Consider the following 115,343-nt stretch of genomic DNA (forward strand, 5'->3'; position numbering starts at 1 on the left):
GTTCGCGAACGTGCTGGTCAAGAGCACTTGGTGGCTAAATACCTGGATGGAGTTACTGTGCGTAAAGTCATCTATGTCCCTGGCAAACTGCTTAACCTGGTTGTGGGTTAAGACAAGGAGGAGTTGTGCGACATCCTATTCTGACGCTGTTGCTGGGGTTGGCGGTGCTGGTCACCGCTGGCTGTGGCTTTAATCTGCGTGGCACCACTCAGGTGCCGCCTGAACTGCAAAAATTACTACTGGAAAGTGCTGACCCTTATGGCCCGCTAACCCGTGCAGTGCGTCAACAATTGCGTTTAAGCAACGTCACCATTGTTGATGACCCAATGCGCAAAGACCTACCGGCCTTGCGGATTATTGGCTCATCCGAAAATCAGGATACCGTGTCAATATTCCGCAACGGTGTAACGGCTGAGTATCAGTTAGTGTTGCATGTGCAGGCGCAGGTATTAATACCGGGCCATGATATCTACCCACTGCGGGTCAATATCTTCCGCACCTTCTTCGATAACCCGTTGACTGCACTTGCAAAAGATGCAGAAGCTGAGGTTCTTCGCCAAGAGATGCGTGTTCAGGCAGCCCAGCAGTTAGTGCGGCAGCTCCTAACCGTGCATGCTGCGGAGATCAAAAATGGGCAGGAAAATGGCGATAAATCGGTTAGCGGCAACAACGCAACCAGCGCCACTAAAATGGCCCCGGTCAAAGAGATCAATATTGGCAAACCCGCAGCCAGTAACTCCGCCCAATGATCCGAGTCTACCCTGAACAACTTGTCGCGCAGCTCCATGAGGGGCTGCGCACAAGCTATCTGCTATGTGGCAATGAGCCGCTACTGTTGCAGGAGAGTCAGGACCATATTCGTCGGGTGGCAGCACAACATGATTTCACCGAACATTTCAGCTTTACGCTAGATGCCCATACTGAATGGGAGAGTATCTTTAGCCTCTGTCAGGCACTGAGCCTATTTGCCAGCCGCCAGACACTGCTATTGAGTTTTCCTGATAGTGGGTTGACGGCACCGATGAATGAGCAATTGGTCAAATTAGCCGGGCTATTGCACCCTGATATTTTGCTGATTTTGCGGGCAAATAAGCTCACCAAAGCACAAGAAAATAGTGCCTGGTTTAAGGCACTCAGCACCAACGGCGTTTTGGTTAGTTGCCAAACCCCCGAACAGGCACAGCTGCCACGCTGGGTCAGCACGCGAGCCAAGAGCCTGAATCTCGACATTGATGATGCCGCCATTCAACTGCTGTGTTACTGCTACGAAGGCAATCTGCTGGCGCTATCGCAAGCACTGGAACGCCTCTCATTACTCTACCCCGATGGCAAATTGACACTGCCAAAAGTAGAACAAGCGGTCAATGATGCCGCGCATTTTACGCCGTATCACTGGCTGGATGCCTTATTGGCCGGTAAAAGCAAACGCGCCTGGCATATCCTGCAACAGTTACAGCAAGAAGATAGCGAACCCATTATTTTGCTGCGCACTCTACAGCGTGAATTATTGCAGTTGTTAACACTGAAACGGCGTATGGATCAGGTGCCGCTACGCGCCTTGTTTGATCAATTCAAAGTGTGGCAGAACCGCCGCCCAATGATGACTCAGGCACTGCAACGTCTCTCCATGCAGCAACTGCAACAAGCCGTTCATTTGCTGACACAAATGGAAATTCGCCTGAAACAGGATTATGGTCAATCAATCTGGCCTGAGTTAGAAACGCTATCTATGCTGATGTGTGGCAAAATTTTACCTGAGAGCTTTTTTAATGCCCAATAACTCCCCGACTCGCACCCTACATGCCCTGTTCGGCGGTACTTTTGATCCAATTCATTATGGCCATTTGAAGCCAGTTGAAGCTTTGGCGCAACAAGTGGGCCTGCAACACATTATTTTACTGCCTAATCATGTGCCGCCTCATCGCCCTCAACCTGAGGCCAATGCACAGCAACGGCTGAAAATGGTTGAGTTGGCGATTGCCGATAATCCGCTGTTTAGCGTTGATTCACGAGAGTTATTACGTGACACGCCATCATTCACCATCGATACACTTGAATCTCTGCGTAAAGAACGTGGTGCTGAAGTGCCGTTAGCGTTTATCATTGGGCAGGATTCATTATTGTCACTGCATAAGTGGCATCGCTGGGAATCACTGTTAGATGTGTGCCATCTGTTGGTCTGTGCCCGCCCTGGTTATGCCCAAACACTGGAAACACCAGCGTTGCAGCAGTGGCTCGACGAACACCGGGTCTTTGATCCACTCGCGTTGAGCCTGCGGCCACAGGGGGCAATCTATTTGGCAGATACACCACTGTTGGACATTTCTGCAACTGATATTCGCCACCGACGTCATCATGGTGAAAGTTGCGATGACCTGCTACCACGTGCTGTGCAGCGATATATTGAATTACAAGGTTTGTATCGCGGCTGAGGGTTTATATCGCGACGCATTGACCCATGTTATACTCCGCCGCTAAATTTCAGGTATTCACTGAAAAACCGATACATTATAACTGTTCATACCGGTAACTGTTCGCGGAATCTCCCGCAAAACAGTACCTAAGAACATTATATATCCAAAGAACTTGGCGTTGCAGGTAGGCAGCAAGCGCACGCATCCCGATGAGCTTACATTAGTAAGTGATTCGGGTGAGTTAGTGTAGCTAACAACCCTGCAACTTCAAGGACGAAGGGTATAGACAGAAAACACCCGAGGGGGAACCTTTGCAAGGTAAAGCGCTCCAAGAATTTGTTATCGACAAGCTCGATGATTTGAAAGGCCAGGACATTATTGCTCTGGATGTTCAAGGTAAGTCCAGTATCACTGATTGCATGATCATCTGCACCGGTACCTCGACCCGCCATGTTATGGCTCTGGCAGATAATCTGGTACAAGAGTCCCGTGTTGCAGGCATGATCCCACTGGGCGTTGAAGGTCAGGGTGTCTCTGACTGGGTTGTGGTTGATCTGGGCGAAGTGATTGTCCATGTGATGCAAGAAGAGAGCCGCCGTCTGTATGAACTGGAAAAACTCTGGAGCTAAGCGGTGAAACTGCAACTGGTAGCCGTCGGCACTAAAATGCCTGACTGGGTGCAGACAGGTTTTACCGATTACCTGCGCCGCTTTCCCAAAGATATGCCCTTAGAGTTGGTAGAGATACCGGCAGGTAAGCGGGGCAAAAATGCCGATATCAAACGCATTTTGGAAAAAGAGGGCGAGCTAATGCTGGCGGCGGTTGGCAAAAACAACCGCATTGTCACGCTGGATATCCCAGGCACTCCCTGGGAGACCCCGCAATTAGCTCAGCAATTAGAGCGCTGGAAGCAGGATGGCCGTGATGTCAGTCTGTTGATTGGCGGGCCTGAGGGGTTAGCCCCGGCCTGTAAAGCTGCCGCCGAGCAGAGCTGGTCGCTCTCAGTGCTAACGCTACCCCATCCTTTAGTGCGTGTATTAGTGGCCGAGAGCCTCTATCGCGCCTGGAGTATTACGACCAATCACCCCTATCACCGGGAATAAGCGGGCGATGAACCTGAGTAAAATGATGGCATTGAGTAAAGTGCGAGTTTTAGGACAAATGCTGGTTTTGGGCAATATGAAGTAGCTGCGGGATGAAAAAAGAACCTAACTCTTTTCGCGACTATTCGGCTGAGTCAGCCCTGTTTGTCCGCCGCGCCTTAGTGGCTTTTCTCGGTATCCTGCTGCTAAGTGGGGTATTGGTCGCAAACATGTACAATTTGCAGATAGTGCGTTTCGAAGACTATCGCACCCGCTCCAATGAAAACCGCATCAAGCTAGTACCTATCGCCCCCAGCCGTGGCATGATATTTGACCGTAACGGCACCCCACTGGCAATGAACCGGACCATTTATCAATTAGAATTGATGCCGGAAAAAATCGAAGACCTCCCCGCCACGCTCAATGCACTACGCCCGATAGTGGATCTGACGGATGAGGATATCGCTAACTTTGAAAAAGAGCGTAAGCGCTCACGTCGCTTTACCTCCATTGCGGTTAAAACACCGCTGACTGAGGTTCAGGTTGCCCGTTTCGCCGTTAACCAATTCCGCTTCCCCGGTATTGAAGTCAAAGGCTATCAGCGCCGCTTCTACCCATACGGCTCTGCCCTGACTCACGTTATCGGTTATGTTTCCAAGATCAACGATAAAGATGTCGAACGGTTGGATAAAGAGGGCATTCTTGCTAACTATGCCGCCACCCACGATATCGGCAAGCTCGGTATTGAGCGCTATTATGAATCCGTATTGCACGGTAAAACCGGCTATGAAGAAGTTGAAGTCAATAACCGTGGCCGGGTGATTCGCCAGTTGCATGAGCAGCCGCCGCAGGCCGGCAAAGATATCTATCTGACCCTCGACTTACACCTGCAAACCTATATTGAACAATTGCTTAGCGGTAGCCGTGCGGCAGTCGTGGTTACTGACCCCCGCACAGGCGGCATATTGGCTTTGGTGTCGAATCCAAGTTATGACCCGAATCTATTTGTCGATGGCATCACCAACAAAGATTATCAGGGGCTACTGAATGATCCCAATCGCCCACTAATTAACCGCGCGACCCAAGGTGTCTACCCGCCGGCGTCGACGGTAAAACCTTATATCGCTGTGTCTGCACTGAGTGCGAATGTCATCACCAAAAATACCAGCCTGTTCGATCCCGGCTGGTGGCAACTACCCGGTTCGGAAAAACGTTTCCGCGACTGGAAAAAGTGGGGCCACGGCCGATTGAATGTCACCAAGGCACTGGAGGAGTCGGCGGATACCTTCTTCTATCAGGTGGCTTATGACATGGGGATTGACCGTTTGTCCGCCTGGATGACCAAGTTCGGTTACGGTGAATATACTGGTATTGATCTATCCGAAGAGCGGGCGGGTCTGATGCCAACTCGTGAATGGAAACAAAAACGCCATAAAAAACCTTGGTATCAAGGGGATACTATCCCAGTAGGTATCGGTCAGGGTTATTGGACAGCCACACCCATTCAGATGGCAAAAGCATTAATGACACTGATTAATGATGGGGCGGTTAAAACCCCACATCTGCTGCAAAGCACCCGAGTTGATGGTGTATTAGTGCCCTATAAACAAGAAGATACCACGCAAATTGGCGATATTCACTCCGGCTATTGGGAGATCGCCAAAGATGGCATGTATGGTGTTGCTAACCGCCCCAACGGGACGGGTCGTAAATTCTTTGAAGGCACGCCCTATAAGGCTGCGGCAAAATCAGGGACAGCACAGGTTTACAGTTATGAAACCTATAATGCGCACAAAGTCGCGGAGCACTTACGTGACCACAAATTGATGGTTGCCTTTGCCCCTTACGACAACCCTACGGTCTCTGTCGCCATGATTCTGGAAAATGGCGGTGCAGGGCCGGCGGTAGGCACCATTACTCGCCAAATCCTCGACCACATTTTGTTAGGTGATAACAATACTGAATTACCGGATGCGGCCCCTCTTCCTCCGGGTGTAGAAGCAGATTAGCTGAAGTGGATTAAGGTAACTCATGACTGATAATCAACAAAAAGGCTCTTTGTGGTACAAAATGCACATTGACCTGCCGTTTCTGCTTTGCGTCCTGGCGCTGCTGGCTTATAGCGCCTTCGTGATGTGGAGCGCAAGCGGGCAGGACATGGGCATGATGGAGCGCAAGGTGGGCCAAATTGCCATGGGTCTGGTTGTCATGCTAGTGATGGCGCAGATACCGCCACGCGTCTATGAAAGCTGGGCGCCCTATCTCTATTTCGTTTGCGTGATTTTACTGGTCTTGGTTGATGCTTTTGGTCAGATCAGTAAAGGGGCTCAGCGCTGGTTGGATTTGGGCTTTATCCGCTTCCAACCCTCTGAAATTGCTAAAATTGCAGTGCCGTTGATGGTTGCTCGGTTTATGAACCGTGATGTCTGCCCTCCTTCACTGAAAAATACCGGTATCGCGTTAATTTTAATCTTTATGCCGACCTTACTGGTGGCCGCTCAACCTGACCTTGGCACATCAATCCTGATTGCGGCTTCGGGTCTATTTGTCTTGTTCCTTTCGGGGATGAGCTGGCGCTTAATCGCCATTGCTGCCGTCCTGGTCGCTGGGTTTATTCCTATTTTGTGGTTCTTCCTGATGCATGGTTATCAGCGAGATCGCGTGATGATGCTACTGGACCCGGAAAGTGATCCGCTCGGTGCGGGTTATCATATTATTCAATCTAAAATTGCGATTGGTTCAGGCGGATTATCGGGCAAAGGCTGGTTACACGGCACTCAGTCGCAATTGGAATTCCTACCGGAACGCCATACCGACTTTATCTTTGCCGTATTGGCAGAGGAGTTGGGATTAATTGGCTTCTTGGTGCTTTTAGCACTTTATCTGTGTCTGATCATGCGCGGTCTGGTGATTGCCGCCCATGCACAAACCACCTTTGGCCGTGTTATGGTCGGGGGATTAATGCTGATACTCTTTGTTTATGTGTTTGTTAACATAGGTATGGTCAGTGGAATTTTACCTGTGGTTGGCGTACCTTTGCCTTTGGTCAGCTACGGAGGCTCGGCGCTGATAGTTCTGATGGCCGGGTTTGGTATCGTGATGTCGATACATACTCATCGAAAAATGTTATCTAAGAATTTATAGAGGTGAGCAATGCGTAAGGAATGGCTTTGGATCGGCATCGCAGGTGTGCTGTTATCAGCATGTACCAGTCAGCCCCCGGCACCCCAGCAACAGGTGCAACAGACGTACAACGGCCCGGTAGTCGAGATCGGCGGTGCTGAGCCGCGCTACGAGCCTTTCAATCCTAATTTCAATCAGGATTATAAGGTTAATGGTCACTCCTACAGCATCATCAAAGATCCGCAAAACTTCTCTCAGACCGGCCTTGCTGCCTGGTATGGTGAAGAAGCTAACGGCAACACCACGGCGACGGGTGAAACCTTTGATCCCAATGCCTTAACCGCCGCCCACCCGACACTGCCGATCCCAAGTTATGTGCGGGTAACCAACATCAGCAATGGTCGCCAGATTGTGGTGCGCGTGAATGACCGTGGCCCATACACCCCAGGGCGGGTGATTGACTTATCCAAAGCGGCTGCCGATCGCCTGAATATCTCCAATAACACCAAAGTGAAGATTGATTTTATCAATGTTGCACCCGATGGTTCGCTCTCAGGCCCCGGGATGGTTGGCACCACTATCGCCAAGCAAAGTTATGCATTGCCAAGCCGCCCGGATTTAGGCTCCAGCGGAATGGGGACTCCAATACAGCAGGATGCGCCCGCAGTCAGTGCACCGGTGCGCCCTATCGATAATAGTAGTTTGTCTGGCGCTGACGCCACGCAGCCAGTCGCGCCACAAAGTAGCGGCTTCCTACGTGCATCGACCCCAGTCCCCGTTGGCGTGCTGGAAGGATCAGAACCCGCCGCGACTGCACCATCAGCGATGAGCGAGGCATCCGTCAGCCCACCGGTTGTTGCCAACCCAGGCCCCGTGACGTCATCAGTAGCCGCAGCATCAACTGCCACGGCAACATCAGGCGGTTATGTGGTTCAGGTCGGTGCATTGAGCGATGCTCAGCGGGCGCAAACCTGGCAGCAAAGCTTAAGCCAACGTTTCGGCGTGCCGGGCAAAGTAGCAACCAATGGCAGTGTGCATCGTGTCCAACTGGGGCCATTTAGCAGCCGTCAACAGGCGGTTGAACTGCAACAGCGCCTGTCGAGCGAAGCACAGCAGCAATCATTTGTGGTTGCTGCACCTTAAATCTACATACCTTGTAGCAATTTAAGGCTTATCTCATTAAAAAAACCGTAACCGACTGTACAAACAGGATGTTACGGTTGAAAGTATAAACGCCACATTGATGTACCCCAAACTGATTAGCATTGCTGCAAGGCAGCAAAAGAGCGAATCCCAATGAGCTGACTCAAGTCAGTGATTCGGATAAGTGAGAGCGGCTAACACAGCTGCAACGCCAATTGAACAGGGTATGTTATAGTGTGGCACGTTCTTAACTTACTCCCACGGATGTTGTTGTCCTGATCATGAAATATGTAACTACTTCTCGCATTATCAAGAGCCTGGCGCTCGGCACTGTTATTGTTATGAGCGCAGCTTCTGCTGCAAACGCTGATGACGTCAATCTGAAAACCATGATCCCCGGCGTGCCACAGATCGACGCGGAAGCCTATATTCTGATTGATTACAACTCCGGCAAAGTATTGGCAGAAATGAATGCTGATGCCCGTCGCAACCCGGCCAGTTTGACCAAAATGATGACCAGCTATGTTATTGGTCAGGCAATCAAAGCCGGTAAAATCGGGCCGGAAGATATGGTTACCGTGGGTAAAGATGCCTGGGCGACGGGTAATCCGGAGTTCCAAGGCTCCTCGTTGATGTTCCTGAAACCCGGCGACCGCGTCCCGGTTTCTAAACTGACCCGGGGTATCAACCTGCAATCGGGTAACGATGCCTGTGTTGCTATGGCCGATTATGTCGCCGGTAGCCAGGACTCATTCGTTAACCTGATGAATAACTACGTTAACGCGCTGGGTTTGAAAAATACCCAGTTCAAAACCGTGCACGGCTTAGATGCCGAGGGTCAATATAGCTCTGCGCGCGATATGGCGCTGATTGGGCAAGCACTGATTCGTGATGTGCCGGATGAGTATGCTATCTACAAAGAGAAAGAGTTCACCTTCAACAATATCCGCCAGATGAACCGTAACGGTCTACTGTGGGATACCAGTTTGAATGTTGATGGCATCAAAACCGGTCATACCGCCTCTGCTGGCTATAATTTGGTGGCCTCAGCCACTGATGGGCAGATGCGGTTGATCTCAGCAGTACTGGGTGGTCGCACCTATAAAGGCCGCGAAACCGAGAGTAAAAAACTGCTAACCTGGGGCTTCCGTTTCTTCGAAACTGTGGCACCGCTGAAAGTGGGTAAAGAGTTTGCTTCAGAACCCGTCTGGTTCGGTGACAGTGATCGCGTGCAGTTGGGTGTTGATAAAGACGTTTACCTGACCATCCCACGTGGCCGCATGAAAGATCTGAAAGCCAGCTATGTGCTGAATACACCTGAAATTCATGCTCCATTGGCGAAAAATCAGGTTGTTGGGATGATTAACTTCCAGTTGGATGGCAAAACCATCGACCAGCGCCCACTGGTAGTAATGAACGAAGTGAAAGAGGGCGGGATCTTTAGCCGCATGGTGGATTACATCAAACTGATGTTCCACCGCTGGTTCGGCTAATCGGTTGGCGCTTGAAAGCCAGAAAATCGCCCCCACATTATAAATAATATAAAACTCCCGCTCCGGCGGGAGTTATAATTTTATAGTCGAATGCTCTTTATCATTCGGCGACACAACCCAGGAGCGCACATGAAAACTAAACTGCACGAACTGCTTGAGTTCCCTTGTTCTTTTACCTACAAGGTAATGGGCATTGCTGAACCTCAGTTGGTTAACCAGGTGGTTGAAGTGGTACAGCGCCATGCTCCGGGTGACTACTCCCCGCAGGTAAAACCGAGCAGCAAAGGCAACTATCACTCCGTCTCCATCACCATCACCGCCACCCATATTGAGCAGGTGGAGACACTGTACGAAGAGTTAGGTAAGCTTGAACTGGTGCGGATGGTGCTGTAACCGGTACATTTGGTGACAGGGAAAATATCCAATCTACTCAGATAATGGCCCGGACGGGTGAATCCCACTCCGGGTCCTATTTTTTTAAATGCCAAAATAGTAGCCCCACACAACTGGGCTGGTATACTGACGCCACCATTTCTGTAACCAGATGATGACTCGCTTGCAACAACACAAGATCATTTTACGTCAATTGGGGTTGCAACCCTACCCCCCCGTATCCCAAGCTATGCATGACTTCACTGAGTTTCGCACTGATGCTACGCCGGATGAAATCTGGCTGGTGGAGCATCAACCCGTCTTTACTCAGGGCCAGGCAGGAAAAGCTGAACATGTTCTGATGCCCGGCGATATTCCGGTTATCCAAAGTGACAGGGGCGGTCAAGTCACCTACCACGGCCCCGGGCAGCAGGTGATGTATATCATGATTGACCTCAAACGCGCCAAAATGGGCGTGCGGCAGTTAGTGACGGCTATTGAGAATACGGTGATACAGACACTGACCTCTTTTGGCATTGATTCACAAGCCCGCCCGGATGCACCCGGCGTCTATGTTGGTCAGCAAAAGATATGCTCACTGGGGCTACGTATCCGCAGAGGCTGCTCGTTTCACGGTCTGGCACTGAATATTGCCATGGATCTGCAACCCTTCCAGCGCATTAACCCCTGTGGCTATGCGGGCATGCAGATGACTCAAGTTAGTGCATTGCAAGCGGGTACAACCGTGGCTGATATCCAGCCGGTATTAGTGCGCCAATTCACCCATCAGCTAGGTTACCCCGACGCCGAACTGCAACCCTGGTCATTAAGTGATTATCTCTCCCCTGATGCACTGTAAGTTACCCAGTTGCCCGACGACGTCGAGTAAGAAGAATAAATGGGGGCGGAATGGGGTGGCCAGTTTTAGTTGACCGCGACAGATGATATAATTTTTATACAATTTTCAAATATTTTTTAACGATCGCCGCATCACGTTGAATTCAATAAAAAATCTCAAATTGAGAGATTCAGAACTGGAACCTGCACGATTATGAGTAAACCGATTCAGATGGAACGCGGCGTAAAATACCGTGACGCAGATAAAATGGCGTTAATCCCGATTAAAACCGTGGTTACCGAACGTCAGGAGCTGCTGCGTAAACCCGAATGGATGAAAATCAAACTCCCTGCCGACTCCAGCCGTATTCAGGGCATTAAGGCCGCAATGCGCAAAAACGGTCTGCACTCGGTTTGCGAAGAAGCCTCCTGCCCTAACTTGTCTGAGTGCTTCAACCACGGTACCGCGACCTTTATGATCCTCGGCGCTATCTGTACTCGCCGTTGCCCATTCTGCGACGTGGCACATGGCCGCCCAGTTGCCCCGGATGCCAATGAGCCGGAAAAACTGGGTCAGACCATTCAAGATATGGGCTTGCGCTATGTCGTTATCACCTCGGTTGACCGTGATGACCTGCGTGATGGCGGTGCTCAGCATTTTGCTGATTGTATCTCCGCTATTCGTGCCAAGAATCCCACCATTAAGATTGAAACGCTGGTGCCTGATTTCCGTGGCCGTATGGATCGCGCATTAGAGATTTTGACGGCGACACCACCCGATGTGTTTAACCACAATCTGGAAAACGTGCCACGGGTCTATCGCCAAGTGCGCCCCGGTGCTAACTACGAGTGGTCGCTCAAATTATTGGAACGCTTTAAAGAAGCGCATCCTGATATTCCAACCAAGTCTGGTTTGATGGTCGGTTTGGGTGAAACCAATGCCGAAATCGTTGAAGTGATGCGGGATTTACGCCGTCACGGGGTAACCATGTTGACACTAGGCCAATATTTACAACCTAGCCGTCACCACTTGCCGGTACAACGTTATGTCAGCCCGGCTGAGTTTGACGAAATGAAGGCGGAAGCCATGGCGATGGGCTTTACCCATGCGGCTTGTGGCCCGTTTGTTCGCTCTTCTTACCACGCTGACCTGCAAGCAAAAGGGTTAGAGGTCAAATAAGCTGGGGCCTGAACATCCATTCAGGCCCTGCATCACTGAAATAACTTATTACACCTTATGCCGCAGACACAAAAAACGGATTTCCATTGGAGATCCGTTTTTTGTTATCAGGAATAATATTATTGCCGATAACAATCTAATTAAGATGAGTGTTCTTTCGTATTAGCCACAATATTGGCTAAACCCAATGCAACAATCACTCTTTATGTTCGATCGGCGGTGTCGCTTTAGTTTCTGTTGCCGCTTTGGACTCAGCAGTCGCACTTGCTGCTGGCGCATCATCATTACCCATGGCTTTTTTGAAGCCCTTCAAAGCTGCGCCCAAATCCGCACCCAGTGTGCGTAATTTGCTAGTGCCAAACAACAACACAATCAATATACCAACGACCAACAATTTGGTAATGCTGATACCTTCCATATATGCCTTCTTGATGAGAGTTCAGTTCATTAAATCATGAGCTATTTACGAATAAATTTCCGATTAAAACAACAGTAATATGTAACAGATTTCGTTAGTGAACTATGATTTACTCAAGAGTCTATTCTCACTCATTTTGACTCATTCCGGATGAGACATTGCCGTTAACATCCCCCCAAAGCAAAAAACGAGGGAACCGCCAATTGCCTTATTCAAGTAGAATAAATACCCGGCGATCGGGATTAAGTTTTGCTAAAAGGACCTATTTACCTCGAGCATTTGGCTTAGGCATTGGCATGTTATGTGTTAGCTCGGTACTCTACACTCAGAATGCGCCACTCTGGTTATGGATAGTGCTCGCACTCAACGGATTAGTCTGGCCACACATCGCATTCCTGCTGGCCTCGCGCTCTGAAGAGCCGTTTGAGCAAGAAATACTCAACATGAAAATAGACTCAGCCCTAGGTGGAGTCTGGGTGGCAATCATGTCGTTCAATGCCCTGCCATCGGTGGTTATTTTATCAATGATGAGTATGAATAATATTGCTTCAGGCGGCAAAAACGTCTTTTGCAAAGGGCTGGCATTACAAATTGCCTGTAGCTTATTGACCGCGTGGATATTTAATTTACCCTTTAAACCAGAAACCTCACCGCTTCAGGTTTATGCTTGCCTGCCAATGATAGTCGTCTACCCCTCCCTACTTGGATTAGTGACCTATCGAACCGCAAAACGTCTGGCCGAAAATAGGGAAGAGTTATTACGCATCAGCGTCAGAGATGGATTGACTGGATTATATAACCGCAGACACTGGGAGCATCAGTTACATAATCAATTTGACAGTTGTCGACGTTATCAGCATGGTGCCACACTGATTTTGCTTGATATTGATAATTTCAAATCTATTAATGACACCTTTGGTCATGCCGTCGGTGACGATGCCATTACGGTTCTTGCCGAAGAGCTATTACTGGGGCTACGGGCCATCGACATTGTCGGCCGCTATGGTGGCGATGAGTTTGGCGCGATTTTGCCAAATACCACGGCGGAGCAAACACGGGAAGTGTTAACTCGAATTCAGGAAAAGTTAGCCAATTTAGTTTTTGAGCAAGCACCCTCCCTGCAACTCAGAGTCAGCGCTGGCATTGCTGATTACAGGCATGACATGATTAACTATCAACAATGGTTAAAAGCCGCCGATTCCGCACTCTACCTGGCAAAAGATAATGGCCGCAATCGCATTGAGTTAGCGAGCTAATAAGTTGCAGGCGATAAAAAGCCCCTGCACCACAGGTGTTCATCAAGAAAGGTGTTTATGTTTAATACGTTACTGGCAGTATTTATTGGTGGTGGTGTGGGCAGCGTAGCCCGTTGGTTGGTCAGCATGAAGCTCAACAATCTATCACCTAATATCCCGCTAGGGACACTGGTTGTAAACCTGATTGGGGCCTTTATTATTGGTCTGGCATTGGCGCTTTTTACCCGCCTTACTGATATTGATCCTATATGGAAGTTACTGATTACTACCGGTTTTTGTGGCGGGCTAACAACATTTTCCACCTTCTCTGTCGAAGTGGTCTATTTGATTCAGGATGGCAAACTAGCTTGGGCCGCAGGTAGTATCTTACTAAATCTGGCAGGTTCACTTGCCATGACCATGCTGGCCTTTCTGCTGGTCAATCACTTCGCAGGGCAGTAATACCAAGAGCGACACCGTCTTAATGTTTTCTTAATCTACAAACCCGATAATCATTGGGTAGAGAACAGTTAACCGATGGTGGTGGCTGAAGTGTTGGATCTTGCTATGTTTGGATTACCTAAGACGCGGGTTGAGTGGTTAACAGTGATTTTTTGCCTGTCTATCACCGTGATTTTCCTAAAAATATATCTCTTTTAGCTAACACCACTTCCATCGCTATATCAGTGCCACACATAAAAAACCCGCCTATTGAGGCGGGTTTTAAGAGATATGGGCTACTTAGATAGCGATAACATTAGCAGCAGATGGCCCTTTGGCACCGTTCGTGATTTCAAATTCTACACGCTGGCCTTCAGCAAGAGTTTTGAAACCGTTGCTAGCGATGGCTGAGAAATGAACGAAAACGTCCTTGCTGCCATCTTCTGGGGTAATGAAGCCGAAACCTTTGGACTCATTGAACCACTTAACGCTACCTTTAATCTTAGACATCAAACTTACCTTTACGTGGATGTTGGACACAAAATGTGTGTCAGATACAGTACAGCAATAGAACCGATTCTTGTCCACAGCAGAGATCACAAAAAAGAGATAAAAAGAGAAAACCCCACCTTTTCAGTCGCATTTTCAGCACAGAAATCCGCATTTTTTCTATTTTCAGCTCACCTTCACTGGGCCTAAAAACCCGCCAGACTGTATCTGAAAGCTATTCCCCTGTATTATACTTACCCATTGGATACGCTAATATGAGATGCATGATGAACGGTAGAATAACAACTTTTTTTGAAGATAAAGGTTTTGGTTTTATCACCGATGAGAACGGAGATAACCGTTATTTTCACGTTATTAAAGTTGCTAATCCCGAGATGATCAAAAAAGGGGCTGAGGTCACTTTTGAGCCAACAACCAATACCAAAGGGTTGTCCGCATTTGCAGTGAAAGTGGCTATTGAGAGTAAATATATATTCATTGCCAACGAGAGAATCAAACTCACCAGCATTAAGTCATTCAACACTTTCACTAAAGAAGTTCCTGCACAGGCTGAAGTCGACAAGGCCAATACCGTCCTCTCAGTGAATTTACTGATGAATAAAATCCGGCCGCAAGAAGAAGATATTGCAGAAAAAACAGTACCACTGAAAATGCTGTCGATAACCACATTCCAAAATGTAACTTATACATTTTCAGAACATGAAGTCGACATTGATAGTACGGTTGCTAAGTTGAAGTGTATTTGATACTGACTATTTTCTACTGAGATTGTTTGGTATCCGCACCGATAACTGGCCCCAAATAGCTTTGGGGCCATCCGAGTACCCCCGGAGTTTTAATGCTGGCATCCCTGCCGGCTATAATAACAACATCCCTTAGATATTCTCTGGTGTTGACGGGAAAAGTAACAAAAAAATTCAGTCCATTTTTCATATTAACTATTTGAACATAAACATTTTAATTAACTCAACGTCTGTACGTGCACCCAATTTTTTCATCGCTGAGCGTTTTTGCCCACTTACTGTTTTCTCACTCTTTTTCAGAATTCTGGCGATATCACCACCGGAGAAACCTTCATTAAATAGCTTCAGCACGATATTTTCATTAGGTGTCAAATACTGACGTTCTGATGACGCCAGGCTTAATACATTAGTATTTTTGCGCTCGGTTAAGTTTTCTTTAAGCCCACGAAGCTTGCGTTTGAATACCGTTGAAATTTTATTGGTTACGGCTTCGAGTGAATCTTCCCTGAAGATCATCGTTACGTTACTGAATCGTGGAATTCCCTGTAGAAAACTATTTAATCTCGCATCGCAAATCAAAAAGACATCCGCTTCTGATGGCGATCTGTCCAAGCTTTTTAGCGCATCGAAAAAGCTGAATTCATCGACACCAATAAAAATTATATCCGCTGAATAGAATGACTTCCGATAGAATTTAATCTCTTTCTTAAAGCCTAACGATGTGAATATTTTTTTTACGATAGTTACCATACCCAGTGTTTGATATTTATCGTTATCAACTATCATACAGCTTATCATATTGGCCACACCCGCTAGTGCCTAAGCACCCCATAAATCATTAACTCAGACCTGGTTATAATGAAATAAATATCATTAAAAATTATAAAGATAACCCAGGACACACCTCTGTTTCCTCAGTAAACCATAGAGAGATTCGCAGATATATAGGATGTCAACACCGGAAGATGTAGGAAATGTCTTTTTCTATAGAAAATATTTCTTAGCTGTTTACTTATGATAAATTTTACTGAGCGTGACAGCTTTCAGATTGTATGCAAAAATATAGAAAAATTAGTAGTCTGAATAGGAAAAGCCTGATGAAAACCATATCCCCTATGACGCTGCTTTCTCATTTAACCTTATTGTAAGTCAAACTACTTTATGAGAAACGTCGGTTTACATGCCCTAAAAACCTTAAGCTGCTTTTCTGCTGTAACCTTCTATTCCGCCAGTAAAACCTGCACTGAACAGTGTTTTTTAGGTGGTGAAGTGATGAGTGTTTTGTACTTTCTATCGATCATCGCAACCCCTCTTTTTTTCATGATTATTGGGTATATCGACTCTAATGATCAAATAGATCAAAAAGATATCTTCAGAAAGTTAAAATCAATCATAACTATTATTATCTTCTGGAACGTTCTCTTCTACTTTATCAATGAGGATGGATTCAAACGGGGCTATTTCCTGCAAAGTTGGCTTTTATTCAGCATTGCCATTATCTACCTGATTAATCCGATAATCTCTAAAGTCTTAAAAAGCAACAGAACAGCAATAATTACCCTCTCCTGTTTGGTCATCTTCTCTGTCTCTATCGACCTTATTAGCACATTCACCGAGAGACCATACCTGATTGATTTTCCACAATACTTTAGATTATGGACGTGGATTTTCTATTATATGGCCGGTAGATTTTTGTGCTCAAGGATATGTCAGAAAATAACAAAACTACCAAGAATACGTTTCATTGCTAAAATACTGTTAATCCCGACAGCTATTTCGATGTATTATTATGAAAGCTTTATGTCGATACATGTATACAAAACAGTGAATGCAGGCTATTTCCTCGATAACTTACACGTTTTAATTCTAAGTTTATGCTTATTTGTCATATTTGATAACTTTAACACTAAGCATGAGTGGATAAAGAAAGCCTTAGCCTATATCAGCCCTTCAATGATTGGGGTCTATATACTACATGATGGGATTTTTTACTTTATTTCCAGCGCATATAATTTATCAGATGTGACACTGAGATTTACACTTCTGTTATCCGTATTTGCCGCGTCGGTACTATTATCACGACTCCTATTACTCAATAAGTACACATCGCGATTCATCTCATTTTGATTGATATGGCCTAAATAGCCTCTGCTCTAAACGGAGGCTATCACTTTTCAGTAAGCAGGCGATCCTATCAATTTACTTACTTATTGAATCTGAATCAGGGTTAGCGTATTACCAAATACCGCACCCGTATCGATATAGAGTTGATTTTTAAACAGTAACGGTTTTACCAATGGTGTATGACCGAATATAAATTTATCCGCTCCTTTAATGGCCTCACTCTCTCCCTTCATAGCAGCATTAAGGCGCTTACGGTTCCATACCACTAAATGCTCACTGATGGGTTTACCATACACATATTCATCTGAGGGGTAATCAGCATGGGCGATAATATACTTGCCGCGCTCAGTTGTAATTTCGATCACCAAGGGTAACTGCTCAGCCCGCTTAATTAGCCCTTCAACCTGAGATTTTTTACTGTCATCGAGTAAGAAAAACCAGCGGCCTCCATTCGCCATCCAGGTATCAACCTCGCCACCTGCCAGCATATCAATCGCCATTTGCTCATGATTGCCACGAACAGCACGAAACCAATGAGCATTAATTAGCTCATAACATTCAATATTCTGTGGACCGCGATCCGCTAAATCCCCGACAGAAACCAGTAAATCAGCAGAGCGCTCAAACTGCACACGATCCAAAGCATCCATCAGCTTTTTATAGCAACCATGAATATCACCAACAACAAAGATACGCCGGTATTCGCTGCCATCTATTTTATGGTACATAACAGGCCCCACAGTAAGTGCATTGCCTGTATTAACTTTAGTTGATTTGAGTGTTATTTGAGCAAAAAACAAGCAAGTAACAGAGGACCCGTGTTTTTACAATAAGATAAGCCGCCCTCAGGCGGCTTATTTAAGGTTGATGGACTACAAAGGCCGATAAATATCTCTGTAGTGAGCCAATCTTTCTCGGAAGAACTCAAGTTCATCGGACGAAAGTTTCGCCTCAATTTTATCAATCCTAATTTTCTTCTTTTGGTTTTCCATAAAAGCAATCGTGGATGCCACAAAGTCCAGACTGGTATGGCAATATGCGGAAACAATTTTCTCTAGTGCTGACATTACACACCTCCACACTACCCAGCACACAGTAAAGAATTAACACAAATAATTATATTTAAACCGTGAACAAGATCAATCTTAGAAGCTAAGTTCCGCTAAAGGAAGCCATACTATCGACGCAATAGTCGATTGAAAATACCAACTGAATCTGACTATTTTAAGTGAGTCGATGTTTTCTAACTCATTTTCCGCTATCTTCTTGGGCTATGATGAATACCAACAACTGATAATGAGAACAGTGTGAAACTGAGAAAAACAACCCTAATTATGATAGCGCTGGCGCTGGCGGTTTTCGCTTACACCTATTTTACCGGAGCTTAAGGCGGCCAAACTCATGCTAAAAGTGATTGCCCAAGATTTTATAAAACTGGAACATATTGATGATGTTATGCCGCTCTACCAAGAGTTAGTCGCATGTACAAAACTTGAACCACTCTGTGTATCCTACGATCTATTTATTGACCATAAAGATCCTGGCCACTTTATTTTTATTGAAGAGTGGCCAGATCAAGCCGCTCTGGATATACATTGCGCCACCGCGCATTTCAGACAATTAGTGCCAGAGATCAATCAATATCAGCGAAAAGAGTGTGAAGTTACTCTTATGCACTCTTTTGATTAGAATTTAAGAACAACTCATCATCACTCCACGAGTTGTTCTTCTTCATGATATTGATTTTGCCACATGGCTGAGTATCGGCCATTTTTCAGCAGCAGCGCCTCATGACGCCCACGCTCAACAATCGAACCCGCTTCCAGCACAATAATTTCATCAGCATCAATGATGGTTGATAAACGGTGGGCAATAACCAGCGTGGTGTGATCACGGCTGACCTCCCGCAAATGGGCCTGAATTTCACGTTCAGTCTGGGTATCCAACGCACTGGTAGCTTCATCGAAAACCAATATCGCCGGATTTTTGAGAATAGTGCGGGCAATCGCTACCCGTTGTTTTTCACCGCCGGATAATTTAAGCCCCCGCTCGCCAACTCGGGTGTCATAGCCATCTGGCAAGCTACTGATAAAATTGTGAATATGTGCCAGTTTTGCGGCCCGCTCTATCTCTGAAAAACTGGCTGATGTTCTGCCATAAGCAATGTTATAACGCAGCGTGTCATTAAATAGCACGGTATCTTGAGGCACGATACCAATCGCCTTGCGCAGGCTGGCCTGAGTGACATTGCGGATATCTTGCCCGTCAATAAGCACCGCGCCATCAGTCACATCGTAAAAACGGAACAGCAAACGGGAGAGTGTTGACTTGCCCGCCCCTGAAGCCCCCACAACCGCCACCGTTTTGCCCGGAGGAATGGTAAAACTCACGTTATTCAAAATAGGTCTACGCGGATCATAACCAAAACTGACTGAGTCAAAGCGCACTTCACCTTGGGTCAACTGCAATGTCGCGGCATCCGGCTTATCGGTAATCTCTTGCTCAACCATCAACAAATTGAGCATATTCTCCATATCAATCAATGCCTGCCTGATCTCAGAGTAAATAAAACCAAAGAAATTAAGCGGCTGATATAACTGTAAAAGGTAGGCATTGACCAAGACAAAATCACCGATAGTCATTCGACCTTGGGTGATACCTTTCGCTGCCATCGCCATCATGACCACTAATCCTACTGAGATAATGGCCGTTTGCCCGAGACTTAATGCAGTAAAACTGAATTGATTTTTTATTGCCGCATGTTCATACAGCTGCCGCGACTTATTGAAACGTTCGGCTTCAAACTCTTCATTGCCAAAATATTTTACGGTTTCATAATTGAGTAAACTGTCGATAGATTTAGTGTTGGCATCCGCATTGGCCTGATTAAGTTCGCGCCGAAAGCGGGTTCGCCAACTGACAGCCATCACCGTAAATAGGATATAACAGGCGACCGTGACCAAAATGGCGAGTGCAAACCAGCCATCTAATAGATGCCACATGATCAAAGAGACCAGTGTTATCTCAAATAAAATAGGGAATATGGAGAACAGCAGACGTGAAAGTACCGTAGCAACCGCTTGTGTTCCGCGCTCGATCGACAAAGATAAACCACCCGTTTGTCGGTCAAGATGAAAGCGCAAACTTAGCTCATGTAACTGTTTAAATACCCGCAATCCAAGTAGCCGAGTCGCATTCTGGCTGATATGAATAAACATCACGTTGCGCAGCTCTTCAAATAAAGAGGCGCTAATTCTCGCGATCCCGTAGGCGATAATAAGGCTGATCGGAATAGCCAACATTCTGGCGCTTTCACTGCTTAATGTGTCGATCATCGCCTTGTAGGCCAGTGGCACCAGTGTTGTGCTGACCTTAGAAACCACCATAAATATGATGGCGGCCATCAGGTAGTAGCGGAGGTTGCGGTTATTCTTTGGCCACAGATAGGGCAGCAGGAACTTGAGTAAGCGGGAGCGATCCATATTTATATCTTTGTCATCTCAGGTGAAACAGCTGTAATTGTTTTTTTACATTCTGCCACGTATCAATGTAATGGCCTAATTGGGCTATACAGTTTTTTTGACCAAGATGAGCAATTCTCTTCGATATCCAAAAAATGTGATCGGCGTAACATTCCTCTTATCGAAAGCAACCCGCTTTCACTTATACAAACCGAAGAGAACATATTATGAAAACAACTATCGCAGCACTGACCCTGATCGCAGCAATCTTGGCACCAACAGTTTCAATGGCCAATATCGGTGACCATGACAGCTATCAAGGCACCTTCTCTATTAGCCAAGGCCAAACCACCGGCACAGCTGATCAAACCGCTAAAAACTAATTAGCTATATAGTCCCAAAGCGGCTAAAAATGAGGCACCAAAAGTCCCACGCAGATTGAGTGGGACTTTTATTATTCACCTATTATTCGTCGAAGAACCAATAGCCCTGATTAATCAGTTCGGTTAACTCAGCAATAAAAGCTGAATTCTGTAGCGCCCCACCCAACTCTTTTTTACCTATATGGGTGTAACGGCACAGTGCATCGGCGGCTTTAGGATCGGAGGTTTCCAGCCGTTCGCTATTGATGAAAAAACTGTCGCCAACTTGCAGAACCCGCAACCCACTCAGACGGGTCAAGACTTCACCGCCCATCAGTGCATCGACAATCTCCTCCTGCTGGAAAGGTGGCTCGGCTGGTGCAATATCCAGCTCATGGCGTGGCGTGGTGGCAAAGCGGCCAAACCACTGTTTGAAATCTTCCGGCTGATTAATCGTATCGACCATCATGCCGCGCAGGCGCTCAAGTTCATACTCTTCAACCCTCCCCGGATGTTCCCGACAGGTTAAATCAGGATCACTGTAATGTTCACCACCGAGATCATTTTCCAGCGCATAGTCAGCGAAACTGCTGATTAAGTCTCGGCCATTTGGCCCACGAAAGCCGACCGAGTAGTTGAACGCCGTTTCATGGGTGAAACCATCGTGTGGGAAGCCCGGTGGAATATATAAAATGTCACCCGGTTCGAGATCTTCATCAATAATCGGCGTGAATGGCTCAACATGCAGCAGCGCCGGGTGCGGGCAAAACTGTTTTAGCGGCAGCTTATCACCAACACGCCAACGGCGGCGGCCCATCCCCTGAATGATGAATACATCATACTGATCAATGTGTGGCCCAACACCACCACCTGGAACAGAAAAAGAGATCATCAGGTCATCTAAGCGCCAATCCGGCAGCACGCGAAATGGGCGCACAAGTTCAGCGGAGGGGGCATGCCAGTGGTTAACCGCCTGAGCCAGCAGTGACCAGCCGGTTTCACCCAAATTATCAAAATGCTCAAATGGCCCATTACTCGCCTGCCACTGACCATTGGTATGACTGACCAGACGGCTATCTACTTCTGCTTCCATTGCCAGCCCCGCCAGCTCATCCGGCGTAATAGGATCGACAAAGTTCGGAAATGCATTTTTTAATACTACAGGTTGTTTTTGCCAATATTTTTCTAAAAATTCGGGCCAGTTAAGATTCAGTTGATAAGCCATGCTTCAGTCCAGTGAGAAAAAACGGGTCTGATTATAAAGTGGCTCCCCCCTGACCGCCTTGTCATGGGTCAAGACAGTGCTTTAGCTAAGTAAAAATCTCGCTGGGTGTAGCGGCATATGAGGCTGTCAACATGGTAATAAGTGAACAACATTTTGTCAGAAATGGGACTTAATGCCACCAATCTGACACTTTTGAAAAATGCAGTTGAAAATTAGGGGGAGTAAACAGAGGGTAACTTATTGATTCTAAATGGTACGCCCTACAGGAGTAAAATTAAACTCTCAATATATTGTTAAATAAAGATATTAACCAAGTTCAATTTTAAAGATACCCCCAACGATACCCCCAAATAATTTTCCTTCCCCAAACCTGTACGAAGAAACTACCAAGAATCGTGAAAGACAATATTTGCTATCAAAATGATTTCATATCATCGCACTTCACTTTGCTGGTTATTATTTGACCGCCAATTTAACAGTTGATTATGGATTCATAATCACAAATAAAATTTCTCTATATATAACCAGAAAGTGGTCGGTTCGGTAGGTTCAGTCGGTTCACAGACGCATTTATTTGATATATAAGATAAATTAATTTTAAATTGAACCGACCCACGGTAGGTTCATCTACCAAGAAAGTCGGTTCAGTATCCATCTCCATATGTATAAATCTCTGGAGAGAATAAAAATAAAATTATAAAACATAATGTTATCAACTTACTTTGGAAATTTCATGCTATGGCGCTAACTAAAGGTTTTCATTTCATAATAGGCTGGGCAATTAAGCACATTGATGTAGGTGCTAACTCATAGGATCAGTGTTGAATCGTCTGTATAGGTCAAAGCACTGATGAGCTGTTCTGAGCTGATACTTTTCAGTAACGGGAAATTTATCAGCTTAAAACCGTTACTGAAGCAGATATCACACGTCTTGTTCTCAGTATCGAGCACTATTTCTTTAAATGTTTTGAAAATAAAACGTCTGCACTTCTCTCGGTCCTCTTTTAAGGTTAAATCCAGCGTTGTTACATCCTCACTAACGGCCAGCCTCTGCTTATTCTTAACTGCACGTATCGTGGCCTCATTACTTTTGAATTCTTTATGCAGTACCTTTACCTTTTCAGCCAAAGCAGTCACTTCAGGTGCTATTTGTAATGCCTCAATCAGCTTATCAATACTTTTAAGAACCTCAATATTTCTGTCCTGGAGCGAACGGGTCGATTCTCTACTGGTTGAATTAGTCTGGAATTTGTCAGCATGGATAACAACTGTAGTTATCAGGTTTACATCTGCAATATCACGCCTAATCGATGGAGTATTACAGCGATGTAACCGGCGCATGGGGCATACATAATACCCCATCCCTTTGCCATCTATGGAATTGAGAATGATACTGTGACCGCATGCTTTGCACTTCATCACCGAACGGAAGAGATTAATTAGATAGGGGTTATCAGTGTGCTTATCTTTGCCAAAGGGCGGTTTCCTGAACTCTCTGACTGCGTAGAAAGTTGTATCGGAAATGACTCGGGGAAAATAGCCCGGTATTTCTTGTATTCCATTGGCTATCGTACGGTATGACGGGACATTTATTCCAATAAGGGCTTTATTTACCAATAGCTTTTCAATTGTAGAAGGATTCCAGACGCCAATTTCTCCCGTTAGCGTTATCACCTTTTTGTCATTCAGGATTTTAACTATTCCATTGAGAGATTGCCCTTTTAATCGTAGCCGAAATATCTCTTTAATCGTCCTGGCATGTTCAGGTATCAGCTCGAAACTATCTCCGCTTTGGCTCACCTTCAACCAGCGCGGGCAACTTCTGGTGATTATTTTGCCCGAGGCCTCTGCTTCCTCCCTTTTCTTCTTCCATGCCGACTTCATCCGGCGTGATTTAATTTCACTTTCTTCATTGGCTCGTTGCGCAATTAGAATGGCTTTTATCAGTGAGTAAGGGTCGTCCAAAGAATCTTTAGTGTAATGAGTATGGTCGCTAAGGGTAACAACATCGATACCGGCCTTTAATATGCTTTTAAGTCGTTCCGTTGCTTCGCCTATTTTTTCACGAGACAGCCGGTCTAGGCTTTCTACCAGCAGAACCGTGCCATATTCAATATAACCGCCCTCTACAGCCACCATAAAGTCAGAGAATGCCCCTCGCGTGGCGTGTGTTCCATGGTAAGCACTGATACCCAAATCTTTATACGTCAACTCGTCCAACAAGTAATCGGGGTTAGCCTCAAGCCATTCCGTCACTAGCCTATTTTGCCTTTTTAAAGAATCCCCATACTGTTGAACAGACGAAGAGAACCGGAGGTATGCGATTGCTTTTTTCATGGATATAACCAACGTAATAATGAAGACAGATACTGGCATACCGAAATTTAGCAGAAAGTGAACCCTGTCAAATCTTCTTCATGACGAAAAATTCAGCATTATTGATTTAAAAATAAGGTTGATGAAGAGATTTTGCAGGATACGTGGGAAAGTGCTGATGATTGGTTTCAGGCTTAAACCTACCTTACCAGGCCGGTGACCTACCGGCCACTCCTTCCCTGATAAATCCCCAGTATTTGTGTTGCAACCTATTCGGTCTATGATGCTAAAGGAAAATTAAGGCTCAATGTCCGGCGTCTCCGTTTGCTCTGCTAATCCACTGCTAACCCATAGCTCAGGGAGGAGAGATGAAAGAGTATGTAATTCCTATCATTTTGATTGTGGCAGCCATCATAGGCCTTCTATATAGTTACCATGTGTCAGAATGGTTCGCGACTTCAGTCAATGAGGCATTTTCGGTTGTAGCTTAGGCTAACCCACTGCTAGCCCATAGAGGGGCGGGTAAACAAATACAGCGAATCTGGCAAAGACCGGAGCGCATTAAGATTTCCAAGGGAGCAAGGCCGATCTCGGTCTAATTACATTAGGAATCATATAGATATGTCTACTTTTCCGCATAACGGATCGCAGGGTAATTTGGTGCTTACTCCAACTGTAGAAGTTATTGCTGATGGTATACCTATGGGGGTTTTGAGTGATGGGACACCATACTTAACTCTATACGGCCTAGCTAAATTATGTGGTATTGATGAAGCCCCACTGCGTATGTTCACCTCAAATTGGGATGCAGAAAAGAATAAACCAAGGGGGCAAAAAGTAGCAGCATACCTAGCTGAGAAGGGTTATTTTAATGTTGACCGGCTCTATACAAGGGTTATCAACAGTTCAAACGTGGAAACTCACGCCTACCCTGATTATGTATGCATGGCCATAATGAGATACTATGCAATGGATGCTACTAACTTTGATAGGTCCGTAGCTGTTGGTAATTTCGTCCGCCTGGCGGAGTACACGCTTAAGCGTATGATTTATGAAAAAGCCAATTATAACCCCAACGCATCCGTAGATATTTCTTTCGATAATTATCGAGCCAGAATAAAACTAAATGATCAAATACCATCTTCCCATTTTGCCGTGTTCAGAGAAATAGCCGATGTCGCAATGAACTTAATTGGTGGCGGCTTCCCTATGGATGACACTACTTCTTTAGATGGAAGCGTAGGAAACTACTGGGGCCGCTATTGGTCGGCAAACAACCTTTCAGCCACATACGGCGAAAGGATACAGCATCCACATACTTACCCTGATAACTACAGGCAGTCAGCAGCCAATAAGCATATAACTGCTTGGATATACCCTATTGAATCCTTAGGTATATTCAGAAAGTGGCTACATGATAACTATGCTATGGAAAAACTCCCAAGGTACCTTGAAACCAAAAATATCAGCAATGCTGTTGCCCTACTAGATTCGTTGAAAAGACCAGAAATACCACATAAGCATTAATATATCTTTAATCACCCGGCCCCGCTGCCGGTTTTTTTGCGCCTGTAATCTGACGATGGAATAATTTCAGGAATATTTTGTTGTCGGTTTTGGTGTTCCGATCCCCACACGGGCACCACCTGACCACCACCGTAACTAATTGATAATACCGTAAAGATATGCGAATTATTCCTCATGCCCCCCCCCAGTAGGGTGCCATCCCGATCCCCCTGCGGTTGACAGAGCAGCACCATAATGTAAAACCGGTTGACACGACAATGCTAACTTCTCACCAATCACCGCAACTATGTGCTTCTAATTAATTTGATGTCCATCACAGTTAATATGGTTTCACAGGGTTATCTTAACCATGCGAAATCAAATTCACCTTGAAAAAAATGCAACACCAGATATTCCCGCCACGATTCATTATTCTCGCTGTCATCAATGAACGTGGCGGCTTTTTTTGCCTGTAATCTGGTAACTACCCTTTCATCTTCTTAATTGCCACCTCTAGGTACACTGGGCCAAAACCGCCCTCTTCTGCCACCTTATCCTGCATCTGCTCCAGGGCGCCAATTATCAACTCTTTTGATATTGGATGACCTAACTCATCTAGTCCAATTACTGCACGCCCAATCACCATGCAAACGCCTTCAAAGACCTTTAACTTCTCGTCGCTAACACCTTTCATATCTACCTCTATATAAACTTCAATCAACTTAGCACGCCTAGTACGAAGCCTTGTAACCTGCGTCCATAATATCACTCTATTTTCAGAACATTCGGAACTTAAATCATTAGGAGTAGCCAGATAAAGCCAAGTATTATTGAAACAATATTGTAACAATCAGGGGATAAAGAAATGGATGCGACGTTGCTTTCAAGGATGCGGTCAGGTGGAAGGATTACAAGCTGGTCAGAAACGATGGTGAACCTGGAGGCCCATAAGCTAATTAATATCGCGAACACGCTGTCCGCTTCCCACCTTAGTGATAGTCTGACCCGGATAAATTTTATCCAGGAAATAAAGGAAGTTGTTGAGCAACAGTTCGCTGCCGCGCGGCGTGCTACATCGGACGAAGAGTGTATGGTTTGCATACAAAGTCTGAGAGCGGAGACGGAAAGCCTTCAGGCACAGGACCAGATGTTGCGGCTGAAAACCGCGAAACTTTACGCCAAAGTGGAGTTCGTCCGGGAAAATAACAAAATTGTTGGATACATCATCACAGCGGTGAACGTTGTACTATCAGGTTTATCGATGGTTGGCGGTGCAGTGTTTTTCGCGTCTATGACTCCACTTGGTATGTTGGCAGGTGCAACTCTATTTCTGGACGGAGTAAACGGTTTAACCAAAGAGGTAAACCATCATTTTTTTGGTAAAAAAGACTCTGAGGGAATGTTAGCTGACGGTGCTATGAACGCTGCTGAATTCATGGGGTTCAAAAAAGAAACAGGCCTTGCTGTTTACAATAGCGCGAGTTTGGGCGCAAATGTGTATGGAATTTTCGGTCTGCTTAGAAAATCTGGTTCATGGCGGCTTTTTCACTATCTCCCACAGGATTATTACCGCAAAGTTGACATGATGAGCAGACCAAAGTTAACAATGAAAATTGTAGGTTATGGTCTAAAGGCAAAGGTTATTTTCGATTTACTAAGTACCGATGAAGCCGTCCGTTAATGATTTTTTTTGAAAATCCATGATTTGTATGAGAGCACTGGCGGTTGGAGGATCCAAATGATTACCAGCCCAGCCAGTAGCGCTATTCCCATTGATATTATGCCATCCAAAGAAGCCATAAAAAGCGTAAGGATGAAAGTAATGATTACCCCGACAGTCAACATCAACGCAGCTTGAAAGCGTTTTGATAAGTCACTGATGACCATACTTAAAGTGAGTTCATCTTTGATTATATATTTTCTGAGTTTTTGCAGGTCTGCGGATGTAAACCCTGCCTGCAAAAGCTCAGCTTCATTGATACTCATATATATGTTCCCTCATAATCTAACAAAAGCGTTAGTCCAGTCGAATTATTACAATATTAGCTTAATGCCCAATGACGGGTACACTAAAAATAGTTATGTATTTGTGAATATTGAACAGAACACTTATTTTTAGTTACAAATACATTAATATTCTATCAACCTTACCTTATACATTATCGATATCTTTATGCTGTGCAGCCTACCAGAAAAACAGGGCACAATTTTTCGCATGGGAAAAATTTAGCCTTTCTGCATCCCTTTCTCATTTCCAGCTTCAATTTCAAGCGCTGCTTGCTTAGGTGTAGTGACCTGCATTTGAAATCGGCCCGACCTGCATTTACCCAGATCAGACTCACATTCGCAGATTACCAACCCACAATATCTGCAATTGAAATTGGTCTGTCGGTTCGTTCCACAAAACAACGTTTTATGGACAATTTATAAACCAACAAGCTCCATTGATGGGCATTGGCGCAGCGAGTCCAATAACTCATACCAGAAATCAAAGACCATAAACTTTGATGATCACTGAGTTTATGGAGTTGTCGCTGGTTGCAGCTAATGTGGGTTCGCCTGAATGGAATGCAGGTCGAAGCCCTCAATTGCAGGTTCATTTGCAGTTAATCTGGGTTTGTCACCCCGAATAGATGCAGATAATTCGGGTCGAAAAACGCGATAAATACAGGTGTAAGGATTTATAAACGCGGGTTATTACAGTTAGGGAGTTATACCCGTAGACTGACTGAATAGGCCGGGCAATTAAGCCCGGCTTTTGTTTACACTTTAGGCGCTACAGGCCATTCAATATCTGGCGCTTTTGATGTATCGATGCGGTTCAGTAAAACGCGGTAAGTTTTCCAAGCCGTAAGCTGCTCTTTATCGTCATCCGTTGCCATGCCGGTATCTACCGCATCTTGTAACGGTGCAATTTTCGCTGCGGCTGCATTCAATAATCGGGTTTTCTTTTCTTCCGCTTCCTGCACTGCTGCGGCCTTTTGCAAGACTTTATCCGTTACCCATTTCGCGCCGTTCCATTTGTCGTAATAGGTTTGCGGAGCCAGCAACGTCAATATGTCCGGCAACTCGCCAATAAAGCTGATTTCTTCTGGTTGACCGGTTTCAGTGCTGTATGCAGTCTTGCCGCGCAAGTCGTCAACTATTTCCCATGCATTGCCAGTATCGTTTCGACGCACGGCCTTATCTGGCTTTGTGGGTAATACGGGCGAATCGGCATAACCATTGGCGGGCAAGCTAACACCAAGGGGGAGATACTCATTATTGACGCCGATAAACTCTTGCGATTGGGTGTCTGCACTATAAACGGCAATCCAGCCAGCACGAATAGCGAGACCATTTGCTCCAATCTGCGCAGTTGGGATATCTAGTGAATATTTAGTCATTATATGGCTCTCACGATGTAGTTGAATGCAATGTTTCTCATACGTGTTTCTGCTGCTGTTCGTGAAACACGGCTAGCATCAAAGGTAATACCGCCAATATTACCGGCTGTTGTCACCTGATTGCCTAGCGCGTTATACACTTCCATTGGGCCAAATGCGCCAGTTGTTACAACCCCTGCAACTTGTTTACTGCCACCCATGTAGAAGTTGCCAGTGATGTTTTGCAATGCGTCAAGCTGCTGTGACAGCAACGCTCGTCCTGCGTCTACTCCTCGCCCATCGTCCCAGCCTCTAATGGCATTCCCGCGCATATCGGGGAGTACACCTGATGGATATTTAAGGGCTAACTTTGGGTAGGTAACGGTGCTAAATGCAGCACCGTTACACTTCAAATACCCGACCGGGACACTAGGCAGGGGGTAAGGAATTGGGATGCCAATCAGTTCACGTTCAGCTAGGTAAGCGTAAAGATTGCCGCCCCACAACGTACCTTGGATATTACCGTCCACTATCAATGCTGCACTGCCTTCTACACGCTCTTCACCCGCATAAACAGCACCTTTAGATATAATCCGCCCGCCTCTTACATCACCAACAATATCGCAGCGGCCATCTGCGGCAATGTTGGTTTTTGCAATGAGACTGCCTTGTACGGTAATGTTTCCTTGTGCGCCAAGGTTGCCTGCTAATTGAACATTGGCGTCGGTGGTATTAATAAATGGCAAGGTAATATCTTTGGTACCATCAAAATCTACACCACCTATTTTTCTCGCTGTGGCCAGTTTTGTGGCGGATGCTGCTGTGCCATCGATTGGCAATGAAGCATCAAGCGCGGCCTTGACAGCTTTCGGTGTAGCCGCTAACGATTCGTTGGTGCTGCTAGTCGAGTTGCTTAATTGAACAATACCTTTTTGGGTTAATGAGGCATCTTTAAGATCTGGGATTCCCTCACTAACGAGCTTTTGTATCGATAATAGAACTTGATCAAAAGCATCACTATCAGCTTCAATTTCGGCTGCTGCTAAAATACTCATTAATTCGCGTTGAATGGTATTAAACCACTCTGCCGGTAGTATTGTCGGTGGTACGCCACCAGCAACATTACCATCAGTAAACTCGCCATTATTGTCGGCGCGCGTATTAGGGATATCGCCAATTTTTTGCATAAGAAACCCTCGCCAGTTAAGGCGCATAAAAATAAATAGAGAGTGATTAACTAGCTAATGTAGCCAAATTTAAGAATGGTATGGGATGGATTTAACACTGTTAACCGACATTCAAGCTGTTTGTTTCCCCACGAACGCAGTGGATCACTGCAATAAGTTAAACCGCATTGGGCATAATTGATCGTGGTCTCCGGCGCGGTGATCAGCCATGTAAACGGCCACTCTTCACCGTTTATGGCGTCACCGCAAACCGACATCCCGGCACATGCCTGCCGATATTGGGTGATTGAAATGGTATAACCCAGCGCCTCAGCAACCCGGATAAAATAAGCCGCCGATTGCCCGCCGATGCCAAACAGTTTGGAGACTACGGCCCGCTGGCGCTGGATAATGCTGTCTATCTCACCTATCGCGCATAAATCAGGTAACCCAAGAGTCGCTTCCCACTCGGGTAACATGGCGGTCGCTGTTGAGGGGAAAGCGGCATCGAGCAGATCTCGGGCATCCTCATCACTGCGCTGGTAAGACCGTGCCAATGCCCGTAATGTGCTGGTTTGAACCCCGTCTGATATTTTGGGCCAAACTAAGCCCCCCGGCATCAGCGATTGAATGGCGGCGGTATATTCATTAACAGAATATCGACTCATAGGTAGGTCACCGCGCCCCGGAGAGGTAATTGTCCGGTTTCAAGCTGGATGTTAGTCGTTGGGGAGTCGAGAATAAAACCACTGGTGCCTGTCACATCACCGATGGCCAGCAACAGTGACGACAGTAGAATTTTACCGCCCGGTTCACCCTCAGTAAAAAAGACTTCATCAATCGCTGTATTGATTGCCGTGGTGGTTTCGCTATCTGCCGTAGAGATGCCGCTAATAACAAAATTCACGGGGGCCGCCACCGGCGCACAGACATAGATGATGGCAATAATGGGCTGTAAGGGGTAAATGTGGTCGGCTACCCGCCCCTGATCACCGGTCGCTTTTACCGCACCCCACTCTTCAAGCTGAGATACGCCGTCAGTCCCGACCGGAAAGCCGCCTGAATCATTGCCATCACACATGATATAAATACCGACTGTGCCCACCCCCTGCAAGCGGCGCTTCACCCAACAACGAGTCACCCCCGGCACGGCCAAAGCCCAGCCGCGATAATCGGTATCGTTGCCACCTTGGGGAGTGTTTTGATAAGCCAGTAACATACGAGAACGAAAAGCATCTTCTGATTCAATATCAGCGCCGCCAGATATCTTAACTGTGGCTGTGGCCACCGACATAACCCCATCAATGGCCACATCCAGTGTCAAAGATGTCCCTGCATCGGCATTCCCGGCAATACCGCCCCCCGTGGTATCATCCAATACGCTTGGCAGAACCGCCGTGATTGACCCGGTGGCGGAACCACCCGCGCCCAGCGTGACCTCATGATCGAGGCGATATTGATAACCATCGGCCCGATTTAACAGGCTCCCAGCGGTAATCACACGGCCTGTAGTGCCACTAAATTCGACGATAGGAGAGGTGGCGGGGTTGGCTGGCTTGCGAAACACATCTTTCAACGCGGCCCACGCGGCAAGATATTCGTCAGTGGCATTATAAGGCGTGGATTGCAGCGCGATATAATCCAGATAACCATAATGTAAGTGCGCCATTCCGGCATCTGCATCACTGATCACACCGATATTGGAAAAACGCAGTAAGTTACCGCCGGTCTTGAGTTCTGATTGAATATAAGACAGGTTGCGCTGGCGCAGTTCGCTTAATGTGGGGCGATTAAATGGCATATATTAGGTCTCCCATACCCATGAAAATTTAACAGACGCCTGTGTTTGCGCGGGTTGTTGATAGCTGATGATGAGATTCAATCGGTTGGGGTACATTATCTGGGCATTGGTGCTGATTGCCGTCACCACACCATCATCAAGCAACCAAACCAAGGCTTCATTGGCATAGTCTTCAGCCTTTAGCGCTACCTTGGTGGTGAGCTTTTCGCGGCGCAGCAACCACAGACGGGAACCGATCGGGTACTGTGATCCGGTATCACCCCACCACCCGCGCCGATCGTCGCCGTCAATAGCGTCATCAGAACGGGCCAACCGGTCCGTGAACAGGCTAATTAAAATGGCAGTCTCTAAATCATCACCATCCAACAACCCACCGCCGCCGGTTTGCCAGTCGCCCAGCAATTTGTCAGGTTCCCAGACTGTTTTGATATCTGTTGTCATTCAACCACCTTCCCCGTCACTTCACTGGTTAATGTCGCGCTACCGCCCTGCACATTTTTCAGTTGGTGATTGTGGGTGTTATAGGCTTCGCGTAGGGTTTTCAGCGTGGTGCCATTGCTGCCAGCGTTATCGACAATATCGCCGCTGACCTCCAGTAACGGGGTATTTAGGCGCACTTTTACCGAGGCATTAACCGTCACCTCAGTGGCATTGTTGACCGTGACCGGCTGTCCATTGGCTTCAATAATAATCCCTGTTTCAGTTAACTTAACGTATTGCCCCCATTGCGAATAAATAACCGTTTCACCCGTATTGAGTCCGGTATGACGAAAAGACTGATGATTTGAGCCAATAATGACTGCGCTTGACCTGTCACCACCGAGGAACCCAATAACCACATCGGTGTTAGCGGGTAACCCTGACGAAAAACCAAACTCAGCCAATCTCGGCGTATCATCACGGACTTCAAGCGGGGTTTGATATTGAACGGTTTGAACGGTGCCGCCATCATTGCTGGCTGTGACCCGTCCTATCCCGAGTATCATTTTTATCTGGCGATATAGTTGGGATAGCTGCCCTGATTCGCTCATCGTGGGTTCAACTCCATAAGGTTTGAATAGAACTGATAAGGCTGAACGGTAAAGGCTTCAGGCGGCATCAGCACCATTTGAGCTGAGGTGCCATGGTCGTCTTTGAGATAGGTCACCTCCGATAACAGCCAGAGTTCATCCTTTAAGCCAAAGATAGGCAAATCAATCGGGATCAGGGTGTTGGGTTCCCATAACTTCCCGTCTTTATCGCGCCAGCTATCGACCGTTACCAGCAGCTCTTTAGAGCGCCCATAGCGGCGGTTCATTTCCCAGTCGATGCACTGCTGGGCCAGTTTTAGCGCTTTCATCGTGCTTTCAACAATGATAATACGGTTGCGATAACGCATTTTGGCCGCTTCAGGATCGCGACTGCGGGCTAACGTCACCGCGCCATATCCGGCGTCCTGTACCTGCTCCTGAAGTTGGCTCACCGACATCGATACACCAATGTAGTCAGAAAAGCGCTGATCCATACCGGAGTTATACGCGGCGTCTTCGATATTGATACCCTGCGCGACACCGCTGGCCGCTTTGCGCGTCCCCACCCGAGTCAGATAGAGGTTCCCATCGGGCAGGTCGTAATAGAGCAGCGCCGCCCAGCGGGTAATGCGGTCGATGATTTCCTGCGAGGATTCACCCCAGTTCAATGTAAATTGGGGGACAATATCCAAGTCGGTCACATCAGTCGTCACCGTAATGCTGTAGGGCTGCGCCAATCGTTGGGCTATCTGTAGCGCTGTTGATTGGCTGATCACATTGTTTGGCCACTCAGCGGAGCAATCAACCAAGTCTTGGCACTTGCTCCGCCCCGTCGCCCTCACTTCGCGGCGATTACGGCTGATCATCGGTGCCCAGCGGTCGATATACCCGGTCAGCACCATATCATCACCCAAATTAACCACGCAGGGGTCGCCGGGGTTGACCCACTGCTGGTTATCACTGCCCGGATAAAGGTCCATCAATGACAGGCTGAAATCGCTGGGTAACCGCTCTATGCTGCGAGTGACACGGATATTGTCCCAGCCCGTGATCAGCTTATTGCCAATACGTAGCGTCAAGTCATCACTCATGAATTCAGCGCCTTAAATCGAAGGGGCATGAATGCCGGATGAACAGGCACCGCCATTTTCACCAGTGCATCACCCCGGCGGGCATCCTGATAGAGCCGGTTGGCCAGATTTAGCGCGGGCAGTGAGCGGTTAAAATTGACTATCTCAACGCGAGACAGGTTGGCGCCCGTCTGCTGTAACAGCGTGACGATGGACTCACGTAACGTAATTAATGACTGATACACCTCATCATTGCCTGTATCAGCCGCTGAAAGCGCGGCACCGTCTACCACATCACAGACCCGCGTCAATATATCGACTGCATCGTCATAGCTTTCCGGTTGATATTGCGACGCGGCAAACACCATCGCGCCCGCACACAACACAATAATGAGCTGATAACTGGCGGCGGCGGTATTGCTGTCGCCGGGATTGGGTCGAAAAGTGTCGTCATTGATTGCCGTTAATTCTTGCATCATGCGGATTAAATCAAGGGTACTGGCTCCGCTGGCCAAGATGGCATTCACGACAGCCAGAACCGCATTGGCATGTGCTGCTACCGTTGCGGCCTCGGTCAAGGCATCGGTAGCAGCCGCGAGTGATGCCCGCCCCTCGACTGAAACAGCCATTCGTTGGTCCACCAGCGCGGACAGGTCCGTTGTGTCACTCTGCGTGCTGACGGACGCCGTGGCCCCTGACACGCTCCCCCCAACCGTACCGTGATTAAAGCGGCCATAACGATCACGTCCGAGGGTTGAACGGAGGACATTCCCGAGATTTGTTGCCTCACTGGTGGTTGAGTTCACCATGTTGACCCAGAATGCGGCGGTACTTTTTAGCGTTCTGATGGTTTGAGTCACTGAACGGATCTCGCCTTTGACCGTGGCAATAAAGGTGGCGACGGACTTGGAGGCCAGACCAAACCATGATGACTGAATCGACGAAACCGCATCTGCGGAGCTGGTAACAGAAAATACCCGTAAACCCGACTCAATAATGGTCAGCGTAAATTCAAAAACCCGTCCTGACTCCGCCCCTTCATTCAGGCGAAGACCGCTTTCGGGAATACTGACAGTCATTTCGCCCAGCGTTGGGTGTACTAATGTCCCTGCATCGGGCATTTCACAGGCCGCGATCAATGAATCGCGCTGGGTCATAACATCGGGCGCGTTATAAAGGCCGCTACTCTGAATAAGAAAACCACGGATGGTCAGGCGGCGAGTCGCGCGGCCCAGATCCTCAATCCATGCAGTATCGCGATAAGGGTATTCATGAATGGCCTGCCGGCGACCGAAAACACCTTCCGCACTGATAACCGCAAAGGGAACCCCACGGAAAGAGGCGGGGTGAAGATGTTCTGACCACTGCCAGCTATCGCCCCCAGTACCCAATAAATCAGAAAGTGCATTGCTGATCAGTGACATTTCCACCCCCTGAAAATAAAAAACCCCGCCAGAAGCGAGGTTGATGGTTGTTCGTTATTACGCCGGGTAACTCATTGATGTTGATATTTTCGCCCCCTTTGGCGCGGTTATTTTCTGACGTTCTCCTGTTTTATCCGTGATCAGCGTAATTTCAATTTCTGACTTATCGCCACCCATATCTTGGGTGATATCATTAATGTCCCGGCTACTATTATTGGGTGGTGTCAAAATTGATGATGATGGATTGCCTGTGATATTTTCTTTTGAGGGGTCAGGCTCTTTAGGCGATAGAGATCGCCTCTGCGACAGCAAAATATTAGGATTACGTAATCCTTTCCAGCGGTCATCATTAATCGACGTGTTAATACCACTATCAATATCTTCAGGGCTATAAGGCTGATAGCCATTTTCATGTCCAATGATGGCCGTAACCAATTTTTTCAATACTTCAGGTGAGTGAAGATCTAACCGCTCATACGGGTTTGCCCCTGTCGCACCTGAAACCGCATTAATATAACCCTGCGTATTATTTTCTGTGTTTGGCGCGTAAGTATGCAAAATACCGGATAGTGTATTGTTTCCTCTATCACCATAGAGTTGCAGTTGCCGAGAAAGAGCTGCGATCCCCTCCTGAGGATTAGCAAACGTGGAGAACCCCCCATTTTTACCTGTAGCGTTAGGCGCTACTCTTAAATTGCCCGGATTATTATTTCTGACACCTAACGCATCCTGTCCTGATTTTGAGGTTGAAGCCGCTGATGGTGTTAACGGATAAGGCGTATTTTCAGGGGCTGCTAGCTTTTGTTTTTCTTGCTCATCTTTAGGGCCATAATGCTGTTCATACTTCTTCCGATAACCCTCAGTCATTATTCCGTAATCTGACCCAACCTTATCCCACTCGTTCAGATTTTTATAAAACTCGGGGTCGTTATAACCACGGCGTAACTGCTCCGCTTCTTTCCCCCTGTTTAGCCCTAAAAAATGCGCAACTGAAATACTGTCTATACCATTAGTGACGACATCGGTGACACCTTCTATCCCGTCTTTAACTGAACCATCTGACAGGATCGCACTATAAAACTTATTCTGGCCGCGCTGTTTTAATCCATCCCATGCAGCGCTCACCTCGGCTATGTTACGGTCTAATTCGGTGAGTTGCTGATTCAATGCCGGATCTACCGTTAAGCCGAGTGTATCTGATTTTGTCAGTAGCTCTTTGTACCTGACACCCTCTCGCATTAATGTCAAAAAATTGGCATCCAGCCCTAAAGCATCCGCCAATGTTTTTTGAGTCTGCGGGGATAATTTAGGGAATATCTTGGCGACGTTGTCCAGCGTCTTGTATACATCTGCTGTGCCATCTTTGAGGCGTTCAATGACAATCCCGTTCTGAGCCAGCAATGCCTGTGTGGTGTCATTTCGTGCCCACAGGGGATCGTTGAACGTCTTGTATAACCCCTCAACAGATTGACGGGCGGCGGCGCTATCCACCCCCAATATCTGCATCGCACCGCTGACACGGCTAAACTCATCAACGGACATCCCGGCATTTTTTGCCGCAACATCAAGCGAATAGGCTGAATCAGCGGCGGCGCTTAACCCCTGAGCCGCTTTGAAACCGATATAACCCACCGCGCCAAGCGCCCCAAAGCTGAGTGCCTTACTGCCAATTTCCCCCACCATTTTCAGCGGTGGCACCAAATCACCCACAAACTGAACACCTTCGCGGGCAAACTGTCCCATGCCCTTTAACCGCGTGTTCAGGTCGTCAATACCCTCAACCGATTCTTGTCCGCCCAACTTAAGTCCGTCACGGGTTTTATCCAGATCAGGAATAAGGTTTTTAACCGCCTCTTCGATACGCTGAATGGAGGCTGAGGCTTGATCTGTCGCGGTCAGTTCAAAATCAAATGCATTACCCATTTTTGCCTGCCTTAACCTTGTTAATTCTGACCGCCTGCTGATACCACCACTGCAATCGGCTATAGGTCAGGGACCATGCATCTGCTGGCCCCCACCCATAGTAATAGGTCACATCTGCTAGCTCATTACCCCACTCTCCGGCGGCGGGGAGTAGGCTAAAAAACTCATCATGTAGACCTCACAGGCTTTATAGTCGGTGAACGCCATTTTTTTGATGGCTTCACGCGGCACATTCGACACCAGAGAAATGAGCAATCCCATCGCGCTGAGTGAGCCAGACTTGGCTTGTTCGTCATAGAACTGCTGAACCTGAATCAATATCGGTTCACTGAGTTCGATGGCCTCATAGGTGGTTTTAGTCGCGTCGTGGCTGATGGCTTTAACGAGGGGGACTGTTTTAGTGCGTTCCAGTTCAGACATCTTAGTTCTCCGTTACCGAGACCGAGCCACCTTCCCAGCGCATATCAGCGGTGGCCTCGGTGCTGTCCACTTCCTGGGTATTTACCGACCACATACCACTGCCGATAATCGTTTTGCCATTGGCCAGTTCACAGACAATATTGACATTGGTTTGATCGTTAAAATCACTGATTGACGTGCCGCCACTGTCGCGGATTTGGCAGGAGATAAACGGCGCGTTAAAGGTCTCTTTATAACCATGCACCCCATCCATGCCGGTCAGGGTTTCACGTTTGAATTTTGAGGGGCTGTATTTGAATTGCCCCGCCACCATAATAGTCAGACCGTCAACGGTGACATAAGCTGTCCCGGCGAGGCGATTGGATGTATCACCCATGATAATGAATCCTTATGCTAATGCCTGAAGGCGGAATTGGTTAAGAACGGCGAAGATGCGCAACTGATTGATCAGGACACCCGTCCACAGCACATCAACGCGGTTCGGGTTACTGGCGCTTTTTTCGACCTTCAATCCCTTGGCAAACCCTTTGGCATCCTGCACATAGCCGTTAAATTCCAACGTCTGGTACTGGGCAATCAATTCAGCGCGGATCACGTTCGGGGTGATAATCGCCGAGCCGGGGGCAAAACGGGTGCCATCGGCCGCCAGCTTCATACGGGCGAATTTCGACGTTACCTGAGTACGCAGGAATCGAGTGACAAACATCAGCAGGAATAAGGTCTCAATTTGCAAATAGCTGTCATCTTCCGCGCCATATTTGTTCTTTTGGTAGGTGGTGATGATGTTTTCTACCTGTACCGTACCATCGTCGGCAGTAGTGACCGTCGATATCCCGCTGTGCAGCAGGTTATTACGCTCGATCAGGGTAAAGCGGCTGGCCAGCGGCGGGGCCAGTACGCCACTGATTGCCAAGGTTTGCAGCGGGCGGCCGGGGTCGTTACGCAGACTTTGCGCAATAGCGCCAACATAAGCCGCTGACCAGATATAGCTTGGTGTTGGCGAGCCATTCACCCCCAACAGAGAAGCATGCTGATCATTACGCAATTCGCCTGCGGCTGTCAGTTGGCCATAAGTACCGGCTTGAGCAGCGAAGCTATGGCCGTATAATTGCTCTGCATAGCTCCAGCGACCGGTACTGTCTGACAGAAACTCTTTGATTTTATTCAACGAAGCCGTATCCGTGTACGGATTGATAATGAAATCAAAGGTCCGATCCTGCAAATTAGCCAGGGCATCATCCAGTTCAGGTGCGCCCGCGCCGCCAGCCATTGGCGTAAATGTCAGTACCAGGCTATCTGGCGTTGTTTCGCCACCGGCGCTACCCAAATAGTTCAGCCGTAAATCAATGGTGTTGCCGTGTGCGCCTTTATTTTTCGCGGACAACACCACAACGGCACCTTCTGATACCATTTCTCCGGTATGGACAACCGTGACCGGCAATTCAGGCCGACCCTCAATGGCACTGGCCAGTGCCGCTGCAACGGTATTGATATCATCAGTTGCCACTACCGCGACCTGCACACGGATCCCGCCGATATAGAGCGAAATAACGCCCGTTGCTGACGCCGGGGTGGTGACGGTGATTTTGCCAATGGCGGCAACCATAGACTCCGCATCACTCAACGGCAAAATGTAGATCTCTCCGGCGGTATCATTCGCCAAATATGCCGCCATCTGACCATGCAACATGGAGCCTGCGCCACACTGCCCCGCCACGGTGGCCACTGAGGAGACCAGCACCGGCACATCAGCAGGCAGCGTACTGGAATCCAGCATCTGACCGATGATTAGCGTGCGCTGCGTCGTTGTCGCCGTGTTCGCCTGTGAGTTATCAAATTCAGCAAAGAAAAGCGGCGTCCGAAGGTTGCTCGGAATATTTGTAAAGGGAATAGTCATTATTTAGTTTTCTCCGCCTTGGTGGTTTCAGGCGCGGGTTTAACCTCTTTAGGCTGTTCGCGCACCACATCACCGTCGTTTAAGCGACGACGCCAAAATGAATTATCGGGAACCTCGGTGCCGGATTCAGGCAAAAAGGTGCCCTTCACCGGGTCACGTACAGTGCGACCGGCTACGGGTTTAACGATCATGGGGTTTACTCCGAGAGTTTTATGGAGACCAGCGGTTCGGTGGTGCCATCAGGCATGGCTATGGTGATATCAATGCCATTGAGCGGGTCAGCCACCATGGGGTAGAAATCTTCCGGCCCTTGGTAATACTCAATATCCAACTCCATCAGTAACTGTGCCATATGCCCTTCACCGCCGGAGTCCAGATCGACGGTTGAGCGGACGCGGGCAAACTGCTGTATCTGGCGAGTGAGGTCGTAACTGTTTATCACTGCACGTTCAATTTGTTCTCGCAGCCGCTCGAGCGCCAGATAGGCTTTGTTCGCGCCGTCATCCAGATGTTCACCGTCAAGCTCCTGCAACCGGCCAGTAATGCGCACGGTGGTGATGGTGTTGAATTGCGGGGCATTGCGGCCTAATGACTGTTTTTCCTCGATGAGGGTCTGCACCAAGATAACCGGATACATCTCCTCGGTCGTTGGCCAGTCACGCGGGGAGTAGACGCGGTTTCCCGCATCTGTGTTCCCGATAATGGCATCAATAACCAGCTGTCTGACTTGCGCTGTATTCATGATCTTGTCCGATTAAGAATGAGTTTACTGCCGCCATGGCTGTCTGGCTGAACATCCGCCACAACAAACAAGGTATTGACCGGTTCATTAGCCACCATGCCAATAAATACCCGGTCCCCCTGTTTGGGTGGAGAACGAAACTCACTGTCTCTTACCCCTAAAACGGGATTAGTGGTGTTAATGGTGCTGCCATCATCCAGCGTATCGATGGAGGTGTAGGCCCGATCAAAGATGCCGCTGATGGTATAAGCTGGCTTATCACCAGCGGGCCGGTAATCAACCGGGTCACCAAATACCGCCTGTAGAGGTGCCAGAAGATGCTGATCCCAGTTGATACCCATCAGCTACCCCGATTTATCTTCACGCCATCATCGACAGTGATTGAGGGGCCAGAAATGCGCACTTCCTGTTGCCGTAACGCTTTCACATCAGCGACCACTCCCAAATCAATCAACCGACTGGCGTCACTATGTGGCAGAAATAAACGGCTGTTCTCCGCATAAGTTTCCCCGCTATGGCGCAGGGTCTGGCCCTTTACCACCACAAGTTCCATTTCGTCAGAGTCATCAGCAGGACCGTCACTCCCCAGCTCACTCTCTGTGGTGTTTTCCTGAGTCTCAGACTCACCAGAAATCGTGTTCTGATCATCTGATATTTCAGGTGTTTTAGTCTGTTCCTCACTCGTTGATGTCTCTTTTTGCACCTCAGGATCAGGCTGTGTTTCGTTATTATCCGTCACAACAGTCTGTTCCTGCGGGGTGTCAGCGGCGAACTCGGGCGGCAAGCCGCCCAGTTCGTTGATGCTGGCTTGCTGCTTGCTCGATGTTTTTGCCATATCACACCACCGTTGCACAGAGGGAGGCATTCACCCGGCTTGGAATAACCAGCGGAGCGGATTGCATCATCAAATAACGCTGTGCGGGGTCAGGCATAACCCATGATTTAGGTGCAAACGCCAAAGGCCCATAATTAAACGCGGGGTCAAGAATGACACCAAAGGCGCGGGTCCCCATTAGCTCAGCACCTGACATCAATACGGCACCATTAGGGATCATTGGCTTTTCAATGCCATCAATCGGGTCAACAAACCAGTCGTTATACAACCACAAATCAAAGTTGCCCCAGCGACCTTTATAGACTGCGCCTTTATTGATTCGTGGCCCCGCATCGACCTGATTACCAAACGGACTCAATGCTGGGAATGTGATGGCATTGTCTTTAATGGTGGTATCGAGACGGAACGCTTTCCATGAGGAGGTGGTAAATACCAAATCCGTGGCCACCGCCCCGGACTCTTTCAACATCAGTGTTTGCCAGTCTTCAATATCATCTGACGGTCGGGTATTGGTCGTGCCGGCGGGAACAGATAAAGGCCATTTATCTGACCCACTCAGTGTAATGGTCAGAGAACTTGAGCGGCCGAAGTCAATCTCAGCCGTTTCAAAGCCCTCACCCACGACCATAATTTTTGCTTTGGTCAGGGCACTGGCCGCCATCCATTCCAAACGACGGTTGATCATGTCAATTTGATCTTCCATTTCAAATTGAATATTGAGCATCTCACGTTCAGTGGCGGTGAACTCGCCGCCAATACGCTCGCCCATTTGGCGGCGAATCGGTTTGCGCAGGTCTGGAACCCGGACATCTTTGATGTACGCGGGCTTAAAGGTGTTGGTCTGATATTTACGGCTTTCAACCAAAAGGCCGGCGACTAACGGGGAGACAAAAGGGGCCAAGCGGCGCTTCCCGATGTCCACATCAATTGAAACCTCTTCAGTCTCATAGGTCACGATGTTGGGAAAGAAGCGATCCAGTAACCAGTTTTGGCTAGTTTTTAGGTTAGGAACAACCTGAACCAGCGCGTTGGTATCAAAAATATTCATGGAGTATCTCTTTTAATTTGCTGGCAGCCAGAGCCACCAGACAAAGATTGAAGACGAGCAAACCCCTGCCAGATGAATGGCATTGGGTGCAAATCAGAAAGTGAGGTTTTAAACGGGTGCCTGGATACTGTCTTGTAGGAAGATTGAATACGAACGCAGTGCCGTTTTTAATTCAGCCAACGTCCATAAAGCATCGTGAATGATCACGTTCTGATTAAACTGACCCATCAGATAAATGCCCCCGCGCTGGGCGGTAGTGGTTGTATCCACATTATCGACGAGAATAGCGACCGGCACTTCACTGCCGTCATCCGCATCTTTTACTGACTTGGTGTATTCGCCTGATGCTGTAATTTTGCCCATCACGGTGCCACGCAAATGGATTTCAGCTGCCTGAGCAATAACAGCGGTATCCGTGACCAGTTGCAGTGTCCCGGCAATTAACTGGTCGGGCACATACAGAGATGAGCGCATACCCGGCTGGAAGGAATTTTGTCCGAAGTTATCCATTATTTTTTACCCTTTGCTGAGTCATAGAGGCTGGTCATCTTATTGACCAGTGACGCGCCTTTTGATGCACCTGCGGTATCTTGTCCGGGCTGTGTATTGCCGAGGGCCTGCATCCGCTCATCCAAAGAACGTTTACGGGGCGCGGTGGCAGATGCCGGTGCAGTAGCGGCAGTGGAGGCAAGCACCCGGATCACGGCGGCGGAACTCATCCCCGAATTTAGCGCCAGAGAAACTGCTAAATCTCCGCGCCCGGTAGCATGTTTACTGCCAAAGATACGCGCACAGCGCTGGCGCTCGGCACTGCGACCTTTTTTGACGTTGCGGTCATCGGTATCCTCATCACCGTCATCGTCATTTCCCTCATCCACGTCAGCATCATCGCTGTCGTCTTCGGCATCAGGGTCTTTATTGTCCTGATCATCAGGGTTATCGTTTGAGTCGTCATCGTTCTCTTCGGCATTAGGGTCTTGTTCATCCTCTTCAGCCTGACGTCCCTTGGCTTTTTTGGACTCTTTATTATCGTCCTCTGTCTCTTCTGACGCCTTGGCCCCACGGCCAAACAGATGAGCAAAACCTTGAATTTTCTTACCCATTATTTTCTCCAACCAGTTTTAATAAATCGCGGAATGCGACATCAGGCGATGCCACTTGATCAGCCAGCCCCAGTTGCACACCATCAGCCGCTAAGAAACATGCGGCCTCGGTGTCCCTGATAGTTCTTTCAGCTATCCCGCGATTGCGGGAAACGGTACTCACGAACAAGCGGCCCATCTCGTCAACATCGGACTGAATGGCCTTTTTTGCCTCCTCGCTTAATGCCTCGTAGGGATTTGATTCAGCTTTTCTGCTGCCAAAGGTGATTATCGTGACCTGTACCCCATCGCTTTTGATGCGTTGCGACCAGTCAACATGCATCACGATGACGCCAATTGAACCAACCCCACCAGTACGCGGGACTATAATCCGATCCGCTGCACTGGCCAGCGCATAAGCAGCCGAATAAGCATTTTCGGACAGGATTGACCAAATGGGTTTAGCGCCTCGGGCAGCATAAATTTCATCGACCAAATCAAAACAACCGGCGACTTCACCGCCCGGTGAATCGATATCAAAACAAATGCCCTTAACCGCATCATCATTCATTGCTGTCAAAAAGCTGGCCCGAATACCGTCATATCCTGTCATACCGCTATAAGGTCGAAGGGTACCTAACTTTTGCACCAACGTGCCCTGAATCGGAATGACCGCCACGCCCTCGATAACGTCATAGCCACAATCACGCCCCTTGCGTGAAAAGAAATCATCCTCTTCGTCGGCCCAATCGGCATTAGACTGAATGCGCGTCAGACCGAACCGGTCAGTCAATGCCGCCATAACGACTTCAGCCTTGTGCGGATGAAGTGCCAGCGGGGTGTTAAAGAGCCGCTGGGCTAAATGTGGAAGATTCACTGTGCCTCCGGTTTTTGTTGTTGATCAGGTGCAAAGGTGTCAGCTTGCAGCCATGTAGGAATAGGCAACCCACGCTCAATGTATGCCTCACGTTCTCGCTGGCGCTGATCCAGCAGTTCTTCCCAGTCTTCGCCCACGTTCTCAGCAGCTTCCATTTCGAGAGTAGACAATCCAGCTTCCATCCCGAGAATGGCCCCTTTCTTCTCAGCCACGGGATCAACCCAGCCCCGCCCTGGCCCCATCCACTGAGCACGGCAATAGGCCGCTTTCGCTGTGAGAAAATCAGGTGCGCCATCAGGCAAGGGAACCTCACCTAAATCATGCAATTCTTCGATAAAACACGACAATATTGGCTGGGCGAAACCTGTAGCAAAATCATCGCGCCGGCGGGTCAGGGTTTTCCAAGCTTCCAACATGGCGGAACGGGCTGAGCTGTAGTTAACATCTGACCAGTCTTGTGTCAGTTGCTGGGTAGAAATTCCCAATGATGCGGCGATGTTACGTAACGCCGCGCTTTCAAAAGCAACAAAGTTACTGGTTGGTCGAACCGCGTTAAGGGTGGTCATCTCCTCACCGGGTGCCAGTATCGGAATACGTGCGCCACCCTGTAGTGACAGGCGTTTTTCATCGTGATACTCACGGCGCATGTCTTGATAACGGTTAACTTCCTCACCCGTATCAAGGGCTTCCGCCACTAAACTCGGGTCATAAGGTGATGTGATAAAGGCGGCAAAAATGGAGTTCAGGATTGACGACTGCAACTCAACCTCATCGTACTTAATCAGCATTTTAAGACGCTGAACGATGGGGGTGAAAATACTGATACCCCGATGCTGGGAGGCCCGGTCACTATCAAAATCATGGATGACGATTGGGCGGCCCCAGTCAGTTTCACGCAGGATACGCTCCCAGGTCATGGTTTCTTTACCGCTCCACCAGTCGCCCATGTGAGCTTTTCGGATGTGATAAGCAATAGGCACCCCATCCTCATCAATCTCTACCCCACCACGAATATTCGGCATGTCGAAATTTTGCTGAGGGTTGCTTAATCTATCCGGGTCAATTATCTGCATGGTCGTGGCATACTGCGCACGCCCATAGCCAAGACGGTCAGGTCGATATTGCATAACGCAGAGCGCATCACCGTCAGTCAGTTTGTGGCGAAAACCAAGCCGTAGTAGTTGGGCGACTGTTTTCTTCCTTTCCACATCACAATACCGGTTCGGATCATTCGCCCACGTTCGCCAGCCTGATTCAATGGCCCGTCCATATTCATCAGCCCATTTCGCGTCAAATTTAGGGTTCCCGGTCATCAGTGCCAAAGTCCGGTAATCAACCTTGGCAAGCGGCCGGAAAGACGCACCAACAGCATTATCCAAAATGCGGGTAACGCTGCCCGATGCCCAACCATCGTTACGTACCATGTCGCGAACGCGGGCAACAACCTGATCGCGGGAGGTATTGATTTCGTTATCCGGTGACCACAAGGACGGCTGCCAATTGGCCATAGAATCACTGAATGAATCAGCAGCGTCATACGGAACCCCTCGGGAACCACTCAACATTGATGCCCTTGATTTGGATGGCGGTAAGGGGCTACCGTCAGGACCTAAAATCCTTACTGGGTTTTTCATCAGTAACGAAACCTTATCGCCCTGCGTGGACGCTTAACGATGCCTAGCTGAGCCTGAAGAAGCTGAATTAACCCCATGAGTGTCCCAATATCTGTTTGCTGATAGGTAACTGATCGGGTGCCATCCCCTTGCGCATAGGAGAACGAAACGCCCTTCGCGCCGGACGATAATTCGATATAGGCTTGCTGCGCTCGGTTTAATGCCTCTTCTAATTGGGCGCGACTCATCGCACCGGCCAGTAGGCTAGTGTTTGCATTGAACATAGATATCCTTACGCCAGCCTTCTGGCTCTACTTTTGGGTGTAGTGGGTTGTGACTCTGGAATAATGACGCCCGGAAAACGCAAGTTGGGCTTGTCTTCTGTAACGTCCGAAGGAGGCAGTAATTTTTCAGGATGACTTAAAAGGCTGTCAGCATATTGGTTAAGATTTAATCCAAAATGCAGCAACCCTTTCAATGCTGCATAGCTGTATACCCGGCAATCTAATGCCTCATTTGCGCGCCCAGGCAATAATTCCCAAACACGATAACGTTGCCCGCCCGCCGTTTTAACAACGGAGCGCTCTGCAAGTAATTGGCTAAAATAGTGTAAATCACGCTCCACTGGGTAGTGCATATACCCAGCAGAAGGGATGCCAGCCGCCGGTTGCTCCATGTGAAGGCGGGAACGAATGGCGTCTTTTGCAGCATTAACACCCAGTATAATGGGCTTGAATTGAGACTTTGACCGAGAAGATGGTCGCTTTGTTGGCCAGATGGGTGAACGCTTACCGCCTCTTGCCGACTCGCCTTTTATCGCCCATATCCGCCGTCCAATGCGCTCTTTGGAAAACTCATACACTTTCTGTGTATGATGCCCGCCGGAGTCGTGACAGGCAGCCATAATCGTAAAACCTCGCCCGTCCGCTCTCCGCCATGTCTGCTTCAGGTAAGCATCAAGCCGCCGCCAGGGTTCGTCAGTTTCTAAATCCCCCTCAATAACGTCATAAGCGATAGACCAGCTTTCTTCATTCCGGCCCCAGCCCACCACCTCAATCTCAAGTCGTCCGTCTTGTGTATCGATACCGGCGGTGACGACGGCAACACCATCAGGGACTTCAGCGGAATAAACCTCACAACGTTCTGCTAAGCTTTTTTCACTGAGCGCCTTTTCACCGCGATCTTCATAGGGTTCACCCAAGACAAGGTTAATAAATGTCTGGCGCATCAAAGGGTCGTCTTTTACCCGCAACCACTCGGCAACCAGATACTTCCATGCAGCGTTAGGGAAGAGACTGTATCCCGCCCAAATATGAAAACCCGCATGCCCTTTAAAGGGCATAGTTGCCTGCCACCTTCCCGCTTTCACCATTCCGGCTTTATCGTTGTGATGGATCACACAACCGTTATGGCGGCAAACATAATAGGCGGTATCGGGTAATCCATTACCGTCAGAGTCTTTATCCCACTTAATTCCGTAAGGCGTTGTTGGCCCACCCCATTCCAGCGTTTGAAACTCACCACAGTGAGGGCATGGAACATAATATTTACGCTGATCACTTTCAGCATAAGCCTTCTCAATGCGGCTAATTCCTTTAACCGTCGGGGTTGAGCCTAATATTATTTTTCTATTCCAGAATGTCTCTGAACGCTTGGTACCCAATGCTATCTGGTCACCATCAACACCGGCCCCCGCTATCGGATACCCATCAACTTCATCAAAAGCAATGATTCGACAAGTTATACGACGGAAGCCACCAGGACTGTTTGCCCCTACCAGCGTTAAATTAGAACCATTGAGAAATTGCTTTTTAAGGATGGTCTGGTTACTGCTCTTGGCTTTCGGATCACCGGATATCTCAGCGAGAACAGGGGTATCTCTGAGCATGGGAGAAATTTCAGTCTTACTGTAATCCTCCGCATCTTCAACGCGGGGTTGCACAACTAAAATGGGTGAAGGGTCATGTACCAGGTAATAGCCGATAACATGATCCAAAATCTTGGTGTAACCCACTCGGGCAGATTTCATGACGGACACCTGAGTAACCAGTGGGTCAGTTACTGCATCCATAATGCCATCCTGATAAGCAAAAGAGCGAAATCGTCCAGTCTGTGCACTGGTCTCTTTTGACAATACCGCATGCTTATTGGCCCACTCACTCAATGATAGAGGTTCAGGGGGTTTTACGTTCTTGCGTCGTTGATGCAGTTCCGTGGAGAAGTTTTGCCAAGCGGCAGGGTCAACTGCTCTCTCCGTTGTTATTGTTATCAAGGCTTAGCTCCTCCATTGCCTCGTAAACCACTTCTTGCAGTGCTTCAACAAACTCCGCATCGTTAGTGGTTGAGGCCAGCACCCGCAAGCGGGGACCATGTTCGGGAGCGATGGCAATCAGGCGGGTACGCATACGTGAATATTCGCTACCTACCGCCTCAATCATCTCTTTGTAAGGAAGTACCTGACCTGATTTAATGTCATATTCCAACCGAGTGAGCAGCGCCAGAAAGTTTTCTTTCATTTCTCTGGCTTCATCGATTGTCATCTCGACGCCGCTTTCAGCAATCATTTTCTTCACAACGTCTGCGGGAGAATCCACCGGATCTTTATCAGGTCTGTTACCTGATCTGTTACCTTTGGCTCTGTTACCCGTCTTGTTACCTGCTTTGTTACCCTGCGTGTTACCTGCAACTTTTTTCTCTGGTCGGGTAACAGTTTTCCGAAAGCGCTCAATGTTGGCATTTGATGCCTCGACATCAATGTCATCACCCGCTAAAACCAGCCACCCACGCGCCTTCCACGCCGTAACCGTCTTTCGACTGACATTGTGAAGTTTGGCAAAATCTGACTGGTTCATGTGTTACCTCAGTTGTTACCTGTTACCCAAATTTCAAAAGTTGAAAGCTAGACGCAGAACGGGGCGCGCAATGTCCCGTGTAATAAATGTTGCCAGGAGGGACCCATTTTTTTTATTGATACTGATTATCAACTGAACGGGCCGAACTATGATGACAGAACTCCCCATAAGACTGCTGGCAAAACGAGTCGTATGCCTTGGCTGCATCATCAACGCTCATGAAGCTACCTAATCGGTATTTCTTCCCATCCATCTGCGCCTGAGCAATCCAACGATTACCTTGCTTATAGACACCCTTTGCGCCTGAGGTATTAGCTTTAGTGATGCCAACATTCCTTTTGTTTTCTGCTCGAGTAGCAACGCGAAGATTGCTAATGCGATTATCTACCTTTACCTCATTCACATGGTCAATCTGACTATTGGCTTGCTCACCTGTCATATAGAGCCATGCAAGGCGATGCCCCTTATAGCGGCGACCATCAATTTGTATTTCTACATAGCCGGTTGTCATATTGGTGCGCCCAGCTACTGAGCCAGCTACAGCCCTAAAGCTACGATAGACCAGCCACATAAATGCACCTGTATCAGGATCATAGTGAAGTAGCTCTTTCAGTCTTTCTTGGGTTAGCTCTTTCATGTATCACCTGTAATTTAGGCAATAAAAAACCCCGCATAGGCGAGGCATGTTAGTTATACAATGGTTGAGTAGTTTGTTATTTAGCCGTCTTCAACGCCTGCTCGATTGCCAGACTTAATGCTCCAGGCATCAAAGCCTGTGCCATTGTATTCGCTCGGTCGAAGTATCCAAGCGTTGGTTTAACTGCCAATGCGTCACCAAACTGAATCAGCAGCTTAGGTGCTCTTTGTTTCTCTCTGGCGCGATGAACTCCATTAGGAGAGCGTTTTTGACGCTTCTTAACCTTTTTGCTCTTCTTCCCTTTCTTACGCTGGAAGAAACCACTAACGCCATTCACCTCTCCCACAAAGACATTTTCCTTAGCCTTGAGCTGCTGCGTTTTATTACGGGCTAAGTTCCCAAACTTATTCAACTTAATGTTCTTGGGGTTAAGCAGCGCCTGACCATTGAGCTTGTGCTGACCGCCGAACTCGAACGGTTCGAGATAGCTGGCAGCAATATCACGCACGAATACTTTGGCCTGTAATCGGTCTTTACGAGCACCAAACGAGCCAACAGAACTCACGGTAAAAGGGGTCGGATTATCCAGATTGCGCTGCATACCCACCTTCTGAGCGGCTGCAATCTGGCGAGCAACACTTGTTAGTGCCTGAGCAGCAGCAAAAGGGAGCTGCTTTTTAATCTGCTGGAGCTGATTAGATAAATCCTTAAGAGTTGCCATGATCTATCCCTAAATAGAAAAGCCACCAGCATTAACCCCCACAGCGAGCCGGAGTTAACGAGGTGACTTTGGTTTGCGCATTATCGATGGCACTCATGAAAGTACCATCTGTAATGCCAGTTAAGCCCTATTGCGAAGTTGGGCCATTCTTATAGTGGTGTTGATCACAAAAAATGAAGCGAGCAGTTGGTTATGTGAATAATAGCCATAAACAGCCTTTATATTTGTATGTATTAATCTACGATTTAATTGTGTTGGTATGCAGTTGCCAATCACAAGCAACTTTCTTCTTGATATACTTATCCCGCCCGACTGCGGGATTTTTTTGCGCCAGCAAGACAGCCAATTACCTCTTTAGGGGGCGCAGTCTGGTTATCTGTGGACTGCGACAACCCTGCGCTATTGATGTTTATGCGCTTTGAATCTTTATCGCTTCTCTCGCCACATGCCTTGTAGCTCTAAAAAGTAGAGAGGAAGCAGCGAAGAAAATTGAAGTAACGATCCACCCGATGTATGCCATGCAGGAAATGACAGCAACGAACCGTACCCAGCCCATTACCTTTTTAAACTTTGATTTATCTGATGGTTTAAATAGCCGTCCCAGATAATCCACCAGCGTTTGTTTCTGTTCGCCAGTAACAGCATCGATGGCAATAATGATCCCAAGGCTAATAGCTATGAAGATCAGCGAGAGTAGTATTAACAACCATGTATAAGCTTGAGCAATATTCAGTAAGCCGCTTTCTGGTTGCCATAGTCCGTAACCCAGCAGCAGCAGCAGCAGAAATGTAGTGTCGATTAAATTAATAACTATCTTAGATTTCAATTTTGAATCCCTACTGTGATTGAGCACTGTTAATTATTCGGCGGTCGTCAGTGACAACCTTTTGTAGCGCAGTGAGTTTCTCGACTAGCTTGTCGGCTCGTTCAGCGATTGAAATAAGAACCCCGACATCTGTGTCTGAAAATCCGCAGTCTCTGACTGCATCAGTGAGCTGTCCACTGGCGGGAGTAACGGGCATATCCCCAACTGAAGCGGAGAGACACTCGAAACGCTTTTGCAGCTTGATATTGCCAGCGCGGTAAGCAGCAATAGTGCCTTTTGCTTTGTTCTCAGCATCGACTACCCCTTGTTGATATGCCTTTAATTCGGCTGACTGGGCAGCCTGAAGTTGAGCCTCTTTATCGGTGGCGCTCTTTCTGGCGGCTATTTCTGCCGTTAGGTCTGATTTATCGCGCTTAGTCCACTTGAGAGACCATTCCGAATCTTTACTATCGCTGCCCCACCAGTACCCACCACCGACTAAAACTGAAATCGTCAGTGCGACGGCTATCAATCTCAATAGAGTTTCTTTCATGTGGGTATCTCAATGTGAGGCGCATCCAAGAACTTCGCTGGCTTGTCATTCGGGTTATCCGTCCAGGTGATACCGAAACGCAGCTTCACACCCAACTCTTTACCAGCGCGGTGCATGGCATCCAATACCGGCAACCAACATTTATAATCATTCCAGTCAGCACCAGTGGGGAGCAGATCAACCGCATTGCCGGAGATATGACGGCTATTCATGGTCTGGCTCTTACCAGTGGCCACCAGCTCTTTTTGCCGTTCTACCGTGCGGACACCTTCGATAACACCGAAATCAACCGTTGATAGTTCAAGAGCGCGGCGAACGACTTTCACCAGGCTAGCGTTAACGCCTTTCAAATTGCTTTCACTGCGCTGGCTAAATTTATTGTTTTGCATCTGATACCCCGACCTTGCGCTTAACAAGCCTGAAAGCGATTTCACGAATGGCTGACAGTCCAACCATCCCAATCATGCAACTGACGAATATTTCTATCTTTCCCGCAGCTACTTCAGCTAAAGCGCCGTTCAGCCACGGAATGGAATCTATGAGTCGTATAATCAAGGGGGCAACTATTGGACCGAGGTTCACCCCGACAAGACCACAAACCAGCCCCTCTCCAATCCCCTCTCTTAATCGACCACCACCCCATACCACGCGCCTAAATGCGACGATAAAGCCAACAAGGAAACCGTTAATTGGCGTCGAGTGCAGGGAGTAAAATGCAAATAACGCTCCCAGCCACCCTGGGTCTTTTTCTGGCATTCTCATAACCACCTCCCCATATGGGGAATTATCTTCCCGGCGTTGGTCGGGTTCGTATGCTGTTGTGTAGGAAATAGCCCTGCCGCCGTGATCCATTCAGACACGGAGTTTGTTTGAGGGTGATTGGCGCTGGCGGCGAGGCTAAATAAAAAAGGCCACCAAATTGGCAGCCTTAAAATTGGTTATGCGTGGAGTTACTTAACGCATAAGAGAAATAGGTTAACGCATTCGGCTGGGTACTGTTTCACAACGATTGGATTAACAATCCAGTACCCATGCGAATGTAGTCTCGCTATCGGTTAATTCTACATACGGGATAATCACACATGTAAAAAAGCCCCGCGATATGCGAGGTTTATAATACGAAAAGAATGTGGACTTATTTATTAGTTAACATATTTTTCTGCCCAAGATCTATGTACTGGGGTCATGCCTGAAAAATTTTGAACCTGCTTGGCTCTTGAAGAGGTAACATGAAAAAAACGCCAACACGCAGAGATCATTTCTCCCCACGACAACCCTGTATAAGGATAGTGCAAATCGCCAACATCGGACTCCAAGTACCATGCATGGAAACCCTCAGAAGGGGAGCAATCTGTAATATTTATTATTAGGGAGTTAAGGAGGGGATAATTATTGTCTATACAGAACTTCCCAACAGCTCCAGCATATTCCCCGACCATGTTATGGCTTAGCCCAAAAGCATTTTCCAACTCATTGTATGGAACGACTCTTTTATCTTGTGCGACTTGCGATAGGTGGCGCAAAAAATAGTCAAAAGTAGTAGGGTTTATAGCAAACATAATCAATCTCCGAAAGAAGGTATGTACTTGAATGAAGGCATAAAGCAGCTTCGATAGACAGCATAACACTTCATTCAGTAAACCTAATGATTGGGGTCAAGTAAATGCTATAAACAGTGGGCGTCTAATCTAAGACTTTAACCAACCTACCAGTATAAACTTGCCAACCTCAGGATCTAATAACGTTTTTTTGATCTGAAACATAATGTTAAAACTAGTCTTTTTGATTGTGTAAGCTACGTGACAAAGTAACCACTCTTAACACAATAATAGGTAAAATTCGTTACGAATAGCTTTTTATGCAATTTTTTCTATTTCAAATTTATGTGTCCACTCATCCATTTCTAACTTGGCCCCTGCCATCAGCAGACAAGCATCAACAAACGTCTCGGCCATCATGAGTTTTAATCTAATCTTTCCTTCAGAACATTTCTGTTTCCGAGCAATTGCAGATTTTGATATCCCTTTTTTGTAGTGCTGCTCTATCAGTTCATAATCTTCATCTCTTCCCGCTTTCTTCAGTCGGCCTACAGCGGCATCCACCAGCAGACCGTCATTATCACAGCACGACAATCGTGATTTTGTGGTACTGGATAACAGACCTTTGAATCCGGCTGCAATGGGGGAGTAACCAACGCCACTATCTTCATTTGCTGCCCAACCACCCCAGCGTTCTAATACCAATTGAATATCACGCATATTATGGATACCCCTCTGAATCTCTGAACGTTACCCAATAAAAAAGCGAGCCGTATTTAATATACGACTCACTATTTATATTGATTAGCTATGTATATATATTACCATAACTCGTAACGAGAAAAGACATAATAACACCAACATCAGCCACAATAGCAGCACGTTAGGCGATGTAAATGTCATTATTTAATTATCCGTCAACGCATCCCCTATATGCACCCCTATCAAATTCAGATATACCGCATCATTATCTGAGCCTGAAAAACTCTGATGTCGCTCACTTTGTAAATACCATTTCAACACATCAAGTGCTTCTCGTTGATGGCGAGGGCGGATGATTTCAAGCTTCTTATCAAGATAGGTTTCACGGTCTGATATAGGGCCGTCGCAATCATAACCATATCCACCTGGGTCCATTTCTTTGCAAGCAGCATTACGCACCGTATATAACCATTGCCAATACTGAAATTCTCTTACAACATCAGACAGTGTGTGAGGCTCTGGTAAAACCCCAGCGAAACCCTTTGACGCTTGCGCTCGCAGGTCCCATACCTCAGTAACTCGCTTACCCTCAATACATCCCTTCTTTTTTTCCTTAGGTGTCCAGCCAAAATCATTATCATAAATATCACCACAGACCATCTCCATGAGTTGTTCAGCTTTGGTAGGTTCCAATGCAGCTTCATAGCTGCCAAATGTCCCCCTGACCTCTGCTGCACGAGTAAATTGGGTTCTGGCCCTGTCGATATAATGCTGCGGGTCGCCCATCATCATTGTGGAAAAGCTGGCAGTCCATCCCGCACCATTCGCTTCCAAATAACGAGTGTAATTATCACGAGCATCTTTAGGGGATATAGTCAGCTTGTGCAAGGCTTCCTCTGCCGCCGCAATGTGTCCCGGTTCGCCGGTATTAATAACCTCCAACACCCACAAATAGGCATCAGTCTGCCTGTCTCCCGTAATACGCCGCTGCACGGGTAACGGCTTTGGCACAATAAGTGCTGTGCTGTATTGCTTCTCTGGTATCGTAAACATCGCTGTATGCTCGAGATTATCTGCAAATAATCCAGACCGCTTACAGGCGCTTTTGACCGTGCTCAGGTTTAGATTAGTCATGTCAGCTATCCGTTTATAGCCGATGCCTGACTGTTTAAGCCGAAAGACTTCAGCACGTAATTCTTTGGTCATTCTCATAATGTGCATACCCCGTATTCTTTTACTCTCTGTCAAGGCATTGGTGTCATACCCGCCAGAGAGAATGATTAATCCGATTCAGGTCAGTTCAAATGAAAGGAAATTAATTACTCCTCCAAATCATCTGGCATCATGAGCACCACAAAACGGGGTTGCTTACCGTCAATTCTGAGCGTTTTCTTGGTTATCCCCTTGTTCGGTTTATCCAACATACCGGCATCCGCTAAAACCTGAGCAAAAGCCACCGCATTAGCTCCTACAGCTATCTCGTCGCGAAACACTGACGGGAAAGTATGGAATACCAATGTATCGAGTCCCTGCTTTTTCTCCCGATATCCCGCCAAATCCTTTATTGGTAAGTCTCGTGGATCCGTTTCAGGGTGGGGTAAATAACGGCTATAACCGAAGCGTTGCAAGAAAGATTCAGCCTGTTCCGCCCATGCTTTTGATTCTCGGTTACCCATACCAAAATCATTAACCCATGCATTAAAACCATGTTGTAAAGCGTCACGGCTCTCCTGCTCAATCCAGCCTGTAAGGTGCTTAGAAAGGAGCAAGGCAGCTTCCAGTATCGCGAACCGCGACGCCACACGGCGCACCTGCTCACTGGCTTCATCGGGCAATAACGCTATCCATCGACGTTCCGCATCCCTGACAGCTTGCGCTGCTGCCTCTTTCTGGCTGGCTAAGCACTTAATCCATGCCCGCCCCACAGCACCATAGTGGTCTTTACAGGCGTCTCGCATAGCATCTGCATGAGCTTTACCGTCTTTATAGCCGTGGTATTCAGTGGCCTTGGAAATCGGTACATTTAATAGCCGCACCAGTTGACCGGCATTTACTTTGCCTCCATCAGCTCGGATATAACTCTCAAGGTCGATTTCACCGGTACTGAATGCCATTGCTCGCCAGCGTTTCACATCCCGATTACCGCCCTCCTTGGCCCCCTGAATTTTGCCAACCCCGTTAAATAAAGCATAAGCGGCATCAGCTACGGCGCGTTTATTGCTGCCTTGCCCTATCTCATCCAGTGGCATAAAACCGTCATTATGCGCCGCTGCTTCATTTACCAAGCCCAATGCTGTTGAGTACCACGTCAGTTTCAGCGCTTCGGGTTCACCATAAACAGTGGTAGCCGCATTACCTGTCGTGGTTTTACCTGCGGAGGAACCACCGAATAAATGAACACCAAAACCATCCGCACCAGCCAAACCAATCAGCGGAGCAGCAAAGGCACAGGCAATACCCAACATCATGGAGGGATTACCCTGAGCAAGTTTGGCTACGTTACTGCGCCAGCTCTCAGGGGTCCCTTTGGTGGTGTAGCCTTTTGCGGCTGATGAGCGACCATTAAAGAGTACCGGGGTTGCAGGTGCGCCAATCACCGAACCATCCGGCATGATGTATGCCCCACACTGCCAGCCAGTAGCATTGGCAACTGTCCAAAGCTGCCGCTCTCCACTGCGTTGCAGGTAGTCAGCCAGTATTGCCCGTAATCCACTTTTGGCTGTGATAGATAAACCACCAGCCCGCAGCCGCGACCAGCCTTCCCGCTCGCCAATGTCACGCATGGGTAAAGCTTCTGAGCGTTCAGTCTTGTTACCCTCCGGCGTCCAGGAGAGGATCAGATACCGCTCGTTATCGTCTTCACCTATCCCCGCAACGGATATCGGGTCACTCAGCCAGCTTTCTCTTTCCGTAATATTGCCGTTACTTTTATCCAGTTTGGGTTCAACCCAATACATGCCACCTTTACGCTCATCGACATAGGGACGTCTGACATCCTGAGGCTCCGCTACCGGAGCCTCCTCTTCAAGTAAGCTATTTTGTTGATAAAGGGAATCTGCGAATGCAGCAATACTCGCATCCAGCCCATACTGCTGACGGTAATCATCCCAGTCGGCTTTATAGTCTGTTGGTGGTAAGGCAACCCAGCCATTCACCGCGGTAGCCGCTTTCTCAGCTGATTCTTTCCCGACATTCTTTTCACCGGGTTTAAGGTCGTTATCAGCAGCGATGATAATTTTCGCATCAGGCCAACGTTCCCGGCTGGCTTTCGCTATATGGATCAGGTTCCCTTCATCAATAGCGGCCAGCACAACCCCATCACTCAGTAACGAAATTGTAACGCCGGTTGCGTTACCCTCTGCAATTAACACCGTTACAACTGGCTCATCATTCAGTGTTGATGGAAGTCTCACAGGAATAAATGAACCTTTTTTAATGGTTCCAGATATCAGACGTTTGGTGCCATCAGGCTTAATCACCTGCGCACCCGTTACTACGCCCTCCATTGTTTGCAGTACCAGCAGCAAAGAACCGTCACTCAATAGGGCTTGAGGGGAGCTTGGAAGCCCCTTATTAAGTAGGTACTGAGATTCGCCAGGTACCGTTTTCGCCACCAGCTCCGCAACCTTATCCGCTATCGGGATACCGGGTTGTACCGGCTGTTTTACATATTTAGCAGGCACCGTCGCAGACACTCGCGAGTCGGGATCCATTCCCAGTGCGTCTGCTACCATGACCGCCGCCTCAGTGGAGGTGCATTGCTTAACTTTCTGTACCAACTCAAGCCCATCACCGGCACCACACTGATTACAGAAATGGGTCCCACGTCCATCCTGATCATCAAATCGGAATCTGTCTTTGCCACCACATGCCGGACAAGCAGAATGGTCGCGAGGTCGTTCCGGTACATCAATACCGAGATAACCAAGAATATCGCGCCAACGGTTGGTAGCCTGAGCCGTAACTTCACGGATCATGTCGATGGATGGCTTCATGCTGCACCGTCCTGACTGAATACCAGCCCATGCTGGTTATCATGAGGATTAGCCAAAGTCTCTACGACCGTAGCCTTCATGACTTCCGTCATTGTCTCGACGCCGTGCGGTGTCAATTTACTGTTATCTTTACTCAGCATCTGAGTGTAGGTTTCCACAAGGATCCGAGAACCGTCATCACGCCCGAATTCCTGAAAACAAAGCACTTCCAGAGAATGTATTAGGCAATTACAAATTGCTGCCTCAGTTAAATTTTCCAGAACAACAACCTTTCTAGAATTAATAATGACATTGGCAATGGATTCGCCTCTATTTCGTTTCTGACAATAAGCGATAAATGCCACTGCAATATGTTTACGATTTAATTCGATTGAATGATTCAGGTTCGTCATAAATATATCCTTTCCTTTCATCAGGCCGAGCGAGTCCCCAGCCTGATGGCTGTTATTTTTAGATGTTGGAATGCTAACTAATTAAATACAGGGCATTTAGCTGCTGGCTATATCAAGGCGCTCCATTTTGTCCGGCCTCCCGTTCAAGCAAATGAACCGCAACTGGCCCAGCGAGATCCAATGCAAGGCTTAATAATTCCTTTTCGTCAGTAGTATCTAATTCAATATTAGATTCAAACATCAACAGCAAGAGAGCATTTAATTGACCAGCCTTATGCGTAGCAATATCCAGAGGTACTGATTCATTGGCTTTCATGGTTATGCTCTCCCGATAAAGGTAAATTCAGCGACGAACCGTGCCAGTGGCATAATGCAGGGCGATGAATATCCGTCACGGCTAAAAGTAACGCGATTAAAGGCAACGATATCGATAGTGACCAATGAACCATGACTGTCTTTGTAACGATCATTTGGCAGCGGTTCGCGCATAATTCACCCCCTCGATATTTTTCGCCGCTTTTTCAGCGCGTTCCTGGGCGATCCAAAGAAGTTCGTAACCCGTGTCGTTACCGTCCTCACTACCAATCATCATTGAACTGACTTTTAAAATCGAAGCGATTTCATTAAGAAGGTCAGATACTTCACAGGGAGCTAATTTAGCCATGAGTCACCCCCATAACATCGGACAGATTGACGTTATGCACTGCCAGCCATGCTTCGCGAGGCCATGATTTTACTGAACCATACTGAGGGTCAGGCACCATCTCAGGTTTAAAGCCATTCTCAAGACACCATTTACGCAGCGGATGCCATGCAAACCTCAGGTGAGTCACGTTCTCTACCGCTTTCACCGTGGCATGCTTTTTACTTTCCCCCAGCCGTTCTTCCAGTACACGACATTTGCGAGTCGCGGCACTTAGTTTGCCGAGGGCGCTGGCTTCACGTTTACGGCTAATCTGACCTTTGGTACGTACAGCTTTATCAGCGCGTTGCTTTTCAGCTAAACGGCCTTGCTCGGAGTCGATAGCCAGTTGAAGAATTTCCAGGCGACTGAGGTCGGGAATTGTTGCAGTTGCAGGTGCTGGCAATGCATCACGTCGAGAAAAATAAAACTCAGTGAGGTCATTGAAGTAGTCCCACGCCTGATCCGTTTCTAACATCTTCGCGTGATTGGCAGCACCGCGCTCAGTCCAGAGCATAAGTGAGCGAGTTTTTGGTGAGATTTGCAGTTCGCTTAAAACTAGTCGCAAATTGTTGAGTTCAGTACCAACCACTTTGAAGAAGTGCTTACCCTCAATAAAGCGGGATTTATTTTCATGGTGGTTTTGCTGAATACGGATCACCGTTGTGCCATACCCGGCCGCCAGTTGCTCAGTGGTTGCTACACGCTGCCCACGATACTCAATAATCTGTAAATTTTTGGCCGCTACCGGAGCCAGTTCAGTTTTTTTAGACATTGCACACCCCCTGCTCATTTTTCGCATCATGCTCTTCAAACCGTACGATGTTATGTACCGCCTCAGCCCACCAATACACCTGCAATCGTTGCTGCTCGTTCTCAATCAGAGGAATAACAACCGTCAACAAATGAAGCAAACCTGCTTTGACGCGTAATAAGCGAGTGCGGGATACATTCTCGCTGGTGTCAGGGATTGGCTTACCACGGCTGCCCATCAGTTCAGCAATCAGGGCTTGAGTTTCTTTGTATGAAGGTGGGTAGATATCATCCTCATCAAGGAGCTGCATGATGCTGGTGATCTGAACGTTGCTTAACCGGCGCTCTGTAGCCCCCAAGAGAACAGTGGCAGATGCTTTATCAAGGCTTTCAGCTTCACCACACCATGACAGTTTGAGAGCACCACCAGCAGCGTCTAATACGCTAAATTCAACACGGTATTTTTTAAGCATTGTATACCCCCTGTGCAGGAATGCGGCCAGCAAAGGAAAGTACGAACTGACCAGACAGAGAGCGGCGGGCATCTTGTTCAGAATGGGCAGTGACTGATTCACGGTGCGGCGTTGCGTTCAGGTCAGAACGGCACACAGCGAGAAAGAGATACTGAAATTTAGGGCGAGTTTGGGTACTATGTTGTAATGCCATAGTGTAAGCCTCATTTACATTGTGGTTAGACGCCTCAGAAGTGTTCCCGCACTCTGGGGCGTTGCTATTTTCACACCATGATGAAGGTAAGGTGTAAGACACAATATAGTTACAAGGTGTCTTACACGTCAAGTCTTTAAATAGAATATTTACCGTGTATACTGTCTTACACCAAAATACATGGGAGCAGCATATGGCGACGGGTTCAAAAAATGCAAAGTCACAATCCTTAACAGCTCGCATACCACATGAAATAATTGAAGGTATGGAGTTAGTAAAAGAAAAAGGCGAAAGTACTGGGCAGTTCATCACAGCGTCAATGTTAGGTGAGATCAAACGCCGCCAGCGCAAGAAGTCCAAATCAGAACCATCTGAGTAACCCAGAAGGGTAGCATTCACAGTGCTACCCTTTTCTTTGCTTTTAACCTGCTGATTCTCATAGATACATCCAGTTAGGATGGTTAGCGAACCTGAGTAACGGTAATGTTCAGCCGAACCCGAATACTGTTCGTGTTTGGTTAAACTCGGTGAGTTGCCGTTTTTGAGCAGTGTTTGCTGAGCCAAATATTTGGCTGAGCGGTAATCTCCATTATATTCTGGAGATTGGTATAGATTGCTTGCACCAGGTACTACGGAAGTTTCGTAGTTTAAATTTTGAGCGTCAGTATTACTGACTTTCAACTGATCCGAAATCACCGAGATAGCTATAATCTGAGACATAATTACTGTATCCCCAGCTTGCCACCGCCAATAAACTCAAAAGGGATTTGCCCTATCTCATCAACCAATTTCTGGGCTTTCTGAAGTACAGGTAAATCATCTTGGCGCTTGCGTAAACGCCTACCAGCATCAGAGGAGTCTTCATTGGACGTTTTCCAAGCCGTAGCAACAATGTTCTGCATCTGCTGGAGCGTCAGGCGAGTATCAGCGACCAATCCCCCTGACTCTTTGTCCATTAAATCCAAAGCCCAACGCCTCAAATCCTTGGCAACAGGAGTTTCAGCCAGCAATCCAAGTAAGTGCAAACCCCGAAGAGAGAAAATACGTATTTTCGTCTTAAGATTATTGCAACCCATTGTTTTCCCCGAGGTCACTGTTGTAATGACCTCGGTCATACTGGCGGTAAACTCATCTGAGTTGCTGTTGTATAAGTTGGTAACTGATTTCGCATTGGCATAGCCAAGCAACTTAGCCGACTCTTTAGCTGTTACCCAAATCTTCCCATCACCATGATCAAAAGGAATTACAGTTTGATTTTTAAACTTCAGCACAACGGAATTAGAGGTAGTGCTAAATTCAGAGTGAGTTTGGCCGCTGCCAATTAAGGCATTTAATTTTTTCATGTTGAATTATCCTTCGTTAAATCGTTTGGTATCTGTAGCGACGGAAATCAAATATTGGATTAAACCGAATGCAAGTACACCCAAGTAATGCACACCCTATGTGCTTAATTAGGCGACCTCCTTGCGGGATTCAGCAATGCGTTGGTTTATCCACTCGTCAATTTCGCTTTCAACGAAGGCAATGGAGCGGGTACCGATTTTAATGGAGGAAGGGAAGCGATTCTGGCTGATAAGGCGGTAAAGCCATGCCTTACTGTAACCAGTGCGGCGTTGGACTTCTGATAGGCGGATAAGTGCTTGTGGTGCTTGTGGCATGTTGCCCCCTGTTTCTGTGTAGCGTCATTGATAGATACTAGTAGATGACAGAGGGGATTCTCTCCTCATACTTTAAATCAATAAAGGGAGGTAAAATAATTATTTTCTTACCGGAAGTTTTTTCCATTTTTTTTATTCCGGTAGTTATTTTGGCATTTTATCTTCCGCAATAAGCTTCCTCATGAGATCATCAAGGCAATCTCCCTCAATAATTTCTTGAAGAAGAGGCATTGCGGTTTTTCTTATTTTTTCCGTGGTATCTATATCATACTCATCAAAATATAATGCGTCTCCATACTGTTTAAGCGTAGGTTCTTGATGAAAAAAGGAACACAATATTTTCATATCAAAATATGCCAATATCCTTAGCTTTCCCCACCGCTTAATCAGCGAAGGTTTAAAACTATTCTTTCTATTAATACTAACAACGCTCTGTTTAAAAGCATTGCCATGTAATTCACGTGCATTCCCTAGCCAATTTTTAAATCTTTCAATCAAAATTTCATCTGGCACATTTAAATCAACCTCAGCCCATATTGTATTCTTGGCTAATTCATGATTTTGCCAACCATACCCTTTTGGAATACTTAATATTTTTTTTATATCTTCTGAACTTTGATTGCCTTGTAAAATTCGGCAAATGACTTTGTTGTGATCTTCATTATCCATTCCCCCAAAAAAATATCCGTTGTACCTATTAGCAAAAATGATGCTAGGCATATCAACGGCCCTTATAGAGTCTTTAGTCCACCACCCTCTAGCGTACTTTAAGTCATTTTGAACAATGCTAATGGCATCTCCATAGAAAACTTTCTCCAAAAAAAATGAAGTATCTAATAACTCGCTACTTATTTGACTAAGTTTTTCATTCTCAAACTCTTTTTCTGAATTGGGATTATCATCAACATCATCCTGTTGAAAATCTAATAAATAATCCTCGTATGTTTCCTGTGCAATACTATTTGCATACTCAATTGAATAAAGTATGTCTATTCTTTTTTTGAACGCAATATAAAATTGTATAGCATGAAAGTCATTCGTAAGCTCATCATACTTCTTTACATCTATTGTTTTTAAAACATCTTTTACCCCAAAGTCGAATTGTCTAATATAATTAAAAAAATCTAAGCTTTCATCTATATCTTTGCAAACATACTCTATTTCTGAATCTAACTCTTTTGCATCTCTGAGACTTGGTTTCATCACGCCACCTCAAGCCCTCATTAATCTGGGAACTATGCCAGCCAGTAGAGGTGTACTGGTTTTTTGGGATCAGCCTAGGCATAGCCTTATTCTCTTGAGGTCTACTATAAATCACCACTGTATATTCGTCCAGCATCTACCCCCACCAATGTACGACATCACTTCACATTTTCACATCAAACTGTGGTGAACAATTTCGGCTTATCGATCACAGATTTAGGATGATTTAGCTGAGAGAAAGCCAGTTTTGCGGGAGATAACGCGATTAGGGTCGGTTCAAACGACCTAAAGTCGGTTCAGGGTCGGTTCAAAAAATGAATTAATTAACCTATAAATCAACAAACTAAAATATTGAACCGACTGAACCTACTGAACCGACCCTTTTTTATTCCTCACGGAAGAATTTTATCCAAAACTAATCTTTCGACTGACGTTCCAGGCTATCCATATAGTCGGCATACCACTGAAGCATTTCCCTGCGACCATCAAGATACTGGGCATGATTGTAGGTACCACGAATGCTGTTTTTATCCACGTGGGCCAACTGTGTTTCTATCCACGCAGTATTAAACCCCTGCTCGTGCAAAATGGTACTCATAGTGTGACGGAAACCGTGACCAGTGGCCTTGCCATGATAACCAATACGCTTTATAACCTGATTAATACTGGCTTCGCTCATTGGCTTTAAGCTGTCATTACGACCGGGGAATACCAGTTTAAATCGCCCAGTAATCTCATGTAATTGACGCAGTAATGCCAAAACTTGCTCTGATAAGGGAACCAAGTGAGGACGACGCATTTTCATTCTGGCGGTGGGAACTTCCCAGACGGCTTTGTCCAAGTCAAATTCTAGCCACTCAGCGGCCCGTAGTTCAGTTGTACGAACACCAGTAAGCATAAGTAGCCGTGTTGCTATTCGAGTGACTGTACTGCCGCTATAGGCATTGAGAGCGTTAAGGTATGCGGGAAGCTCGTTCGCTAAGAGGTGGGGGTAATGCGTGTGCTTCTGAACCGCCAGAGCGCCAGCTAGTTCACTTGCTGGATTGTTCTCTGCCCTGCCGGTTACGATTGCATAACGAAAAGTTTGGCTGCATGCCTGGCGGATTTTACGCATTTTATCGAGGACGCCACGCTTTTCTAACTTACGTAGGGTTTCGAGAATTTCTAGAGGCTTGATTTCGGCAATTGGACGTTTACCAACGTAAGGGAATATGTCTTTTTCGAACGACTCCATTAAATCATCAGCATAACCTTTAGACCAATTGGGCCTTTTGTAGGCATGCCATTCTCTGGCTAGAGCTTCGAACGTGTTATCAATGCTGACTTTTCTGGTTTGTTTTTCTACTTTTTTTTCTTCACCTGGGTCGCCGCCCACTGCAAGTATACGCTTTGCCTCATCTCTTTTTGCTCTGGCTTCAGCAAGAGTGATATCAGGATAGACCCCAAATGCTAGCAATTTTTCTTTACCGGCGATCCGATACTTCAGCCGCCAACAACGTGAACCAGTAGTTTTTACTAACAAAAATAATCCACCTCCATCAGATAGCTTATAGGGCTTCTCTTTTGGCTTTGCAGTATCGACCTGTCGGGCGTTCAGTTTCATGTGGGGGTATCTCACTTCATTGAACCTAGACATACCCCCAATAGTACCCCCACTTTGTTGTTGATTGCAGTGGATGTAGGTAGACGTTGGGATGCTAGGAATTGTCAGAGAGGCTGATTATATAAGGGATTAGTAGACTTAGATAGACGTTAGAAGAGGTATAGATGGTACGCCCTACAGGATTCGAACCTGTGACCTACGGCTTAGAAGGCCGTTGCTCTATCCAACTGAGCTAAGGGCGCATTTGATATTCACCGCAGCATAGAACGCTGTGGGTAGTCAGTTGCGGGTTGGATTATACGGGCAGTCGCTTTCGAGTCAATGGGTTTTCACCTTACCGTTTATCAACTGGCTATTTAATCGTTAATTAATCGTTATTATGCGCCTGACAGCGCGGCCCGCTTCTGACAAAATAGACATATTCCCGCTTTTTTAATTGATGGACCCCTCCACTGATGTCAGCAAAAATTATTGATGGTAAAACGATTGCGCAGCAGGTAAGAAACGAAGTTGCTGCGTTAGTACAGAAACGTCTGGCTGCGGGTAAGCGCGCTCCGGGTCTTGCCGTGGTATTGGTCGGCGAGAATCCAGCGTCACAAATTTACGTCGCCAGTAAACGTAAGGCATGTGAAGAGGTCGGTTTTATCTCTCGCTCCTATGACCTCCCGAAGAGCACCACTGAAGCTGAACTGTTGGCATTGATTGATTCATTGAATGACGACAATGAGATAGATGGAATACTGGTACAACTGCCACTACCTGCCGGCATTGATAATGTCAAAGTGCTGGAGCGCATCCATCCTGATAAAGATGTCGATGGCTTCCATCCATACAACGTCGGCCGTCTGTGCCAACGTGCGCCGAAACTGCGCCCTTGCACCCCGCGCGGTATCGTTACACTGCTGGAACGCTATGAGATCCCGACTTATGGCCTGAACGCCGTCGTGGTTGGCGCATCTAATATTGTTGGCCGTCCAATGAGTCTGGAGCTACTGCTGGCGGGTTGCACCACCACGGTAACGCATCGCTTCACCAAGAATCTGCGTCAGCATGTCGAAAATGCTGAGTTATTGGTAGTTGCCGTGGGTAAACCCGGTTTTATTCCCGGTGAGTGGATAAAACCGGGTGCTATCGTGATTGATGTCGGCATTAACCGCCTGGAAAGTGGTAAAGTAGTCGGTGATGTAGAATTTGATGTCGCCGTTGAACGTGCGGGTTGGATTACACCGGTTCCCGGTGGCGTTGGGCCAATGACCGTTGCGACACTGATACAAAATACCTTGCAAGCCTGCGAGGAATATCACGACATCAACGAAAATTGATTGAAAGGACAGTAATGGACATTTTTCATTTGGAAAAACACCCGCACGTCGAGCTGTGTGATTTATTAAAATTACAAGGCTGGAACGATAGCGGCGCCTCAGCAAAAGCCGCGATTGCCGATGGTCAGGTAAAAGTCGACGGAAGTGTCGAAACACGCAAGCGCTGCAAAATCCTTGCTGACCAGATTGTTGAGTTTCAAGGTATGAAAGTGCAGGTTAAAGCCTAACAACCTCGGCAGTGGCGAGCTCAAGCTCGCTAACGCCAAAGATTCAGGCAAAAAAAATGCGGTTGCTGACCAGAGCCAGAACCGCAATATTTTTAGTTTTATCACGCTAAGCAATCCCCCTGCCCGGCGCGACAAAACAGTATGTTATTTACGACGCCATGTCGTGCCTTGAGGGCCATCTTCCAACACAATCCCCAGCTCATTCAATTGATCACGAGCAGAATCAGCCAGCGCCCAATCTTTGCTACTGCGGGCATCGTTGCGTTGCTTAATTAGCGCTTCAATTTTCGCAACCTCATCGCCGTCAGTCTGTGCACCACTTTGCAAAAACAGCTCAGGATCTTGTTCCAGTAAGCCCAGCACATGAGCCAGTTTACGCAGCTCTGCCGCTAACCCATTCGCCGCAGCGATATCTTCCGTTTTTAAGCGATTCACTTCACGGGCGATATCAAACAACACTGAGTAAGCCTCTGGGGTATTGAAATCATCATCCATTGCTGCGCGAAAACGCGCTTCAAACTCAGCACCACCAGCAGAGGCTGCATTCGCGTCAGTGCCACGCAGCGCGGTATATAAACGCTCCAGCGAAGCGCGCGCCTGTTTGAGGTTCTCTTCGCTGTAGTTAAGTTGGCTGCGATAGTGCCCGGACATCAGGAAGTAGCGCACGGTTTCAGCATCGTAATACGCCAGCACGTCGCGGATAGTGAAGAAGTTATTCAGCGATTTCGACATTTTTTCTTTGTCGATCATCACCATACCGGAGTGCATCCAGTAGTTCACATAAGGGCCATCATGGGCGCAGGTAGATTGTGCAATCTCATTTTCGTGGTGCGGGAACATCAAATCAGAACCGCCACCGTGGATATCGAAGTGCGCACCTAGCTGTTTGCTGTTCATTGCTGAACACTCAATATGCCAGCCAGGACGGCCCGCCCCCCAAGGTGATTCCCAGCTTGGCTCCCCCGGTTTAGACATTTTCCACAGCACAAAATCCATCGGATTGCGTTTAACATCCGCCACTTCAACTCGCGCCCCCGCCTGTAACTGATCCAAGTCTTGGCGCGACAACAGCCCATAATCTGGATCACTGTCCACGGCAAACATCACATCACCATTTGATGCCACATAGGCGTGATCGCGGGCGATTAGGCGCTCGACCAGCTCAATTATCTCCGGGATATGGTGAGTCGCACGCGGCTCTAAATCGGGGCGTTCGAGGTTCAATGCATCGAAATCTTTATGCATTTCTGCCAGCATCCGCGTGGTCAGTTGCTCGCAGGTTTCACTATTTTCAATCGCACGTTTGATAATTTTATCGTCAACGTCAGTAACATTACGCACATACGTCAGCGAGTAACCTAAATAACGCAAATAACGCGCAACAACGTCGAACGCAACGAAAGTACGCCCATGCCCAATGTGACACAGGTCATAAATGGTGATCCCGCATACATACATACCAATTTTACCGGCATGGATAGGCTTGAATTCCTCTTTTTGGCGACTCAGTGTATTAAAAATCTTTAGCATCGGGACATTCCGTGGTGTTGTTTTTTTGCGGTATGCAGGGTTGATACTCAAAGTCATTGAGGTTGCAGCTAAGCTGCAAGCAAATACTCCTTCAGCTTCAATGACCAAGGGTATAACAGGATATCATCAGATTATGCGGTAAATCAGCCCGTGATTCAGCACTTTTTCGCCCATATTGGCCGTGTTGCGACTGCTGACTCAATCTCAGAGATATGATATAAGAGCCGTCTAAAGGGTTACGACTCATTTGTGAACACACTTATTACACTAGCAGGAATATTATTATGGTCACGTTTCATACTAATCACGGCGATATCGTCGTCAACACCTTCGCGGATAAAGCGCCGGTTACCGTTGAGAACTTCCTGAACTACTGCCGTAAAGGTTTCTATGATAACACTATTTTCCACCGTGTTATTGATGGTTTCATGATTCAGGGCGGTGGTTTCGAGCCGGGCATGAATCAAAAAGAGACTGATGCACCTATCAAGAACGAAGCCAATAATGGTCTGAAAAACACCCGTGGCACACTGGCAATGGCGCGAACTAACGATCCACACTCTGCCACTGCTCAGTTCTTTATTAACGTTGCAGACAACGACTTCCTGAACTTCCGTTCAGAGCGCCCAGATGGCTGGGGCTACTGTGTATTTGCTGAAGTTACCGAGGGTTTGGACGTGGTTGAGAAGATCAAAAACGTCGCAACAGGTCGCAGCGGTATGCATCAGGATGTGCCAAAAGAAGACGTCATCATTAAAAGCGTTACTGTAAGCGAGTAATAGCGACTTAATGAGCACGCTTTTTATTGCAGATTTGCATCTTAGCGCTCAGGAGCCGGCAATCACTGCCGGTTTCCTGCATTTTATACAGCGTGATGCTATTCATGCTGATGCTTTATATATCCTGGGCGATTTATTCGAGTCCTGGATTGGCGATGATGACCCCGAGCCACTGTATCGGCAAGTTGCCGCTGCATTAAAATCACTCCAGCAACAGGGCGTACCCTGCTACTTTATTCACGGCAACCGCGATTTTCTACTCGGTAAACGCTTTGCGGCTGAAAGCGGCATGACGTTACTCGCGGAAGAGAAAGTCGTCGAACTGTATGGCCGCAGAATAGTGATTTTGCATGGTGATACTTTATGTACCGATGATGCCGACTATCAGCATTTTCGGCGCAGAGTTCACAACCCCCTGATTCAAAAACTCTTCCTATGGCTGCCACTGCGCTTTCGTTTACGGATTGCCGCTTATATGCGCAACCAAAGCCAACAGAACAATAGCGGAAAGTCGCAACTCATCATGGATGTGAATCCACAAGCTGTCATTGATACATTTCAGCGGAATCAGGTCAGTTGGATGATTCATGGCCACACTCATCGCCCCGCAGTTCATAATGTAGCACTGCCCGCAGCAACAGCGCATCGGGTGGTTTTGGGTGCCTGGCATGTTGAAGGTTCGATGGTAAAAGTCACGGCTGAAAGTGTTGAGTTGATTAAATTCCCGTTTTGACCGCCTGATGCTCAATAACCACGGCGCTATTTATCATTAGCGCACCACTAAAAAACCGCAAAATCCCACTAAAAGCCGCGACGCAACCGTTTTCCTCGCCTTTGGCTCATGATATGCTCTACGCCCTCATCGCCAGCCACGATACCTAACTTCGTTCTGGCCGACGCTTGCGCAATCACAGGAGCCTTACCCTCATGGGAGCCAACCTCGATTCGGCTTATGCAGCCGGGGTTAAAATCGCTATCGTAATGGGGTCCAAAAGTGACTGGGCCACCATGCAGTTCGCCGCCGACGTGCTCACCACGCTCAATGTTCCGTTTCATGTCGAAGTGGTCTCTGCACACAGAACCCCCGATAAACTGTTCAGTTTTGCCGAACAAGCGGATGCCAATGGCTTACATGTCATTATTGCGGGCGCCGGCGGGGCAGCTCACCTACCGGGGATGATCGCGGCCAAAACACTGGTGCCGGTTTTAGGTGTTCCGGTACAAAGTGCGGCGTTAAGTGGCGTCGATAGCCTCTATTCCATTGTGCAGATGCCGCGTGGTATTCCGGTGGGGACACTGGCTATTGGTAAAGCGGGCGCGGCGAATGCTGCATTGCTCGCCGCTCAAATATTAGCGCTGCATGACGCTGAATTAGCTGGCCGTCTGGCTAATTGGCGTCAAAGCCAAACGGACGAAGTGTTGGAAAACCCCGATCCGAGGGATGAAGCATGAAGCCGGTTTGCGTATTAGGTAATGGTCAGTTAGGGCGCATGTTGCGCCAGGCGGGTGAGCCGTTAGGCATTGCCGTTTATCCGGTGGGGTTAGATGCCGAACCAGAAGCGGTGCCTTATCAGCACAGTGTGATCACCGCTGAGATTGAGCGCTGGCCGGAAACCGCCTTAACTCGCGAACTGGCAACACATACCGCCTTTGTTAACCGCGATATTTTCCCGCGTCTGGCTGACCGCCTGACACAAAAACAGCTGCTTGATAGCCTGAATCTGGCCACTGCCCCTTGGCAACTATTGGCTAGTGCCAGCGAGTGGCCGCAGGTTTTCGCCTCACTGGGCGAACTTGCCATCGTGAAACGCCGGGTCGGCGGCTACGATGGTCGTGGTCAGTGGCGTTTGCGCGCGGGTGAGCAAGATACCTTACCCGCCGATGCTTACGGCGAGTGCATTGTCGAGCAGGGCATTAACTTCTCCGGCGAAGTTTCGCTGGTCGGCGCTCGCAGCCATCACGGCAAATCAGTTTTTTATCCGCTGACCCACAATTTGCATGAAGATGGCATCTTGCGCATCAGCGTGGCACTGCCTCAGCCGAATAGCCGCTTACAGCAACAAGCGGAACAGATGCTCGCGGCCATTATGGATGAGCTGAATTATGTTGGGGTGATGGCGATGGAGTGCTTTATGGTCGGCGACAGTTTGCTGATCAATGAGTTAGCACCACGGGTGCATAACAGTGGTCACTGGACCCAAAATGGTGCCTCCATCAGCCAGTTCGAGCTGCATCTGCGCGCCATTTTGGATTTGCCGCTGCCCAAGCCGGTGGTAAATACCCCATCGGCGATGGTCAATCTGATTGGCACGGCGGTAAACACCCAATGGCTGTCGCTGCCATTGGTGCACCTGCACTGGTACGAAAAAGAGGTGCGTGAAGGCCGCAAAGTGGGTCATTTGAATTTGAATGATCCCGATGGCGCAGCATTAAGTGCCGCGCTGGCCGAGCTGGCCCCGTTGCTGCCCGCAGAGTACCAAAACGCCCTGCGTTGGGCGCAGGCGAAGCTGTAAATTATTCGCAGGAAACTAATAACTCGCGGGCAACTCATGCTGCCCGCGAATAAAATCTACCCCTCATAGTTGCGAAATAGAGCCCGCCCCTGTAACAACCGCGCACCAAGCCAACCGCCACAGAGTGATAACAGCAGCGCTGCCGCCAGCGGCAATAGCCACCACATGACCCAATTAGGCTGCCACGGGAAGTCAAAGACTAACCGCTGTAACGCCCAGAGCGCGGCTTCCGCACCAATAGCTGCCGCCAGACCAGCCACCAGCCCCAATAGCGCGAACTCCCACCACAAGGTGCCGCGCAGTAAGCGTTTACTTGCGCCCAGTGTGCGATAGACCACCAGCTCCTGACGGCGCTGGCGCATCCCTACCTGTACCTGTGCCAGCAGCAGCAAAGTGCCACAAATAATGACCAACACCACCATCACTTCCAGCGCGCGACTGACCTGCTGTAACACCTGCCCGACCTGTTTTAGCATCGCGCCAATATCCAGCAAGCTAAGTGTCGGGAACTGGCGATTCAGTTGCGTCAGTGCTTCCCCATCCCCCTGATAGCGGAAGCTGGTCAGCCAGGTTTGTGGCTGCTTATCCAGCGCACCCGGCGGGAAAATAAAGTAGAAATTAGGCCGCAAACTCTCCCAGTCCACCTGGCGAATACTGCTCACAGTGGCCTCAAATGATTGCGTATCGCCACTAAATGTCAGCTTATCGCCGATTTTAATGCCCAGTCGTTCGGCGATCCCCTGCTCCATCGACACTTCATCTGCCTTTGGTGGCCACTGACCGGCGGTCAAAATATTGTGCGCCGGTAAATCTTGCTGCCAGGTCAGATTCAATTCGCGGTTAACCGCTTCACCGCCGGGATCATCTTCATGCACCCGCTCAGTGGCCAGTTGCTGGTTAATTTCACTCAATCGCACCCGAACAATCGGATAAAAGGTCGCAGGGGTGATCTGATGCTGCGCCAGAAATTCGGTCACCTGCGGCACCTGTTGCGGTGTCATATTCAGCAAAAAGTAGTTTGGACTATCTGGCGGCAGTTGCTGCTGCCAGCGATCCAGCAGATCGCCGCGCAGCACTAACAGCAACGCCAACAGCATGAAGGATAACGAAAATGCCGCCAATTGAGTCAGCGTCATCCATGGCTGGCGGAGCAAGCGGTTGATGGCTAACCGCAATGACAAACGGGTGACGGTGAGGCGGCGCAACAGTAACAAACCGCCCCAACCTATCACCCCGAGCAGTAACGCCAAGACCACCATACCACCGAGAATAGCCCACAGCAGGGAGTTGCCCCCCATCAGTAGCGCCAACAGCCCTACCACGATAACCATCATCACCGGGATAAAGTAGCGCAGCGGCCAGACATTGGCGGAGACATCGCGGCGTAAGACCCGCAATGGCTGGGTCGCCAGCAGTTGTCGATAGGGGCGAATACCCACCAGCAACGAAATCAATACCAGTGATCCCATTGACCATACCCATGGCCATGCACCCGCAGCGGGTAGTGCCGCCGGTAATACCGGTGACAATAAGCGCACGAGAATGCCCTCGAACAGCAGGCCAATCAGGCTGCCACACAGGCCCGCCAGCACCAGCACTGCTAGCCACTGACCAATAATCAGCCGCCGTAGCGCACGGCGTCCGGCCCCTAAGGTTTTCAGCACCGCAACCAAGTCATAGCGGCTGCGGCAGTAGTGCCCCATCGCCACCGCCACCGCGGCAATCGAGAGCAATAGCGTCAAGAGCGCCGATAACAGCAAGAATTGCTGCGCCCGTTGCAGGGATTTCCCCAATGCGCCACCGGACTCTTGCAGGCCATACCAGCGCTGCTCCGGCTTCAATTGCGGGGTGAGCCAGTCGCTGAATTGCGCCACCGCCTGCGGTGAGCCAGCAAACATGTAGCGATAGGTCAGGCGGCTGCCCGGCTGTATCGCGCCTGTTTTCTCCACATCAGTCAGATTGATCAAAATACGCGGCGAGGTTTGGAACGGATTAAATCCAGAATCCGGCTCCTGAATCACTTCGCCGACAATTTTTAGCGAGGTATCCCCCACCTCTAATCTGTCACCGACCTTCACCCCGAGCAGCGATAAAAGCCTTGGCGCCACCAGCACCGTGCCCGGTTCAAGTCGCGCGCCGGCCGGCTGAGTCTCGAGCTTGCCATACAGCGGATAAGCCAAATCGGTGGCTTTGACATCCGCCAACTGTGGACGATCACCGGCAAAAGTCATGGTCATAAAGGAGAGCTGGCGACTGACAGTCAGCCCCTGCTGTTTCGCCTCCAGCAACCAGCCCTCAGGCACAGGGTGCGCGGCACTCAGCACCCGATCACCCGCCAGAAAATCGCGGCTCTGCTGACTCAGCCCCTTCTCCATGCGGTCACTGATGGTGCCTAACGCCAGCACACAGGCCACCGCCAGCGTTAATGCCAGCCAGACAATTAACAGTGAGGGTGAGCGCCACTCACGCCAAAACCAGCGCCAAATCATGCTTCCTCCCACAATTTGCCGTCCTGTAAACGCAGCCGGCGCTGGCAACGACCCGCCAGTTGCACATCGTGGGTGACCAGAATTAACGTGGTGCCGTAGTCGCGATTAAGGGAAAATAACAAATCGGCGATGCGGTCACCGGTATGGCGATCGAGGTTACCGGTAGGCTCATCGGCAAATAGCACTTTAGGCCGCCCACTGAAAGCGCGGGCTAGCGCCACCCGCTGCTGCTCGCCGCCAGAAAGCTGGGCCGGAAGATGATGAAGGCGCTGATCCAACCCCACCAGCTTTAACAGCTCGATCGCATGTGCTTTACTTTCGCGCTCGCTCTCTCCCCGCAGTAGGGCTGGGAGTTGGACATTTTCCAATGTATTGAGTGTCGGTACTAACATAAATGATTGAAACACAAAGCCGATATGCTCTGCCCGCAGTTGCGCGCGCCCCTCTTCATCCATCGCCGTCAAAGAGTGACCAAGTAAGCTCACCTCGCCACTGCTACCGTCATCCAGACCCGCCAGTATGCCCAGTAACGTGGATTTACCTGAACCTGACTCGCCAATCAGTGCAATTGTCTGAGCGGGTTTGACAACTAGCTCAACTCCGGTAAGGATGGAGAGCTGTTGCTCACCCTGACCGACGTGCTTATTAAGATGATGAACTTCAAGAACGTTTTCCGCTGGCATCTTCCCTTCCTATTGCTATTGGGATTATTCAGTTTGCGTGCCGCCGCAACCGATACACTGTTGATTCTCGGCGACAGTTTGAGCGCCGGTTACCGCTTGCCCATTGCCGAGGCCTGGCCTACACGGCTGGATAAAACATGGCAGAACAACTCCTCATTGCCAAAGGTAGTAAACGCCAGTATTAGTGGCGATACTGCCGCCCAAGGTTTGGCCCGCCTGCCTGCGCTGCTCAAGCAACATCAGCCGCGCTGGGTGCTGATTGAACTGGGCGCCAATGATGGGCTGCGTGGTTTTCCAACGCAGGATATTCAACGGGATCTGACACAAATTATCAATCTGGTAAAGGAGTCAAAAGCCGAACCTTTATTGATGCAAATCCGTATTCCGCCTAACTATGGTCGCCGCTATACTGATGCCTTCACCGCTATCTATCCACAACTGGCACAGCAATTTGGCATTCCGCTGGTTCCTTTCTTTATGGAACAAGTTGCCGTAAAGCCCGAGTGGATGCAGGATGATGGTTTACACCCTAACGCCGAGGCTCAGCCGTTCATCGCTGATTGGATGGCACAGCAACTCAAGCCGTTAGTGACTAATAAGCAGTAATAATGCTTTAGTTAACCACTTGTTCAAGCAAATAGATTCACTCACTAGGTAAAGTTATGCAAAAAGCAGTATTAATTACCGGTTGTTCCAGTGGCATTGGTCTGGTGGCGGCGCAAGAGTTGAAAAACCGAGGCTACCGCGTACTGGCGGCCTGCCGTAAACCCGATGATGTGGCAAAGATGACACAGTTGGGGCTGGAAGGTATTGAGCTGGATTTGGATGACAGTGCCAGTGTCGAGCGCGCGGCAGCGCAAGTTATCGCACTGACAGGCGGGCGCTTGTATGGTCTGTTTAACAACGGCGGTTTTGGTTTATATGGCCCGCTGCAAACTATCTCCCGCCAGCAGTTGGAGCAGCAATTCTCCACCAATCTGTTCGGCACTCACCAACTAACACAATTACTGTTACCGGCCATGTTACCCCATGGCGAAGGGCGCATTATTCAAACCAGCTCGGTGATGGGGTTGGTTTCGACCGCTGGCCGTGGTGCTTACGCGGCCAGCAAATATGCGCTAGAGGCCTGGTCTGACGCGCTGCGCATGGAGCTGCACGACAGCGGGATTTATGTCAGCCTGATCGAACCCGGCCCTATCAGCACCCATTTCACGCAAAATGTGAATCAAGCCGAAGCCAATAAGCCAGTCAATAATCCCGGTATCGCGAAGCGGTTTACGCTGCCACCAGAAGCTATATTGCCGAAATTGCGCCACGCGCTGGAGAGTCCGCGCCCGCAATTGCGCTATCCGGTCACCCTGGTCGCCCATGCACTGACGATACTGCGCCGCATCTTGCCAGGGCGGATGTTAGATAAAGTCCTGCGTGGTAACTCTTGATACGTGGTAATTATTGATAAAAGTGATGAGGGTTGAAGCAACATAACTTGCCCCAATTAACTGCTATACCCTAAATAATTCGAGTTGCAGGAAGGCGGCAACTGAGTGAGTCCCGATGAGTTGACCCCAGTTAATGATTCGGGTGACAAATCTGTCGGAAATAGATTTGAACGCTGCTCGCAGCGGCCTCGTAGAGGCGAGGCCCAAGGATGGGCCGAGTAACGAGCGCAGCCAACGCACATGCAGCTTGCAGTATGACGGGTATAAAACGGATGAGAGAAATATTTTATGCTAGCACCTACTACGATCGATATTACTGAAACAAACCTACACCAGACCTTAGAACAATCCATGGCCGTGCCCGTGCTGTTCTATTTTTGGTCAGAACGCAGTCAGCACTGCCTGCAATTGACCCCGGTACTGGACAAACTGGCCGCAGAGTATGCGGGGCAATTTATTCTGGCCCGTGTAGATTGTGACGCGCAGCAGATGGTGGCCTCACAGTTTGGCCTGCGCTCCATTCCGGCAGTGTATCTGTTTAAAGATGGTCAACCGGTTGATGGTTTCCAAGGGCCGCAGCCAGAGGAGGTTATCCGCGAACTGCTACAGCGGGTGCTGCCAAAACCGGAAGAGCTGAAAGTCACTGAAGCCACGCAATTAATCAGCGAAGGCAAAGTGCAGAAAGCCCTGCCGTTGCTGAAAGAGGCCTGGGCATTAAGTGGGCAAAACAGTGAAATTGGCCTGCAACTGGCTGAAGTACAAATCCAGTTGAACCGCAGTGAAGATGCCGAAGCGGTGTTGGCAACCATTCCGCTGCAAGACCGTGATACCCGCTATCAAGGGCTGATTGCTCAAATCGAGTTGCTGAAACAGGCGGCCGACACCCCAGAGATCCAGCAGCTACAGCAACAGCTGGCAGAGCAGCCGGATAATGTGGAGTTGGCGGTTCAATTGGCATTGCAGCTGCATCAGGTCGGCCGCAATGAAGAGGCACTGGAGCTGTTGCTCGGTCATCTGAAAAAAGATTTGGCCGCTGCTAACGGCACGGCGCGTAAGACATTAATGGATATTTTGGCCGCATTAGGAACCGGTGATGCACTGGCCGCCAAATATCGCCGTCAACTCTACTCATTGCTGTACTGACCGCGAGAGTTAATCGCCACAATCTTTTTGGCGATCCCCTTATTTGCTCCTGCGCGGGGTCATCCCGCGCTGTTTTACTCTGCTCCAGTCGAGTTTTCTCTCATTTACACGCTTTTACCTGCCTTTAGTTAGGCATTTAGCGACCCGTCACGTAATATTAAGATACAAATATCATTGCTGACAGGAAGTTAAATATGTTTACGGTCATCCCTGTTCTTATCGTTGTCGCCCTGATTGTGGTGTTCTCTTCAATCAAAATTGTCCCGCAAGGTTTCCAGTGGACTGTCGAACGTTTTGGCCGCTATACCAAAACGCTGATGCCAGGCCTGAATATCGTTGTGCCATTTATGGATCGTATTGGTCGCAAAATCAATATGATGGAACAGGTGCTAGACATTCCATCCCAGGAGATCATCTCCCGCGATAACGCCAATGTGGCGATCGATGCGGTCTGCTTTATCCAGGTTATTGACCCGGTGAAAGCCGCTTATGAAGTCAGCAATTTGGAATCGGCCATCATCAACCTGACCATGACCAACTTCCGTACCGTTTTAGGCTCCATGGAGCTGGATGAAATGTTGTCCCAACGCGACAACATTAATGGCCGCCTGTTGCATATCGTTGATGAAGCTACCAACCCATGGGGCATCAAAGTCACCCGTATTGAAGTCCGTGACGTGCGCCCACCTGCTGAATTGATCTCTGCGATGAATGCGCAGATGAAAGCAGAACGTACTAAACGTGCCGATATTCTGGAAGCCGAAGGGGTTCGTCAGGCCGCAATTCTGCGTGCTGAAGGTGAGAAGCAATCACAGATCCTGAAAGCCGAGGGTGAGCGTCAATCTGCATTCTTGCAGGCGGAAGCCCGTGAACGTGGCGCTGAAGCTGAAGCTCAAGCCACCAGAATGGTTTCTGAAGCCATCGCTGCCGGTGATATTCAAGCCATCAACTACTTTGTGGCGCAGAAATATACCGACGCACTGCAACACATTGGTTCTGCCAATAACAGCAAAGTGATCATGATGCCGCTGGAGGCCAGCAGCCTGATGGGTGCTATCGGTGGTATTGCAGAACTGATTGGTGAGAGTAAAAACAGCCGGGGTAAATAACCATGCTGGAGGAAATTGCAGCGAATCCAAGCTGGTTTTGGCTATCACTCGGCGGGCTATTACTCGCCGCTGAGATGCTAGGTGCCAGTGGTTATATGCTGTGGAGCGGTGTTGCCGCCGTGGTGGTGGGTGCTTTGGTCTGGCTATTTCCCTTTAGCTGGGAGATGCAAGGTGTGCTGTTTGCCATCCTGACGGTGGTCGCCGCATTCCTGTGGTGGTATTGGTTAAGTAAACGCACCAAACCGCAACCGGCGATGCTCAACCAACGTAATCATCAATTGCTGGGGACGCGAGCCACCCTGACCGAACCGACGATTGATGGCTATGGCCGCATGAAAGTCGGCGACAGCAGTTGGCGTATTTATTGCGCTAATGAGCTGAGTGTTGGCACTGAAGTTGAAGTGATATTAGTGGAAGGCAATACCTTGCATGTGCGGGCTGTTCATCACTAGTTATTGATATAAAGGCGTATTTATCTCAATACGCCTTTAGCTATATTCCATACCCACTGTTTTATTCCACATCCACAATTTTCCATCCCAACAGTATCCCCCCTAATAATATTCCCCCCATCAACCCACTTTCTGCTGATCAGCCATGTGGCAACATCCCGCCAGATTATTGATAATCGGGCAATCAGCGCCATCATCCCCCGGACACTCATCCGCCAGGGCCAACAACCGCAAGCGCATCTGATTGAGATCATTAATATGTTGCTCAATTTCCGCTACTTTTAGCAAAGTTGCGGCTTTTACATCTGCGCTGTGTCTGGCCGGGTTATGGAACAGTGCCAACAACTCGCGACACTCATCCAATGTGAAGCCCACCTGCCGCGCCTGACGCAATAGTGTTAGCTCTTCAATATGTTTGGCGCTGTAGCTGCGGTAACCGTTATCGGTACGGATGGGTGCGGTCACCAGTTTTTTTTCTTCGTAAAAACGTATGGCTTTGCTGGTTAAACCCGTTTTTTTTGCGACATCACTAATGTTCATACTCCCCCTTGACCTTCCCCTTGCTGGAAGGTTTAACCTCCATAATTAGTGAAAATGACGTTGTCAGTCAAGCGGAATAAAAGCTGTACAGCCCTGAGTTACCGATTAGTTGATTATTGCGCAGGCTGCAATATACGACCAGGAATACCGACTAAACTTATGCCGACGAAATTAACGGATAAGTTGCTACTCGATAAGGAGTTAATTATGTTGCAAACCACAGTGCTGGCCTTAAACGGGCTCTCCTGTATGAGTTGTGCCAAACGCGTGAAAACGGCGTTAGAGAGCCGCGAGGATGTTCATCATGCAGAAGTGAATGTTCACTATGCCAAAGTGACCGGTGAAGCCGAGACTAAGGTGTTGATTGATGCGGTTCAACAAGCGGGTTATCAAGCGCAAGTTGCTCAAACACCTGATGTTGAGTTGCAGCTCTCTGGTTTGAGTTGTGGTCACTGCACCGAAACCACCCGCAAAGCACTGGAAGCGGTTCCCGGTGTGATTGCCGCAGACGTCACCCTCGAGAGCGCCAAAGTCTACGGTAAGGTTGAGGCACAAACGCTGATTGACGCGGTGGAACAGGCGGGCTATCACGCCACACTGCCTGGGGCGCAATCCCCAAAAACTGAGCCGCTGACTCACTCAGCCCCATCTCAGCCGGAATATCAGGCAGCGGCCTCTTCACCTATCCAAGCAGTAACAACTATTCCGGCAACCACCGCTACTCCAGCGGCAAGCAGCACTCCGGCCACAAATGATGCTAACAAAACAGAGATAACCCCAGCCGCCCCAGTGACAGATAGCGATAGCGTGCAGTTATTGCTTAGCGGGATGAGTTGCGCCAGCTGTGTATCCAAAGTACAACACGCGCTAGAAAATGTTGATGGGGTCGAGGTGGCGCGGGTCAATCTGGCCGAGCGCAGCGCATTGGTGACCGGAACCCCGAGTCATGACGCCTTAATTGCTGCGGTCAAGGGCGCCGGTTATGACGCCGAGATCATTGAGGATGAAACGGAGCGACGCGAGCGCCAGCAGCAGATGTCGCACGCCAGTATGAAGCGCTTCCAGTGGCAAGCAGCACTTGGCCTGCTATTGGGTATCCCATTGATGGGATGGGGGTTATTTGGCGGCAGCATGACGCTGACACCAGAAACCCAGACGCCATGGCTGATTGTCGGGGTCATTACCTTGTTGGTGATGATATTGGCGGGCGGCCATTTTTATCGTAATGCATGGGTTAGCCTGAAAAACGGCAGCGCCACTATGGATACCCTGGTGGCGTTAGGGACGGGGGCGGCGTGGCTCTACTCCATCACGGTCAATATCTGGCCAGATGTTTTCCCGATGGAAGCTCGCCACCTCTATTATGAAGCCAGTGCCATGATCATCGGCTTGATTAACCTCGGCCATGCCATGGAACAGCGGGCCAGACAGCGCTCATCCAATGCGCTAGAGCGGCTATTAGATCTGACGCCACCGACCGCGCGGGTTGTGACGGATCAGGGTGAGAGAGTGATCCCACTCGCGGATGTCCAACTGGGGATGACCTTACGCCTGACCACCGGTGACCGCGTGCCAGTTGATGGCGAGATAGTGCAGGGGGAGGTGTGGATGGATGAGGCCATGCTGACCGGTGAACCTATCCCGCAACAAAAATCAGCCGGTGATGAGGTGCACGCCGGGACTCAAGTACAGGATGGTTCGGTGCTGTTCCGCGCCAATGCCATTGGCAGCCAAACCACCCTGGCGCGCATCATCAAACTGGTCCGTCAGGCGCAAAGCAGCAAACCAGAAATCGGTAAGTTGGCGGATAGGATCTCGGCGGTGTTTGTGCCGACCGTGGTCGCGATTGCCCTGTTTGCGGGGCTGATCTGGTACTTCTTCGGCCCGCAGCCGCAGTTGGTCTACACCTTGGTGGTCGCCACTACCGTGCTGATTATCGCCTGTCCTTGCGCACTGGGGCTGGCAACACCGATGTCGATTATCTCTGGCGTCGGTCGCGCTGCCGAATTTGGTGTCCTGGTGCGTGATGCTGATGCATTACAGCAGGCCAGCAACCTCGATACCTTGGTGTTTGATAAAACCGGCACCCTGACGGAAGGGCATCCGCAAGTGGTGGCTATCCACACCTTCAACGGCGTGAGCGAACAGCAAGCGCTGGCGTGGGCGGCAGCACTGGAGGCTGGCTCCAATCACCCGCTGGCCCGGGCCATTTTGCAGCGTGCAGAAGGGGTGACACTGGCGACGGTTAACCAGTTCCGCACCTTGCGCGGTTTGGGGGTCAGTGGTGAAGTTGACGGTACTCCGCTGTTACTGGGGAACAACCGCCTGCTGGAAGAGCAGCACATTGATACCCATGAGTTGCAATCACTGATGCAGCAACAAGCTGAAAGTGGCGCGACTCCGGTCATCCTGACCGCTAATGGCAAACCGGCGGCACTGCTCTCTATTCGCGATCCACTGCGCAGTGACAGTGTCAGCGCCCTGCAACGACTGCATAAACTGGGATACAACCTGGTGATGTTAACCGGTGACAACCCAATTACTGCCAATGCTATCGCCAAAGAAGCCGGTATTGATCAGGTCATCGCCGGTGTCCTGCCCGATGGTAAAGCGCAAGCTATCAAGCAGTTACAAGCGGCTGGCCATAAAGTGGCGATGATAGGTGACGGCATCAATGATGCGCCCGCACTGGCGCAAGCCGATGTCGGCATTGCCATGGGGGGCGGCAGTGATATTGCGATTGAAACCGCCGCTATCACCCTGATGCGCCACAGTCTGCATGGGGTTGCCGATGCGGTGGAGCTTTCCAAAGCCACATTGCGCAATATGAAACAAAATCTACTGGGGGCATTTTTCTACAACGCGCTGGGAATTCCGATTGCCGCGGGTATCTTGTTCCCGTTCACCGGAACCTTGCTCAGCCCAGTGGTAGCAGGCGCGGCGATGGCATTATCATCTATCACCGTGGTCAGTAACGCTAACCGATTACTGCGCTACAAACCCAAACAGTAATCTTGCCCAAGAACCTATGGCGCACAACACTTTCTTGTGCGCCATTTAGCGTTTAGCATGTTAGGAAATGCTGATAAGGGAATAACATGGGCCAATTATTACGCCGCATAGCAACACTCCTCGGGATTAACGCGCCGACGACTTACACCTACCCCGCGCTGGATATCACCTTACCCGGTGAGCGCCACTTCCATATGGTCGGTAGTATCCATATGGGAACCGATGGCATGTTCCCCCTCCCCCATGAATTGCTGAATAAGTTGAATCAGGCCGATGCACTCATTGTCGAAGCGGATATCACCGAAGCTGCCCCCTCTTTTGCTCAGGCCCCTCTAACTGAACCCTTAGTCGATAGATTGTCTGAGGAGCACTATCAACAGCTGTTGCAGCGCTGCGAAGAGCTGGACAATGACCCGCTGTCGATGGCTTTTCTGCCCGCATGGCAAGTGGCCTTGATGCTGCAAGCTCGCCAGGCCCAACGACTAGGGTTGCGGGGCGAATATGGCATCGATTATCAATTGTTGAGAGCGGCCGCCGCGCAGGAGAAAAAGATTATTGAGCTGGAAGGCGCGCAGATGCAGCTCGATCTGTTGGCGACACTACCTGACAACGGCCTCTCTTTACTGCTTGATACCCTAACTCATTGGCACACCAATGCCCGCCTACTGCAAACCATGATTGGCTGGTGGCTGGAACATCATCCGACCACGGATCTGACAACGCTAGCCCCCACCTTTAGCCAAAACCTCTATGAGGTGCTGATGATTCAGCGCAACAAGCATTGGCAACAACAGCTAGAACAGTTACCCCCCGGGCGCTATGTGGTAGCCGTCGGCGCGTTGCATTTATATGGCGAAGGGAATTTACCGGAATTATTGAAACCGGCTATCAGTCATCAACAATAGCTGTAATCAATAACAATCATAAAAAAATGGCCGATATCACTATCGGCCAGTCAAAGAGGAATTTTCATTATTTTAGTTATTTAGCGCCCACACTCCTTGCGGATAATATGAGCAGCAGGTATAGGGTAGCAACCTGACGATTAGATTAGCAACTGACATTCATCGCCCTCGCGAAACTAATCATCATGATGCTGATTTCATTAGGTTAAATTTAACCCCATTTGCACTAATTGGGTGTAGGATAATTCACCTGAATAAATTTTCATTTTTAACTGGACGTTTATTATGACACCTGCGGTCATTTTGCTGGAAAAACAAAAAGTTCCTTTCACATTACACCCTTATCATCACGACGCGGCTGAAACCAATTTTGGTGATGAGGCGGTTAAAAAGCTGGGGCTTAATGCTGATCAGGTTTATAAAACACTGCTGGTCGCGCTAAATGGTGATGCCAAAAATCTGGCGGTGGCCGTCACACCAGTGGCGACTCAACTTGATCTGAAGAGGGTTGCGCGGGCATTGGGGGCCAAAAAAGCGGAGATGGCCGACCCACAATTGGCGCAGCGAACCACCGGATATTTAGTCGGCGGCATCAGTCCACTCGGGCAGAAAAAGCGCTTACCCACGGTGATTGATACACTGGCACAACAGTTCCCGACGATATTTGTCTCTGGCGGTAAACGTGGTCTGGATATTGAATTAGCGGCTGCGGATTTATGCCGATTATTGCAAGGCACATTTGCCGATATCGCAAAGCGGGACTAATTGATTCAGTTATTGAATCAGCCAAGGCAGGGCGCGGGTTATATGATTAAAATAGACCGGGCAATTAACCCGGCCAATATCTGAGGTAGCAGCGCCCACAGGCCATATTGACTTCAGCACACTCTCGGCAATACCTTGAAGCTATATCTATCACACAGGATAATACTTCCCATGGCTAGAGAGACCCCCTTTAAACCCATCGCCATAGCTTCCCTCTTTATGATTGCACTTACCCCGTCATTATACGCCTCAGCGGCGAGTTTTGACTGTAAGCAGGCTGCTTCTGTAGATGAAAAAACTATTTGTGCAGATCGTACGCTGAGCGAAAAGGATGTTCAAATGACCACAACATATAATTTGCTCAAAGGGCTGTTATTAATGGGCGCTCGCGGTGCCTTGCAGGATGAACAGGGCAAGTGGCTCAAAAAGCGGCAGCAGTGCGGCACAAACTCTACTTGCCTGTCGCAATTATATGACCAACGCATTGGCACTCTTATGGACGAATATAACAAAACGGCCCGAGCCATTAATACCGATTAGCAGCACTCTTGACGCCCAGTACCTCCCGGTTACACGTTGTAGACTCATTTCACGACAGAGGTAAGATCTGATGCGTCAATTATCAATCGGTGTACTGCTGGTGTCGATGCTGAGCTTTGGGGCCATGAACGTAATGGCGGCACCAACAACAGAAATTTTGTCATCATCGTCTGTCATTGCACCCACGGTTAAAGCAAAAAAAGCAGATATTCCGGCAGAAAAAAATACCCTGGAACAAAAAGTGAAAAAAACAGGCAAGAATAAAGCCAAAAAGAGAGCTATTCAGAATGCCGAGAAGTCAGTGCTACGTTCATTACGTAAGTAACCTTATACCCACCGGCGCAGGGGATATTATTAGCCCCTGTCGCCGCTACCTCTCTTCCTTACAAGTGAGACTAAAAAATGAACAAGTTAGCCATAAGCACTTTACTAGGTATGTTGCTGGGATTGGGTGGAGTAACGACGCAAGCCAGCGCAGATACATCGACAGCAATTACGCCACCTATCGCACGCGGCCCTGGCCCGGTTATCAACCCTGAAAACTCACAATACATTGAAGAGAAAAATGCCGCAGCGAAGGTAAAGGATAAGGTTAAACCGACCAATCACCACGGCAAGAAGCATCATAAGAAAAAACGGTAATCAGCCATTCTCAATACTATTACAGCTACTTATAAACAATCTCGCCTTTCGGCTGATATTGACTGGCATCCAGCGGAGAGTGCTTTTCAATATACTGTTTCAGCACTTCTGCATCGATAAAACCGGTATTGACGTAACCCGGCAGCGTATCAATTTTCGGATAGCCATCACCACCTAACGCATTGAAATTCAAGGTCGCCAGGCGATAAGTTTTATTCGGATCTAGCGGCTGACCTTTTATTTTTACATCGCTGACACCATTGCCATCGGCAACCAGACTCACATTAGCGAATTGCGCATAAGCACCTGAATCGACTTTCTTATTAGCGACCACCGCCAGATATTTCTCAACCTCACTACCTTTCATATCTGCGTAAACCAGCGTATTGCCAAATGGCTGAACCTTGAGCACATCTTTATAGGTGATATCACCGGCGTCAATTGAGTCACGGATACCGCCGCCACTCATTACAGCAAAGTCAGCGCCCGCTCTTTCCATTTGCGCAGCCAATAAAACACGCGCCAAATTGGTCTGCTCGAAGCGCACTTTACTGCGGTCGCCCTCAAGCTTGCCATTCACGCTGCCCACTTTGACATCCAGTTGCGCCTTACCCTGCTCTTCAAATGGCGTCAGCAGTTTCAACATTGATGGGTCTTCGGCAATCTCTTGCGTATAAAAGACCCGCTCGCTGGTGCCATCCGCCTTCTCAACTTTTTTCTTTAAATTGATCGGGATTAGCTGATAGCTCACCAGCTTCAGTTCGCCGTTACGGAATTTGAAATCAGCCCGACCAACGTATTTACCCCACTCATGGGCCTGAACAATCCAGGTTCCATTCTGCCGATCCGGCGCACAAGGGGTGCCGGGAACATAATCAGCTTGCTTATGGTTCTCGCTCGCCATACAGACGGGGTCCTGTGAGTGACCACCCACTATCATATCCAAATAGCCTGCCGGTAAGCTGCGGGCCATCTCGACATCACCCGGCGCATTAGATCCATGCTTGCCGTCATCATAATGCCCCATGTGGGTCGCGGCGATAATGATGTCAGGCTTTTCCGTTTTCCGCAGTTGCTCGACCACTTGCTTCGCTTCTGCCGCTGGCTGCCGGAACTCAATATCAGTGAAATACTCGGGATTACCGATCTTAGCAGTATCGTCGGTGGTTAAACCCATCACCGCAATTTTTACCCCTTGTTTATCAAACAGGGCGTAGGGCTTAAATAGCCGCTGTTGAGTGCTTTTCTGGTAGATATTGGCAGACAAGAGTGGGAAAGCAGCCCACTTCTCCTGCTGACGCAGCACACTCAGCGGGTTATCAAATTCATGGTTACCGATAGCCATCGCATCATAACCGACCAATGTCATGCCGCGGAAATCAGGTTCTGCATCTTGTAAATCAGACTCTGGAACACCGGTATTAATATCTCCGCCGGAGAGCAATAACAGGCTCCCTCCTGCTGCGGCAACTTGTTTGCGGATGCTATCTACCACTGTTTTTTGTGCCGCCAGACCATACTCGCCGTGATCGTTTTGCCAGAAGTGTCCATGGTGGTCATTGGTGTGCAGTATGGTGATATCGTAAGTTTTATCTTTTTCCCAGGCAGCAGCCCATCCCGGTGCAAACGCCAGCGACACAGCCAAGGCACATGCTGTGGTCGGTAATGAAAAACCCATGGCAAATCTCCATATTATCGTTAAAGCCAGCTCGATAAATGCCAGCTTAATCAGTGAAAATGGTGTAATGCATAGCAATAGCACGATAAATCAAGGTCATACTGTGATACGCCTCGTATTGTCATGTGGTAACGCACTGATACATTTCAGAACTTTGGAATATATATCAAATTGTGTCATATGTAGTAAAAATCATTCGATCTGCATAATATGTCTTCATTACCAATACACTATTAACAGTGAAATTATTAGGCGAATACTCACTATGACCGATCGTTCTGAGACCGTGCTTCCCCCAGCCGTTAATGCATCTGTAAAACGTACATCCTTCTCAATTCTGGGGGCGATTAGCGTATCTCACTTACTCAACGATATGATCCAGTCGTTGATTCTGGCGATCTATCCTCTATTGCAAGCCGAGTTTTCACTGAATTTTGCTCAGATAGGGCTAATCACACTGACTTACCAGCTTACGGCTTCATTATTGCAACCACTGATTGGCCTGTATACCGATAAGCATCCGCAACCTTACTCCCTGCCAATTGGCATGGGGTTCACATTGTCGGGCATATTGTTGCTCGCAGTGGCCACCACCTTCCCGGTGGTTTTACTGGCCGCCGCGCTGGTTGGCACAGGTTCATCGGTGTTCCATCCGGAGTCATCACGGGTCGCCCGCATGGCATCCGGTGGCCGTCATGGCATGGCTCAGTCGGTATTTCAGGTCGGTGGTAACTTTGGCAGCGCACTCGGCCCTTTACTGGCAGCAATCTTGATTGCACCTTATGGCAAGGGCAATGTCGGCTGGTTTTCACTCGCGGCACTGCTGGCGATTGTCGTGCTATTGCAGGTCAGTAAGTGGTATCAGCAGCAACAAAGATCCACACATGGGAAAGCCATAAAAATCTCATCGGCCAAAATGCTGCCAAAAAAGACAGTTATTAAGACCTTAGCTATCTTGATGGTGCTGATATTTTCTAAATACTTCTACTTGACCAGCATCAGCAGCTATTACACCTTCTATTTGATGCATAAGTTCGGTGTTTCGGTACAAAATGCGCAAATACACTTATTTGTATTCCTGTTCGCAGTCGCCGCTGGCACCATTATTGGCGGCCCTCTAGGAGATCGAATAGGGCGAAAATATGTTATTTGGGGCTCTATATTGGGTGTAGCACCCTTTACCCTTATTTTACCCTACGCTTCTTTGTACTGGATGGGCATTTTAACCGTGATCATCGGTGTCATCCTCGCCTCAGCCTTCTCGGCGATCCTGGTCTATGCACAAGAGCTGATTCCGGGGAAAGTGGGGATGGTATCTGGGTTATTCTTCGGTTTTGCTTTTGGTATGGGGGGTTTAGGTGCGGCAGTACTAGGGTATGTTGCTGATTTGACCAGTATTGAATTGGTTTATCAAATATGTGCATTCTTACCATTACTCGGGATATTCACTGCCTTACTGCCCAATATAGAAGATAAGTAATAGTAATAACCCTATAATCCCGACTGAGATATCTGTTTCAGCCGGGAGAGTTGCATATGCCATCATAGCAAAATCAGCAAATCCACCACAAATAACCACTTCAAACAATTTCCATGCCAAAGCTGCCTTTTATCGATAAAAAATGAATTTTTATCGCGCATTGATCGCATAAATGAAATAAACTAATGCTATTGCTGTGAAATGCTTACTGCCCTGGATCTGCCCAATAGATTGCAAAATGCAAGAAGGCGGCAAACAGGGGCCGGGTCACGAACACAGCCAACATACCCGCAACTTGAAAGATAGCGGGTATCACTAGAAGGAGTCTGGATGCACCACTCAACACCCTTAATCACCACGATCGTCGGAGGCCTTGTTCTCGCCTTCCTCTTGGGCACACTGGCTCACCGCCTGCGCATCTCACCACTAGTGGGATACCTTGCCGCAGGGGTGCTTGCCGGGCCATTCACGCCAGGTTTTGTTGCTGATACATCATTAGCACCCGAACTGGCTGAGATTGGTGTTATTTTGTTGATGTTTGGTGTCGGACTTCACTTCTCGCTTAAAGACCTCCTCGCGGTAAAATCGATCGCCATACCGGGAGCCATTGCGCAAATTGCCGTCGCGACCTTATTAGGGATGGGGCTATCTCACTTATTAGGCTGGGATTTGATGACAGGATTTGTCTTCGGTCTTTGTCTGTCAACCGCCAGTACCGTGGTATTACTGCGGGCATTGGAAGAGCGGCAACTGATTGATAGCCAACGAGGACAAATTGCCATTGGCTGGCTAATTGTTGAAGATTTGGCGATGGTGCTGACATTGGTGCTACTGCCCGCCTTTGCTGGCGTTATGGGTAACGAAACCACCAGTTTGAGCCAATTATTCACTGAGTTAGCTATTACCATCGGTAAAGTGATCGCATTCATCACATTAATGATTGTCGTCGGTCGTCGATTAGTACCATGGATACTGGCTAAAACCGCCAGTACTGGCTCGCGTGAACTATTTACACTGGCAGTACTGGTGTTAGCGCTCGGCATTGCTTACGGGGCTGTTGGGCTGTTTGATGTATCCTTCGCCCTCGGTGCATTCTTCGCCGGAATGGTATTGAATGAATCTGAGCTAAGCCATCGCGCGGCACAAGATACCTTACCACTGCGTGACGCCTTCGCGGTGCTGTTTTTCGTGTCAGTGGGTATGCTATTCGACCCAATGATCTTGCTACATGAGCCGCTAGCCGTGCTGGCGTCATTAGCTATTATCATCTTCGGTAAATCATTGATAGCTTTTGCATTAGTACGGATGTTTGGTCACTCAAAACGCACCGCACTTACCATTTCCGTCAGTCTGGCACAAATCGGGGAGTTCGCCTTTATTCTGGCAGGACTGGGGATCTCACTTGGCTTAATGTCTGACCATGGTCGTAATTTGGTACTGGCGGGGGCAATTCTCTCCATTATGCTCAACCCGCTACTGTTCACCCTGTTGGATCGCTATTTAGCCAAAAACGAAACTATGGAAGATCTGATTCTGGAAGAGGCGGTCGAAGAGGAGAAACAGATCCCTGTCGACTTGTGCAACCATGCATTATTGGTGGGTTATGGCCGGGTCGGGAGCTTATTAGGGGCAAAACTTCATGCCGAAGGAGTCCCATTGGTCGTCATCGAAAATTCTCGGCCAAGAGTGGAAGCGCTGCGTGAACAAGGTATTAATGCCGTATTAGGTAATGCTGCAAGCGCCGATATTATGTCGTTGGCGCGTCTGGATTGCGCGCGTTGGTTATTACTCACTATCCCAAATGGCTACGAAGCCGGTGAAATTGTTGCATCAGCCAGAATTAAGCGGCCCGACCTCGAGATAATTGCGCGCGCCCATTATGATGATGAAGTGGTTTATATCTCAGACCGTGGTGCGAATCAGGTTGTTATGGGGGAACGCGAAGTGGCTAACAGTATGCTGAATATGCTGAAAATAGACCGGCTTACAGAAGAAGATAAGCGTCCAGTTTGCCCCATCTAAATCTATTTCGATCATTCAGTGCGCGATAAAAATAAGCAGGGCCAGCAAATTTGCCGGCCCTGCTTTTATCTCTATTACTTCTACGGCTAATTAGCGCTCCCAGTAGGACTCTTCCAAACTATCTTCCCGCTCAGGTAAACCGCGAGTTAAACGCGGTGAATGCTGATTCAGTACCTGATAACTGACCCGGTTTGCGTATTTACACACTTGTGCCAATGAAGAATAACTGAGATAGCTACGGACATGTTTACTGGAGTTAGGAACATTATTACGGTGATAGCCATTGGCGGCAATATCATGTAGCACAGCAGATAGTGCGCCGTCCCCTGCCCCATTAGTATTCATTATTTTCTCAGGCCCGCCCATATAAGGCGCGATATGAGAATAAATACGCAATGGATTATCACAATACTCTTTGCGCATCGCCCGACTGAATTCGTACAGATTAAACTCTGCAATCGCACCAGGTAATAACGGATGTTGAGTCTGGCGCTTATTCGCCTCTTCGGTATAGCCCGCCATATAAAGCCCATTAGGGCCTGCGGTACACAGCACTAAATCAACCCAGTTCAGTGCCATATCAGAGGCCATCAAGGGATCATTTAGCCCTGTCAGCTCATAAGCCTCATCTTCATTCATTGCTAAAATAGAAACATGATCGCTAAGAAAATCACGCCACCACTGCGGATTATCTGCAATGACATATTTAGTGCCTAGCGTCATCACCACCGGAACATTATGTCTCTTCGCATAACTGATGGCCTGCATAGTGGCATCTGGCATCGGCTCACCCGATTTACAACGCACCAGATAAGCGGTGAGTACCAAAGCCGATGCCCCAGCAATCACCTCTTCAGGAATACTCGCTGGGCGTAGTTGATTCATTTGGCCGGGGCTAATCGCAAATGTCCGCTCACCATTATCAGTAATCAAAGTAAAACAGCGACCAATAGCACCATCAACCGCCTGCAAATAGTTAAGATCAGTCCGACTGGAGGTATTACACAGATAGCGATAGGCATAGCTACCAATCTTGATATTACTGCACATGGTGCCCAATAGAATGGAGCGGTCATCAGCTAACACTGAATAGTTGTGTAATGTATTACCGATAGTTCCGCCCGCAAACTCATGAGTAATTAACCCATTAAGTGTTAGCTCCTGATAAAGGCGCTCAGCAACATCATCCTCAATGACCAATGAGTGCCCCTGGCTAAGACCATAACGGGTGATAAAATCCTCATCGACCTTCGCTTCAATATCGACCAGCGTCTGATCAATGCCAACGATATAAGAGGTACTCACCTCATTTTCAGCCTGCGCCGGTTGCAATAATGGATCACGGGCATTAACAGGAAAATAGTGCTTAGATTTGCGCTTACCAGGAAATTTCATGGTCTTAGGTTACAAATATAGAAATGGGAAGATACAGAATTTTAGCACATTTAGGGAGGAGGAACAGGGAGGGATAAACCGAGCTATCAGGCTGCCAGCTCAAAATAGCAAATGACTAGATAAATTATGGTTATTAAAAAAGGCAGCAGACTTATTGTTCTACTGCCTTTTATCATTAATCTAATAAAAGTTACTCTTTCGGTAAGTTAACTAATGTATTTTGACGTTCACGCACATAATGGCGAACCAAGACAAAACCAATAGAACCGACCAAACCAACAAACCCAAATAGAATAATAATCAGAAGTCGTTTCTTAGCATCTTGCTGCACAGGATCTGATGGCTGCTGTATATAACTAAATGACTGGATATCAATAACGGCTGGTTGCAATGCATTAATTTTATCAAGATAAAGTTTTTTATTTAATAAATCAGCATTAACAGTAGTAAGGTCGGTTATAGATTTTTCAATTTCTAACTGACGATTCAAGGCATCATAGCCCAATGATATTGGGTAGTTATCATTATCTGCAGAAGTACCAAATGCATTACTAGCCGGTCTCTGCAAACCTGCGGCCTTAGCTATTGAAACAGCATATTCTAGTCGCTGAACTCTGACTTTCTGCTCGTTTTTTGCTTTTTGCAAAGCTAATTCATACTCCTCGGCAGCTATCTTCTTCGTTGTTTCTATCACTAACTTAATTTGACGATTAACATCATTATTAACTTGCTCGTTAACATAAGTAATGTAGCCAGATAACGTATCTTTCATGCCTGAATCAATGTTAGAGCTGTAATTGAGGACATAGTTATTCCTGTTCTCAAAATAACCATTAGCATTTTTATCAGTAACTAATCTTACAACCGCGACACTTCCTGTAGGCTTAATCTTTAAACTATCAAAGTAATTATTAAATAGATCCCGAGAGGAATAGTATCTCCTGAACTCTTCAAAAAAATCATCTTGATGTATATTGGCATCAACATTTAGTAGCGACAGTGAAGCATTTATAGAGTCGATAGATTGAAATTGGCGATCAGACATAAGAGTAACTGTGGCAGAGCTTACCCAATTTTTGGGGGTGAGTAATATGATGCCAATGCCAAAACAAACAAATATAAAGATAACGAAAGCAACTAACTTATATGATTTTACAATAATAGATACTAGTTCTATTAGATCTATCTCATCTTTAGTCGAAGATAAGTTACATTGCTCAAAGGAAGATAATTTCTTATTATCTAGAGATCTGCCAATCATCAATTTTTATCCATTTCTATTAAAGTAATAACTCATTAATTACTAAGGAAAAACCATTAATTATAACCATTTGGATTCATCTCTTGCCATCTCCAGGCATCCATAAGCATGTCAGATAAATTCCTTTTTGCTTTCCAGCTCAATTCTACATTCGCAAGTTCGGCACTTGCCCAGCACTCAGCTATATCACCAGGTCTACGAGAGACAATTTCAAATGGAATCGTCACCCCTGTAACACGCTCGAATTCTCTAATAATCTGCAAAACAGAATAACCTATACCAGTACCCAGATTATATACATGGAATCCAGAAGCCAAGCTATTTAAAGTGCTAAGGTGCCCTTCAGCTAAATCCATAACATGAATATAATCCCTTACACCAGAACCATCTGGTGTATCGTAGTCATTACCATACACGAGTAATTTTGATAATTTACCAATAGCGACTTGGGTAATAAATGGCAATAGGTTATTTGGTTTTCCATTCGGGTCTTCACCAATCAAACCTGAAGAATGAGCACCTACTGGATTAAAATACCGCAGCGCTGTTATCGAAAACGTAGGATGAGCTAAAGAGAAATCTTTTAGTATTTGCTCTACCATCACTTTTGAAGTGCCATATGGATTAGTCGTTCCACCAATTCGAGCATTTTCAGTCAATGGAACGAACTCAGGTTCGCCATATACTGTCGCTGAAGAGCTAAATATTAATTTCTTAACATTAGCAGCAAGCATTTCTTTAAGTAAGATAATAGAGCCTGTAACATTGTTTTGATAATACTCAATAGGTTTCTCAACAGACTCGCCTACCGATTTCAAACCCGCAAAATGGATCACTGAGTCAATTTTATGATTTAAAAAAATATACTTAAGGCAAGATTTATCAAGTACATCACCTTGATAAATCTTAGGTTCTTTACCACAAATTTTTGATACTCTAACTAAGGACTCTGGTGAAGAGTTAGCTAGATTATCAAGAATAACAACATCTCTTCCTTGTTCTAACAATGTGAGTACTGTATGGGAACCTATATAGCCTGAACCACCAGTGACTAAAATAGTCATTTCTCACCCTCGATTAATAAATTAGCACATTAAGTTCATTATAAATAGCTTAGTGCAGATTGCTTTAGTCCTATTAATTACCAAAAACAATCTTGTTGTATTCTTCTTTTTTATTATTAATATCGAATTTGTTTTTTCTATTTTTTGCAATCGAATAAAATTGTTCATAATTAGTAAAGATACTTTCTAATGCTGCAGATAGATTCGTTTCCGAATTAGCAATAAGCAAGCCATTCCCATCAATAACTTCGTTACAGCCACCAACATCACTTAATATAAGAGGCACTCCAGCTGTTGCTGCCTCTAATGCAGACATGGGCAAACCTTCACTGTCAGATGTTAGGACAAAAACATCATATTGATTAAACGCGTTAAAATTCTCTATCTCACCTAAAAAACTTATATTATTGTAATCAGCATACTTATTGAGTAAGGAGTCAGTATACTCTCCAGCTCCAACAACATCCAATTTATATTCCGGGTTATCAGCAACAACCTTACAAATCAATTCAGGTCTTTTAGGGTGAGTTAATCTACCTAAAAATAATATTTTATTTTCGCATCCCCGATCATCACGAGGTGATAAGGGTGTAATAGAATTTAGTGATGTCACTATCTTACATTTCTTTATTCCAATATCATTAATGGCTTTTATTTCATCACTTTTTGACACACACCATATTACATCGGATAAATGTGATAATATACGTTCAACATAACAAAATATAGATTTTAAAAACTTGCCATTATATAAACAAGACCAACCATGAGAAACATAAATACATCTAAATTTCATGAAAATACGAGTAAGCCGACTATATAATCCTGCATTAGCGGAACTAGCAACAACAATATTGATATTGTTTTCTTTTAGTACTTTATACATTAGATATATAGCTTTAACACTAGTCATACTTCTTAATTGAGGGATGATTACAATTTTATCACACGAAATAGATTCAGTTAACCAGCCATGTTCAGATGTTATTAATATTACCTTACAATCATTCCGAAACAGTCTCACTTGTTCCGCAACCCAACTTTGGGCTCCACCAATTTCAGACTTAGTTATTACAAATGCAACATTGTGCATTTCCACCTCTCAAACAGAATACAAATTTAATGATTAAGTCCAGAAAAAAAATAAATTATTTTTTATTCATAAACTCTTGTGAAATTGTTTTCACAACTGCATCTTTCAGAGAATAAGGAGCTGAGAAATTATAATTATTAATATTGTTAGAACTAAATTGGGTTTTTGCGCAAAACTTTTTAATTCGAATGCTACTTATTGGTAACTCTTTGCCACTAACTTTAGCCAAAATATCAAAAGCATAACCTGCGCATACCCCAATAAAATATGGCAGCCTAATTATTTTACTCTTTTTCCCAAGGCAATTATAAATGACAGTAGATAATTCATTCATTGTAAAATCGGGCTTATCTACATAATTTATTAAGTGATACCCAGCAGAAAACGAAAGAGTAAGTTCTAAAAAAGCAGCTATATTTTCGACGTAAGCCATCGACTTTTCATTTTCGCCACTACCGATCATCAAAAATTTTCCTGATGCGATCTGCTTAAATAAGTTGTAAACATTACCTCTATTACCAATCCCAAAAACAACGGTAGGGCGAATAGTAACTAATTTTTTATCTGAGTAGGAATTAAACCATGCATCATAGATCTTTTCAGCTTCTAACTTGGATTTTCCATAATGATTAAAAGGAGCATATTCTCCACTTTCATCGGTCTCTTTTTCCACAAAGCCATATACAGCAACGGAAGATGTAAAAACAATATTTTTTATACCAAGAAATTCCGCTGCCTTACAAATATTTTCAGCCCCATCAACATTGACTTTATAATAAAGGTCAATGGGTCTAACATTATCTTTATGTTCAGCGGCTAAGTTGATGATCAAATCATGTCCATCTAATACCTTAATTAGAGTATCATATTCTGTAACATCACAATATTGCCACTTATCTGGATACTTATCACTCTTAACCTTATCGAGAATTGTGAATTCGACATTTTTATTATTGAGTAATTCAGCCAAATTTGTGCCAATAAAACCTGACCCGCCAACTATTGCAATATTCATAAAATACTCACATGTTATTAATCTATCAAAATATGGGATTTAGTTACTTATTAGAAAGAAGAAGTACATAATAAATTAGAGATACTCATCTCATATAACATTTAGCTTTCGACTCATTGATACAAGCAAGCACCAATAGAGGATAGAAATATATTAATGGAGTTATATTTTGCTTATACCTTATTGCTGCGCCGGGATTAAAAACACCAAATGGATAATGAATCATTAATACAATTATCACAGCAGGGATAAATGCTATATAGAAATACTTTCTATACAATACATTTATTTCCGTAACCTTATAAAACCTATAAAATATATAGATCATTAGCGCCAAGCTAATAATCCCTTCAATAAAGAAAGGAGCATAAACAATTCTATTTAATGTTTCATAAAGTGTCGGTCCAATAATAGAGACCCAAAAACCCCACGCTATATTATAAAAATAATCTGCAACTCCCCCCCATTGTATATAATATCGATTAGCATATGCTGTATCAGACGATAAGAAGTAATTCTTAATTATAACCAACACTGCTAAAAATTTTTCGCTCCACAAATCAGCAGTTACTGCCAGTATCAATGCCAATATGATAGACATTATTGCTAATAATAAAATATAAAACCATTTTGAAAAATTCGCAAACTTAACATTACTTAATATAATAATACTGCTCGCGAGGTAAGCATATGCAATACCATAATGAGGTCGGAGTAGAATGCCAAAAAAGACACCCACCAAAAGATAGATTATTCTATTTTTTCTACCAAACTGTATGTTCACAATCCATTTTACAAAAAAAAGCAACCCAGCTATCGCTATAATTTCCTTACCTGCCACACTGGTCCAAATTTGAAAACTTGGAAGAAGAAAACATATATATAATAGCTTTTTATCTATAAAATTAAGAAGATCTTTGAATACAAAATAAAATGAAAACCCAAATATTATAGATATAAAAATATTTACTAGGAGCTTACTTGAAATTAAGCATCGTAAAAGTGAAAAAATATTATCTACAAGTTGAGTTCTATCTAAAAAATTATTTAAATCCATTGTTGCATTTAAATATCTTTCAGAGTCAGCTAAATGCGAAAAATGATTATAGACAAAAACTGCAAATAGTGTAAAAAGAATCTTTACTATAATTACTAAAATAAGTTCTTTTTTATATATCATATTACTCTCAGCGTACACTGACTTAAATCATCAAAAATAATACTCATATACAGTTCATTGCAATTATATATTGATTATTATGATTTCGTATCAATCGCCTTGATTATAAAAATGGTTGAAGTTATAAATAAAACTCAAATTTTCTTTTTTGAAGAAAATCATATATAGGTTTACCATATATTTTTTTACATATAACATTAACCATAAATAAGTATGATCGTGGAGATTTTATCATTATTTTCAAAAGAAAAGCTCTTGTCTTTTGCAAGGTATTACCATATCTAATATAGATACTCATAACTCTTCCTGCATAAGCATCCACTTTATCAGCACACTCCGGATCGATTATTTTGTTGAATGCCAATTGAGCAATTAAAAACTCAGGAATAGATAACCCTTCCATAACTGTATGAATGGACCGTTTTCTTAATCTAGCATTTGATAATACATCAGGCAAAAAAAGCAAATTAAAAGAAGATGATTGCAACCAGCAATCCATGCGATCAGGTTTTTGCCATTCAACAATACTTTCGCCTGATAATAAAATATGACAATTATTTTCTAAAGCGCAATAGACGGGAGCTAAATGTGGTGCATTAACAAAACATCCCCAATATGTGAATTTTAGAAAAGGTCGAAAAGCTTTCATGTTGAATACATTATTTGAAATAAGCAAATGGTTACTAAAATTTTTTCCAATTGAATTTAAGTATTCATCAAAAGACCTACATACAGAATCAACTCGCTTAGTTTTTAAAAGCTCAGATGAGAAATTTATAAAATCAACATCCCCCTCACCAATATATTTTTTTATTATACTTAGCGCATTTGGTTTTACACAATCATCATCGCTCAGTAGCCACATCCAATCATTCTCTACCAACTCAAAGCACTTTGCTATATTAGCGTTTGCACCAATATTTTCTTTATTCTGATGGAAGTATATTCTTGGCTCATTTTTGAAAAAGTTGATAATTTCAACATCAAAGTTTTCAGTAGCATTATCAGAAATAAATAATGTGTCTATTTTACTCATTTGTGGTAATAACTCAAAGATACGACTTTTTAGTTTTTCTATCCTATTATAGGTAGGGATAACAATTGTTATACTAATGTCTGATTTAGAATTCATTTCATAATGCCTATCTACACTGACTAGTAAATTTAAAATTATTATTTTAGGTAGGTTAATATATTGTCATTTACAATCGTAAACTACTTCAAGTAAAATTTTATTGTCCTTTTAAATCCAGAAATTACGTCATATTTCAGCCTCCATCCAAGAGATCGTAATTTAGTTGTATCTGGAACAATACGATTTATTTTGCTTAAAATATAGTTGTTGTCATTATTTGAGATTATAACTCTTGAATTATTATTACTTGATAATTTGTTCACCAAAAAAGCCAAATCACGAATATTCATTTCACATCTTTCGTTTCCAACATTATATGCTTGTCCTATATGACCACAAAGCAAAACTTTGAAAATAGCATGAACTGTATCAGATAGATAACAAAAAGCACGTATGGCTGAACCATCACTTTTCATATCTATATTTTTCCCCTGAACAGCACAGCTTACAAAATCAGCAAAGACTCGACCATCATTTAGAACCATCCCCGGCCCATATGTATGAAATATTCTTACAATTTTGCATGGAACAGAATATTACTCCCCCCATGAAATACACATTGTCTCGCCCATTCTCTTGCTTTCAGCATAACAAGCACGTAACTCACTGCAATCTAGTGAGCCAAAATCATTTTCTAAGACATATTGAATATCTTTACTTAGATTTCCATAAACTTCAGCGCTACTAAAAAAATACTCCCTCAATGCTTTGGATATTACGTCGAGCAAACTCAAGTATATTATAAGTTCCTTTTGTATTTGCTAAAAGAGTTCCTACAGGGTCTGTCTTATAGTATTTTTAGCTGGCTTGGCTAGCCGCATGCATAATGTAGTTAACTGTAGTATCTATTTTAATTTCTTATGTAACATCTTGGCAGATGAAGTTTAACCAACCAGTATTTAAAAGATGACTAAACCTCTTTTTAGCTTTTATTTAATTTCTGGCTAATGCATACACTTTAATGTTTAGATCATGGTTTTTATTTAATACGGCAATAGTTTCAACCATATAAGCAGGAATAAAGCCGCTTGCTCCTGTAATTAATATAACTTTGTTTTTTAATGTCATCAAATCTTGGCATGAGCTAATGATATTATTTACATCCTGAGAAATTATTTCTTTATTTATTATTGTCTATCATGTCACTAATTCTATCTATATATAAATGCCGCAATACACATTCCTGAAATATACTCATCAGTATACGGCACACCTAATCTCTAACACATATAAAGGCAAAAGAAGATACTATACCTATCTAATTACCTTTAATCACACCATGATTGTAATACTTACGGAATAATAAATAGCACCATGGTAATGATACGAAAATCATTATAGAACCATAGCTTGCAATAGTAGCAAATGAACTAATTTGCGAAAATATATAAATAAGTGGAAGCGCTATAAAACCAGTTGATAATGAATTCCATATCATAGGTTCTTCCTTATGACACCTCATATAAGCCGCCATTGAAAATATTGCATGATTAGCCAGAGAAATAGTAAATAGCAATACTATAACTTCAATGCTGGCAACTCTGCTCACTATATCGATACTATATGTTTTCAGTAAAAGAACGAAAATCAAGAATGAAATAGAAATCAAAAAATTCAATATTCCTGATTTCATTATTAAGGATATAAATAATTTATTCAATTCTATCTTTTTATTTTCTGCGATCAATCTAGCCATTGTTGGACTTTTGGCTGTAACCCAACTCATTGATAGAGATAACATTGCACTAAATATTGCCAATGTTAAACCTATTCTTCCTGCCTCAATTGCACCTTGATGTGCAAATAGCATTGGATTAAATAATTGAAAAATGAAATAGCCACTTAACCAGCTTAAAGCGATTCTCCATTGGAAGGGAAAAATTTCTTTATACCAAGATATCTTTTCATTAAAAATAAAATTGCCAGAACCGGGTCTAAATAATAACCTGCCATATTTCTTTAATATTAGAATTGTCGAGAATAGCGCCGCGGCTCCCGTAATAGCGGGTATAGCTATAAGTCCTAACTTACATATAAGTAATATTGAAAGAACGGAATAGCCAACTATCGATTGTATTAACCTTATCGTAGCTACTTGACCAACAAAGCCCATTCCTTCCAATACAGCTAAAAATGGACTAATAAAGAGATTTATCGAGGAAAAGAAAACTAGCAGTGCCCAGCCAGGTAACCAATCATGAACAGCCAAGCTCCCATTATGTTTAAAGAAATAAAATCCTGCAAAAAAAACGGCCACAAAGAAAGCCAATGAAATAACTGTATACCATCTCTTTAATAATGAGATAAGTGAGTAAATGCGACTGATGCTATTACTATTTCCTTCAAGGCTTCCACTATTATTAATAGTGACATGAGCCATTTCATGGCCGATAAACTGGACAACTACATAATTAAATCCGAGTTCAAAAAACACCTGCATCGCAATTAAGCTTGCAAAGGTAAAAAAATAGCCTTGTTCAGGTGCCGTCAGATAAAGTGGAATTAATACTATTAATATACCACCGGCAGCAATAGTCCATAATCTAAGTAATAAAGTAACTCCAACATGGTAATCAATTGAAGTTTTTTCTGATATTTTAGATGCTAGGGTTTGACTATTTTTCATATTATTTAAAATAAAATCACTTTTATAAATTCATTTAAGGATAACAATTGCGCACATTAGATAAATATTAGAACAACCATCGGCTTTGTTGAATAAATCGAACTTTTACTGAGTTAAAGGATCAGATCACGCATCATCCGGCAACACTGGTCGTCCCATGACAAAGCAGAAGTTTAAAGTCACTAACTGGCGCAACTACAACAAGGCCCTCATCAACCGCGGCTCCGTCACTTTCTGGCTTGATGACGAGGCTATTCAGGCCTGGTATGAGCCCGCCACACACACATCGCGGGGACGGCCTCAGCACTATTCTGATCTCGCCATCACCACTGTCCTGGTCGTTAAACGTGTATTCCGCCTGACCCTGCGAGCCGCACAGGGCTTTATTGATTCCATTTTTGCCATGATGGATGTTCCTCTTCGCTGTCCGGATTACACCGGTGTCAGCAAGCGGGCAAAGTCGGTTAATGTCAGTTTTAAAACGCCCACCCGGGGTGAAATTGCGCATCTGGTTATCGACACCACCGGCTTAAAAGTCTTCGGTGAGGGGGAGTGGAAAGTCAAAAAGCACGGCAAAGAGCGCCGTCGTATCTGGCGAAAACTGCATCTGGCTGTTGATGCGAGTACGCATGAAGTCATCTGCGCGGACCTGTCGCTGAACAACGTCACGGACGCTGAAGCTTTCCCGGGACTTATCCGGCAGACCCACCGAAAAATCAGGTCAGCGGCGGCGGACGGAGCTTACGATACACGGCGATGTCATGACGAACTACGTCGCAAGAAAATCAGCGCGCTCATTCCTCCCCAGAAGGGAGCTGGCTACTGGTCAGGTGAGTATGCAGACCGTAATCGTGCTGTTGCGAATCAACGGCTGAGCGGGAGCAATGCACGGTGGAAATGGACAACAGATTACAACCGTCGGTCGATAGCGGAAACGGCGATGTACAGTATAAAGCAGTTGTTCGGTGGTTCGCTGACGTTGCGTGACTACGATGGTCAGGTTGCAGAGGCTTTGGCCATGGTGCGTGCGCTGAACAAAATGACGAAGGCAGGCATGCCAGAAAGCGTGCGTATTATCTGACAACTGCAACCGGCTACGAAGATGCTTGCCCAAAATCTGATTTATTCAACAAAGCCTGTTGGTGGTAAACGCAGCGTTAAAATAGCAATATCACTGCCAATAAGTTCAATATTATCGAGTTTGCATGGATAGGTTTTTTTCGTTATATGACTTAACTCTGGATAATATTTCACATTGATTTCTATATCGCTTTTAGGCTTTGAGCAGCAGGTCAGAATTACTCTATTAGCCATATCTTCACTTGTTAGTGAAGTATTTTCACCCTGCTCTATTTCACCTGAAATTAATGCTGCCTTACAAGAACCACTGCTGCCATCTTTACAGCTATATTCAATATTAACATTATTCCCTAAAGCTGAATCTAAGATCGTTGTAGCTTCGTCAGCATCAAAAATGATCCCTGATGGCTGTAGTTTTATATTGAAAGACATATTTTAAGCCTAGCTAAATTAGATTTCATGGAAAAGTAATAATATGTTATAAGCGAATCAATTCGAACTAAAGGACTGCAAATTAGCAATTGTTAAATATCAATAGGTTATGATGATTATTCACGCTAAAAACCATGCTACCGCCCTTGGCTTACAGTAGCCAATGCACTGATGTATAACACAGACTTGTAACACTGCACATAACCTGCATTGATGTGACCTACTGGCTTGACCAAAAGGGGGGTAAATGCACTACCACACTTTCAGCTAAGCTGAAAATATAACTTATGACTATTATATATGGGCTAATTTTCTTACATATAACTCATCATTACAAGAGAAACGTTAAGCATATCATTTTTAGATGTTTCACAATGCATAGATAATTACCATTATAAAAACATAGAAATGTCGTTTCAGTATTATCTGTTTGGAAGAATAAAAAGCATTCACCTCATATTATTCAATGAGAACAATGCTAATTTAGCCATAATTATTTACCTAATATGAATAGAGCCATTCTGTGGCTATTGCCCAATGACACTACAAACACTCTCTAACTAACTGTTCTAACAGGTCTATATGCCCTACATCGTCATTTAGCGCTGGGATATATTCGAACTTCTTGCCACCCGCATGTAAGAAAATTTCTCGGTTTTGCTCTTTAATCTCCTCTAAGGTTTCCAGACAATCAGCAGAGAAGCCAGGGCAAATGACTTGAATATGTTCAACCCCCTGAGCAGGTAGGCTTTTTAATGTCTCGTCAGTATAAGGAGTGAGCCAAGGTTCACGGCCAAATCGGGATTGATATGTCATCATGACCTGTTCTGGCGGTAGTGTTAGTTCTGCCCGTAACGCGCGGCTGGTATCTTCACAGCGGATCGGATAATCATCACCTAATTGGTTATAGCGCTTAGGAATACCATGAAAAGAAAGCACTAATCGGTCAGGTTTACCATGTTGGGCAAAAGCATGCTCGACGCTCTGTTTTAGCGCAGAGATATAAGCAGGATGCTCAGCATAATCACGGATAAAAGAGATTGATGGTAAGCGGCGATACCCTTTTAAAATCCGGGCAACAGCATCCCAAACCGCAGCACTGGTTGAGCAGGAGTATTGCGGATAAAGCGGCAATACCACCAACTTTGTTACCCCTTGTGCTAATAGTTTATCAATAGCATCTGGCAGATTTGGTGAGCCGTAGCTCATCCCTAACTCGACGGGAATATCTGGCATACGCGCCGCCAGCGCTTGCTGTTGCCGCCGGCTGTAGACCAACAAAGGCGAGCCATCTTCCATCCACACTGATTGATAGAGTTTAGCCACTCGAGGCGAACGAATCGGCAAAATAACACCGCGTAATAAAGGCCACCAAAGCAGTGGTGATGTATCAACCACCCTGCGGTCACTCAGGAACTCAGCCAGATAGCGTTTGACCGCTTGCGACGTAGGCGCATCTGGAGTCCCCAGATTAACCATCAGTACACCGAGCTTACTTTGCATCATCCACAAGTCCTTTGTTTGGCTTTTACGTGTATTATTCGAGCTAATTATTAAGCTTCCAACGAAATCCGTAAAATACGAAAGGCGACCTCAGGTCGCCTTCGCTATCTTACCATTCAGAACTAACCGAGAATAGTCGCCAGTTCAGCACTGACTTCTGTTACTTTACGGGTTCCGTCCAGTTTATAGTAATGCGTATTACCCGCATCAGCCTCTTTGCGGTAGTAAGAGACCAATGGTGCAGTTTGTTGATGATACTCAATCAGACGTTTACGTACGGTGGCTTCCTGATCATCTTTCCGAATGGTCAGTTCATCACCAGTCACATCATCTTTGTCTTCAACTTTAGGTGGGTTGAATTTAACGTGGTAAACACGACCTGAAGCAGCATGTACCCGACGGCCAACGATGCGTTCGACAATCAGCTCATCTGGAACATCAAATTCCAGTACATAATCAACCTTGATGCCCGCTTCTTTCATAGCATCAGCTTGAGGAATGGTACGCGGGAACCCGTCTAACAGGAAACCGTCACGACAATCGTCCTGTGTGATGCGCTCTTTTACCAATGCGATAACCAGCTCATCGGTGACCAGCTTGCCGGCATCCATAATTTCTTTCGCTTTCAGACCTAACTCAGAACCTGCTTTTACAGCGGCGCGCAACATGTCACCTGTAGAGATTTGCGGAATACCGTATTTCTCCATGATGAATTGAGCCTGAGTACCCTTACCAGCGCCCGGAGCGCCCAGCAGAATGATACGCATTGCGTAAATCCCCTTGCTATGTAGTTTTTCTATGTGTTTTTACTTAAATAAAGCGAAAATGCGGAAAACGAACAACCATACCATTTTCAGGGGGGTTGGCTCAAGGCGTGCGAGGTTGGTTAGCGAGATTGGATTCGCGGGGCTACAGCAAAACTTAAGTTTAACTTGCTGAAATTAAATAAAAAAAACGCCTCTGATACATTGTATACCAGAGGCGTTCTATTACTTAATTAAGCCGTTAATAACTGATTCATTCTGCGAATAAACTGGTTAGGGTCATCTAGTGTTCCCCGCTCAGCTAATAGCGCTTGATCCAGTAATAACTCTACCCATTCAGCAAATTGGGCGTCGTCCGTCACATCAGCAGCTCGTTTTACCAAACCATGCTCTGGGTTCAGTTCGAAGATGTACTTCACTTCAGGTGCCTGCTGGCCCGCAGCTGCAAATAACTTCGCCATCTGCGTGCTCATCTCATCGGCATCTGTCGTGACAATCGCCGGTGTATCCGTCAGACGATGTGTCAGGCGGACATCTTTCACTCGCTCACCTAGCAGGGTTTTAACGCGTTCGATAAATGGTGCCAGTGCTTTGTCAGCTTCTTGCTGCTCTGGGCGCTCTTCATCTGCCAGTTTATCTAGCGAATCATCCGCTTTACTGACCGACTGGAAGATTTTACCTTCAAACTCAGTCAGGTAGCTCATCATCCACTCATCAATACGATCGGATAACAGTAAAACTTCAATGCCTTTTTTGCGGAACAGTTCCAAATGTGGGCTATTCTTCGCCGCCGCGTAGCTGTCAGCAGTGATGTAATAGATCTTCTCCTGCCCTTCGGTCATGCGGCTGACATACTCCTCCAATGAGACGGTCTGTGCTGAGCTGTCACTGTGTGTTGAAGCAAAGCGCAGTAATTTAGCGATGGTCTCTTTATTGCTGCCGTCTTCAGCCGGCCCCTCTTTCAGCGCCATGCCAAACTGCTGCCAGAACTGCTGATATTTCTCAGCATCGTCTTTGGCCAGTTTTTCCAGCATTTGCAGCACACGTTTGGTCAACGCACTGCGCAGATTTTGAGTCACACGGCTGTCTTGCAGAATCTCGCGAGAGACGTTGAGCGGCAGGTCATTAGAGTCTATTAAGCCGCGAACAAATCGCAGGTAGTTCGGCATGAACTGTTCTGCGTCATCCATGATAAATACGCGCTGAACGTAAAGTTTCAAGCCATGCTTGTGGTCACGATTCCACATATCCCAAGGTGCCTGCGCCGGGATATACAGCAGGCTAGTGTACTCCTGCTTACCTTCAACGCGGTTGTGGCTCCAGATTAATGGATCGGTAAAATCATGGGCGATATGTTTGTAAAATGCTTTGTATTCGTCGTCGGTGATATCTGCTTTATTGCAGGTCCACAATGCCTGAGCTTTATTGATTTTCTCCCAGGTAATGGTGCCGTCTTCTTCATTTTTACTTTGCACTTCAACCGGCAACGCAATGTGATCTGAGTATTTACTGATAACCGAGCGCAGACGCCAATCATCAAGATATTCGTCTTCACCTTCGCGCAGGTGCAGGGTAATTTCAGTACCACGATCTTCTTTGGTGATATCAGCAATGGTGTAATCACCCTCGCCTGCTGATTCCCAGAACACGCCAGCATCCGCTGGGGCACCGGCAGCACGGGTGCGTACCGTGACTTTATCGGCCACGATGAAGGCGGAATAGAAGCCGACACCAAACTGACCAATCAGTTGGCTATCTTTGGCTTGATCTGAACCAATAGATTCAAGAAATGCTTTGGTCCCTGACTTCGCGATAGTACCAAGATTATCGATCACTTCTTCACGGCCCATACCGATGCCGTTATCACTTAGGGTCAAAGTACGTTTTTCTTTATCAAAAGATAGACGTACACGCAGCTCGCCGTCGCCTTCAAACAATTCAGGATTAGACAGCGCGCGAAAACGCAATTTATCTGCCGCATCAGAGGCATTGGAGATCAGCTCGCGCAAGAAAATTTCTTTATTAGAATAGAGCGAGTGAATCATCAAATGAAGAAGTTGCTTTACTTCAGACTGGAATCCACGGGTTTCTTGACCTTTCATACTCATTAATTACCTCAATCCAAATTACCGATAGGTACAAAATTGAACAATGAGAATTAGATGGGGCCGACAGGAGAAGGATTCAAGTCTCAACGCAGAAAAAACAGAGGATGAGGGGCGATAAGTTAATGATCACGAATAAAATTATTCAGATGTTAATCAATAGCAAACCCATCGCCCACATGATGATATGGGTTTAATACTTAATGGGATGACGCCCGGCTAACGAATGAGATAGGGTCGTACCATCAACCATTTCCAGCTCCCCCCCCACAGGTACGCCATGTGCAATACGGCTGGCTAATACCCCATATTGACCACACATCTGACCAATATAGTTGGCAGTGGCATCCCCCTCAACTGTCGGGTTGGTTGCCAGAATAACCTCAGTAATGGTTTCAGATTCAAGCCGTTTTTCGAGCAAATCTAAACCAATATCACCAGGGCCAATACCATCCATCGGGGATAAATGCCCCATCAGTACAAAATAGCGCCCGCCAAACTGGCCGGTTTGCTCAATTGCATGGATATCCGCAGGGCTTTCGACCACACAGATTTGGCCATTTTGCTGACGGCGGGGATTGGCGCAAATGGTGCAACGCTCTTGCTCGGTAAATGTACGGCAATCAGCACAGTGGCCGATTTCGGACATCGCTCGGGTCAATGATTGTGCCAGGCGCATCCCACCGCTACGATCACGTTGTAGCAGTTGGAATGCCATCCGTTGCGCTGATTTCGGGCCAACACCCGGCAAGCAGCGCAACGCCTCCATTAATGATTCAAGGAGTGGACTGGTTTGCATCAGAACGGCATCTTAAAGCCTGGTGGCAGCTGCATACCACTGGATACAGAGGCCATTTTCTCTTTTTGCGTTTCATCGATACGGCGAGCAGCATCGTTCAATGCGGCAGCAATCAAGTCTTCCAGCATCTCTTTATCATCTTCAACCAACAGGCTTGGGTCGATTTCAACCCGGCGGCAGTTATGCGCCCCATTAATGGTCACTTTTACCAAGCCCGCGCCAGATTCACCGGTAACTTCTAATTTGGCGACTTCTTCCTGCATCTGCTGCATTTTTTCCTGCATCTGCTGGGCTTGTTTCATTAAATTGCCAATACCGCCTTTACCAAACATAGTCATCTCTCATCGCAAGGGGCCGCGTCAGTGCACCATGCACTTATCGCAGCGGTTAAACTGGCCGGATACTCTCTTCATCCAGTTCGGCGTCGAAGAAACGACGCAGTGTCTGAATATTATTATCCGCAATAATTGACTGACGCGCTTGCGCCAGTTTCTCTTCATAAATGGCCTGCCGCCACTCCAACGGGGTAAGCTCCGCTGGATTATCATCTTCGACAACGCTAAGTGTAACAGCGTTACCTTGTAATTCACTCAGTGCCTCCGCCAACGCCTTTTGCGCCGATGGCGAATTTAAGTGGCGCTGAGCAGAACGCAGGTGAAGGCAAATATTACCTGGTTCTATTTCTTCTTTAAATGCATTCAGCGCAAGCTGCTGCACCAATTTAGGAATTTGTAGCTTATCTATCTCAGCCGCCCAGAGGTCTCGCGCCATCGCCTCTTCGGCTAATTTCGCCGAAAGCTCTGGCGTTTTTTCATGTTCCAGCGCCGAACGCATCGCTTTCGGTGTGGCTATAGGCTCAACTGAGACTTCAGGCTGATTCTGTGCAGTCCAGCGGTAAGCTTCTTTCTTCGCCGGTCTCTTCTCTTCCGTTGATTTGGCGGCCAGGCGCTGCTGGCTGCGCTCAGTCACTGAAGCTAAGCGCTCAAGTGCTGAGTTTGCCGGCCGCGCTTTTCCTGGCGCTGCCGGTTCACTCTTTTTTGCGGTGGTCGTCCCCGACTGTCGCAGTAACTGCGTTCGCGCTTGAAGAAGTTGCGCGGTAGAGTCGGGTAACTGAGCACTCACTGGCGCGGCAGCCCCGAGTGGCGGGGCATCTTGCTGCGGTTCAGCTTGAACAGTTTGCCTATGTTGATCGCGCTGAAGGGCTGGCGTACTGTTATCCATGGCGGCCATCGGCGTCGTGGCGGGCATGATCTGGGGTTCAGCGATGACTGCTTTAGGGTGAAAAGCCAGCGCCCGCAATAGGGTCATTTCAACCCCCATGCGGCGATCCGGTGCGTAGGCCAGCTCTTTGCGGCCCACCAGCAGGGTTTGATAATAGAGCTGAATATCCGCAGGCGGTAATGTACGGGCCAGTTCGCGTAAACGTGGTTCGATCGTCGCGTAATGATTATCCAGCATAGAGGGTAGCAACTGCACCATCGCAATGCGGTGCAGTAAACTTAAGGTTTCAACCAGTAAGTTTTCCCAATCGACACCACGTGATGCTCCTTGCTCTACCTGCGCCATCACCCGCGCACCATCGGCACTGACCAAAGCTTCAATTATCGCCAGTGGTTGCTCATCATCCAGCGTGCCAAGCATTTGACTGACAGTAGCTGTCGTAATGCTCCCATCACCCATCGCAATGGCTTGATCCGTCAGACTAAGGGCATCACGCATACTGCCATCGGCAGCCCGCGCCAGTAATTGTAGTGCGCGTGCATCACTGCTGATTTGCTCGACCTGCAAGATCTTTTCGAGCAGTGCACGGATAACTTCAACATCGATCACTTTGAGGTGGAATTGCAGACAGCGGGAGAGGATAGTCACCGGCAACTTCTGCGGATCCGTGGTCGCTAGCAGGAATTTCACATGTGCTGGCGGCTCCTCAAGGGTTTTTAGCAGCGCATTAAAACTGTGGCGCGACAACATGTGCACTTCATCGATCAAGTAGACCTTGAAGCGGCCACGGGCTGGGGCATATTGCACATTATCCAGCAGCTCTCGGGTATCTTCTACTTTCGTCCGCGAGGCGGCATCTATCTCAATCAGATCAACAAAACGGCCCTGTTCGATCTCGAGGCAGTTAGCGCAAGTGCCGCACGGCGTGGCGGTAATACCCGTTTCGCAATTAAGGCCCTTGGCTAATAGCCGAGCGATAGAGGTCTTGCCAACACCACGGGTGCCGGAGAACAGATAGGCGTGATGAATGCGCCCTAACGAAAGGCTATTGGCTAGCGCCGTCAGAACATGCTGCTGACCAACGACGTCTGCAAAGGTTTGGGGGCGCCACTTACGGGCAAGGGCCTGATAGCTCATTAATACCGGAGAAGTTGGATAATCTAGAGGGCCATGCTAACACAGCCTCGCCACTCACGGCGAGGCTGATATTTTCAGTACAATCAATGGCCACTGAAGGAGACCAGACTGTAGCATGTAATCCCTTGCTGAGTGAGACGAGCTTCGCCACCCAGTTCAGGCAAATCAATGACAAACGCCGCGTCAGTCACTTCACCACCCAGACGACGAATCAATTTAACCGTCGCTTCAATCGTCCCGCCGGTAGCCAGCAAATCATCAATCACCAAGACCTTATCGTCTGGCTGAATACTGTCGGTGTGGATCTCGAGTTTGTCGGTGCCATATTCCAACTCATAACTTTCGCTGATGGTTTCACGTGGTAACTTGCCCGGCTTGCGCACAGGGACGAAGCCAACACCCAGAGCCAAAGCCACTGGCGCACCAAACAAAAAGCCGCGGGCCTCGGTACCCACTACTTTGGTCACGCCTTTATCCAGATAGCGCTCAACCAGCATTTCAATGCTAGAGGCATAGGCTAATGGATCTTCCAGCAAGCTGGTCACATCACGGAACAGTATTCCCGCTTTTGGATAATCGGGGATGGTTTTAATACTGTCTTTAATATATTTAAGCTGTTGTGCTGTATTCGGTGCAGTAGCGGTCATAATTTGTGCCTGATAAAACTGCTGTACATACTAAAGCGCGGCCAACCAATGCGAATGTCGCATCAGCGGAGTAACTTATTCTATCTAGCGATGATGCCCCGATAGTGCAAGTTACCGCATCCTTAACCCTAAGGACGTAACGAGGACTCCCCCCGCGCACGAAAACGCTCAAATCTATGCAAACTGATACTAAATTGCAACTAGTGTGAACTACTCAGCGCTTATTTTGTTGCGATAGGTCAATAACTGGCATTCGTAACATAAAGGTCAGCAATACCGTTAATATGATGAGCAATAAGCCCCTAACCCACCAAATTTTCACCCACCAAAGTGAGAGGGCAAAAGTGAGCACGGTGACCAAAATAGCTTTCCACTTAACACCTTGCGGCAATGCACCATGCTGCTGCCAGGTACGGATGTAACTACCAAACCATGAGCGATAGAGTAACCAGTGATGAAAACGGGGGGAGGATCGCGCAAAACACCACGCAGCCAGTAGCAGAAATGGTGTAGTGGGTAGCAGAGGAAGCACCACACCCAGGGTTGCCAATACCACCGCCAGCCACCCTAATATTATTAATAGCCAACGAGACATACACTCCCTTTACTTACACTATAGTGCTCATCAAATGGCTTATCATTAACCCATGCACTAGCTATCATCAACAGATATTCTTACCATTATTAGCCCAGTATCTGTATACCCCACTTATTTAACCGCCCTCTTGCTTGTAACTACAACCATTCGAAGGCAAGCTGGCGGGAAAATGTCCAGGAGCTGCGCCATGAGTACAGAAAAATTATTGCAGGTGCTTGAAAGCCAAATTGAAGCATTGTCGACTCAGGTTGGCCCTCAAGCTAATACTCCCTCCCAACAGGCCCGCTTTGATCTGAATCTATTTGCTAATCATGGTAACCGTTTTCGCGACTATCTACAGGAAGTGCGCAAAAACATGGCGCAGTTGAAACAAGTGGTTGCCGAGAATCGTCCCCAGCAAGTCGCCTTTCTGGCTGAGAAATTGGTCGCACAGATCTCAGCGCTACAAAGAGAGTTGGCCACTCAAAAACTAAGGAGATCTAATCCTGAACCGCGGGATAGTAAATTGGACCCTTATCATAAGTTGGCTGAGCATCAAGATTATGAGCGGCGTATACTGGCCATGATTCAGGATAGAGAGAGTCAACTGGGCCGACAAAGTCTGCTCTCTGAGCAGCAAAAGATACAAAAGGAGCTGGCAGCACTGGAGGGTCGTTTAATGCGTTGCCGACAAGCGCTGATCAAAATAGAGCGCAGTATTGAGAAAAAAGAGAACGGTTTTTGAATATTTGTCACATTTTTTGAATCGTCAGGGTTCCGACAGCCAATAGTTTTCTATAATGTTTTTATACCACCGCCGCTCCAGGTGCAGGTGTGTTGGCTCTGCTCAATCCCCCGAACAACTTACTGATGTAAGCTCATTGGGATCCCCCAGTTGCCGCCTTTCTGCATCTTGGAACCTTTTGGCGAATGGATTGAATCAAGTCAGGTGGAAGTTTGCAGTGAAGCAACCTATTACTCGGCTTTCCTCATTAAACTGAAAACCAAGTGTTGGTCACATTATGTCAGTTGAAAAAGCCTCACCAGAACTGCAACTGGCAGTAGATCTTATCTATCTGCTAGAGTGCAATGAAATCGCGCCAGAAACAGCACTGAAGGCGCTAGAGATAGTACAGCTGGATTACCAGCGTAAGCTCCGCCGCCAAACCTCAGATTGAAATCTATAGGGTATAAATAATTTACCCTATAGATAATCCTGAGTTATTACCTATCCCCAATTTGCTAAATGGCCTCAAGCGAGCGGCTTATTGATATCGGGTAAGTCAGGCTTCGTATCTCCCAGATCAGATTGCGCAGCAGGTAAGCCTTTGGTTTCAAGCGGGCGGTTCACCTCCTGAAGTTGAGTACCATCCGGTTTATGCAAGTACACTTCCAACTGGTTAAAGGCGATATTAATGTCATTCTCGCGACATAATTTATCAATCGCCCTATTCAATTCATCCACTGTATAGCTACGGTCCCGCAGTTCACGGACATACAAACGCAACTCGTGATCAAGGGTACTGGCACCAAAATCCAGGAAGAATACCTGTGGTTCAGGATCACTCATTACCCGTGGGTTCTCATGAGCAGCTTGTAACAGCACCTCTTTCACTTTTGCTAAATCAGAGCCGTACGCGACGCCAACTTTAATAATAATGCGGGTGATCGTATCTGACAGTGACCAGTTGATCAGCCGCTCAGTGACGAACGCCTTGTTCGGAATAATCACTTCCTTGCGGTCAAAATCGGTAATTGTTGTTGCACGAATCCGTATTTTGCTGACATTACCCGAGAAGGTGCCAATAGTGATGGTATCGCCGATACGTACGGGGCGTTCGAACAGAATAATCAAGCCGGAGACGAAGTTGGCAAAGATCTCCTGCAAACCAAACCCCAGACCAACCGAGAGCGCCGCCACCAGCCATTGCAATTTATCCCACGAAACCCCAAGTGAACTTAGGGCGGTTATCCCACCAATGGCGGTAATCAGGTAGGTCAGGATGGTGGTGATGGCGTAAGAGGTGCCTTGGCGTAGTTGTAGCCGCGACAGCACCACCACTTCAAGCAAACCGGGGAGGTTGCGCGTCAGAATATAGGAGACGACCAGTGCCATTAAGGCCACCAGCATATTCCCCAATGTCACCGCCTGCGTCACGCTCGCACCCGCGACTGTTGTGCTGTAATGCCACAAAGAGATACTGTCCAGATAGGAGATAACCGTGATCAGGTCAGCCCAGATCCAGTAGAAGCAGGTGGCGAAAATCAGGAACAGTGCCATGGTGGTCAAACGCAATGACTGTTGGTTAATTTGATCCAGTGCCAGCGGTGGCTCCTCGACTGGCTCCCCGCCTTCAGCCCCCTCTTTCACCAAACTTTGCCGCCGTGCAATCGCCCGACGATAAGCCAGACGCCGCGCCGCGACCCCTAAGCCACGAATCGCCGTCAGATAAACAATGTTCCACAGGAATAGTAAGTACAGGCTGTCAATCCAGCGCCCCGCCAGTTGTAGCGTCGTATAGAAATAGCCAGCAACCATTAATCCAATCAATATGATAGGGGTTACAGCCACTGCGGTAACAATCACTAATCGTACCGCATGGGAGTCTTTCTCCCGCCAGCTATCCCGGCAGAATGGAAAGACAAATAGCGCCAGCAGGGCCAACGCTATCACTATAACAACCTGCCCAATGACATCATCGACCAGCCGAAGTGGGCTTTTCTGCCCCAATGCAGACCAGAAGATGACCGGTAATAAAGCCGCCCCCAAGCGCACCATTTGCCGGCGATAATGTGCACATCTATCGGCCGAGATCATAAAGTGCCGCTCAGTGATCCCCCCCGGAGATAACATGCGATAAGTCAGGTCGAATATCAGCCAGAACAGTGCCAGATGTTGGAAGAAGCTCCAAAATAACTCACTGAGATTAAACTCTGAACGCAGGCACCAGTAGCCGATACCTAAGATAATTAAGCTACCCGGTAACACTTTCAGCAAGGTAAGCATGATGGCATTGGGTGTGTGCATTTGGCTATCGTGCTTTAATTGCCCGACATCGGCGGCAAGCCTATCCAGATGTTTATTAATGATTTTATAGCGTGATCGGATCACCCCCGCCACAATCAGAATAGGTATCAGAAATACCAGTGATTTGATCAGACCAGCCACCACATCCCCCAGAGACAGGGTAAAGTGGAAATTGCTCAGTTCAGCTTTAAGCGCTCCCGGTAAGGCTTTCAGCCAAGACCAATCCATCGGTTTGTTGCTACTAACCCAAAAAATCTGCTGTGTCAGGGTATGTTGTAATGACTCATTGACGCTGAGTAGCTGCTGTTGGTTGATTTGCAGATTAATGGCCAGTGTCAGTTGGTTACCCAACTGCTTATTCAATTGGTCTAACAGTTCACGGCGAATATCAACAATTTGCCCGAGAGCATCTTCCACATCAGGGCTAATCTTCTCTTTGCTATCGCTCATCAGGGTTTGGATATAGTCATCCCCCTGGAATAGCTGGTCACGCTGCTGATTAATTTCAAATTGCTCGAGCCGCAAGTCAGCAATACGTGACGTCATATTGGTAATTAAGCCGGACGCCGGTAAATTGAGTTGCTGCTGGTAGAGAATACGCGAAAGCAGCAGGCTGCCACGTAATACGGTGATTTGCTCTTTTAAATTACGCTCAGATTGCAGGGCGCGGTCTAGCCAATTTTTAACCCTGATATTCTGTTGTACCAGCGTGTTGCCCTCTTTCGTAGCATTAATCAGCCGCTGACTCAGCTCTTTATTAATCGCCAGTTCACGGCTGACTAACGGGTCATTTTGGATGTCCGCTGCATCATTGGGTGCTTGCGCCTCTTTGGCTGTTTTCTCTGAGAGAATTAACCGCTTACCGCTGACCACCTCTTGCAATATCTGGACATAACGCTCCAGTTGGTTAATGTGCGCAGTGGTATAATCCCGCTGTTTTTGCAGCAAATCTTGCAAAGTGGTATTGGCTTCCAGACTTTTACGCTGCAAATC

Annotated in this window: 124 protein-coding genes, 1 tRNA gene, 3 pseudogenes and 1 other annotated feature (2 of these 129 running past the window's edge); of the genes and pseudogenes, 45 read left to right on the forward strand and 83 right to left on the reverse strand. The window is 47.0% G+C overall.

Features of this window, described 5'->3' with window-relative positions:
- The 13 genes from leuS to lipA form a co-directional block, all read left to right on the forward strand.
- Positions 1-111 carry the end of a leucine--tRNA ligase gene (leuS, locus tag FFE93_RS15025; RefSeq protein ID WP_054872453.1) on the forward strand. 2,472 nt of this gene lie to the left of the window's left edge, so the window shows 111 of its 2,583 coding nt (coding positions 2,473-2,583); its start codon lies beyond the left edge, outside the window; the stop codon is at positions 109-111.
- Between the two features lie 14 nt (positions 112-125).
- Positions 126-749 (forward strand): LPS assembly lipoprotein LptE, encoded by a 624-nt coding sequence (gene lptE, locus FFE93_RS15030; RefSeq protein ID WP_005279108.1) that lies wholly within the window; start codon positions 126-128, stop codon positions 747-749.
- Positions 746-1,780 (forward strand): DNA polymerase III subunit delta, encoded by a 1,035-nt coding sequence (gene holA / locus FFE93_RS15035; protein ID WP_138775393.1) that lies wholly within the window; start codon positions 746-748, stop codon positions 1,778-1,780. Before lptE ends, holA begins: the two co-directional genes overlap by 4 nt.
- Positions 1,770-2,432, forward strand: a complete 663-nt coding sequence (nadD, locus tag FFE93_RS15040) for a nicotinate-nucleotide adenylyltransferase (protein ID WP_049599505.1) — start codon at positions 1,770-1,772, stop codon at positions 2,430-2,432. The genes holA and nadD overlap by 11 nt, the downstream gene beginning before the upstream one ends.
- Before the next feature lie 293 nt (positions 2,433-2,725).
- Entirely contained in the window at positions 2,726-3,043 is a 318-nt protein-coding gene (gene rsfS, locus FFE93_RS15045) for a ribosome silencing factor (RefSeq protein WP_004873320.1), read from the forward strand.
- Between the two features lie 3 nt (positions 3,044-3,046).
- Positions 3,047-3,517, forward strand: a complete 471-nt coding sequence (gene rlmH, locus FFE93_RS15050) for a 23S rRNA (pseudouridine(1915)-N(3))-methyltransferase RlmH (RefSeq protein ID WP_005278057.1) — start codon at positions 3,047-3,049, stop codon at positions 3,515-3,517.
- 92 nt (positions 3,518-3,609) lie between these two features.
- Positions 3,610-5,505 carry a peptidoglycan DD-transpeptidase MrdA gene (gene mrdA / locus FFE93_RS15055; protein ID WP_005278070.1) on the forward strand — a complete coding sequence of 632 codons (1,896 nt, stop codon included), beginning with the start codon at positions 3,610-3,612 and terminating at the stop codon, positions 5,503-5,505.
- A 22-nt stretch (positions 5,506-5,527) separates the two neighbouring features.
- On the forward strand, positions 5,528-6,640 hold the full coding sequence (gene mrdB / locus FFE93_RS15060; protein WP_005278071.1) for a peptidoglycan glycosyltransferase MrdB: 1,113 nt from the start codon (positions 5,528-5,530) through the stop codon (positions 6,638-6,640).
- Between the two features lie 9 nt (positions 6,641-6,649).
- On the forward strand, positions 6,650-7,762 hold the full coding sequence (gene rlpA / locus FFE93_RS15065; RefSeq protein ID WP_032898663.1) for an endolytic peptidoglycan transglycosylase RlpA: 1,113 nt from the start codon (positions 6,650-6,652) through the stop codon (positions 7,760-7,762).
- Positions 7,763-8,043: 281 nt separating this feature from the next.
- Entirely contained in the window at positions 8,044-9,255 is a 1,212-nt protein-coding gene (gene dacA / locus FFE93_RS15070) for a D-alanyl-D-alanine carboxypeptidase DacA (protein ID WP_032898665.1), read from the forward strand.
- Positions 9,256-9,384: 129 nt separating this feature from the next.
- Positions 9,385-9,648, forward strand: a complete 264-nt coding sequence (ybeD, locus tag FFE93_RS15075; protein ID WP_032898667.1) for a DUF493 family protein YbeD — start codon at positions 9,385-9,387, stop codon at positions 9,646-9,648.
- Positions 9,649-9,799: 151 nt separating this feature from the next.
- Entirely contained in the window at positions 9,800-10,486 is a 687-nt protein-coding gene (lipB, locus tag FFE93_RS15080) for a lipoyl(octanoyl) transferase LipB (RefSeq protein WP_005278075.1), read from the forward strand.
- Positions 10,487-10,678: 192 nt separating this feature from the next.
- Positions 10,679-11,644, forward strand: a complete 966-nt coding sequence (gene lipA, locus FFE93_RS15085; RefSeq protein WP_005278076.1) for a lipoyl synthase — start codon at positions 10,679-10,681, stop codon at positions 11,642-11,644.
- A 196-nt stretch (positions 11,645-11,840) separates the two neighbouring features.
- Here the strand turns inward: lipA and tatA are convergent, their stop codons facing one another.
- Positions 11,841-12,062 (reverse strand): Sec-independent protein translocase subunit TatA, encoded by a 222-nt coding sequence (gene tatA / locus FFE93_RS15090; RefSeq protein ID WP_005278078.1) that lies wholly within the window; start codon positions 12,060-12,062, stop codon positions 11,841-11,843.
- Positions 12,063-12,358: 296 nt separating this feature from the next.
- Here tatA and FFE93_RS15095 point away from each other — a divergent pair, with 296 nt between their 5' ends.
- A complete protein-coding gene (locus tag FFE93_RS15095) occupies positions 12,359-13,318 on the forward strand; it encodes a diguanylate cyclase (RefSeq protein WP_005278080.1) in 960 nt (319 codons plus the stop codon).
- A gap of 57 nt (positions 13,319-13,375) precedes the next feature.
- Complete coding sequence (gene crcB, locus FFE93_RS15100; protein WP_032898670.1) at positions 13,376-13,759, forward strand: fluoride efflux transporter CrcB; 384 nt, start codon at positions 13,376-13,378, stop codon at positions 13,757-13,759.
- 279 nt (positions 13,760-14,038) lie between these two features.
- Here crcB and cspE read toward each other — a convergent pair whose 3' ends face one another.
- Complete coding sequence (gene cspE / locus FFE93_RS15105) at positions 14,039-14,248, reverse strand: transcription antiterminator/RNA stability regulator CspE (RefSeq protein ID WP_002210315.1); 210 nt, start codon at positions 14,246-14,248, stop codon at positions 14,039-14,041.
- A 266-nt stretch (positions 14,249-14,514) separates the two neighbouring features.
- Between cspE and FFE93_RS15110 the strand changes: the two genes are divergently transcribed.
- Positions 14,515-14,994, forward strand: a complete 480-nt coding sequence (locus FFE93_RS15110; RefSeq protein ID WP_005278086.1) for a cold-shock protein — start codon at positions 14,515-14,517, stop codon at positions 14,992-14,994.
- A 192-nt stretch (positions 14,995-15,186) separates the two neighbouring features.
- Here the strand turns inward: FFE93_RS15110 and FFE93_RS15115 are convergent, their stop codons facing one another.
- Positions 15,187-15,777, reverse strand: coding sequence for a helix-turn-helix transcriptional regulator (locus tag FFE93_RS15115; RefSeq protein WP_005278088.1), 591 nt, complete (start codon positions 15,775-15,777; stop codon positions 15,187-15,189).
- 375 nt (positions 15,778-16,152) lie between these two features.
- On the opposite strand from FFE93_RS15115, the gene FFE93_RS15120 reads away from it, so the two are divergent.
- On the forward strand, positions 16,153-17,118 hold the full coding sequence (locus FFE93_RS15120) for an acyltransferase (RefSeq protein ID WP_005278090.1): 966 nt from the start codon (positions 16,153-16,155) through the stop codon (positions 17,116-17,118).
- 80 nt (positions 17,119-17,198) lie between these two features.
- Here FFE93_RS15120 and FFE93_RS15125 read toward each other — a convergent pair whose 3' ends face one another.
- Positions 17,199-17,843: a metallophosphoesterase gene (locus tag FFE93_RS15125; protein WP_005278091.1), complete on the reverse strand. Its 645-nt coding sequence runs from the start codon at positions 17,841-17,843 to the stop codon at positions 17,199-17,201.
- A 144-nt stretch (positions 17,844-17,987) separates the two neighbouring features.
- A complete protein-coding gene (locus FFE93_RS15130) occupies positions 17,988-18,182 on the reverse strand; it encodes a glycogen synthase (protein ID WP_005278093.1) in 195 nt (64 codons plus the stop codon).
- A 334-nt stretch (positions 18,183-18,516) separates the two neighbouring features.
- Here FFE93_RS15130 and FFE93_RS15135 point away from each other — a divergent pair, with 334 nt between their 5' ends.
- Positions 18,517-18,804, forward strand: a complete 288-nt coding sequence (locus FFE93_RS15135; RefSeq protein ID WP_005278095.1) for a putative quinol monooxygenase — start codon at positions 18,517-18,519, stop codon at positions 18,802-18,804.
- A gap of 20 nt (positions 18,805-18,824) precedes the next feature.
- Here the strand turns inward: FFE93_RS15135 and FFE93_RS15140 are convergent, their stop codons facing one another.
- The gene (locus tag FFE93_RS15140; protein WP_138775394.1) at positions 18,825-20,597 is read right to left on the reverse strand and encodes an ABCB family ABC transporter ATP-binding protein/permease; all 1,773 of its coding nucleotides are present in this window, start codon (positions 20,595-20,597) and stop codon (positions 18,825-18,827) included.
- Between the two features lie 206 nt (positions 20,598-20,803).
- Here FFE93_RS15140 and FFE93_RS21565 point away from each other — a divergent pair, with 206 nt between their 5' ends.
- Positions 20,804-20,959: a hypothetical protein gene (locus tag FFE93_RS21565; RefSeq protein WP_005278114.1), complete on the forward strand. Its 156-nt coding sequence runs from the start codon at positions 20,804-20,806 to the stop codon at positions 20,957-20,959.
- Between the two features lie 82 nt (positions 20,960-21,041).
- Here the strand turns inward: FFE93_RS21565 and FFE93_RS15145 are convergent, their stop codons facing one another.
- Positions 21,042-22,163 carry a cupin domain-containing protein gene (locus FFE93_RS15145; RefSeq protein WP_049599525.1) on the reverse strand — a complete coding sequence of 374 codons (1,122 nt, stop codon included), beginning with the start codon at positions 22,161-22,163 and terminating at the stop codon, positions 21,042-21,044.
- 807 nt (positions 22,164-22,970) lie between these two features.
- Positions 22,971-24,500 (reverse strand): recombinase family protein, encoded by a 1,530-nt coding sequence (locus tag FFE93_RS15150; protein ID WP_138775395.1) that lies wholly within the window; start codon positions 24,498-24,500, stop codon positions 22,971-22,973.
- A gap of 123 nt (positions 24,501-24,623) precedes the next feature.
- On the opposite strand from FFE93_RS15150, the pseudogene FFE93_RS21965 reads away from it, so the two are divergent.
- Both FFE93_RS21965 and FFE93_RS15160 read left to right on the forward strand, forming a co-directional pair.
- A pseudogene (locus FFE93_RS21965) lies at positions 24,624-24,677 on the forward strand (DinI-like family protein); the annotation flags it as partial.
- A 423-nt stretch (positions 24,678-25,100) separates the two neighbouring features.
- Positions 25,101-26,006: a hypothetical protein gene (locus tag FFE93_RS15160; RefSeq protein WP_099462489.1), complete on the forward strand. Its 906-nt coding sequence runs from the start codon at positions 25,101-25,103 to the stop codon at positions 26,004-26,006.
- Positions 26,007-26,017: 11 nt separating this feature from the next.
- On the opposite strand, the gene FFE93_RS21570 is transcribed toward FFE93_RS15160, so the two are convergent.
- Together FFE93_RS21570 and FFE93_RS15165 are read right to left on the reverse strand one after the other, a co-directional pair.
- Positions 26,018-26,182 carry a hypothetical protein gene (locus FFE93_RS21570; RefSeq protein ID WP_186367662.1) on the reverse strand — a complete coding sequence of 55 codons (165 nt, stop codon included), beginning with the start codon at positions 26,180-26,182 and terminating at the stop codon, positions 26,018-26,020.
- 287 nt (positions 26,183-26,469) lie between these two features.
- The gene (locus FFE93_RS15165) at positions 26,470-26,706 is read right to left on the reverse strand and encodes a hypothetical protein (RefSeq protein ID WP_138775396.1); all 237 of its coding nucleotides are present in this window, start codon (positions 26,704-26,706) and stop codon (positions 26,470-26,472) included.
- A gap of 144 nt (positions 26,707-26,850) precedes the next feature.
- Here FFE93_RS15165 and FFE93_RS15170 point away from each other — a divergent pair, with 144 nt between their 5' ends.
- A complete protein-coding gene (locus FFE93_RS15170) occupies positions 26,851-27,666 on the forward strand; it encodes a DUF4225 domain-containing protein (protein ID WP_099460537.1) in 816 nt (271 codons plus the stop codon).
- Here FFE93_RS15170 and FFE93_RS15175 read toward each other — a convergent pair.
- The 42 genes from FFE93_RS15175 to FFE93_RS21880 form a co-directional block, all read right to left on the reverse strand.
- Entirely contained in the window at positions 27,663-27,971 is a 309-nt protein-coding gene (locus FFE93_RS15175) for a hypothetical protein (RefSeq protein ID WP_032899220.1), read from the reverse strand. The two genes, FFE93_RS15170 and FFE93_RS15175, sit on opposite strands and share 4 nt — an antisense overlap.
- Before the next feature lie 776 nt (positions 27,972-28,747).
- Positions 28,748-29,371, reverse strand: coding sequence for a tail fiber assembly protein (locus tag FFE93_RS15180; protein ID WP_049602796.1), 624 nt, complete (start codon positions 29,369-29,371; stop codon positions 28,748-28,750).
- Positions 29,371-30,537: a phage tail protein gene (locus FFE93_RS15185; RefSeq protein ID WP_005278814.1), complete on the reverse strand. Its 1,167-nt coding sequence runs from the start codon at positions 30,535-30,537 to the stop codon at positions 29,371-29,373. Before FFE93_RS15185 ends, FFE93_RS15180 begins: the two co-directional genes overlap by 1 nt.
- A 50-nt stretch (positions 30,538-30,587) precedes the next feature.
- Positions 30,588-31,184: a YmfQ family protein gene (locus FFE93_RS15190; protein WP_138775397.1), complete on the reverse strand. Its 597-nt coding sequence runs from the start codon at positions 31,182-31,184 to the stop codon at positions 30,588-30,590.
- Positions 31,181-32,317 (reverse strand): baseplate J/gp47 family protein, encoded by a 1,137-nt coding sequence (locus FFE93_RS15195; RefSeq protein WP_138775398.1) that lies wholly within the window; start codon positions 32,315-32,317, stop codon positions 31,181-31,183. Before FFE93_RS15195 ends, FFE93_RS15190 begins: the two co-directional genes overlap by 4 nt.
- Before the next feature lie 3 nt (positions 32,318-32,320).
- Entirely contained in the window at positions 32,321-32,758 is a 438-nt protein-coding gene (locus FFE93_RS15200) for a phage GP46 family protein (RefSeq protein WP_138775399.1), read from the reverse strand.
- Positions 32,755-33,348 carry a phage baseplate assembly protein gene (locus FFE93_RS15205; RefSeq protein ID WP_138775400.1) on the reverse strand — a complete coding sequence of 198 codons (594 nt, stop codon included), beginning with the start codon at positions 33,346-33,348 and terminating at the stop codon, positions 32,755-32,757. The genes FFE93_RS15200 and FFE93_RS15205 overlap by 4 nt, the downstream gene beginning before the upstream one ends.
- A complete protein-coding gene (locus FFE93_RS15210) occupies positions 33,345-34,418 on the reverse strand; it encodes a phage baseplate assembly protein (RefSeq protein WP_032898843.1) in 1,074 nt (357 codons plus the stop codon). The genes FFE93_RS15205 and FFE93_RS15210 overlap by 4 nt, the downstream gene beginning before the upstream one ends.
- Positions 34,415-35,821, reverse strand: a complete 1,407-nt coding sequence (locus FFE93_RS15215) for a DNA circularization protein (protein WP_138775402.1) — start codon at positions 35,819-35,821, stop codon at positions 34,415-34,417. Before FFE93_RS15215 ends, FFE93_RS15210 begins: the two co-directional genes overlap by 4 nt.
- Positions 35,822-35,878: 57 nt before the next feature.
- On the reverse strand, positions 35,879-37,744 hold the full coding sequence (locus FFE93_RS15220) for a hypothetical protein (RefSeq protein ID WP_005278834.1): 1,866 nt from the start codon (positions 37,742-37,744) through the stop codon (positions 35,879-35,881).
- Between the two features lie 117 nt (positions 37,745-37,861).
- Entirely contained in the window at positions 37,862-38,164 is a 303-nt protein-coding gene (locus FFE93_RS15225) for a phage tail assembly protein (protein WP_005278837.1), read from the reverse strand.
- 1 nt (position 38,165) lies between these two features.
- A complete protein-coding gene (locus tag FFE93_RS15230) occupies positions 38,166-38,540 on the reverse strand; it encodes a phage tail tube protein (RefSeq protein ID WP_005278840.1) in 375 nt (124 codons plus the stop codon).
- A 12-nt stretch (positions 38,541-38,552) separates the two neighbouring features.
- The gene (locus tag FFE93_RS15235) at positions 38,553-40,061 is read right to left on the reverse strand and encodes a phage tail sheath subtilisin-like domain-containing protein (RefSeq protein WP_138775404.1); all 1,509 of its coding nucleotides are present in this window, start codon (positions 40,059-40,061) and stop codon (positions 38,553-38,555) included.
- On the reverse strand, positions 40,061-40,252 hold the full coding sequence (locus FFE93_RS15240) for a DUF2635 domain-containing protein (RefSeq protein WP_138775406.1): 192 nt from the start codon (positions 40,250-40,252) through the stop codon (positions 40,061-40,063). Before FFE93_RS15240 ends, FFE93_RS15235 begins: the two co-directional genes overlap by 1 nt.
- Positions 40,253-40,257: 5 nt before the next feature.
- Positions 40,258-40,803 (reverse strand): ATP-binding protein, encoded by a 546-nt coding sequence (locus tag FFE93_RS15245; protein ID WP_138775408.1) that lies wholly within the window; start codon positions 40,801-40,803, stop codon positions 40,258-40,260.
- A complete protein-coding gene (locus FFE93_RS15250) occupies positions 40,800-41,144 on the reverse strand; it encodes a hypothetical protein (protein WP_138775411.1) in 345 nt (114 codons plus the stop codon). The genes FFE93_RS15245 and FFE93_RS15250 overlap by 4 nt, the downstream gene beginning before the upstream one ends.
- Positions 41,144-41,638, reverse strand: coding sequence for a hypothetical protein (locus FFE93_RS15255; protein ID WP_138775413.1), 495 nt, complete (start codon positions 41,636-41,638; stop codon positions 41,144-41,146). The genes FFE93_RS15250 and FFE93_RS15255 overlap by 1 nt, the downstream gene beginning before the upstream one ends.
- A 1-nt stretch (position 41,639) precedes the next feature.
- Positions 41,640-42,686: a major capsid protein gene (locus FFE93_RS15260; RefSeq protein WP_138775415.1), complete on the reverse strand. Its 1,047-nt coding sequence runs from the start codon at positions 42,684-42,686 to the stop codon at positions 41,640-41,642.
- A gap of 108 nt (positions 42,687-42,794) precedes the next feature.
- Complete coding sequence (locus FFE93_RS15265; RefSeq protein WP_138775416.1) at positions 42,795-43,196, reverse strand: head decoration protein; 402 nt, start codon at positions 43,194-43,196, stop codon at positions 42,795-42,797.
- Positions 43,196-43,789, reverse strand: coding sequence for a DNA primase (locus FFE93_RS15270; protein ID WP_138775418.1), 594 nt, complete (start codon positions 43,787-43,789; stop codon positions 43,196-43,198). The genes FFE93_RS15265 and FFE93_RS15270 overlap by 1 nt, the downstream gene beginning before the upstream one ends.
- Positions 43,782-44,645, reverse strand: a complete 864-nt coding sequence (locus FFE93_RS15275) for a S49 family peptidase (RefSeq protein WP_138775420.1) — start codon at positions 44,643-44,645, stop codon at positions 43,782-43,784. Before FFE93_RS15275 ends, FFE93_RS15270 begins: the two co-directional genes overlap by 8 nt.
- Positions 44,642-46,279 carry a phage portal protein gene (locus FFE93_RS15280; RefSeq protein ID WP_261369013.1) on the reverse strand — a complete coding sequence of 546 codons (1,638 nt, stop codon included), beginning with the start codon at positions 46,277-46,279 and terminating at the stop codon, positions 44,642-44,644. The genes FFE93_RS15275 and FFE93_RS15280 overlap by 4 nt, the downstream gene beginning before the upstream one ends.
- Positions 46,279-46,542: a gpW family head-tail joining protein gene (gene gpW, locus FFE93_RS15285; RefSeq protein ID WP_005278866.1), complete on the reverse strand. Its 264-nt coding sequence runs from the start codon at positions 46,540-46,542 to the stop codon at positions 46,279-46,281. The genes FFE93_RS15280 and gpW overlap by 1 nt, the downstream gene beginning before the upstream one ends.
- A gap of 8 nt (positions 46,543-46,550) precedes the next feature.
- Positions 46,551-48,530, reverse strand: a complete 1,980-nt coding sequence (locus FFE93_RS15290) for a phage terminase large subunit family protein (RefSeq protein ID WP_244262480.1) — start codon at positions 48,528-48,530, stop codon at positions 46,551-46,553.
- Positions 48,499-49,110 carry a hypothetical protein gene (locus FFE93_RS15295; RefSeq protein ID WP_005278871.1) on the reverse strand — a complete coding sequence of 204 codons (612 nt, stop codon included), beginning with the start codon at positions 49,108-49,110 and terminating at the stop codon, positions 48,499-48,501. Before FFE93_RS15295 ends, FFE93_RS15290 begins: the two co-directional genes overlap by 32 nt.
- A gap of 112 nt (positions 49,111-49,222) precedes the next feature.
- A complete protein-coding gene (locus FFE93_RS15300) occupies positions 49,223-49,747 on the reverse strand; it encodes an HNH endonuclease (protein WP_049602778.1) in 525 nt (174 codons plus the stop codon).
- 76 nt (positions 49,748-49,823) lie between these two features.
- The gene (locus tag FFE93_RS15305; RefSeq protein ID WP_138775422.1) at positions 49,824-50,468 is read right to left on the reverse strand and encodes a hypothetical protein; all 645 of its coding nucleotides are present in this window, start codon (positions 50,466-50,468) and stop codon (positions 49,824-49,826) included.
- Positions 50,469-50,877: 409 nt separating this feature from the next.
- A complete protein-coding gene (locus FFE93_RS15310; protein ID WP_138775424.1) occupies positions 50,878-51,294 on the reverse strand; it encodes a hypothetical protein in 417 nt (138 codons plus the stop codon).
- 10 nt (positions 51,295-51,304) lie between these two features.
- The gene (locus tag FFE93_RS15315; RefSeq protein ID WP_226713517.1) at positions 51,305-51,826 is read right to left on the reverse strand and encodes a DUF2514 family protein; all 522 of its coding nucleotides are present in this window, start codon (positions 51,824-51,826) and stop codon (positions 51,305-51,307) included.
- Positions 51,823-52,215, reverse strand: coding sequence for a M15 family metallopeptidase (locus FFE93_RS15320; protein WP_005277004.1), 393 nt, complete (start codon positions 52,213-52,215; stop codon positions 51,823-51,825). The genes FFE93_RS15315 and FFE93_RS15320 overlap by 4 nt, the downstream gene beginning before the upstream one ends.
- Entirely contained in the window at positions 52,202-52,588 is a 387-nt protein-coding gene (locus FFE93_RS15325; RefSeq protein ID WP_071984933.1) for a phage holin family protein, read from the reverse strand. Before FFE93_RS15325 ends, FFE93_RS15320 begins: the two co-directional genes overlap by 14 nt.
- Before the next feature lie 380 nt (positions 52,589-52,968).
- Positions 52,969-53,385 (reverse strand): hypothetical protein, encoded by a 417-nt coding sequence (locus tag FFE93_RS15330; protein ID WP_032898469.1) that lies wholly within the window; start codon positions 53,383-53,385, stop codon positions 52,969-52,971.
- A gap of 297 nt (positions 53,386-53,682) precedes the next feature.
- Positions 53,683-54,084 carry an antiterminator Q family protein gene (locus tag FFE93_RS15335; protein ID WP_005277008.1) on the reverse strand — a complete coding sequence of 134 codons (402 nt, stop codon included), beginning with the start codon at positions 54,082-54,084 and terminating at the stop codon, positions 53,683-53,685.
- Between the two features lie 186 nt (positions 54,085-54,270).
- Entirely contained in the window at positions 54,271-55,287 is a 1,017-nt protein-coding gene (locus FFE93_RS15340; RefSeq protein WP_005277010.1) for a hypothetical protein, read from the reverse strand.
- A 98-nt stretch (positions 55,288-55,385) separates the two neighbouring features.
- Entirely contained in the window at positions 55,386-58,061 is a 2,676-nt protein-coding gene (locus FFE93_RS15345; RefSeq protein ID WP_138775426.1) for a TOPRIM and DUF927 domain-containing protein, read from the reverse strand.
- A complete protein-coding gene (locus FFE93_RS15350) occupies positions 58,058-58,453 on the reverse strand; it encodes a hypothetical protein (protein ID WP_099465994.1) in 396 nt (131 codons plus the stop codon). The genes FFE93_RS15345 and FFE93_RS15350 overlap by 4 nt, the downstream gene beginning before the upstream one ends.
- 112 nt (positions 58,454-58,565) lie before the next feature.
- Positions 58,566-58,769, reverse strand: coding sequence for a hypothetical protein (locus FFE93_RS15355; RefSeq protein WP_138775428.1), 204 nt, complete (start codon positions 58,767-58,769; stop codon positions 58,566-58,568).
- A gap of 2 nt (positions 58,770-58,771) precedes the next feature.
- Complete coding sequence (locus FFE93_RS15360) at positions 58,772-58,942, reverse strand: DUF4222 domain-containing protein (protein ID WP_138775430.1); 171 nt, start codon at positions 58,940-58,942, stop codon at positions 58,772-58,774.
- Positions 58,920-59,117 (reverse strand): hypothetical protein, encoded by a 198-nt coding sequence (locus tag FFE93_RS15365; protein ID WP_050096152.1) that lies wholly within the window; start codon positions 59,115-59,117, stop codon positions 58,920-58,922. Before FFE93_RS15365 ends, FFE93_RS15360 begins: the two co-directional genes overlap by 23 nt.
- Positions 59,110-59,910: an ORF6N domain-containing protein gene (locus FFE93_RS15370; RefSeq protein ID WP_138775432.1), complete on the reverse strand. Its 801-nt coding sequence runs from the start codon at positions 59,908-59,910 to the stop codon at positions 59,110-59,112. The genes FFE93_RS15365 and FFE93_RS15370 overlap by 8 nt, the downstream gene beginning before the upstream one ends.
- Positions 59,903-60,361 (reverse strand): hypothetical protein, encoded by a 459-nt coding sequence (locus tag FFE93_RS21770; protein WP_261369014.1) that lies wholly within the window; start codon positions 60,359-60,361, stop codon positions 59,903-59,905. The genes FFE93_RS15370 and FFE93_RS21770 overlap by 8 nt, the downstream gene beginning before the upstream one ends.
- A complete protein-coding gene (locus tag FFE93_RS21880; RefSeq protein WP_315850380.1) occupies positions 60,354-60,797 on the reverse strand; it encodes a host cell division inhibitor Icd-like protein in 444 nt (147 codons plus the stop codon). Before FFE93_RS21880 ends, FFE93_RS21770 begins: the two co-directional genes overlap by 8 nt.
- On the opposite strand from FFE93_RS21880, the gene FFE93_RS21780 reads away from it, so the two are divergent.
- The gene (locus FFE93_RS21780) at positions 60,748-60,933 is read left to right on the forward strand and encodes a YlcI/YnfO family protein (protein WP_049602768.1); all 186 of its coding nucleotides are present in this window, start codon (positions 60,748-60,750) and stop codon (positions 60,931-60,933) included. The two genes, FFE93_RS21880 and FFE93_RS21780, sit on opposite strands and share 50 nt — an antisense overlap.
- A 343-nt stretch (positions 60,934-61,276) precedes the next feature.
- Here the strand turns inward: FFE93_RS21780 and FFE93_RS15385 are convergent, their stop codons facing one another.
- From FFE93_RS15385 to FFE93_RS15405, 5 genes are all read right to left on the reverse strand, one after another.
- Complete coding sequence (locus FFE93_RS15385; protein WP_138775436.1) at positions 61,277-61,897, reverse strand: BRO family protein; 621 nt, start codon at positions 61,895-61,897, stop codon at positions 61,277-61,279.
- A gap of 108 nt (positions 61,898-62,005) precedes the next feature.
- Positions 62,006-62,212: a helix-turn-helix transcriptional regulator gene (locus FFE93_RS15390; protein ID WP_138775438.1), complete on the reverse strand. Its 207-nt coding sequence runs from the start codon at positions 62,210-62,212 to the stop codon at positions 62,006-62,008.
- Between the two features lie 144 nt (positions 62,213-62,356).
- Complete coding sequence (locus FFE93_RS15395; protein ID WP_138775440.1) at positions 62,357-63,415, reverse strand: DUF6387 family protein; 1,059 nt, start codon at positions 63,413-63,415, stop codon at positions 62,357-62,359.
- A 415-nt stretch (positions 63,416-63,830) separates the two neighbouring features.
- Complete coding sequence (locus tag FFE93_RS15400) at positions 63,831-65,018, reverse strand: tyrosine-type recombinase/integrase (RefSeq protein ID WP_005182448.1); 1,188 nt, start codon at positions 65,016-65,018, stop codon at positions 63,831-63,833.
- A gap of 165 nt (positions 65,019-65,183) precedes the next feature.
- Positions 65,184-65,260: transfer RNA gene (locus FFE93_RS15405), tRNA-Arg, on the reverse strand.
- Positions 65,261-65,473: 213 nt separating this feature from the next.
- Between FFE93_RS15405 and folD the strand changes: the two genes are divergently transcribed.
- Complete coding sequence (gene folD, locus FFE93_RS15410; RefSeq protein ID WP_005277034.1) at positions 65,474-66,340, forward strand: bifunctional methylenetetrahydrofolate dehydrogenase/methenyltetrahydrofolate cyclohydrolase FolD; 867 nt, start codon at positions 65,474-65,476, stop codon at positions 66,338-66,340.
- A 14-nt stretch (positions 66,341-66,354) separates the two neighbouring features.
- The gene (gene ybcJ / locus FFE93_RS15415; RefSeq protein ID WP_005277036.1) at positions 66,355-66,567 is read left to right on the forward strand and encodes a ribosome-associated protein YbcJ; all 213 of its coding nucleotides are present in this window, start codon (positions 66,355-66,357) and stop codon (positions 66,565-66,567) included.
- Between the two features lie 144 nt (positions 66,568-66,711).
- Here ybcJ and cysS read toward each other — a convergent pair whose 3' ends face one another.
- Positions 66,712-68,097 (reverse strand): cysteine--tRNA ligase, encoded by a 1,386-nt coding sequence (cysS, locus tag FFE93_RS15420; protein WP_138775442.1) that lies wholly within the window; start codon positions 68,095-68,097, stop codon positions 66,712-66,714.
- A gap of 284 nt (positions 68,098-68,381) precedes the next feature.
- Here cysS and ppiB point away from each other — a divergent pair, with 284 nt between their 5' ends.
- From ppiB to purK, 4 genes are all read left to right on the forward strand, one after another.
- Positions 68,382-68,876, forward strand: a complete 495-nt coding sequence (gene ppiB, locus FFE93_RS15425; protein ID WP_004873351.1) for a peptidylprolyl isomerase B — start codon at positions 68,382-68,384, stop codon at positions 68,874-68,876.
- A gap of 10 nt (positions 68,877-68,886) precedes the next feature.
- Positions 68,887-69,609, forward strand: a complete 723-nt coding sequence (locus FFE93_RS15430) for a UDP-2,3-diacylglucosamine diphosphatase (RefSeq protein ID WP_005277039.1) — start codon at positions 68,887-68,889, stop codon at positions 69,607-69,609.
- A 194-nt stretch (positions 69,610-69,803) separates the two neighbouring features.
- Positions 69,804-70,328, forward strand: coding sequence for a 5-(carboxyamino)imidazole ribonucleotide mutase (gene purE, locus FFE93_RS15435; RefSeq protein WP_032898477.1), 525 nt, complete (start codon positions 69,804-69,806; stop codon positions 70,326-70,328).
- Positions 70,325-71,389, forward strand: a complete 1,065-nt coding sequence (purK, locus tag FFE93_RS15440; protein ID WP_032898478.1) for a 5-(carboxyamino)imidazole ribonucleotide synthase — start codon at positions 70,325-70,327, stop codon at positions 71,387-71,389. Before purE ends, purK begins: the two co-directional genes overlap by 4 nt.
- Positions 71,390-71,445: 56 nt before the next feature.
- Here the strand turns inward: purK and ybbP are convergent, their stop codons facing one another.
- Positions 71,446-73,878, reverse strand: a complete 2,433-nt coding sequence (gene ybbP, locus FFE93_RS15445) for a putative ABC transporter permease subunit YbbP (protein ID WP_138775444.1) — start codon at positions 73,876-73,878, stop codon at positions 71,446-71,448.
- Positions 73,875-74,561 carry a putative ABC transporter ATP-binding protein YbbA gene (gene ybbA / locus FFE93_RS15450; protein ID WP_005277049.1) on the reverse strand — a complete coding sequence of 229 codons (687 nt, stop codon included), beginning with the start codon at positions 74,559-74,561 and terminating at the stop codon, positions 73,875-73,877. The genes ybbP and ybbA overlap by 4 nt, the downstream gene beginning before the upstream one ends.
- Here ybbA and tesA point away from each other — a divergent pair.
- The 5 genes from tesA to FFE93_RS15475 all read left to right on the forward strand — a co-directional run bounded on the left by tesA (position 74,532) and on the right by FFE93_RS15475 (position 78,704).
- The gene (tesA, locus tag FFE93_RS15455; protein ID WP_054872476.1) at positions 74,532-75,167 is read left to right on the forward strand and encodes a multifunctional acyl-CoA thioesterase I/protease I/lysophospholipase L1; all 636 of its coding nucleotides are present in this window, start codon (positions 74,532-74,534) and stop codon (positions 75,165-75,167) included. The two genes, ybbA and tesA, sit on opposite strands and share 30 nt — an antisense overlap.
- Positions 75,168-75,223: 56 nt before the next feature.
- Positions 75,224-76,000: an SDR family oxidoreductase gene (locus tag FFE93_RS15460; protein ID WP_005277053.1), complete on the forward strand. Its 777-nt coding sequence runs from the start codon at positions 75,224-75,226 to the stop codon at positions 75,998-76,000.
- A gap of 288 nt (positions 76,001-76,288) precedes the next feature.
- Positions 76,289-77,143, forward strand: a complete 855-nt coding sequence (locus FFE93_RS15465) for a co-chaperone YbbN (RefSeq protein WP_138775446.1) — start codon at positions 76,289-76,291, stop codon at positions 77,141-77,143.
- Positions 77,144-77,337: 194 nt separating this feature from the next.
- The gene (locus FFE93_RS15470) at positions 77,338-78,252 is read left to right on the forward strand and encodes an SPFH domain-containing protein (RefSeq protein WP_138775448.1); all 915 of its coding nucleotides are present in this window, start codon (positions 77,338-77,340) and stop codon (positions 78,250-78,252) included.
- 2 nt (positions 78,253-78,254) lie between these two features.
- Positions 78,255-78,704, forward strand: a complete 450-nt coding sequence (locus FFE93_RS15475) for an NfeD family protein (RefSeq protein ID WP_005277057.1) — start codon at positions 78,255-78,257, stop codon at positions 78,702-78,704.
- Positions 78,705-78,824: 120 nt separating this feature from the next.
- On the opposite strand, the gene cueR is transcribed toward FFE93_RS15475, so the two are convergent.
- Positions 78,825-79,244 (reverse strand): Cu(I)-responsive transcriptional regulator, encoded by a 420-nt coding sequence (gene cueR, locus FFE93_RS15480; protein ID WP_005277059.1) that lies wholly within the window; start codon positions 79,242-79,244, stop codon positions 78,825-78,827.
- Between the two features lie 207 nt (positions 79,245-79,451).
- Here cueR and copA point away from each other — a divergent pair, with 207 nt between their 5' ends.
- From copA to FFE93_RS15510, 6 genes are all read left to right on the forward strand, one after another.
- Positions 79,452-82,256: a copper-exporting P-type ATPase CopA gene (gene copA / locus FFE93_RS15485; protein ID WP_138775450.1), complete on the forward strand. Its 2,805-nt coding sequence runs from the start codon at positions 79,452-79,454 to the stop codon at positions 82,254-82,256.
- A gap of 86 nt (positions 82,257-82,342) precedes the next feature.
- Entirely contained in the window at positions 82,343-83,161 is an 819-nt protein-coding gene (locus FFE93_RS15490) for a TraB/GumN family protein (protein ID WP_005277062.1), read from the forward strand.
- 285 nt (positions 83,162-83,446) lie between these two features.
- Positions 83,447-83,926: a Cys-tRNA(Pro)/Cys-tRNA(Cys) deacylase YbaK gene (gene ybaK / locus FFE93_RS15495; RefSeq protein ID WP_005277064.1), complete on the forward strand. Its 480-nt coding sequence runs from the start codon at positions 83,447-83,449 to the stop codon at positions 83,924-83,926.
- A 171-nt stretch (positions 83,927-84,097) separates the two neighbouring features.
- Positions 84,098-84,466: a lysozyme inhibitor LprI family protein gene (locus FFE93_RS15500; RefSeq protein WP_390898857.1), complete on the forward strand. Its 369-nt coding sequence runs from the start codon at positions 84,098-84,100 to the stop codon at positions 84,464-84,466.
- A gap of 70 nt (positions 84,467-84,536) precedes the next feature.
- A complete protein-coding gene (locus FFE93_RS15505; RefSeq protein WP_005277068.1) occupies positions 84,537-84,791 on the forward strand; it encodes a hypothetical protein in 255 nt (84 codons plus the stop codon).
- Positions 84,792-84,868: 77 nt separating this feature from the next.
- Positions 84,869-85,108: a hypothetical protein gene (locus tag FFE93_RS15510; RefSeq protein WP_032898483.1), complete on the forward strand. Its 240-nt coding sequence runs from the start codon at positions 84,869-84,871 to the stop codon at positions 85,106-85,108.
- Positions 85,109-85,133: 25 nt separating this feature from the next.
- On the opposite strand, the gene ushA is transcribed toward FFE93_RS15510, so the two are convergent.
- On the reverse strand, positions 85,134-86,786 hold the full coding sequence (gene ushA, locus FFE93_RS15515) for a bifunctional UDP-sugar hydrolase/5'-nucleotidase UshA (RefSeq protein ID WP_138775458.1): 1,653 nt from the start codon (positions 86,784-86,786) through the stop codon (positions 85,134-85,136).
- 265 nt (positions 86,787-87,051) lie between these two features.
- On the opposite strand from ushA, the gene FFE93_RS15520 reads away from it, so the two are divergent.
- Both FFE93_RS15520 and ybaL read left to right on the forward strand, forming a co-directional pair.
- On the forward strand, positions 87,052-88,266 hold the full coding sequence (locus tag FFE93_RS15520) for an MFS transporter (RefSeq protein WP_138775460.1): 1,215 nt from the start codon (positions 87,052-87,054) through the stop codon (positions 88,264-88,266).
- 330 nt (positions 88,267-88,596) lie between these two features.
- A complete protein-coding gene (gene ybaL, locus FFE93_RS15525) occupies positions 88,597-90,288 on the forward strand; it encodes a YbaL family putative K(+) efflux transporter (protein WP_032899000.1) in 1,692 nt (563 codons plus the stop codon).
- A gap of 90 nt (positions 90,289-90,378) precedes the next feature.
- Here ybaL and FFE93_RS15530 read toward each other — a convergent pair whose 3' ends face one another.
- From FFE93_RS15530 to FFE93_RS15575, 11 genes are all read right to left on the reverse strand, one after another.
- A complete protein-coding gene (locus FFE93_RS15530) occupies positions 90,379-91,683 on the reverse strand; it encodes an inosine/guanosine kinase (protein ID WP_005279269.1) in 1,305 nt (434 codons plus the stop codon).
- A gap of 190 nt (positions 91,684-91,873) precedes the next feature.
- Positions 91,874-92,944: a Wzz/FepE/Etk N-terminal domain-containing protein gene (locus tag FFE93_RS15535; protein ID WP_032898998.1), complete on the reverse strand. Its 1,071-nt coding sequence runs from the start codon at positions 92,942-92,944 to the stop codon at positions 91,874-91,876.
- 56 nt (positions 92,945-93,000) lie between these two features.
- Positions 93,001-94,008 carry a UDP-glucose 4-epimerase GalE gene (gene galE / locus FFE93_RS15540; protein WP_138775462.1) on the reverse strand — a complete coding sequence of 336 codons (1,008 nt, stop codon included), beginning with the start codon at positions 94,006-94,008 and terminating at the stop codon, positions 93,001-93,003.
- A 73-nt stretch (positions 94,009-94,081) separates the two neighbouring features.
- Entirely contained in the window at positions 94,082-95,101 is a 1,020-nt protein-coding gene (locus FFE93_RS15545) for a glycosyltransferase (protein WP_138775464.1), read from the reverse strand.
- Between the two features lie 55 nt (positions 95,102-95,156).
- The gene (locus tag FFE93_RS15550) at positions 95,157-96,116 is read right to left on the reverse strand and encodes an NAD-dependent epimerase/dehydratase family protein (RefSeq protein WP_138775466.1); all 960 of its coding nucleotides are present in this window, start codon (positions 96,114-96,116) and stop codon (positions 95,157-95,159) included.
- A gap of 85 nt (positions 96,117-96,201) precedes the next feature.
- Positions 96,202-97,296 (reverse strand): hypothetical protein, encoded by a 1,095-nt coding sequence (locus FFE93_RS15555; protein WP_138775468.1) that lies wholly within the window; start codon positions 97,294-97,296, stop codon positions 96,202-96,204.
- Between the two features lie 121 nt (positions 97,297-97,417).
- A complete protein-coding gene (locus tag FFE93_RS15560; RefSeq protein WP_005279256.1) occupies positions 97,418-98,428 on the reverse strand; it encodes a glycosyltransferase family 2 protein in 1,011 nt (336 codons plus the stop codon).
- 83 nt (positions 98,429-98,511) lie between these two features.
- Entirely contained in the window at positions 98,512-98,916 is a 405-nt protein-coding gene (locus FFE93_RS15565) for an NAD-dependent epimerase/dehydratase family protein (protein ID WP_138775470.1), read from the reverse strand.
- A gap of 51 nt (positions 98,917-98,967) precedes the next feature.
- Positions 98,968-99,165 (reverse strand): NAD-dependent epimerase/dehydratase family protein, encoded by a 198-nt coding sequence (locus tag FFE93_RS21970; protein WP_172676378.1) that lies wholly within the window; start codon positions 99,163-99,165, stop codon positions 98,968-98,970.
- A gap of 199 nt (positions 99,166-99,364) precedes the next feature.
- Complete coding sequence (locus tag FFE93_RS21785) at positions 99,365-99,499, reverse strand: hypothetical protein (protein WP_261369016.1); 135 nt, start codon at positions 99,497-99,499, stop codon at positions 99,365-99,367.
- 190 nt (positions 99,500-99,689) lie between these two features.
- On the reverse strand, positions 99,690-101,057 hold the full coding sequence (locus FFE93_RS15575; RefSeq protein WP_005279252.1) for a hypothetical protein: 1,368 nt from the start codon (positions 101,055-101,057) through the stop codon (positions 99,690-99,692).
- A gap of 92 nt (positions 101,058-101,149) precedes the next feature.
- On the opposite strand from FFE93_RS15575, the pseudogene FFE93_RS15580 reads away from it, so the two are divergent.
- A pseudogene (locus FFE93_RS15580) lies at positions 101,150-102,138 on the forward strand (IS5 family transposase).
- A 44-nt stretch (positions 102,139-102,182) separates the two neighbouring features.
- On the opposite strand, the pseudogene FFE93_RS15585 reads toward FFE93_RS15580, so the two are convergent.
- The 9 genes and pseudogenes from FFE93_RS15585 to FFE93_RS15625 all read right to left on the reverse strand — a co-directional run.
- A pseudogene (locus tag FFE93_RS15585) lies at positions 102,183-102,569 on the reverse strand (2Fe-2S iron-sulfur cluster-binding protein); the annotation flags it as partial.
- Between the two features lie 543 nt (positions 102,570-103,112).
- Entirely contained in the window at positions 103,113-104,075 is a 963-nt protein-coding gene (hemH, locus tag FFE93_RS15590) for a ferrochelatase (protein ID WP_049602354.1), read from the reverse strand.
- Positions 104,076-104,194: 119 nt separating this feature from the next.
- Complete coding sequence (adk, locus tag FFE93_RS15595) at positions 104,195-104,839, reverse strand: adenylate kinase (protein ID WP_138775472.1); 645 nt, start codon at positions 104,837-104,839, stop codon at positions 104,195-104,197.
- Between the two features lie 230 nt (positions 104,840-105,069).
- Complete coding sequence (htpG, locus tag FFE93_RS15600) at positions 105,070-106,938, reverse strand: molecular chaperone HtpG (RefSeq protein ID WP_005272672.1); 1,869 nt, start codon at positions 106,936-106,938, stop codon at positions 105,070-105,072.
- 196 nt (positions 106,939-107,134) lie between these two features.
- Positions 107,135-107,740, reverse strand: coding sequence for a recombination mediator RecR (gene recR / locus FFE93_RS15605; protein WP_005272675.1), 606 nt, complete (start codon positions 107,738-107,740; stop codon positions 107,135-107,137).
- Positions 107,740-108,072, reverse strand: a complete 333-nt coding sequence (locus FFE93_RS15610; protein WP_004718772.1) for a YbaB/EbfC family nucleoid-associated protein — start codon at positions 108,070-108,072, stop codon at positions 107,740-107,742. The genes recR and FFE93_RS15610 overlap by 1 nt, the downstream gene beginning before the upstream one ends.
- A 55-nt stretch (positions 108,073-108,127) precedes the next feature.
- Positions 108,128-110,098 (reverse strand): DNA polymerase III subunit gamma/tau, encoded by a 1,971-nt coding sequence (dnaX, locus tag FFE93_RS15615; RefSeq protein ID WP_054872690.1) that lies wholly within the window; start codon positions 110,096-110,098, stop codon positions 108,128-108,130.
- Positions 108,734-108,798 (reverse strand) — a sequence feature (DnaX frameshifting element). Its footprint overlaps the gene before it by 65 nt.
- An 83-nt stretch (positions 110,099-110,181) precedes the next feature.
- Positions 110,182-110,745 carry an adenine phosphoribosyltransferase gene (apt, locus tag FFE93_RS15620; RefSeq protein WP_005272679.1) on the reverse strand — a complete coding sequence of 188 codons (564 nt, stop codon included), beginning with the start codon at positions 110,743-110,745 and terminating at the stop codon, positions 110,182-110,184.
- Between the two features lie 214 nt (positions 110,746-110,959).
- Entirely contained in the window at positions 110,960-111,340 is a 381-nt protein-coding gene (locus FFE93_RS15625) for a DUF454 family protein (protein WP_005272681.1), read from the reverse strand.
- Between the two features lie 190 nt (positions 111,341-111,530).
- Between FFE93_RS15625 and priC the strand changes: the two genes are divergently transcribed.
- Positions 111,531-112,067, forward strand: coding sequence for a primosomal replication protein PriC (priC, locus tag FFE93_RS15630; protein WP_005272683.1), 537 nt, complete (start codon positions 111,531-111,533; stop codon positions 112,065-112,067).
- A gap of 277 nt (positions 112,068-112,344) precedes the next feature.
- Positions 112,345-112,500: a pleiotropic regulatory protein RsmS gene (gene rsmS, locus FFE93_RS15635; RefSeq protein WP_005272684.1), complete on the forward strand. Its 156-nt coding sequence runs from the start codon at positions 112,345-112,347 to the stop codon at positions 112,498-112,500.
- A gap of 74 nt (positions 112,501-112,574) precedes the next feature.
- On the opposite strand, the gene mscK is transcribed toward rsmS, so the two are convergent.
- Positions 112,575-115,343 carry the 3' portion of a mechanosensitive channel MscK gene (gene mscK / locus FFE93_RS15640; protein WP_032897177.1) on the reverse strand. The gene runs 681 nt beyond the window's last position, so only the last 2,769 of its 3,450 coding nucleotides appear in the window; its start codon lies off the right edge, out of view; its stop codon occupies positions 112,575-112,577.

This window comes from Yersinia sp. KBS0713, from assembly GCF_005937895.2.
Classification (GTDB): Bacteria; Pseudomonadota; Gammaproteobacteria; order Enterobacterales; family Enterobacteriaceae; genus Yersinia; species Yersinia bercovieri.

Coding starts and splice junctions, on each gene's coding strand:
- FFE93_RS15255 (WP_138775413.1), bottom strand. CDS start 41,638: ATGGCAAAAACATCGAGCAAGCAGCAAGCCAGCATCAACGAACTGGGC.
- lipA (WP_005278076.1), top strand. CDS start 10,679: ATGAGTAAACCGATTCAGATGGAACGCGGCGTAAAATACCGTGACGCA.
- galE (WP_138775462.1), bottom strand. CDS start 94,008: ATGACTATTTTAGTCACTGGTGGTTCAGGCTATATAGGTTCCCATACA.
- ybaL (WP_032899000.1), top strand. CDS start 88,597: ATGCACCACTCAACACCCTTAATCACCACGATCGTCGGAGGCCTTGTT.
- FFE93_RS15135 (WP_005278095.1), top strand. CDS start 18,517: ATGCTAAAAGTGATTGCCCAAGATTTTATAAAACTGGAACATATTGAT.
- FFE93_RS15535 (WP_032898998.1), bottom strand. CDS start 92,944: ATGATTGGCAGATCTCTAGATAATAAGAAATTATCTTCCTTTGAGCAA.
- FFE93_RS15125 (WP_005278091.1), bottom strand. CDS start 17,843: ATGTACCATAAAATAGATGGCAGCGAATACCGGCGTATCTTTGTTGTT.
- FFE93_RS15195 (WP_138775398.1), bottom strand. CDS start 32,317: ATGCCATTTAATCGCCCCACATTAAGCGAACTGCGCCAGCGCAACCTG.
- FFE93_RS15145 (WP_049599525.1), bottom strand. CDS start 22,163: ATGGCTTATCAACTGAATCTTAACTGGCCCGAATTTTTAGAAAAATAT.
- ybaK (WP_005277064.1), top strand. CDS start 83,447: ATGACACCTGCGGTCATTTTGCTGGAAAAACAAAAAGTTCCTTTCACA.
- ybbP (WP_138775444.1), bottom strand. CDS start 73,878: ATGATTTGGCGCTGGTTTTGGCGTGAGTGGCGCTCACCCTCACTGTTA.
- FFE93_RS15130 (WP_005278093.1), bottom strand. CDS start 18,182: ATGTCAGCACTAGAGAAAATTGTTTCCGCATATTGCCATACCAGTCTG.
- FFE93_RS15185 (WP_005278814.1), bottom strand. CDS start 30,537: ATGCAAAAAATTGGCGATATCCCTAATACGCGCGCCGACAATAATGGC.
- htpG (WP_005272672.1), bottom strand. CDS start 106,938: ATGAAAGGTCAAGAAACCCGTGGATTCCAGTCTGAAGTAAAGCAACTT.
- priC (WP_005272683.1), top strand. CDS start 111,531: ATGAGTACAGAAAAATTATTGCAGGTGCTTGAAAGCCAAATTGAAGCA.
- FFE93_RS15210 (WP_032898843.1), bottom strand. CDS start 34,418: ATGAGTGATGACTTGACGCTACGTATTGGCAATAAGCTGATCACGGGC.
- FFE93_RS15160 (WP_099462489.1), top strand. CDS start 25,101: ATGTCTACTTTTCCGCATAACGGATCGCAGGGTAATTTGGTGCTTACT.
- FFE93_RS15260 (WP_138775415.1), bottom strand. CDS start 42,686: ATGAATATTTTTGATACCAACGCGCTGGTTCAGGTTGTTCCTAACCTA.
- apt (WP_005272679.1), bottom strand. CDS start 110,745: ATGACCGCTACTGCACCGAATACAGCACAACAGCTTAAATATATTAAA.
- FFE93_RS15335 (WP_005277008.1), bottom strand. CDS start 54,084: ATGCGTGATATTCAATTGGTATTAGAACGCTGGGGTGGTTGGGCAGCA.
- FFE93_RS15355 (WP_138775428.1), bottom strand. CDS start 58,769: ATGAAAGCCAATGAATCAGTACCTCTGGATATTGCTACGCATAAGGCT.
- FFE93_RS15330 (WP_032898469.1), bottom strand. CDS start 53,385: ATGTTTGCTATAAACCCTACTACTTTTGACTATTTTTTGCGCCACCTA.
- purK (WP_032898478.1), top strand. CDS start 70,325: ATGAAGCCGGTTTGCGTATTAGGTAATGGTCAGTTAGGGCGCATGTTG.
- FFE93_RS15430 (WP_005277039.1), top strand. CDS start 68,887: ATGAGCACGCTTTTTATTGCAGATTTGCATCTTAGCGCTCAGGAGCCG.
- FFE93_RS21880 (WP_315850380.1), bottom strand. CDS start 60,797: ATGCGAGCTGTTAAGGATTGTGACTTTGCATTTTTTGAACCCGTCGCC.
- FFE93_RS15460 (WP_005277053.1), top strand. CDS start 75,224: ATGCAAAAAGCAGTATTAATTACCGGTTGTTCCAGTGGCATTGGTCTG.
- FFE93_RS15520 (WP_138775460.1), top strand. CDS start 87,052: ATGACCGATCGTTCTGAGACCGTGCTTCCCCCAGCCGTTAATGCATCT.
- FFE93_RS15250 (WP_138775411.1), bottom strand. CDS start 41,144: ATGGGTATCAACTGGGATCAGCATCTTCTGGCACCTCTACAGGCGGTA.
- FFE93_RS15120 (WP_005278090.1), top strand. CDS start 16,153: ATGAGAAACGTCGGTTTACATGCCCTAAAAACCTTAAGCTGCTTTTCT.
- FFE93_RS21570 (WP_186367662.1), bottom strand. CDS start 26,182: ATGAGGAATAATTCGCATATCTTTACGGTATTATCAATTAGTTACGGT.
- FFE93_RS15545 (WP_138775464.1), bottom strand. CDS start 95,101: ATGCACAATGTTGCATTTGTAATAACTAAGTCTGAAATTGGTGGAGCC.
- FFE93_RS15200 (WP_138775399.1), bottom strand. CDS start 32,758: ATGACAACAGATATCAAAACAGTCTGGGAACCTGACAAATTGCTGGGC.
- cysS (WP_138775442.1), bottom strand. CDS start 68,097: ATGCTAAAGATTTTTAATACACTGAGTCGCCAAAAAGAGGAATTCAAG.
- ppiB (WP_004873351.1), top strand. CDS start 68,382: ATGGTCACGTTTCATACTAATCACGGCGATATCGTCGTCAACACCTTC.
- FFE93_RS15140 (WP_138775394.1), bottom strand. CDS start 20,597: ATGGATCGCTCCCGCTTACTCAAGTTCCTGCTGCCCTATCTGTGGCCA.
- gpW (WP_005278866.1), bottom strand. CDS start 46,542: ATGTTCAATGCAAACACTAGCCTACTGGCCGGTGCGATGAGTCGCGCC.
- FFE93_RS15220 (WP_005278834.1), bottom strand. CDS start 37,744: ATGGGTAATGCATTTGATTTTGAACTGACCGCGACAGATCAAGCCTCA.
- FFE93_RS15115 (WP_005278088.1), bottom strand. CDS start 15,777: ATGATAGTTGATAACGATAAATATCAAACACTGGGTATGGTAACTATC.
- FFE93_RS15510 (WP_032898483.1), top strand. CDS start 84,869: ATGAACAAGTTAGCCATAAGCACTTTACTAGGTATGTTGCTGGGATTG.
- FFE93_RS15340 (WP_005277010.1), bottom strand. CDS start 55,287: ATGCACATTATGAGAATGACCAAAGAATTACGTGCTGAAGTCTTTCGG.
- FFE93_RS15320 (WP_005277004.1), bottom strand. CDS start 52,215: ATGCAAAACAATAAATTTAGCCAGCGCAGTGAAAGCAATTTGAAAGGC.
- ushA (WP_138775458.1), bottom strand. CDS start 86,786: ATGGGTTTTTCATTACCGACCACAGCATGTGCCTTGGCTGTGTCGCTG.
- FFE93_RS15370 (WP_138775432.1), bottom strand. CDS start 59,910: ATGTCTAAAAAAACTGAACTGGCTCCGGTAGCGGCCAAAAATTTACAG.
- lipB (WP_005278075.1), top strand. CDS start 9,800: ATGATGACTCGCTTGCAACAACACAAGATCATTTTACGTCAATTGGGG.
- FFE93_RS15550 (WP_138775466.1), bottom strand. CDS start 96,116: ATGAATATTGCAATAGTTGGCGGGTCAGGTTTTATTGGCACAAATTTG.
- recR (WP_005272675.1), bottom strand. CDS start 107,740: ATGCAAACCAGTCCACTCCTTGAATCATTAATGGAGGCGTTGCGCTGC.
- cueR (WP_005277059.1), bottom strand. CDS start 79,244: ATGAACATTAGTGATGTCGCAAAAAAAACGGGTTTAACCAGCAAAGCC.
- purE (WP_032898477.1), top strand. CDS start 69,804: ATGGGAGCCAACCTCGATTCGGCTTATGCAGCCGGGGTTAAAATCGCT.
- FFE93_RS15110 (WP_005278086.1), top strand. CDS start 14,515: ATGAACGGTAGAATAACAACTTTTTTTGAAGATAAAGGTTTTGGTTTT.
- FFE93_RS15565 (WP_138775470.1), bottom strand. CDS start 98,916: ATGGTTCTAAATGATGGTCGAGTCTTTGCTGATTTTGTAAGCTGTGCT.
- FFE93_RS15385 (WP_138775436.1), bottom strand. CDS start 61,897: ATGAAAAAATTAAATGCCTTAATTGGCAGCGGCCAAACTCACTCTGAA.
- ybbA (WP_005277049.1), bottom strand. CDS start 74,561: ATGCCAGCGGAAAACGTTCTTGAAGTTCATCATCTTAATAAGCACGTC.
- FFE93_RS21785 (WP_261369016.1), bottom strand. CDS start 99,499: ATGACATTAAAAAACAAAGTTATATTAATTACAGGAGCAAGCGGCTTT.
- FFE93_RS15295 (WP_005278871.1), bottom strand. CDS start 49,110: ATGAACCAGTCAGATTTTGCCAAACTTCACAATGTCAGTCGAAAGACG.
- FFE93_RS15560 (WP_005279256.1), bottom strand. CDS start 98,428: ATGAATTCTAAATCAGACATTAGTATAACAATTGTTATCCCTACCTAT.
- mrdB (WP_005278071.1), top strand. CDS start 5,528: ATGACTGATAATCAACAAAAAGGCTCTTTGTGGTACAAAATGCACATT.
- FFE93_RS15235 (WP_138775404.1), bottom strand. CDS start 40,061: ATGACTATTCCCTTTACAAATATTCCGAGCAACCTTCGGACGCCGCTT.
- FFE93_RS15575 (WP_005279252.1), bottom strand. CDS start 101,057: ATGAAAAATAGTCAAACCCTAGCATCTAAAATATCAGAAAAAACTTCA.
- rsmS (WP_005272684.1), top strand. CDS start 112,345: ATGTCAGTTGAAAAAGCCTCACCAGAACTGCAACTGGCAGTAGATCTT.
- FFE93_RS15350 (WP_099465994.1), bottom strand. CDS start 58,453: ATGACGAACCTGAATCATTCAATCGAATTAAATCGTAAACATATTGCA.
- ybeD (WP_032898667.1), top strand. CDS start 9,385: ATGAAAACTAAACTGCACGAACTGCTTGAGTTCCCTTGTTCTTTTACC.
- dacA (WP_032898665.1), top strand. CDS start 8,044: ATGAAATATGTAACTACTTCTCGCATTATCAAGAGCCTGGCGCTCGGC.
- FFE93_RS15390 (WP_138775438.1), bottom strand. CDS start 62,212: ATGCCACAAGCACCACAAGCACTTATCCGCCTATCAGAAGTCCAACGC.
- FFE93_RS15530 (WP_005279269.1), bottom strand. CDS start 91,683: ATGAAATTTCCTGGTAAGCGCAAATCTAAGCACTATTTTCCTGTTAAT.
- FFE93_RS21565 (WP_005278114.1), top strand. CDS start 20,804: ATGAAAACAACTATCGCAGCACTGACCCTGATCGCAGCAATCTTGGCA.
- FFE93_RS15360 (WP_138775430.1), bottom strand. CDS start 58,942: ATGCGCGAACCGCTGCCAAATGATCGTTACAAAGACAGTCATGGTTCA.
- FFE93_RS15400 (WP_005182448.1), bottom strand. CDS start 65,018: ATGAAACTGAACGCCCGACAGGTCGATACTGCAAAGCCAAAAGAGAAG.
- FFE93_RS15465 (WP_138775446.1), top strand. CDS start 76,289: ATGCTAGCACCTACTACGATCGATATTACTGAAACAAACCTACACCAG.
- copA (WP_138775450.1), top strand. CDS start 79,452: ATGTTGCAAACCACAGTGCTGGCCTTAAACGGGCTCTCCTGTATGAGT.
- FFE93_RS15205 (WP_138775400.1), bottom strand. CDS start 33,348: ATGAGCGAATCAGGGCAGCTATCCCAACTATATCGCCAGATAAAAATG.
- FFE93_RS15395 (WP_138775440.1), bottom strand. CDS start 63,415: ATGAAACCAAGTCTCAGAGATGCAAAAGAGTTAGATTCAGAAATAGAG.
- FFE93_RS15170 (WP_099460537.1), top strand. CDS start 26,851: ATGGATGCGACGTTGCTTTCAAGGATGCGGTCAGGTGGAAGGATTACA.
- FFE93_RS15240 (WP_138775406.1), bottom strand. CDS start 40,252: ATGATCGTTAAACCCGTAGCCGGTCGCACTGTACGTGACCCGGTGAAG.
- FFE93_RS15265 (WP_138775416.1), bottom strand. CDS start 43,196: ATGGATAACTTCGGACAAAATTCCTTCCAGCCGGGTATGCGCTCATCT.
- FFE93_RS21780 (WP_049602768.1), top strand. CDS start 60,748: ATGGCGACGGGTTCAAAAAATGCAAAGTCACAATCCTTAACAGCTCGC.
- FFE93_RS15175 (WP_032899220.1), bottom strand. CDS start 27,971: ATGAGTATCAATGAAGCTGAGCTTTTGCAGGCAGGGTTTACATCCGCA.
- FFE93_RS15490 (WP_005277062.1), top strand. CDS start 82,343: ATGGGCCAATTATTACGCCGCATAGCAACACTCCTCGGGATTAACGCG.
- FFE93_RS15610 (WP_004718772.1), bottom strand. CDS start 108,072: ATGTTTGGTAAAGGCGGTATTGGCAATTTAATGAAACAAGCCCAGCAG.
- FFE93_RS15180 (WP_049602796.1), bottom strand. CDS start 29,371: ATGACTAAATATTCACTAGATATCCCAACTGCGCAGATTGGAGCAAAT.
- cspE (WP_002210315.1), bottom strand. CDS start 14,248: ATGTCTAAGATTAAAGGTAGCGTTAAGTGGTTCAATGAGTCCAAAGGT.
- FFE93_RS15150 (WP_138775395.1), bottom strand. CDS start 24,500: ATGAAAAAAGCAATCGCATACCTCCGGTTCTCTTCGTCTGTTCAACAG.
- FFE93_RS15500 (WP_390898857.1), top strand. CDS start 84,098: ATGGCTAGAGAGACCCCCTTTAAACCCATCGCCATAGCTTCCCTCTTT.
- FFE93_RS15505 (WP_005277068.1), top strand. CDS start 84,537: ATGCGTCAATTATCAATCGGTGTACTGCTGGTGTCGATGCTGAGCTTT.
- rlpA (WP_032898663.1), top strand. CDS start 6,650: ATGCGTAAGGAATGGCTTTGGATCGGCATCGCAGGTGTGCTGTTATCA.
- folD (WP_005277034.1), top strand. CDS start 65,474: ATGTCAGCAAAAATTATTGATGGTAAAACGATTGCGCAGCAGGTAAGA.
- adk (WP_138775472.1), bottom strand. CDS start 104,839: ATGCGTATCATTCTGCTGGGCGCTCCGGGCGCTGGTAAGGGTACTCAG.
- FFE93_RS15365 (WP_050096152.1), bottom strand. CDS start 59,117: ATGGCTAAATTAGCTCCCTGTGAAGTATCTGACCTTCTTAATGAAATC.
- tatA (WP_005278078.1), bottom strand. CDS start 12,062: ATGGAAGGTATCAGCATTACCAAATTGTTGGTCGTTGGTATATTGATT.
- mrdA (WP_005278070.1), top strand. CDS start 3,610: ATGAAAAAAGAACCTAACTCTTTTCGCGACTATTCGGCTGAGTCAGCC.
- FFE93_RS15315 (WP_226713517.1), bottom strand. CDS start 51,826: ATGAAAGAAACTCTATTGAGATTGATAGCCGTCGCACTGACGATTTCA.
- FFE93_RS15555 (WP_138775468.1), bottom strand. CDS start 97,296: ATGATATATAAAAAAGAACTTATTTTAGTAATTATAGTAAAGATTCTT.
- nadD (WP_049599505.1), top strand. CDS start 1,770: ATGCCCAATAACTCCCCGACTCGCACCCTACATGCCCTGTTCGGCGGT.
- FFE93_RS15300 (WP_049602778.1), bottom strand. CDS start 49,747: ATGAAAGAGCTAACCCAAGAAAGACTGAAAGAGCTACTTCACTATGAT.
- crcB (WP_032898670.1), top strand. CDS start 13,376: ATGTTTAATACGTTACTGGCAGTATTTATTGGTGGTGGTGTGGGCAGC.
- FFE93_RS15190 (WP_138775397.1), bottom strand. CDS start 31,184: ATGAGTCGATATTCTGTTAATGAATATACCGCCGCCATTCAATCGCTG.
- FFE93_RS15475 (WP_005277057.1), top strand. CDS start 78,255: ATGCTGGAGGAAATTGCAGCGAATCCAAGCTGGTTTTGGCTATCACTC.
- tesA (WP_054872476.1), top strand. CDS start 74,532: ATGAACTTCAAGAACGTTTTCCGCTGGCATCTTCCCTTCCTATTGCTA.
- FFE93_RS15325 (WP_071984933.1), bottom strand. CDS start 52,588: ATGAGAATGCCAGAAAAAGACCCAGGGTGGCTGGGAGCGTTATTTGCA.
- FFE93_RS15280 (WP_261369013.1), bottom strand. CDS start 46,279: ATGAAAAACCCAGTAAGGATTTTAGGTCCTGACGGTAGCCCCTTACCG.
- FFE93_RS15245 (WP_138775408.1), bottom strand. CDS start 40,803: ATGAATACAGCGCAAGTCAGACAGCTGGTTATTGATGCCATTATCGGG.
- FFE93_RS15305 (WP_138775422.1), bottom strand. CDS start 50,468: ATGGCAACTCTTAAGGATTTATCTAATCAGCTCCAGCAGATTAAAAAG.
- FFE93_RS15625 (WP_005272681.1), bottom strand. CDS start 111,340: ATGTCTCGTTGGCTATTAATAATATTAGGGTGGCTGGCGGTGGTATTG.
- FFE93_RS15230 (WP_005278840.1), bottom strand. CDS start 38,540: ATGGGTGATACATCCAATCGCCTCGCCGGGACAGCTTATGTCACCGTT.
- FFE93_RS21770 (WP_261369014.1), bottom strand. CDS start 60,361: ATGCTTAAAAAATACCGTGTTGAATTTAGCGTATTAGACGCTGCTGGT.
- FFE93_RS15470 (WP_138775448.1), top strand. CDS start 77,338: ATGTTTACGGTCATCCCTGTTCTTATCGTTGTCGCCCTGATTGTGGTG.
- FFE93_RS15225 (WP_005278837.1), bottom strand. CDS start 38,164: ATGTCTGAACTGGAACGCACTAAAACAGTCCCCCTCGTTAAAGCCATC.
- hemH (WP_049602354.1), bottom strand. CDS start 104,075: ATGATGCAAAGTAAGCTCGGTGTACTGATGGTTAATCTGGGGACTCCA.
- FFE93_RS15270 (WP_138775418.1), bottom strand. CDS start 43,789: ATGGGTAAGAAAATTCAAGGTTTTGCTCATCTGTTTGGCCGTGGGGCC.
- dnaX (WP_054872690.1), bottom strand. CDS start 110,098: ATGAGCTATCAGGCCCTTGCCCGTAAGTGGCGCCCCCAAACCTTTGCA.
- FFE93_RS15095 (WP_005278080.1), top strand. CDS start 12,359: ATGTTATGTGTTAGCTCGGTACTCTACACTCAGAATGCGCCACTCTGG.
- holA (WP_138775393.1), top strand. CDS start 746: ATGATCCGAGTCTACCCTGAACAACTTGTCGCGCAGCTCCATGAGGGG.
- FFE93_RS15215 (WP_138775402.1), bottom strand. CDS start 35,821: ATGTCACTGATCAGCAATGCACTTTCTGATTTATTGGGTACTGGGGGC.
- FFE93_RS15345 (WP_138775426.1), bottom strand. CDS start 58,061: ATGAAGCCATCCATCGACATGATCCGTGAAGTTACGGCTCAGGCTACC.
- ybcJ (WP_005277036.1), top strand. CDS start 66,355: ATGGACATTTTTCATTTGGAAAAACACCCGCACGTCGAGCTGTGTGAT.